This is a genomic window from Paenibacillus sp. NPDC057886 (genome assembly GCF_042796655.1).
Taxonomy (GTDB): Bacteria; Bacillota; Bacilli; order Paenibacillales; family Paenibacillaceae; genus Paenibacillus.
On record NZ_JBHVMZ010000007.1, the window covers coordinates 92945 to 208287 of the forward strand.

Below are 115343 nucleotides of genomic sequence, written 5' to 3' on the forward strand. Positions count from 1 at the left end.
GTTGATAAGAATGCTTACAATCAATGTATACCAGAAGGGATAGTAATATGTATGTTCCACTCGTTCCACCAAGGGAACATAAAATAATTGTAAACTATAGAAAATCCCTTCTGGAAAATAATAAACAAAAAAGCAGCCGAGAAACAGCTGCCTTGATCCAATGATTATTCTTTTTAATTCGTTTACTTCCCTGAAGCTTGTGCTTGTGAGGGAGTATCTGCATCTTCGGGAACGATTAGCCGTTTGCGCAAGGCCAGTGTCGTTACCCATGAGATAATGGCAATGACAAACATGATGACAAACAAGGAATGCAGACTTCCTTCTAAGACGTTACGCAAAAGCGCCCATTTGTCATCCGACAGAGCGGCTTCCGTATGCGGAGCAAGCAGTTGATTCAAGTCCCCATCCGAGATCCCCGCCTCTGCCAGATGCTGTTCGCTCGACAACGTTGATATCCGGTAATTCAACCATGTGCCGAAGGCTGCTGCACCAATGGTTTGTCCAAGCGTACGCATAAAGGTATGTAACGCCGTGGAAGATCCACGCTCTTTATACCCAACAGAAGACTGTGAAATGATCGTAAATATTGTAAAAGCAAATCCGAAGCCGAGTCCGTAAATAAAGGTCAAAATAAACAGTACGGCTTGGGGTGATGTTCCACCGACCAGAAAGAGTCCTCCCGAGCCAATGGCAATCCCGGTTAATCCAATCACCGCTGTTAAGCGTGATCCAATCTTCATTAACAGACGACCCGCAAGTACACTACCGATCAGCCAACCCACAGACATCGGTGCAAGCAATAACCCCGACTCAGTCGCATTACCGCCCCGAACTCCCTGCACCCATAGTGGCAAATAACTGGTTAGGCCAATCATCAAGGTACTGGTCAGTAATCCGGCGATATTCGCCACCCGGATGTCCCGAATACGGAATAGATGAAGAGGTACCATCGGGGCCTGGGCTCTTTTTTCCACCACAAAAAATAAAATCATAAACAAGATAGCTACGATACTCAGTCCCACAATAACAGGAGAACTCCAGGCATAATACTGTCCACCGGCGGACAATACAAAGAGCAATGCTGTGATACCGACGGTAAAGGTCAATGCACCCATATAGTCAATTTTCGCGGTACGCGGAGACATTTCTTCCTTCAAATAACGAAACACAAACCACATCGCCAGCAGTCCGAACGGCAAATTGAACCCAAAGATCCACTGCCATCCCAGATTGTCTACGAAATACCCGCCCAGCAGCGGTCCGGCCAGAGATGAAATGCCCCACACGGAGCTGATCCAGCCCTGTATTTTACCTCGTTCCTCAATGCGGTAGATGTCACCAATAATTGTAAACGTAACAGGCACAACCGCACCTGCGCCAATCCCTTGAATCGCACGAAAAATAATCAGTTGCTCCATGTTCTGCGAAAGACAGCATAGAAGCGAGCCTAATAAGAATAAGGCACAGCCAATCAGGAATACTGGCTTTCGTCCGTATAGATCACTGATTTTGCCGAAAATCGGCGTGCTCACAGCCATCGTTAACAGATAAGCAGTGAAAATCCAGCTCAACAGCTGTACACTTCCCAGCTCACTAACAATGGTTGGCCCTGCCGGACCAATGACCGTACCTTCAATTGCAGACAAAAAAGTCGCCAACAGCAATCCCGCCAGGATGAAACTGCGGTTCAAACCTCCGGTTGTATTCACACAAACCCTTCTCTCTTCAATTCTCTATATAATTGGAACAATGATTTACACAGCCCACTTCGGGCCAGAACAACCTTTCAATCGCTGTTATCCTCAGATTTTTTCATCTTTTATTTATCTCTCTTACGCAAAAACTCATCGTACAACAGGGAATACATCACCATATCCTTATATCCGGTAGACGTATGCTGCACCTGACGCAGCAGGCCTTCCCGCGTAAAACCGCAGTTCGTCAGAAACTCTCCCGAAGCGAGATTACGCGGATCAACCAGTGCTTCAATCCGATTGAGACCCATCGTCTCATACCCAAACGGCAGCATAACCGAAAATGCTTCCTTCATATAACCGTGACGCCAGTAGTCGCGCCCCAGTTCATAACCGATCTCCCCACGGAATGCGCCTTCAAGTTGCCAAGTGTTATATCCGCAACTTCCGATGAGCCGGCCCGTTTCCTTGAGTTCAATACCCCAGCGAATCGCCTCCTCTTCTCCTGCCATATGGTTCAGCAGCCCAATCATATCCGCGGCCTCACTTGTCCCGATCATGGGCGCCAGATTCATATAACGGGTCACCTCCCGGTCGGACCAGCAAGCAAACATCTGGGCCGCATCCCGGCAGCGCATCTTGCGCAGACGTAGCCGTCCTGTCTCTAGTTCGGGAATTCTCCCTTTACATTTATACATGAAAAGACACTCCGATCCGATCTATCCCACAGACCTCATATTCAATAGCCATCTAACCATAACCTGTACCGAATGGCAACTGTTCAGTCATCATTATCACGTCAAAAAACCGGGTCACTTCCGCTCCCGGTCTTGTTGTACGTATGGGTCAACTTAAGTTTGCATCCTATTTCGGGACATCTTATCCGAATTTAAGTTCAAGCTGTAGACGTCTTCTTGCCCGTCGCCAGCAATTCCTCACTAACCCGGCCGAACACGGCTATGATTTCCTTAAACTCCTCAATGCCAGTCCCGGTGAGGCTCCATTGATCTCCATGAGCGGTCAGGAAGTTCTCCTGTGTCAGATGCTCAAGCTCCTGCTTGATCTCCCGTTCTCCAACGCGATATCCCCGTTCTTCCAATAAAGGCAATGCGTCGCTAACGGTTAAATCCTGATTTTGGGCCAAATATAGAAGATGAATTCGTACAAAAAGATTCTGTACCTCTGCATGCATAAGCCAAGCTCCTTCCCGGGTTGTAGCCCGCCGTGGTTGCTAAGTAATTACCCCACGCAGGAAGCTGAGAAACAGGAGGAATATTCATGCATGACCTGCCCTTTCCGAAATCCTCCGCTTGACTAACCGCATGCTCTGCACTATCTTGAAAATAAGTACCATTTTTGCTCGGGAGGGTGATTCATCATGTTTCAAGCTGTTTCTTATGAAGGAACACGAAGCGAGCAGCAAACCGCCGTCCTGGGACAGTTAAGCGCTCTGATCCGCGATGAACCTAGCGCCATTGCCAATCTGGCAAACGCTGCGGCGCTGCTCAATGTATTTATGACCGATACCAATTGGGTCGGATTCTATCTGTACGATGGAAAAGAACTTGTACTCGGTCCATTCCAGGGACTGCCTGCTTGCATCCGTATTCCACTTGGACGCGGTGTATGCGGCACTTCTGCTGCGGAACGACGTACGATGGTCGTTGAAGATGTTCATGCCTTCCCAGGCCATATCGCCTGTGATGCCGCATCGAACAGTGAAATCGTTGTACCGATTATTAAAAACGGCGAATTGTACGGGGTGCTCGACATCGATAGCCCGCTCAAAAACCGTTTTGACGATGAAGACCGCGTCTTCCTGGAAAAGGCGGTAAGCCTGATTACAGAGCAGCTGGAATTATCCTAACTGCCTGAAGTACGATCATTAAGCCGATGGAGAGTTCATCGGCCTTACGATGATATGCAATAACAAAGAGCGCACTCCTCTTAGAGGATATCTGCGCTCTTTGTTATGATTATTTTTTCTTCACACCCATGTTCTGCTCGCCCAAGATACTTTATGCAGCTAGGATAAATCCTGTTCCGCCTTAATCGTCATCCCGTCTCGCAAGAACTCGGCCAATTTGGGGTGGTACCCATCATACATCTGGCGAAAATTTTTGTGCTCGACGTACAGATTGCCCAGATCGCGGTAAATCTCTGCTGTTGGTGTGTAATAATCCTTGATCCATTCGAGATGTCTGCCAATAATCTGCTGTACTTCCGAGCTGCCGGGTTCTAAGCCATCCTCAATAGCGCTCTGCAAGTCCAAGTGAATCCGGTCAATCTTCGCCTGTGAATCGAGAAAATCTCCCTTCGACTTCATCTCCTGGCCATCAGGCATTGTGGATTGCTCCGGAGAATTCGCGCTGTGTCTCTGACTGGCCACTGTCTGCATCCGTTCAGAATAATCATTCTTTGCCGCATGGTCAGAGGTCGTTTCATTCAAAAGCGGGTGACGCCCCTTATTGGAAAATCCAGCGTACAGTTCGTACTCATCCAGTTCCTGTTCGCCACGTAAGTAGGAGATGGTTTTGTCCAGCGTCCGAATCATTCCGTGCAAATGAAGTGCCTTCTCCAGCATCTCGATTCGATGCTGCTGCATAATACGGATCATGTCCCGGGGAGTATCCCTGAGCATCGGACCGATCTCTTCCTCCTCCATGCCTACTTCTTTACAGAACAGAATCTGCTGTAGTCTCAGCAACTCCAGCTTCTCATAGTAGATATCCTCATCTTGACCCACGAAGGCAGGATTCAGCAGACCTGTCTCTGCGTACTGTCCCAATTCACTTAGACTTACACCGGACATGCCGGATACATCAACCATGGAATATGCCATTCGAATACACCTCCTGTCTGGCCTGTAACGCCTAGGTTCAGGCTTGTTCATACTGCATTTTATTTAAATTCAAGTGAGATATTATAAGACTTCCAACAATTCTGTACCCCAGTAATCCGTTCATTTCTCTGGATGGATACACAACGCTTCGGTGATATGAACGGCATGTAATTGGTAGATTTGCGGTATGATAAGTATTTATACCCTTCTCATCAGATGTGAACCCGGGGTTAATAAAGAAAGGCTATGTATTTTTTTACGGTAAGGACTGAATGTAGAAAAGAGAAAAAACCTGCACCCGCTAACTTGGGCACAGGATCACCTTGTTCTATTTTATCTTGAAAATCCGTCGTCTTACGGATGGATCTTAATTCTTGTTAAACATGACAAACTTCAATTCCGTCATTTCCTCTACGGCATATTTGACACCTTCACGTCCCATCCCGCTCTGCTTCACACCGCCATAAGGCATATGATCCACACGAAATGTAGGAATATCGTTAATCATCACGCCACCTGCTTCGATGTGGTCCGCTGCATGCAATGCAGTATGAATATCATTGGTGAACACACCCGCCTGAAGCCCATAGATGGAATCATTCACATGCTCAATGCCTTCTTCAACCGAATCCACCGTATTAATGACAACGATTGGAGCAAAGACCTCCTGACAAGACACCTTGGCATCCCGCGGAACGTTAACAAGCACAGTTGGACGCAATACGCCTCCCTCAGCTTCGCCGCCTGCTGCCACCTCAGCGCCTGCCTGCTTCGCTTCATCGATCCAATCCAGCGTACGCTGTACATCTTTGGAAGTGATGAGCGCAGAGACAACGGTATCCGGATTCAACGGGTCTCCCACCACGACTTGTTTTGCTGCTTCAGCAAAACGACGAATGAACTCATCCGCGATCGCGCTGTGCACATAAATCCGCTGCAGCGAGATACATACCTGACCTTGGTAAGTAAAAGCTCCGGTCACACATCTCGGCACTACGTTGTCCAAATTGGCATCCGCGTCTATAATGACGGCTGCATTTGACCCCAGCTCCAATGTTACGCGTTTCAGTCCGGCTTTGCTGCGAATGCTGGTACCTACAGCGGGGCTGCCTGTAAACGTAATATGGGCCACGTCCGGATGCTCTACAAGCACATCACCAATCGTTTTGCCGTCACCGCTCACCACATTCAATACGCCATCCGGTAATCCGACTTCCTGAAGCAGATTGGCGATATAATACGACGACAGCGGCGTCTGCTCCGCAGGTTTCAACACAATCGTATTGCCTGCTGCCAGCGCTGGTCCTACTTTGTGAGCCACCAGGTTCATCGGGAAATTAAACGGCGTAATGGCTCCAATAACGCCCAAAGGCTGCCGCATCGTGTAGCCTATACGTCCTTCTCCGCCTTTGGCTGCGTCCATGGGAACTGTTTCTCCGGTGAGCCGCTTCGCTTCCTCTGCGGCGAAACGATACGTTTCCACCGTACGATCAACCTCGGCGAGTGCTGCGGTGATCGGCTTCGCTACCTCCAGCGCAATAATCCGTGCCGCTTCTTCCTTGCGCTCTTCCAGCAGGGCGGACAACTTGTAAAGGATGTCTGCACGCTGATGGGCAGGCATTCTGCGCATCTCTTTGCCTGCCTGAACTGCGGCGGCAATCGCTGCTTCGACTTCTTCAGCTGACGCTGAGGATACTTCTGCCAGTGTTTCTCCAGAGTATGGTGCCTGAAGTGTTATATAGTCTACTGATTCGGCGGGCTTGCCCCCGATGAACAGATGTTGTTTTTTCATTGTTGTATCCTCCATTCATGTTTAACGCAGCGTTATCCCATACCTATTTATACACCACTTTAGCATCATCAACACAAGAAAGTCAGACCTCTATTTGACTGTCATCACCGGACATCCTGCATGTTTCAAGACGCCGTGGCTAACACTACCCACCACGATTTCAGCGATCATGCTTTTCCCGGCCGTCCCCATTACAATGAGATCACAGTCTCTATCCTTCGCTACACGGCAGATCTCACTCACGGGATCACCAGCAATCAGCAAAGTTTCATAATGAACAGAACGAGCGGCTAACAATTCATTAACAGGTTGTATGATATGCTGTCCTTCTTCAGCGATCCGTGCTTCCAAATCCACACCTAGTGCAGGCTCATTCAGCGAGATCGAAGGATTAACATGTACGATCATCAAGGAAGCCTGTTGTTTCAAACTTTCTGCCAGAACAACAGCTTGCTCCAGAGCTTTGTGTGCATGATCCGACCCATCGACAGCAACCAATATTCGTTTCAGCATTTTATATTCCTCCTGTTCATTAATGATGCGTAATGGCAGCATCGATATCACGCAGATGTCTGCGGCGTACCAGAAGCACAACGACCCCGATCAGAACCATCAATGCGCCAAAATAAAACGGTGTCTCCGGCAGGAACCACTCGGACAATTTACCAGCAAGCCAAGGTGCCAGCGCACCTCCAAGGAACCGGACAAAGCTGTATGCAGCCGATGCCACAGAACGTTCCACTGGAGCAGCTTCCATAACTGCCGTCGTAATTAATGTGTTGTTGATCCCGAGGAAAATCCCGGCAACGATAACGGCCACAATAACCGTTGTGGATGATCCCATCACCGTCCCCACAGCCATCACCAGCAAATCAATGGCGAACAGAGTCAGCATAACGCTCATGGAAGGAACGGATCCGAATCGACGTTGCAATCTTGGTGCGACAAATACAGACGTAATTGCCAGCATCAAACCCCAACCGAAGAATACATAACCGAGTCCGTGCTCATCCAGATTCATGACATAAGGTGAATAAGCCATTAAGGTAAAGAAACCAAAGTTATACAGAAAGGCCGTAATTGCCAATGTTTTCAGTGAAGGGTAACCCAGAGCCTTAAACGGATCGGACAAGGAGCTGCGTGTTTTGGGTTTGGCCATCTTAGGCAGCATAAACGTAATACTGATAAAAGCAATCGCCATCAGAACAGCTACACCATAGAACGGGCCACGCCATGAGATGGAACCCAGTTCACCACCGAGCAATGGACCAACGGCAATCCCCAAACCAAGCGCTGCTTCGTACAAAATAATCGCTTTGGCTGTCCCCGAAGTGGACAGTCCTACAATAGCGGATAATGCAGTTGCAATGAACAGGGCATTCCCCAGTCCCCAACCACCACGGTAACCGACCAGTGCACCTACAGTGTCAGAGGTCCCGCCGAGGAAAGAGAAAACAATGATCAGCAAAATCCCGCTGAGCAGTGTCCACTTCACACCAATCCGGCTGGATACAACACCTGTAATTAGCATGGCTACCCCGGTAACCGCGTTATAACTTGTAAACAATAAAGATACCTGACTTTTGGAAGCATGCAGCTGATCTGCAATCGCAGGTAGAATCGGGTCAACCAATCCTAGTCCCATAAAGGAGATGATACAGGCGAAGGCTACTGCCCATACCGCTCTGGGCTGGGATAACAGACCTCCACGGGATGACGGCAATTCGTCAGGTAATGAGGGTTCTCTTTTCATACGTAATTCCTCCTGGTTCATGATTTATGTGTTGTGAAACAAATTGTGAAAAACAATGAAATTCTCATCTTTATTTTCAGAAATATAGGAAAGAAAACGGCACAAATGACACCGGATCGCCCGGTGCTTGTTGTGAATGCTTAATTATGTGTCGTTCTCGTGCCCTTCTAATCGTCGAATGCCGTTCTGAACTCGTTCACGCAATTCCTCAAGTTCCGCCTGAACGGCGTGAATGCTCTGAAGTTTCTGCTCGATCAGTTGCAGCTGGTCATCCAGCGTCGTTTCCATCTTGGTGAGCTTCTCGATCCGCTCTCTCACTTCAGTGGTCTGCTGGTAGTCAAAACGCTGTTCGTTCAGCGCATCCGCCGTTGCCACATAGGTATGTAGCTCCTGAAGCGAGAAACCAAGCACTTCCTTCGCCCGAACGACCTTTTTGAGATAATCGATATCTTCTCTGGTGTATAATCGTGTGCCACCGTCCGTCCGCTGAGGTGAAGGCATCACACCGATCTCTTCGTAATACCGAATGGTACGCTTGGTCAAACCACATTCCTTGGCTACGTCATCGATTTTATATAAACTCATTTCCTTCACCTCACTTTCATATGTCTATAATGTTATGTACATAATTATATATATTATTAACGTTAACGTCAACGTTAGATTTCGGACTTGAATATGTATTATGTCTCAAACATGGTCAGATTATCTCCGTGGTAATTTTTACAATTCGCTGTTAAAAGTCGTTTTCTGTTATCCTCCACCTCTATTAGATGCAAAAAAAGATCCGCTCTCGCGGACCTTCGTTCAGGTGAATTCACAGCGTACCTTTATGCACCTTGCTCCTTCTGTCCCTGTTGCTGAACACGCTGCATCTCCTTCAAGCGGCCTTCAACCTTGGTAAACAGTCGTACCGTATAGAACACAACAGCGAAGAGACTCAGAACCAATGCTTGTACATCGGTAAACCAGAAACCGAGAATGCCAAACACCGTAATAATCACACCAAACTGCATCATCAGATTGGCACTATATCGTTGTGCTTCTTCCCACAATTCCGGGTTACTCATCGCGCGCGGGGTGCGGTAACCATATATGCCATTAATTTTTTTCGGCGGTTTTTTGTAAACCATTAACCCCAATACGAAATAACATACACCGCATATCAAACCAACAATTGCTCCTGCCACAATGTTCTCCCCTAACTCCATTCAAAATACACCACAGTTACTAAAACAAAAAAACGGCTCTACGTATATACGAAGAGCCGCCCGGATCGTTTCGTAAAACTTAGATGTCCTTCACCCGCAGTACACGCATGGCGTTCAGGACAGCCAGCACGGTCACCCCTACATCAGAGAATACCGCTTCCCACATGGTTGCAATGCCGAACACACCCAGCAGCAGGAAGATCGCTTTGACACCCAATGCAAAACCGATATTTTGCCAGACAATGGTTCGTGTCCGTTTTGCAATACGGATGGCACTTGCCAGTCTGGATGGTTCATCCGTCATGATGACGACATCTGCCGCCTCAATTGCGGCATCCGAACCGAGTCCACCCATCGCTACACCTACATCGGCACGCGCCAGCACCGGTGTATCGTTAATGCCATCACCGACAAATACCATTTTTTCCTTCAGTGATTTAGCAGCTTCGAGGCGCTCCAGCTGTTCGACTTTATGCTGTGGCAACAGCTCAGCATATACTTCATCGACACCCAGCTCACGCCCTACAGCTTCACCAACGGCCTTGGCATCCCCGGTCAGCATCACTGTTTTGCGGATACCAAGCTTCTTGAGTGCCTGAATGGCTGCCGCTGCATCATCCTTCACCTCATCGGCAATGATCAGGTGACCGACATACGAACCCGATTCGGCAACATGCACCACCGTACCCACGGTTTGTGGAGTCGTGTAGGATATACCTGCCTGCTCCATTAATTTGGCGTTACCAGCAAGCACTTCACGTCCATCCACACTGACTTTGATGCCATGTCCGGCAACCTCATCGTAATCGCCCACACCCTGGGTCGGGATATCTTTTGCCCAAGCTGCGCGAATGGATTCAGCAATCGGATGATTGGAATGGGCTTCGGCAATGGCAGCAAGCTCCATCAATTCATCTTCCGTACGCCCTCCTTCAGGGCGAATAGCTGTTACTTTGAAAACACCTTTGGTTAGTGTACCCGTTTTATCAAAAACAACGACTTTGACATCGTTCAATGCTTCAAGATAGTTGCTTCCTTTGACGAGAATCCCGTTACGCGATGCAGCACCGATGCCGCCAAAGAAACCAAGCGGGATGGAAACGACCAGCGCACATGGACAAGAGATTACGAGGAAGACCAGTGCACGATAGATCCAATCGGCGAACGTTGCACCACTGAGCACCAACGGAGGAACGAGCGCAATCAATGCAGCCAGGATGACAACAACCGGCGTGTAATACCGGGCGAATTTGCTAATAAAGTGCTCCGTTTTGGCTTTACGGCTGCTTGCATTCTGCACCAGGTCCAGAATTTTGGATACCGTGGATTCACCAAAGGTCTTCGTTACTTCAACGGTTAACATCCCGTTTTTGTTCACGAATCCACTAAGCACATCACTGCCGGGTTCCAGTTCCCGCGGAACTGACTCACCTGTCAGAGCGGATGTATCCACCATGGAACGACCAGCCTTAACGATCCCGTCCAGGGGTACCCGCTCACCCGCTTTAACCATGATACGATCCCCAATACGCACTTCTTCCGGAGAAACCCGCTTGGTCTCTTCTCCCGTGCCAATCAACATATTGGCATAGTCCGGGCGAATATCCATAAGCGACTGGATGGACTTCCTTGACCGATTAACCGCCATCCCCTGAAACAGCTCACCGAGCTGATAGAAGAGCATGACCGCAACACCTTCGGGGTACTGACCAATGGCAAAAGCACCGATGGTAGCTACGGACATCAGGAAGTATTCATCGAATACCTGACCGCGAATCATATTTTTGAACGCCTGGAGAACGATATCTCCCCCTGCAATCAGATAAGCGACAACATAGAGTGCAAGCTGTGCCCATCCTTCCAGCGGAGACCAGATCGCGGCTGCCAGCAAAATAGAGCCTGCCGCCAGACGTGCCAGCAGCACCTTCGTCTGCCCAGCGCCATGTTCATGCGAGTGTCCGGCATGCGCGTCATGATCGTGCCCATCTGCATGACCGTGATCATGTCCAGCATGACTTCCATGATCATGCGTGTGGTCTTGGGCTCCGTGATGATGACCGTGGTCATGTGCATGATCATGGTCATGGGAGTGACCAGCATGATCGTGCCCACTCGGCGTATGCCCATGCGTGTGAGCCCCGCTACCTGTATGTGCGTGCACATTGCCGTTGGCGTGGTTTATTGAATCAGCAGCACCACGACTGCCTTGCGATGATTTACCTTTTTCCGAAATACGAATATGCGGCTCCAGCCGCAGCACTTTGCGCTTCGCTTCTTCCACGACCTGCTCATCCATATCGGATGTGGTGTGCATGGATAAGGTTTTGGTCACAAAATTAACTGAACAATCGGTAATACCTTTAATTTTTTTGACGCCATTCTCAATCTTCAATGCGCAGTTCGCGCAATCCAATCCATCCAGCAGCAGTTCCCTTTTCACCTGTTCCTGTCCGGTTCCCATGTGAACTCTCCCCTTTGCAGTACGTTAAACAAAATTATTATTCGTCATTTTGATGTTACAATCAATATATGAGCAATCATTCATATGTTTTGTTAACCCTATTATATGCACGCCTAAACACGAGTGTCAACAATTCCGGTTGATTTTTTATACAGAATATGCTAATAGTAATCATTTCGCTTTAGACGTTTTTTGGATATAATAGGCTTATCGAAGAACATTTGATCAAATCAAAGGTTGAGTTAATATAGGTGGTGATAGGAAATGGAACAACCGGTTAAAGCTCCAGCCGAATGCGACGCGGCCTGCTCTGGAACAGAGGCTGACGTGCAGACTATTCGTGCTTCTCTCATGGATCGCGAAACCTCTTCCGAGATGGCTGATTGGTTCAAGGCTTTCAGCGACCCGACACGGCTTCGTATTATTGATGCGCTGTTGCAGAAGGAATTATGTGTGCACGATCTGACGGTGCTGCTCGATATGGGACAGTCGGCCATTTCGCACCAGCTGCGGTCACTCCGCAACATGCGGATTGTCAAGCGGCGCAAAGAAGGCAAGACCGTGTATTATTCTCTGGATGATGCACACATTGAGCAGATCTTCCTGCAGACGCTCCAGCATATTAAACATAGCTAGGCATTAGCCTGCCTGTTCATACAACAGAACCCCCGCCTCTCGGTTATTAGCCGATGGACGGGGGTTCTGTTGAATAAGGGCACCGTTTTGCTGAAAAAGAGGTTTATCAGGGATCTAGCTACGGATATACCCGCTATAGTTACAGTAGATTGTTATTCTTCGGATCATACAGGCCGGATCTTTCCTTGAACCAGTTGAAGATATGCGACACACATACCTTCAGCACGGCGTATCCCGGAACGGCCAGCAGAATACCTACCACACCGAACAGATTACCTGAAGTCAGAATGACAAAGATAATCGTAATGGGGTGAATCTTGAGCGTTTTGCCCATAATCTGAGGTGAGATGAATTTACCCTCAATTAATTGCACAATCGTCCACACCGCTACCATCTTCAGCAGCATCACTGGAGAAGTCACCAGAGCCACGATCAACGCAGGCGTAATCGCGATTGCAGGTCCGAGGTACGGTACAACACTCGTGAACGATGCGATAATCGCAAGAATCAGCGCATAGTCCAGACCAATAATCATATAACCGATGTAGAGCAGAATACCGATGCAGAAGCTGACGATAATCTGTCCACGAATGAACGAACTGATCTGGTGATTGATATCCTCCAGCACATGCATTGCACCTGTACGGCTCTTGATTGGCAGGAAAGACAAAATTTTGGACGGAAGCTTCTTGCCGTCTTTCAGCAGATAGAACAGAATAAACGGAACCGTTACAATGGACAGCACCGTCTCGGTGAACGCTCCGAGGAATCCGCCCAATTTGGTCCAGGTCGAGTTCAGAATTTCAGTGGCTTTCTGGGAGATTGTACCCCACCAGTCCTGAGAATTCAGATTCACCGTTTCCTGGAACTGACTGAACAGCTGGCTGCCCGTAAGTTCCTCAAACTGATGCTTCACCGTCTCACTGTATGTTGGGAAATTTTCGATCAGCCCCATAATCTGGTTACGCACAACCGGAATGACCGCCAGCACGACAACTGTCAAAATACCTCCGATAGCGAGATATAAAATCAGAATGGACCAGCCACGCTTGATCTTCCACTTTTCCATGACATCCACAATCGGATTCAGCAAGTAATAGAGAATACCCGACAGAATAATCGGCAGCACAATCGTCTTGATCAGCACTGCGAGCGGGTGCAAAACAAAGGACACCTTGGTGAGAACCATTACGTTCAGTCCTACCAGGAGTAGAATTAACAGAAAAAGGACAAATTTGTTATTCAAAAAAAATCGCTTAAACCGATCCGGCCAGATGCGGGGTTGCTCGGGTTGCTCCATAGGCGTGTCTTCCTCTCTTATGTATCCTTGATCCAAGCATAAGCTGTAAACCTGTATGTTTCTTGACTGCGCATAAAGTTGCTTGTACAAGCCAACATATGTATAACACACTGAATTTATACGTATGGCGCTGTTTAACCGTTTCAAATTAGACCGGTAAGATTATTTTACCCTAAAAAGAACCTTCTGCCCCATACGATTCCTTTGAAAAAATTTCCCTACCAAAAAACGGCTCGCCTCCAAAGAGACAAACCGTTAATATGTCAGCGGCATCCGCATCTATGATTACGTCGAATGTTGCGCTTTAGCTTTTACTTATACTTACGTTTATGCTTTTCCCGCCAGTTGAGCGATCAGCTCATAGGAGTGCAGACGTGCCTGATGATCATAGATCATTGACGTAATAATGAGCTCATCCGCTTGGGTCTGAGCGATAAATGATTCCAGTTGACCACGTACAGTCTCCGGAGAACCATTCACAGCTGCTTTCAGTGTCTGTTCTACGCCGGCTTTCTCACGATCCGTCCATTTGCCTTCCATATCGGCTGGTGGCTGCACCAATCCGGTTGTACCGCGAATAATGTTCAGGAACTGCTGCTGCATTGTTGTACCAAGCCATGCGGCTTCTTCGTCGGTATCCGCAACGACTGCATTTACACCCACAATCACATGGGGCTCCTTCAAATGATCGGATGGCTGGAAACTGCTCCGATACGTTTCAAGTGCAATCCGGGTGTAATCCGGTGAGAAGTGGCTGGCAAAAGCAAACGGCAATCCCAGCTGTCCGGCGAGACGAGCACTGAAATCACTGGAGCCGAGCAGGTAAATCGGGATATTCAATCCTTCACCAGGAACTGCGCGAACGGGTGCATGATACGATGTAGCAGAAGCATCGAAGTATGCTCTAAGCTCAGCCAGCAATTCAGGGAAATCTTCACCGCTGTTGAGGTCTTTTCGCAAAGCAAGAGACGTACGTCGGTCACTTCCCGGTGCACGGCCAAGTCCCAGATCAATACGGCCTGGATACAGGGACTCCAACGTGCCAAACTGCTCGGCAATGACAAGCGGCGCATGGTTAGGCAGCATGATGCCACCTGATCCGAGACGAATGGTCTTCGTTCCACTTGCAAGGTAACCAATGACAACCGAGGTCGCGGAAGAAGCAATGCCCGGCATGTTGTGATGCTCCGCCACCCAATAACGGTGATATCCCCAACGCTCTGCGTGCTGAGCAAGATCCAGACTGTTGCGAAGCGCATCCGCAGGCGTGGCACCTACAACGACAGGAGCCAAATCCAGAATGGACAATTTAACGTCGTTAATATGTTTTTTATGGGATGAAGCTGTGTTTTCGGTAGACATAGTAGAAAGTTCTCCTCTGTGATTATATTTTTATTTTTGTATATCCAGATATATAGATGTAAAAGCACAAAAAAATGATATGGCAGAGCTGCTCCTCAAGCCGTTTACATCCGGACGGAATACCCGCCTGCACCTGCATTCTTGCTTCCGTCTCGGCGTCCGGCTTATAGCTCGTGCTGTACGTACTCGGCAAACTGACGAATGGTTTCTTCGTTGCGGCGATAATACGTCCACTGTCCCCTGCGCTCGGAGATCAGCAACCCGGCTTTGAGCATGGTCAACAGATAGCTGGATATGACAGATTGAGCCAGTCCGGCCTTTACCTGAATCGTTCCAACACATATGCCGTTCTTTCCCGCATCCGGATGCTGGGATAACTCCAGCGGTGGAAAGTGCTGCTCCGGGTTTTTGAGCCACAACAGAATCTGTCGACGTGTCTCGTTGGATAATGCTTTGAATATGAGTATAGGTTCCATGGGTAAGATTATACCGCCTTTCTTTCATTTTGCAAACCAAACAGACCGATTCGACGAACGAACCGGCCTGCCAATAAATACATGTGTATACGTTTAGAACTTGGTGCTGACCGTTTCTTTTACTTGTTCCAGCATGGACTGATAAGCCGTAGCTTCCAAATATCCGATACTGCCAAAGAGCAAGTGATCTACCGCTTCAATACCTACAAAATCGAAGATACCGATATCGGAAGTCATTTTTATGCTGGCAGTCATGCCGATTTGGTTGTAAATTTCACTTGGCGTGCCGTGTGTGTTAATGATCAGACCTTTTTTGCCTGTCAGCAATTTCTCGATGCCGGCTTCACCGGAAGCATAAGCGAAACCGTATGCGAATACACGATCGACATACCCTTTCATGATTGCAGGAAGACCTGTCCACCAGATTGGATAAATAAAGGTAATGGCCTCTGCGTCAGCAACAAATTGCTGCTCGGTTGCGATATCCTGCGGCGTCTGTCCTGCACGCATGGACGCTGTATCCGCCGCGCTCAGTACGGGCTGGAATCCAAGTGCGTACAGATCCCGTACAACAACTTCGTGTCCTTGAGCCTCAAGTGTTTCCACTGTTGTGTTCAAAATGGCATGGTTCAAGCTATCTGTGTACGGGTGTGCATATACGATTAGATGTTTCATAAGAAATAATCCCTCCAGGTTTATATTAAATTTTGGTGCCAAAATCGTGAATAATACCCCCGCATACATAGACATCTATATATATGGGCAAAAAAGGGAGTTGAAGCATTTTGCAATTTTGATCGTCCGATCGTCTCGGTTTGTTGATTTATGCAAAATGCTTATGGGTTTATGATTATAACTTGCGAACGATACCGGTTAACAAACTCTCCAGCTGATCCGCCTGATCGTCCATCAAATGATCATACACCAACCCATTAATCTGTTGTGATACCTGATGAAATACAGGTTCCAGCTGCCGCCCCTGCTCTGTCAAACGAATCATCGTTACTCGGCTGTCTTCGGCACTCTTACTGCGTTCTACATATCCCAACTTCTCCAGCTTGTTCACCAGTACTGTGACGGTTGGTTGGGTCCGATGGACTCGCTCCGCCAGCATCTTGATGGACAGTGCATTTTCACGGTAGAGGAACATCAGGATGTCACCGTGGGACGGGACGATTCCTGTAACATCATGCTTCTCCAGCTCCTGAACAATCTGTTTATTAATGTGATCTCTTATTCTTGCGATCAGTGCAATTGCGTTGTATTTTGGCATGAGTTCATTATACATAGACATCTATATATTTTCAAGCTTTTTTATAACACAAGCCCTGGACCTTCCAAAAAGGAAGAAACGGGGCTTGTGATATTGATATATAAACAGCAGATCACGTGAAGCTTTAATCAATCCACTGCGTGATTTTATCCAAAGGCTGACGGGATTTCTCGCGTGGGGGATCCTCCGACCGATAACCAAAGGCTGCCATGACGGAAACATCCCATAGTCCATCCTCCAGCAGGCCTTCCTCTTCCAGAATACGATGTACGTCTTCATAGCTAAACCCTTCAATCGGGCAGGAATCGATACCTATCAGCGCTGCAGCAGTCATCATATTGCCGAGAGCGATATAAGTCTGTTTGGATGCCCAGTCAAATAAACTACGCGGGTTCTCAAGCATTCGTTGGTTCTTTTGGAACTTGCCATAAGCTTCACGGGTCAACTCAAATACGTCATCCGGCATGCCCTTGATTTCTTTCAGCATATATTCCGCGTAAGGTGAGTTATAACTCGCATCAGACCGCGCCAGTATAACAATAAAATGGCTGGCCTTCGCCAATTGTTTCTGTGCCCCGGAAGAAACTTCGGACAGACGCTTTCGCAAGTCCGGGTTCTGCACAATCAGAAATTTCCATGGTTCCAAACCAATTGAGCTTGGCGACAATCGTCCCGTTTCCAGAATAAACTCAAAATCTTCTGCCGAAATGATACGTGAAGCATCAAACTGTTTGGTCGCATGCCGAAAATGGTAAGCGTTCAAGACGTTTTCTTTCGTAATGGCGTTTGCCGAGGATTCCATATGATCTGCACATCCTTTTCTTGTTTATGTTCATGGCTATGGTCTTAACCTGAATACCTAAGTATTATTTTAGAGTTTATAACCCAAATATAAAAGTACGCACAATAATGTTTCTTAGTTTATAAAAGTAACTATTGTTTTCTAACAAGGTTTTCAACGGTCAAGTGCATGCTCCAACAATTACAACTGTTCCATGAACTCATTTTCTGAGATAACCGTAAATCCCTTTTGCCGGAGCAAAGCAGAAGTAACCCCTTCGCCCACGACTTTGTGGTTGGCAAAGTTGCCATCATAGATCATCAGTGTACCGCAGGAAGAAGGACTGAATTCTTTGAGCACCACACAGGTGACATCCAGTTTTTGCGCCCATTCAAGTGTCTGATAGGCTCCTTTAATGTACATATCCGTGACGTCATTGCCACTCTTCTCAATTACCTTGGCTGTACCTGCCAGCACATCCTTACCCGTACCGCCGATAATTTCAGCTGGCTCCCGCGGGGTGAAAAATCCTCCAAGCAGCTCCGGGCAGACCATCTTCGCCTGCTCCTGCTCCACAAGCTCCTGAATCTTTGCATCCAGACTCGCTGTTCCGTTGTAACGGCAGGCTACGCCAGCAAGACATGAACTCACCAAATATTTCATCGTTATGCTCCTTATGCTCCATTCATCCATCTATTCAATTGATTGTACCATATGGGTCAGGCCTAGAGATGGGTCAGGCCTAGAGGTTGGCATCCCTTGTAATCATCGTAATACGAGCATCCTCATTATATCGAACCTGAAAAACATCCTTAGTCGATTCCAGTTCAAATGTAACGATTCCCGGGGCTTCGGTATTTCGATGAAGTTTATATGCTTGAAGATCAACTTTGAATATTTTTTTGATTAAAGGTTCTACCTTTGCCCTGAGGGTCGATTCTTTTACTTGAAGAAGCTTCTCATGATAAGCCTCCACTTCTTCCCAGGTAGTATAGTCTTGTTGATAAGAATTCGCATCTATAACGGCATAATTAAGACCCAAAGCACCTTCAGTCTTCTGAACAAAATAGTTATTTTCAAAGCTAAAAGTAATGATATCTCTACCATTCTCATCATCTTTTGTCCGGTGTATGCTAATCAGATCAAGATCAGCGTTGCCAGTAAACGCCTCAATGGAATCCTTTGCATTCGCCAAAGCAGTTTGAGAAACTTGTTCAGGATCGAGATCACCGGAAACAGAGATAGCTTCATCCTGCACCCAAATAATCTCTCCATAGCTTTTTTCATTCTCTAACATTAGAGTAGTATACGATTTTGGTTCCAATTCGCCCTGCTTCATTCCCACATATCGCTTGGCTGATACTGGTTTGAGCGCAGGGTCCCCACCAATATCTTGAAGCAGTGACGGAACTTGACGCAAATAACGATGCTCCAGCTCATTAGCTGCCATCTCCCGTCTCATTTCCATCTCTCGTAGATTGCCTGTTGCCGCATCAAGCCAGATCAACGCATATTCTGCATCGCCTTCTTTTCCAGCCTCGACAGACACTCTTCCAGAGACAGGCAGGTCCTGCACTTTGGTTATACGTAATTGTTTGCCAAGATAGTCTCGCATTGTGACGGCTACATTCTTTTTCATCTTGTCTGTGAGCAGGCTCATGCCGGCATCATCCGTAAATTGCAGCGCTGCTGTGGGATATACTTTTTCTATTACAGGCTCCACAATCTGTCCGTTCCAGAGAATGACCGCCGCTGCCACGGCTGCAATCGTCGCGCACGCCATAACGGCTTTACGGGAGCGAAAACGGCGTCTGTGTTGATTGGGCAGTTTTTTTTGCTCGGAGGACTTATCCCCAGCATCACTCATTTTCTGTGCAGATCCCGATTTGAGCGAGGCTACCTGGCGAAGTACGTTCTGCTTATGCTCCTCGGTAAAAGGAAACGCCGCAAACGGCTCCTCTCTGACTACTTTTTCCCATTCTTCATCCATATGTTTCATTCGCTTCGCTCCTCCCACTGTTTCCGTACTTTGGCCTTCGCCCTGGACAGTCGCGATTTGACCGTTCCCGCGCTGATGCCCAGCATTTCTGCAATTTCACCCGTCGTAAGCTCATACTTCAGATGCAGCAAAAGCAATTCCCGGAATTTGTCCGGCAGAGCCATGATGATGTCCCAGATTTCATGAACATGCTCCCTGCTAATCGCCTCGGCTTCGGCAGAGGGATGAACCAATTTTTCAAGCTTCATCTCACCCTGGCTCGTATTCACCTGTTCCGTGTGGATTGGCAGTGTCTCTCCCCATAAACTGCTGCGAAAAAATCTGGATTTCTGGTATGTAAATGTCGTGTTCCTAGTAATGGTCAGCAGCCATGTCTTCAATGAGCATTCTCCTCGAAAATGGGCAATCCCGGAATATGCCCGGATAAACACTTCCTGCGACAATTCATCCGCCTGCTCGGTACTTTTGGTCAGAAAGTACGCGTAGTTCCATACGTCGTTTCCGTAGTCATCCATCATGCTGCTAAGCGTGTAATTGTCGATCGTCTGAGCATGTGCCAGATATTGATAGTCCAACTGATGTTCACCTCACTTAATAAGACTGCATCCAATCGGTTTTGGTTCCCAAACGGTTTATTTCTTCCCCCTCTCCTGCAAAATAAAATAAACCAGCAAGGTCCACATGTGCTGAACGCGCTGGTCAATCTATGATAAAACCAATAAACTTCACTCCGATGCGGAAGCTGCTCAAGCCTTAACCGCAGCAATCATCAGAAACATCGGTCGGCGATTCTCGTCTCGCATACTGGGAACCTGCTCCATCATCTCAGGGGATGGCTTGGACTCGGCTACCTGTTGGATGACAAATCCGGCCTGAATCAATTCATTCAGATGAGTCGCCATTGTCCGATGGTATTTCACCACGTCCTGATTCAGAAAGTTCGCTACCCGCTGCCCTTCTTCATGGTAATGATCCACGGGCCAGTGCAGTATTTCACCCTGAGGTCCATAATGCCAGTCCTGCTCCGCCCGCGCCGTGAAGATGGGATGTTCCGCAGACAAGACAAACGTCCCTCCTTGGACAAGACATTTATTTATTTTGGCGTATACCTGATCTAGACGCTCAATATAATGCAAAGCCAGGGAGCTGATCACTACATCAAATTGTGCGGGTGCAAAATCAATGTCCTCCATCGCCATGCGCTGGTACTCGATCTGAGGATCATCCGTCATCTCGCGTGCACGTTGCAACATATTTTCAGACAAATCCACGCCAACCACAGAACTAGCCTGTTGCTCACGTGCATATCGACAGTGCCAACCAAAGCCGCAACCCAGATCCAGTATGTTCTTGCCCTTTAATTCAGGCAGCATCGTTTGCAGTTCATGCCACTCGCCAGCAGCCTCCAGCCCTTGGGTTGATCGAGCCATCTGACTGTAATTGCCGAAAAACTCGGCTTCATCGTATTTGTTTTGCTTCATAAAGAGATTCCCTCCCGTGTCATAAAAGACGATCCATTAACTCTACCATATAAACGGTCATCTTTTGGAAAAGTTGCCAACCAAATTCTCGGCATGTTATTATACAGAACGAACGTTCAGTATAATATAATATAGAACGAACATTCAGTATACTAACGGAGGTCAACATGAACACAAATTGGACGCATCCATTAGAAAGGCAATCTGTAGGTAAGGCATTTGTAAGCTACCTCGTGCCTTCCATATTAGGGATGCTAGTTATCGCTTTCAACTTTATTATCGACGGCATTATGGTTGGACACAAACTAGGTTCTACAGCGCTAGCCGGAATTGGGATTGCTTCTCCTGTCTATACGCTTTTTGTAGCTATGTCGCTATGGATTGGAATGGGCGGGGCAACCTTGTATTCCACCTATATGGGTAAGAAAGATCTCACGACAGCGAAGCAAATCTTCACCAAATCCATTACGATTATTTTGCTGATTACAATGGTTATCGGATATACGGCATATACTTTCAGAGATAAGCTTGTCTTGGCCCTTGGTGCCAATACCGAAACTTTCCCGTTTGCTGCGGACTATATGAATATTATGCTGTTGTTCGGTTTTGTCTTCACCATTGAGAATGCACTCACTATTTTTGTTCGTAACGACGGAAATCCCAATACATCCATGTATGCTCAGATTACATTTGCGGTAGCCAATATTGTGCTTAACTATATAACGTTATACGTACTGGAATGGGGCGTTCGTGGCGTCGCGATTGGTACAATTGTATCGGCATCTCTGGCGCTTCTTGTGTTGCTGACTCATTTTTTCAGGAAAAATAATAATCTCAAATTCACTCGTTTCAAATGGAATACCAAACTACTGGCTTCTATTGTACTCATTGGTTTTCCCAGCTTCCTGGCTGAATTAGGTATGTCTGTCTTCTCCATCTCTCACAACATCTCACTGGGCCGGATTGCGGGCACGGATGGCGTGGCATCTTTTACAGTCTTGAACTATATTCACGGCGTTGTACTGCTGGCATTTCTCGGTCTCGCCTCCGCTGCCCAACCTCTGGTCAGTTATTATCACGGAGCCAAACAGATGGAACGGGAAAAACAGACCATTCGCTTGGCTTCCAAAACAGCTCTGGCATGTGGGGTCCTGCTGTTACTCGTTGTACAACTGGGCGCACCTTATTTTGTGCAAATCTTTGGGAACTTCAGTGACAGTGTGACGGATAACGCCGTGTACGGTTTACGAATATTTACTTTTGCATACTTGTTCATGGGTATTAACTTTGTCATGAGCACGTACTTCCAATCTGTCGGAAATGCCAAAATGGCTATCTGGATTACAGCTGCACGCGAGATGATTATTATGGTTGCATTGATTGCTATCCTCCCTTCATTCTTTGGTGTCACTGGCGTATGGCTTGCCGTCCCGCTATCCGAAATGCTGGTTCTGGTGACTATCGGCATGTACTATAAAAAAAGATCCATCTCTGAACGGATAAACGGTTTAACGATTGAATAAAGCATGTGAACAACCAAAAGACCTGCTTGATCTATAGAGATCAGGCAGGTCTTTTTAGTTGAACTAATCAGCTATAACTTACCGATTAGCTTGTTCTTTTAATATGTTTTTATTAAGTTTTATATTACATCCTATACCCGAATATCAAATCGGCCATTGCTGTCCGTCGTTGCATTTGCAATTTCTTGATGGGAGGCTGCTTGCATGCCATTGGTTGGTGGTTTGGCTGGCGGTGCTTCTTTGGTTGCGGTTGTCCCGCTGCTCTGGGAACTTTGCTGCGAGATTTGAGCTTCGGTTTGCTTGATTTGCTGCTGCAGCTGCTTCGTTTTGGTCTCCTTGGTTTTCTCATCGTCCTTGCTGGATTGTACTTTCTCCAATTCGGCCTCAAGCTTCGTCTTTTGTTTTTCCAACTCACTTGTGCTGTTCGAACTGGATGAAGACGTCGATATGTAGGATGTGGTGGAACTTGCTGCTGAAGAAATATTCATCGTTGATCTCCTCATCTTTCTTGGTTCCACTATATCCCATCCAGACGGAAGGAACGTTAAATTCAACTGAAAGGTTGCTGAATGATTGGCTGCCCATTTCTAGTTTTTCAAACGAGGCTATCAAGTCCTTTCGCGAAAAATTCTCTCAAGAAATTTCGTAATTTCTGAACACTTTAAAATCCGCCCCAAACCTTTCTATATCAGCCTTTGTCAGGCGTTTTGAGAGAACTTCCGAAGCGTCAATAAAGGCAGCGCTTACAAACATCCAAAAAAAGGGTTGATAATTGAGAAACCATCCACTATGATAATCTCATCAGTCCGGATAATAAAGTTAAAGCACTTTAACTTTCGATTACATAACATCATATGAAACCTTTTTATTTTGGAGAAATTCAATTCCGAAAGTTAAAGCGTTATAACTTTATATCAAATAGAAAGGTTGGTGTTTATGTGACCCATCGCGAAAGCCGGCGGCAGACATTTTACATGTACCTCTTCATCTCTCCATGGCTTATCGGTTTCTTGGTGTTTGCCTTGTATCCGATTCTGTCATCCCTTTATTACAGCTTCACGGACTATGACATTATCCACCCGCCGAAATATGTCGGACTCGCGAATTACAAAGAAATGTTTCAAAATGACCTGTTCTGGAAATCTGTTGTCGTAACGGTGCGCTACACATTTATCAGTGTACCGATCCAGCTGCTGCTGGCACTTGGATTTGCTCTCCTGCTCAATGCGAAAATACCGTTTCGCGGGTTTTTTCGCACGGCCATGTATTTTCCGAGCATGGTATCCGGCGTCGCCATGTCCTTGCTGTGGTACTGGATTTTCAACCCATCGATCGGTCTGTTCAATTACGTGCTGTCCTGGTTCGGCATTAGCGGCCCAGCCTGGCTCATGAGCCCCGATTATGCGCTTTACGCTCTGATGATTATGTCCTTCTGGACGGTGGGCTCAGGCATGATTCTGTTCCTTGCGGGTCTTCAGGGCGTTCCTTCAAGTCTCGTGGAAGCCGCCAGGCTTGACGGCGCGGGACGCTTCCGAATTTTCCTGAATGTGACGCTGCCCATGATTTCACCGGTACTTTTGTTCCAGCTGATTATGGGCGTCATTGATTCCTTCCAGGTATTCACACAGGCATATGTAATGACCCAAGGGGGTCCAAACTACTCGACCTGGTTCTACGTTTACAACCTGTACACCAGCGCCTTCAAGGAATACAGAGCGGGCTACTCCTCGGCACTCGCGTGGGTGCTACTGATCGTCGTCATGGCGTTTACGGCGCTCATTATTAAACTCTCAAACCGTTATGTTCACTATGAAGGAGGCGGACGCAAATGAGTACGATTCCGACTGCCGGACCAGGGGCTTCACCTTCTGTGAATAAACGCCGGCGCAAAATCGATGCGGTTAGCATTGCCAGCTTCATTGCCCTGGTGGTCACCACCTTTCTCATGCTCCTCCCTTTGTTTTTCATGGTCTCGACCTCCCTGAAATCGAAGAAGGAACTGCTGACGTTTCCTCCGACCTTTCTGCCGGAGTCCTGGCAGTGGAGTAACTACAGAGAAATTTTCGACACGCTGAACTTCGGTCAAATGTATATGAACAGTCTCATAATCGGCATTTTGACCGTTGTTGGCACCCTGTTTTCGTCGGCGCTTGCAGGCTATGGCTTCGCCAGATATCGGGGCAAGGGCAGCAACCTGTGGTTCATGCTCATGCTCAGCACCATGATGCTTCCATATCCGGCAATTATGATCCCACAGTTCATTCTCTTTTCCAAGCTGAACTGGATCGATACCTTCCTGCCGCTGATTGTCCCTGCGTTTTTTGGTTCGGCATACAACATCTTTTTGCTGCGACAGTTCTTTTCCACGCTGCCGGATGAGCTGTTTGACGCCGGACGAATCGATGGCTGCAGCGAGTTCCGGATGTGGAGACAAATCGCTTTGCCGCTGTCCGGTCCGGCACTTGCAACCGTTGCGATCTTTGCCTTCATCTACAGCTGGAACGATCTTCTGACACCTGTGCTCTATTTAAGCTCATCGGATAAGTTTACGCTTCCGGTCGGTATGTCTTCCTTCACATCTTCGCGTTTCCGAATTCCGCCGTGGCATCTGCTCATGGTTGCCTCTGTGCTCGCCATGCTGCCGATCGTGACTCTGTTTGCGATAGCCCAGAAGCGGTTTGTGGAAGGAATTGTACTTACAGGCATCAAGTAAAAGCTCCGCCGCAGGGGCGGCAAAAAACTTGAATATATGGGGGACTGTAGTTCATGAAAACGATAAGGATCAAAAAGTCTTTTACACTTTTGCTTGCGACCAGCATGCTCGTCGTATTGGCATTGTCCGGCTGTAGCGGCGGCAAATCAGCGGGAGATGTTGTACCCGGTAACGATGGCGATAGCGCTAAATCCGGCTCCTCAGGGGGGCAAGTCACTATAACGCACTACACCATCGATTCCGAGGATCGCACCTTTATTGAAAAGCTGGTTCCGGATTTTGAAGCCCAACATCCGAATATTAAGGTGAAAATCGAGAAAGCTCCTTACGAGCAGTTCGACAGTAAACTCCAAACGCTGATTGCCGGAGGCAAATCTCCTGACGTCACAAGCCACTATGGCTACGGCGGTTTTGCGGAGTATTACAACAAAGACATGCTGCTCGACATGAACGACATGATAAAGGAAGACGGATTTAAAGCATCCGACTACAACATCCCGGATGATCTGATGAAAATCTACACCGTCAAAGACCATGTCTACGGTATCCCGGTCAACATGTACGTCTCTCTGATGCTCTACAACAAAGACATGTTCGACGCTGCCAACGTTCCTTATCCTCCAAGCGATTACGAGGACAAGAGCTGGACGTTTGACAAAATGGTCGAAGACGCGAAGAAAATGACGCATGTATCCAATGATATTGCCAAAACCCAATATGGCGTTGACTTCACATGGTCCGAGCGCGATATGCGCCCGCTCTATTTCGGAGCTGAACCCTACTCCCAGGATACCTGGACCAACGGCGGCGTACCATCCGAGACTCATTTCGATTCGCCCGAAGTCATCGCAGCCTATAACAAGCTGTTCAACTTGATCTTAAAAGATAAAGTGTCTCCGACAACGGAATGGAGCAAAAGCGTAGCAGGGCAAAATGGCGATGCATTCGTAACCGGCAAGGTGGGTATGACCGTCAGCGGCTCATGGAGCCTTGCGGGCTCCAATGACTTCCCTTTCAAGGTTGGCGTGGCTGCAGTGCCTGCCGGCGGCAATGACAAGGTCCGCAGTGTGCTGTTCGTCGATCCACTCTTGATTCTGAAGGGCTCCAAACATCCGAAGGAAGCTTTTGAATGGATTAAGTATCTCGTCAGCGACGAGATTCAGGAAAAATCCATCGACCTGAGCGGTGGCAATCCTCCTGTAAATACGAAAGCAGCCGAAACCTACTACAAACATTTTGATGGCATCGATGCGGCAGATGTGAAGAAGGTTTACGAAGGCGCTGTGGAATACGGATTTGAGTCCTATAACCACCTGATCACCCACTATTCTCAGATCAACGACATGTTCATCAACGAGATGCAGCCGATCGATACCGGACACAGTACCGTTGAAGAAGTAATGCCTACGATTCAGAAAAAAGTCATGGAAATTATCAACCGTTAACGCTAGACATTGTGCCGTCCCACAAGGGGCGGTGCATCTATTAAATTTGCTTCGCGGCTAAGCCTCCGTACATGTATACTAATGTTAAGTCAATATAAAGTACGGAAAATCTGCCGCAAGGAGAATAAACAAATGAAGGTTAGTATATTTGATGTTGCAAAGAAATCAGGGCTGTCCGTCGTAACGGTCTCTCGCGTCTTAAACGGTGCCGAATCCGTGCGAGAGAAAAATAGGCAAAAGGTTCTGGAGGCTATAAAGGAGCTCGACTACCACCCCAACGCTGCTGCGCGGAGTCTAGCCCGCGGTAAGACAGGAATCGTCGGTTTGATCATGACCACTCTTCAGGATTCCTTCTTCGACACCGTCGTTAAAGAGCTGAACGAAGTGCTTGCACTTCACGGCTATTTTCTTGCCGTTTCGGTCTCTACCGGCATTGGCTCCGATGAAACCCATTACCTGATCCAGGAGGACCGAGTGGACGGTCTTATTCTGCTCTCGCCGATGGAAGAAGATAACTACATTGTGGAACTGAAGCGGCGCAATATTCCTTATGTCCTCATCGACAATCAGAAGCCGGAGAATGATACCTTTTCGGTAACGATCGATAACTACAAAGGCGGCTATGCCGCTGCGAAGCATCTGCTTGATCTCGGTCATACCTCCATCGCGCACTTAAGCGGACAAAACATGTTCCGCAGTACGAGGGAACGCCGCAGCGGTTTTCTGCAGGCACTTAAGGAAAAAGATCTGGCTCCGTTTGACATGATCACGGGTGATTTCGAAATCGATTTTGGTTATGACATCTGCCGCAAATGGCTGCGTGAGGGACGCCTCCCTTCCGCGGTGTTCGCAGGCGATGACCATATCGCACTTGGGGTCGTGAACGCCCTCATGGAAGAAGGCATCAAGGTGCCTGAACAGGTAGCTATCGTTGGCTATGACGATCAGTATATTTCATCCAAACTGCATCCCCATCTGACAACGGTCCGTCAGCCTGCCGACCGCATTGGGATTGCTGCAGCGGATATGCTGCTGAAACGCATGGACGGTACGATGAAACGCGGGGCTAATGTAAGGATCGACCCTGAACTCATCGTGAGAGAATCTACTGGATCACCAAAAGAAGACACGACCGGATAAAAAATATAACCTTATATATAGGAGTGACGACCATTGAGTTACTACTTGGGAATCGATGGGGGAGGAACAAAAACATACGCCCTGCTGACCGATGACTGCGGCAATGTGCTTGGTAAAGGCGTAGGCGGCAACGGCAATCACCAGATTGACCGCGCCTTGGCCGCGCAAAGCATACGGGAAGCTGCAGAAGGAGCCCTAAACGAGGCAGGACTGCGGATTCATGAAATCTCGCACACCTACTTCGGGCTTGCAGGCGCAGATCGGGAGGCTGATTACCGAATTCTGCACCCTCTGGTTCAGGAAATCGGATTTACCCAGAATTACTCGATTAACTGTGACACCATGATCGGCCTGCGCGCAGGCACGAACCGGCCTTACGGTGTCGCGTTGATCTGCGGCACAGGCACCAACTCCGCAGGCCGTAATCCGGCAGGAGAACATATTCAGGTCGGCGGTTTTGATTATATGTACGGTGATTTCGGCGGTGGCGGTTCCCTCAATATTGAGGTGTTCCGCTCTGTCATCCGTTCTTGGGACGGCCGTGAGCAGACAACGCTCCTGACTCCCCTGCTTCTGAACTTCCTTGGGTATGACAGTGTCAGCGACATGTTCGATGACTTTCAAGATCACGGCAAGCATGTGCCTGTTCATGCAGCGAAGCTGCTGTTTGAAGCTGCCGCAGCGGACGATGCTGTTGCTCTGGAAATTCTGAACCGCCAGGGCGTCGAGCTTGGCAAATCAGCGGCTGCGGTTATCCACAAACTTGGAATGGAAAAGGACACCTTTGACGTGGTACTGGCAGGAAGTCTGCTAACAAGGGGAGATCGCGGCTGGATTCGCAGCAAGGTTGAACAGGCTGTCGCAACCATTGCCCCGAATGCGACCATCGTAACGTTGGCCACCGAGCCTGTTGTCGGTGCCTTATGGTCGGCTATGGATGCGGACAGACATGCGATAAGCCAGGATGTATATGACAAAATGCGGGCCTTCCGCGACTTCGAACATATTAAGCAAACCACAAGATAAACGTCTATAAACACTGTCATCATAAAAAATTCTTAAAAGACTGGAGTGTGCAAAAATGGCATATGAACAAGGACTGAAAATAGCGGTAATCGGCGGTGGATCTTCCTATACTCCGGAGCTCATTGAAGGGTTCATCCTTCACCATGCCGAGCTTCCGGTACGCGAGCTGTGGTTGGTCGATATTGAGCCGGGACAGCGCAAACTGAATATTGTCGGCAACCTGGCCAAACGCATGGTGGAGAAATCCGGTCTCCCCATTGAGGTACATTTGACGTTCGACCGCCGCGAAGCCATCAAGGGTGCGGACTTCGTCAGCACTCAAATGCGTGTCGGCATGCTTGACGCCCGTGGCCGCGATGAATCCATCCCCCTGAAATATGGCGTCATCGGTCAGGAAACCACCGGTCCGGGAGGCATGATGAAGGCGCTGCGGACAATTCCGGTCCTGCTTGATATCTGCCGTGATATCGAAGAACTCGCTCCTAATGCCTGGTTGCTGAACTTTACGAATCCGGCGGGTATGGTCACGGAAGCCATTCTGAAGTATTCCAACGTTAAAAGCATTGGTCTCTGTAATGCACCGATCGGCCTGATCAAGCAGACTTCGGCCAGGTACGGCGTAAAGGCGGACCGCATCTATGCCGAGTTTGTCGGCTTGAACCATCTCCACTGGATTACGCGTATTGATGTGAACGGAGAAGACAAACTGGATGACATGCTGGCCGATACGGCCGGTTACAGCGCGAAGAACGTGCCTGCACGGGAATGGAATCCGGAATTCTTGCAATCCCTGCATGCCCTGCCTTCTTACTATCTGAAATACTTTTATATGACCGATGCCATGCTCGAAGAGCAGCTGGAATCCTTACAAAAAGGCGGCAACCGTGCGGAAATGGTTAAACGCGTCGAAGAAGAACTGTTCGAGCTTTATAATGACCCGGACCTGAAAGATAAACCGAAACAGCTGGAACAGCGGGGCGGCGCCTTCTATTCCGAAGCAGCCGTGAACCTGATGCGCTCACTCTACAACGGAACGAATGATATTCAGACGTTAAATGTAGCCAATCAAGGCATTATTGATTTCCTGCCGGATGATGCCAGCATAGAAGTCAACTGCGTCGTCACCAAAACCGGCCCGCTGCCCCTGCCGCTAACCAAGGTTCCTCCTATGGCCGTCGGACTGATCCATGCGGTTAAAACCTATGAGCGCCTCGCCATCGATGCAGCCGTGACCGGCGATCGTGGATTGGCCATACAGGCATTGGCCCATCATCCTCTGATCCCTTCGGTCGAAGTGGCGATTCAGATGCTGGATGAAATGCTTGAAGCCAACAAGGAATATTTGCCGCAGTTTTTTACTGAAACTACAGCGAATGCATAATAATTCGGCTATGATCCAATCTTCCTGATGCCATAAGAAAAACGTCTATCGACGTATTTTTACAGAAGCAGACCGAATTAAAATATTGTTTTTCCTACAATGATAGAATGGTTCAGCATCGCTGATATTGATGGATTCTATAATCTTATACGAAACTGCCATGTCCCAGGATTTCCTGAGATATGGCGGTTTTTCGTTGTATAGGCAATACCCATCTTTATCGCTTTGCTCAAATCAATCATTAAATACATTCTCCTCACTCTCCTTCCATAAAAAAAGCAGGCAGGGAGCTAATCTCCCCGCCTGCTGGAAATTTGAGCAATCAATGGATCATAAGTCGTTTAGTATGTCCACCAGTTGCCCGACATCACGATCATGGAGAACAGCTTGATGCTGTCTTCATAGTAGCCTTCATTTGAGCTGCCGGCCGTTTTGGTCCAGACGGAATTCAGCCAGTTTTGGTTCGCGGACGAGGTCATAGCGCTGACACCAAACGGTGCATAGAACGCGCCGCTGCCGCCGGAACCTGTAACCGTGCCGTTGAGTTTATAACCATCTTTTACGTTGCTAGGGTTGCCGCTTACTTTGGTTGAGATCCAGCTATTCATTTGATTGAGCTGATTGAGCGCCCGGCTGTCACCAGTCATCAGATAATCCGTTGCGATCCGCCAAGGCGTACGGCATGAGTTGTAATCGTAGCTGCCGTCGTTCGCCCCTTCCAGAAAATTGGCTGAAGCTGGCTTGTACGTCGAGCCAGACAGAACGACGAAGTCTGGAAGCAATCCGGTTGATGAGCTGTACCCGTTGTATAAGGAATTGATAATGGTATAGGTTTTGTCGATCACGTTCGCCCATCTGGCATCACCCGTTGCTGCCTGGAACGCCTTCAAGTGATTCAGCATAAAGTCCGATGGACGAGTAGCATTTTTGAAGGTGTTGTCCGTTGCCCAGTCGCCAAGACGCAGCGTCCATTGGGACTGATTTACGTCACTTTGCATAATGGCATTGATGATGTCCTTGCCGGCCTGAAGGTAGTTGATACTGCCGCTGCTACCCCACTGCTTGTCCGCAAGCAGGAGCGAATAAGCAATGTCCATGTCTCCATCCGTGGCCGAGTCGGCGCCTTCAATGTTCTGGAAGCTGCTATTTTGTTTCCATGCCATCAGTTTCGAATTGTTGGTACTCGGATGAGCCTTATAATATTGATAAAGTCCGTCGAAATAGGTCTGCGCATTGCTGTCATAACCAGCCATTAGGACCGTTGCCAGCATTCCGTACCCATGTGCCTCAGATACGGTATCCCCGTTGGACTGATACTTCACATAATACTTGCCTGTGCCCGCCGTCTTCAGATAAGCTGATTTCCAGCTGTCCCATTTCGCTTTAACGGAGCTGTCCATCGCACTTTGCGTAACATGGTTAGGCTTGATCGAACCGCTGGCATATGTCGTGTGCTGCGGAAACGGCTTGTTTGGAGAGGCGAAAGCAAAGCCCGTCGGAATCAGAAGAAAAGCGAGGCAACACATCATAACAGCCTTGCTGCTAAACGAAAATCTCCTATTTTTCCTCATAAAATTACGCTCCTTTTTAGGTCCAAATGGGTCTTGATCCATGACATAACCTTTAAGCCGAAAATTCAGTGCAGCATCTTGATGGAGAAACAATGATTCGATACTCGCGAGACACAACCACCTCCACCTTAAAGTTAAAGCGCTTTAACTTTAAAAACGCTTACATTTATTTTAATTGTTCTTCTAATATTTGTAAATAGATATTTCAATCATAATGTTCAATGCTGTGAATAGAGGTAATGCCGGAACCATCAGACGCTACAGTGAGTTCATAGAGACCTGTTTTTGATTTGAGCAAAATGACATAATTATCCCCATTCAGCGTTGCATCCATTATTTTGCCATCGTATTGTTTCAATACATCTTGTTTAGCTGCTTCTAACGATAATAGGGGGTTTATTATTCACATGCGACAGCAGCACGAAGGCAAATATGCACAATACAAGCAGGGTTATACCGACCAAAATGCAACCCCTTCGCCTTTTTAAAATCCCCATAGTCTCACCTCGTTTCTCTTGCGAAAATTATATTCGGACTGCATTAGGAGTTCAAACTCGCTATTTCTTTCGTAACAGGAAATTCAATGGTGACCGTTGTGCCCACTCCCTCTTTACTAGTGAGAGCGATCTTAACGCCCATGGCCTCCGATATTTCCTTGGCCAATGAGAGACCTAGACCCGCCCCACCGACAGGCTCTTCCCCTCTGCTCCGCGCCTTATCAACACGATAGAATCGGTCAAACACGCAGTTTATCAGCATCAGTATATATCTGAATCGGTTCATACGAAGAGACTTCGATTTGAATTTCCCTGTTATAGGCTCGGTGAAATCCAGCTACAATTTGCTCCATCCAAGGACACAAGTCAATCTTGACCGGCGATATTTCCCAATGCCGATCGGGTTTTGCAAGAAGTAAAAGCTGTTCTGTCATCTCTTTCATTCTTACTGCTTCAGAGTGAATCGCATCAACCGCTTCCATGAATAACTCAGGAAACTTGGCCAAGGAGCATTTTCATCACATTATATATTCCCTTTAGTATCCCACTGACTAGCTCCAGCACCCGTGTGTTACCAGCTCTTAGGTAGCGTTTTTTGCTGCCTTAGAGCCGGTAGCATAAATGTGTACTGTACTTGTTTACAAATAAAGATTATTGGATATATTCACCATCATTATGCTTTGTCCTTATTCCCTGTTTTGACTTGGCAAGTATTTGTTTAGCTAAGATCGTTCCGGGCCTCTTTATTGTCGTTGTGTAGATCAATGCCTCGTTTCATATTCCTCTAATTTTTGCAGAAATGAGCTGATTCTCCGCTCACTATCAAGTGCCCACTTTAGCCGACTTTCTGTAAACGGAAATCTCTTGAAGGGGCAAAGCACTAAATACGTCGTAAACGGAAAGCGCAACCAGACACGAATAAGCTTATAATCCGTTTTTTTCAGGTTCGTTACCTCGCGGTAACCATCCAAAATTGCTTTTGCGATCGAAAAATCCCATCGGTAATCTTTGCAGGAATTATAAATAACCCGATATAAATCATAAGCGCGTAGATCGACATGTACAGTTTCGAAATCAATAAGGTACGTCCCCTTGTCATTCAGAATAAAATTACTCGGCCCCCCATCCCCATGACACAAGACACCGTTTTGTCGGGGACTTTGTCGGTAAGACTCATATTCACTGCTACGTAGCAATGCTTTAGCTTGGTTTGCATAACGCAGAATCTCTGGTCCATTCCGTTGGATAAATCGACTAATAGGCCGACTAAAGCTATTTGCTCTTGCTTTTGCAATCTTTTTTTGAATATATTGTTGCCGTGTATGCAGTGTGGAATACCATGTCCCAATCTGGCTGTGGAAAATCCCCCCCTTAAGCGCGGTTTTTCCTGCTTTATGAAACTTGGCTAAAGCAATACCACATGCCCGCATATCCGTTAGTGAAAGTGGAGAAGGTTCTCTCCCAGAAATCCAAGGCGTCAGTACGAAGATCTCTCCCTTTCGCGAAATTACATGAGGTTTTCGACCTTCCGGGGTTTGTGGATTGCGCCAAGCGAGGAGTGGACCATTGCGCTGGACGTGCATTAACATTCGATCAATCCAGCGTAACCGTGCAGTCTGTTTAGTCATGCGCTTCAAGCTGAATTTTCGCCCGTCTGGAGTTACAACTCGATATATTCCTCCACGAATACGATTTTGTGCACTTACTTTGATCCCGAACTGTTTCGCGATCTTTTTAACATGGGTAGAAGAGTATTCACTCATGCTATGGCCTCCCCTGCTTCAGGCCGGAAAATAATGAAAGGTATTTTCTGGCTATTCCAGGCCATTTGTACTGGACTGAAGTAGTACGGGCATTGATTGTTCGCTTTCTCGATTGTTCTGGGTTATTCCAAAATTCCTTGATGGCTCGGGCAATATGGATGCTATCAATGGAATGAATAATCTTGGCGTTTTGGGGGGTCACAAATTCCTTCATACCTCCAGATGTTGTCGAAATAAGCGGAACGCCGTTTGCCATAGCTTCCAGTGCTACCAAGCAGAATGATTCCTTTTTGCTAGGATTAATTACGGCTCCATAAGAACGGTACACCCGTTGAACTGACTTGTGTGAGGTTTTTTCGGCCCAACGAATTCGCTTCGTGACCCCAGCTTGTTTTGCCAAAGTGCGAAGTTTGTTCCTATAACTCGCTTTGCCGCTTCCGACAATAGTTAAATGCACTTTACTTTTCTCCTGAGCTAAAAGGCCAACAGCCTTAATTAAGGGTTCAACTCCTTTTGATGGAATCAATCTTCCAACATAAAGCAATTTGTGCGAAGCGCCTATTTTTGAACCCTTCAGGACTGGGGCAACGCCGTGAGGGATGATAGTCATTTTCTTTCCATCCATTCGAGGATAAAGCCCTTTTGTTACTTTGGCCTGCCATCGGCTCGGTACGATAATTCGATTTGCGATGTTTAACAGTGTGGTCTGTTGTTTACCATGAAGCGAAGAAATGCCTTGTGAAGCCAATGAATGACAGGTGTAGACGATAGGAAGATTTAAACGGTTACCTGCTACCTTGGCAGTATCCGCAAATTCCGTACTATGCACATGAATAATATCAGGCTTGACTCCCCCCTTAGCGGATGCGGTCTTTATGATGGCTTCCGCCTTGAATGATTGCTGGGCTCGATTAAAGTACTTCGAATTTTTTGGGAATCTGAGAATGCGCAAATTGCTATTCGTATTAGATATCGTTAATCGATCCGAATTCCCGGTGCACAGAACCGTTACTTTTGCGCCAAGTTTGCTCAACATTATCGTGAGCTGGGTTGCGACAATTCCGAGTCCTCCAACAATTCTAGGTTCAAACTCATTTGTCATGACCCATATGTTTAGTTTACTCTCGTCCCCCATTTTCCCCCTCCTTAGTGATGAGATCTAAATACATATTATGTTGGACCGATCATTTTGGTTAGTTAATAATGGTTGCAATGATCATTTTCATTATTTCAACTTGATTTATTATTCGCTTGCACAACCTTAAACACAAATTTAGGTTGTCTTATTAGGTTGAAGGACCATACTTCCTTATGGGCTCAATCAAAAAGTAGAATAGAACTATCGTTGGGAGTCCTGTCACTTAGTCCGGTGTTGTTACTGGCTATGTATTTGATGGGGGGCGTGAATGAGCTATAAAAATAGAAGTTTTTTCGGGAATTTTTTTTAAATAAACCGGTTAACGATTCATTGGAGATTGTTGTTGTAACCAACAAATGCTTTTCTACTCACGAGCAATACTTGAATGGGTTAAGCATACTTCTTTAAACCCAAGTGGTTTGCAACAGCTTTAGTTTCGCCCATTCAATATTGCTGAAATGTGAATAAAACGTGATTATTAAATTTGTATTTTTGTGATATCACAACTTTGTACTAATTCTTCAGCGTGTAGAATGATTATCAGTTGTAATTTGTTGCAGCTTTTTTTAATCAAGCGAATTTATCGATTTTTCCAGATCAATCTTCATCATGGTCATCTTCATCATGATGATCCTTATCATGGTTATCCTTATCATGATGATTTTCATGCTCATCATCATAATCGATGGAGAGTACTTTTCCATTAGTAGCTCCAATTTCCACTTCCGCAATGCCATCTTTTGTCTTCATGTTCACTTCATATTTTTTTACTCCGTCATCAAGATCTTTTTTGATGCGAATAACTTGACCATTTATAGCTTGTACAGCTAGCTTCGAGGCTTGTTCCTCATTAATGCTTGCTCTCTGCTTGGATACTGCTGAAGGATTAGAAGTTTTCGCAATGATTGTTCCAGATTTGGTGGTGTTATTTTTATTAATAACTTGATGCTCTGTTTCGTTATCATCTTCTTCAACCGTTATGATCTTGCCTGTCATCGCGTCAACTTTAACATCTACTTCTTTTTGGGAACTTGTTTTACGTATGTCTACCTCGTAATATGCCTTCCCATGCTCATTTTTAAGTTCAAGTTCAATTCCTTCCTTAACCCCTGAAACTTTTTGAAGCGCAATGACCTCTGCTTTTGATGTCCCAATATAGGCCTTACTTTGATTTGAAGCACCTGCTGCTACTGCTGCACTTGCACTGCCTAGCGTTGCAACAACAGTTAATGTCACGATCCAGCTTTTTTTGTTCATAATCGCTTTTCCTCCTAGTGTTCGATGTTTTCTTAGCTTGACAATATGTAATGTAGCTTTTTATTCTGAGAGCTGAATTACAGCAACATTAGAATTTGATGATAAAATCCTGAAGATTCACATCTTGCTAGCCTCGTGTGACTTCTCTTGTATGATATTTAGATTCAAATCCCCTGCAGTCAGCCACTCATCAGGATTAAGTTCTTGTGTTGACCTGCGGCTAAGTAGTGTGTCGTATAAATACGAAAAAGGGGCTGTTCGATCTTGAACGGCTTCGTTACATAATCATTGCTCCAAGATCAAAGCCCTACGCTGTAATGTTGTAATTCCTTAGTACCTTAGTACGGATGAACTGATATTGCCGCTTTATTATCCTTAAATAAAAAAAGCCACGATATTAGCGGCTTAAACATCCCTAGAAGCCTCAGTGTGGTAATGATCGATTCACCGATAGGCTTCATTGTTTCTTCTATTTATTCCATCATTCAAGATTTACATCAGACCAGCTTCCCTTATGAAGTGTTGTACAACTTGCATGTGATATTCAATCCTTGTATTCATTTTCAGGCTCCAGCTTGTTTCGACAGTTACCGCATTGGCGTGAATACGCTCGGCCGCTGCGGTACGGGAAGAGCCTTTAAGTTTGCGCAGCCGAATATGAAACCGATGTGAAGGGCGATTAACAATTTCATTCATTTGTTTGATAATCTTCCGGACTATGGGAACAGAAGCGTTTCCTGGGTTCGTGATTAACGTTTGACCGAGTACATATTTGCTTTTCGATGATAAACCGTTTGCTTCATGAAGATCCAGATACCAGGCTGGTTTATAGCTTTGCATGATACTAAACAAAGACCGGGACATCACCTGGGTAGCTTTTCGGCTCTGGCCGCGTGGAAATGTACGATTCAGATCCGGCTTGCCCCGGACTCTTTTCTTGAAGGCAGGTTGGTTTGCGACAGGAACTATAATCAAAGTCCCACGGTTGATTGTAAACTCCTGGTTTCTCAGCTGCGTAACCAATTGCTGAGCCGCACGAATACTACCCACTTCCTTTCCGTGGATGCCGGCCACGATCATAACTGTCGGACCGGGGAGTTCGCCATAGAACAAGTGAAGCCACGTTTCAAATGGTGTGCCTTTGGCGAGCTTTTGTCTTTCTGTCAGCATATGATTCACCCCCCCTATTGCAATATCTCAAGATTGACTGGAGAAGTACAGGCTTGAGCCGGTTACAGCAAATATATCGATCCTCGGTAAACTTCTCACCATCCTACTACGTATAAAGTTCCTAGTTATACCACAAAAACATGTCCTAAAAAAAGTTTGAAATTTCAAAGGTCATAATAGGATGCTCATTGGATTGGCAGCTTTTCAAAAGAGGTGTGAGGATAATAATTTGTCCAATGAACTTATTATGATTTTCATTAAAATAGTCCCCCCTAAACACGAATTTTTGGGGATATATGAATTAAGGACTATTTGAATTTTTAGCTTTAATCACAATTCTATGCTGAACATATTTCTGTAAAAGATTCTCCAGTGTACAAACCCTCCCCTAACTCTGATGCGGAGAATAAGAGAGAGCGTCCCTGCAAAAACAATAACACCTTCAACATCTCTTTCTGATCTGAGCTCTGCTTCTTGCAAATCTACGGATTTGAGCTATTGTCATTCTAATCACCTCCCTTAGGAAGGAAGTGATATTACTATATGTAAGTTCAGTTGCTTTGATTGTGCCTTTCACTAATTTCATAATGAATTGGGTAGTACTATCCCTATGCTCTAATGGGAGATATTCATTGGCTAAGCATAACTAGGTTTGTTACGAAAATCATATAGAAGGGTAGGTTTACGGAACGGAATCGTTTTTGGCCATTAGAATCTGATTGAACGAAGCGGTACTTCATCGAGGTCCCGCTTTTTTATTTAACTTGGATGATGTTTAATGAGGTTCGAATTTTCCCTCCGTAAAAAATCGTGATCTTCTAAATGGAAATTGCAATGACCACCCTGATTTATTACAGAACGCTCCCAGCTTAGGTTCTGATTGTGGACAGTTGTCCGAAGCCTTAATCACTCTAGAGACATATTCTATGAATAATTATAACTCAGGAAAAGGATAAGATTCGGTAGTTAGGGGGAGTGAAAATGAAAATTTTAATGTTGGTGTCGCGGCTGAATATTGGGGGAACAGAAAAACATATTCTTTCTTTATCCCGCTATTTAGTGACTCATGGGATTCGGGTTGCCGTTGCAGCTAAGGGAGGACCTCTAACTGAATCATTTAAAAAAGCTAGGGTTTCGCTTCATATACTGCCAACTGGGAAAAGTTCCAAACAGGTATCCTTGTTGTCTTCGATCATAGCTAATGGAAAATACAATCTAATTCACGCCCATGATTCCAAATCATTTGAACTGGCAGCGGCCTTATCCCAACAACACAACATTCCTTTGATCGTTACCGTACATGGCACTTATCATCGTGAGGATGCCTTACTAGCGGCGGCCAGAGTATCAAAACGTATAATTGCGGTATCACCCAAGCTCTCCAAATGGCTGGCGAGTCATAAAATCCCTATGAACAAGATCCGGCTGATCCCTAATGGGATTGATACAACAACATTTCGTCCTACGTTGAATAAAAATCACTGGAGAAAGGCCCTTCATTTGCCATCATCTGCTCAAATTCTTGTATACGCTGGAAGATTCTCATCTGATAAATATCCAATAGCTAGAAATGTGATCCAAGCAGCAGAACGTATCGCTAAAAATAATCATCAATTTATAGCTGTTCTAGTCGGTCCTGGCCGCCGTCGTACTAACTTGAATCAGCTTGCAGCTAAAGTCAATCATCGTCTTGGTCGAAAAGCTGTCATCATTTATCCCCCCATGACTAGAATCCAACACGCTTACTATGCCGCAGATGTCGTAATAGGAACGGGTCGTGTTGCACTAGAAGCTATGGCTTGTGCAACACCCGTTATTTCTGCAGGCGTTGCAGGATATTGTGGTATTGTACAGAAGAAAAATATAAATCAGTTGATTCAATATCACTTCGGCGATCATGGAGCAAATGCGCCTATCATAAACAAAAGGCTTTCATCCGATATAACCAGTCTGTTAAGTAATCCAGACAGAGCCAGGAAATTTGGGGAAGATGGAATGAGAACAGTTAAGCGGCAATTTTCCATTAATGACGTAGGTTCTCGGTTACTTCAACTATATAAGGAGGTTGACGGATGATAACATCTGGAGCTCCTTTTATCGGTTTGCCTTTACTCTTGCTTTGCAATGAAGTAACCGCCCCGCACCACCTTGGCGTTTTACTCGTTATTCCAGCGGCTGTACTGGAATGCCTTGGAAGGCTTTGGATTTGTCATTCTCTTGGTGCTACCTGACACAATTACAACAAACGTCAACGCTGTCAAGAGCCAGATCTTCATCCCACTGGATATTTTCCAGCACAGGATAGCGACATTTGTTATAACCAGATTTAATTACGGTCTTTCTTGATATGCTCTCCACAATGTAGGCACATTTGTGTCAAAATCCTAGAATGTGATCAATTTTGGTGTCATTGGACACCGTGGCTCGGGACATTACTGGCTAACCTCATAAATCATGACCACCCGTCCAATGAACTGCACCCCAATAGTTAGATGGTGTCTAATTATTGGGGTGCAGTCCATAGCGGGTGTTTTTTTTGTTTCGCTTGTTTCACGCACTCAACCGGCTAAAGCCTAAACAAAAAGGTCGAGATTTCTATCTCGACCTTTCTCGACGCGCGGTGCTTCCTCTTATTATATATAAGCAAAATAGATAGATAAATAAATCAATTATTATTTCACGATTATTTCCGCTCCAATTTGTACCCTTTACCCTCCAGCAGCTTCACAATCCCATGGTCGCCCAGGTAGTGCGCCGCGCCGACTACAATGAAATACTCCTCGCCTTTGCCGTTTTTCAGGTATCCGTCGATCTTGTCGGCCATGCCAATGTTACGATCGGTAAGCATTGCTTTGTTGTATTCCTCATCATCAGAGAAGCTGTTCGTCAGCTTCAGCAGTTGCTCGTCATTTCCTGTTTTCCACATTTCGGCCATTTGATTCACGCCATCATCCAGAACGTCAAAATTGTCCAATGTCGCTTTCAACGTTTTCTCTTGCAACTCTTTCGAGAAGTTATTGAACATTCCCAATTGGGATTCGTAGGATTCCAATTCGATCACCGGAAGTTTGCGCTCGATTGCTTTCTGGATAAAGTAAAGGTCAACCCCCGCAGATGCTTCATAACCGGCTTTCATGGATTTCAGGCTAGCCAACGTACTCTCCACTACCCAAGGCTTAAAGGTATCCAGTGCATTCGACTCCAATCCATTTTGTTTCAAAATGTCTCCCACCTGGGCATACGTCTCGTTGGAGATGTGATCTTTCAGTGTTGTGCCATCCTGATACGAGCCCAGATCCAGAACAATCTTCTGCTGCGCTTCGTCAGCCGCTTTGCTGATATCGATCTCTACGCCCAGATAATCAGCCTCGGCAAAAGCTTCTTCAAACTCCTTGCGCAATGGATAAAAGCTTTCATCCGCAATATGCATTGAGCCTACCAGATATACAGTGTTGCCGTTACTTTCGACTTCCCACATGAAGCCACGTCCACCGGTTTGAACAGTTTCTGTTTCGCCACCTTTGGAAACCAGCAGCACTGTGCGCGTAGCAGCATCCCAGTGAACTTCATAACCAGCGGCATCCCCGACAATACGGATCGGCGCGTACGTTACGCCATTAATGCGTGTAAGCTTGCTTTTCAAAGTAATCGTTTTGCCGTTAACTACGGCTGTAATCGTATCATCTGTTGCTGTCGTCAGCTTCACATCCATCGCATCCAGCGTGGAACGAAGCGGCACAAGTGTTGTTCCTTTATCGTTAATCGGTGCACCCGCCGTGTATTCAACCGTTTCGTCATTCACCTTTATCGATGTCTCTTGCGGAGCTGCCATCGCCGGTACTGCAGATGCGAGTAAACCGACCGAAATGGTTAGAGACAAGAGCATGCGTTTCCAGTTTTTCATATTATGTATTCTCCTTTAAAAATGAAATAATTAAAAAATATGTTCTCTAGTAAAGAAATTAGAGGTGGGTGCCACACCGACTTTCTTGAGTGCAGCACCTGCTCCCATTCAATTGTTGTACTGCTACATCACAAAACACTACACACTACTACCTGTGCGTTGTCATATTAAATGAGAAAAAATACATTACTCATTTTGTATCTTTATGCATGTTATTGTATGCTGTCTCGGGGATATCTTCATCTTAAATATAACACAGTAAAAAGGCTGTTATCTAATATTAGATAACAGCCTCAGTTAAGATCTAATATTATTAGATTGAATCACTATTCGCATTTCTATATTAGAGTCTACTACTCCAACAAAATACTTTACTCTTATGTGATAGATATTGGAACAACTCCAACAATACTTCTTTATAAGTAACTTTTTTCTAGCAATACCTGATATCAATTTTAAGGAGTTTAATATTTCAATTACGAAGTATTTCCTCTAACAATAAATTAATTCCATCTGAGTAGATCTGACAAACAAAGAAACATTAAATTACTGAGCATACCTGAAACTCGTAACTTATCTATAGGAGACGTTTACTTGCTTTTATTTTATGTTCAACTCAGGTCTTCGTCTTTATATTTTTTCCTGTTTTGATTGCATTTAGCTTATCCCCTTTTGTACATAAGCTATACGGTTTTATTCTCATTCTGTAAACGAAAAACGTCCCTTGTTGATTCTATGAAAGATAACATGATGGGTGAAAGCCACTTGTCTTTGTGCCACAACATCTGTGTATAAACCTGTAAGTCCGGAATTAGCCATGGAAGAACAACGAGTTCTCCGCGTTCAACTTCGGATTGTACAACAATTTCAGGAAGAAAACCGATACCGATTCCCGAGATCGCACATTGTTTAATGGCTTCAGCACTTTGAAACTCTAGATACGTGATGCTATCAATGCCCTCTTTCTCAAATGACCGATCAAACATCGTTCGATATGGACAACCCTTTTCATTGGTCAGGAACACTTCTTCATGAAAATCTTCCAACTGCAGCATATTTCGCTTAGCAAGTGGGTGATCTGGAGCTGCTAACAAACGGAAATTTTCTTCTGCAAGTGATTCCACGACAAGTCCGCTTGAGCGAATAGGTTCGTCTAGCATATAAACGATATCCGTGGTTCCCTCAAATAACGTTTGCTTGAGCACTTGATTAGGAACTGAGCGAAAGATTAGGCGAACTCCCGGATGTTGCGAACGAAACCGTTGGAAGACAGGAGGAAGCCGATAGGAGCAGATAACCTCATTCGCACTTATCGTTAGGGTACCACTTAGTTTTTCATTGTCATGGACAACACTACGAGCTTCGTCCAATTTTTCGAGTACGCCTTGGGCATGCGTTAAAAAGCGTTTGCCCGCAGTTGTAAGAGCGAGTTGCTTGCCCAACCGATCAAAGAGGCGAACACCCAACTCATCTTCCAATGCTTTAATTTGCATCGTGACGTTGGAAGGAACGTAGCTCAGCACTTCTGCTGCCCTCGTGAAATTTAATGTTGCTGCAACCGTGCAAAATGTATTCAGTTGGCGCAATTCCATCCGATGCTCTCCTTTAATCTTTCAATTTTATTGAATGCTATCTTGAATTATATTCACTTTTATTGAGAGTACCACGGCTTTATACTAAGCACAAGAGATCACACTGAACATGTGGTTTTTCATTTTGAAGGGAGCGACCATACGATGGATTATGAAATTTTTAAATTGGGTGATGTCATTTTACAATCAGGAGTGACGTTACCAAACGCTTTTATCGCTTATAAAACTTACGGAAAATTAAATGAACAGAAAGATAATGTTATTGTCTATCCTACGGCTTTTGGAGATCAGCATGTTCAAAATGAATGGTTAATTGGCGACGGGATGGCGCTGGACCCAGAGAAATACTTTATTATCGTTCCAAATTTGCTGGGCAATGGACTCTCTTCCTCTCCCAGTAACACGCCTCATCCATTCGATCGAGCTAACTTTCCACAGGTAACCATCTATGACAATGTTCAATTACAGCACCAACTGCTGACCGAGAAATTCGGTATCCAAAAGATTGCTCTCGTCGTAGGGTGGTCCATGGGCGGCATTCAAGCATTTCAATGGGGTGCAAGTTACCCAGAGATGGTCGAACGAATTGCACCTTTTGGAGGAATCGCCAAACCATGGCCTCACACCTATGTGGTGCTGGAAGGTGTAAAAGCTTCACTGCTATCTGCAGTCGGTTTCGACTCAAGTAAACTAAATCAATTAACTTCTGCAGATATGCGCGCCGTTGGCCGGGTCTATGCGGGATGGGGATTATCTCATGCGTTTTATAGAGAGGAACTTTATCATGAGATGGGTTTTGAATCATTGGAGGATTTTGTAGCTGGTGTCTGGGAAAATAGCTTTATGAATATGGATCCGCATAATGTTCTGTCCATGCTATGGACAGGCCAGCATGCAGATATTAGTGACAACCCCTCCTATAACAGAGATTTTGATAAAGCGCTTAAGAGCATAAAGGCTCTTGCCTGCATCATGCCAGGGAGCACGGACCTCTTCTGCACAGCGGAAGATAATGAATATGAAGCGGAGCGTATTCCTAATGCTACCTTTAACCCAATACAATCGCTCTGGGGTCATTTTGCCGGTCGTGGAATCAACAGTACCGATAATCAATTTATTGATGACAATCTAAAGAAGTTGTTGTCACTTAGCACAAAAAAATAGATCGTAACTTGCATTGGCTATCTATCAGGCATAGCAAGATTCCCTGTTCTTTAGCCCGGTTATTTCTCTCCTGAATTAACAACCTAATCGATCGTATTTGAGGTCACCAGAACTTACTGGTTCGACCTCTTTTTCTTTGGTCGTAATTGATTCAACGAATTCTGCGAACGCTGAAATTCTAGTTTTTATCCATATTAAATGATGCTAGGTTTAGTAAACAAAAGAAACTGTAGCATGTCTTAAATCTTGAAAATCATACTTTTTTTATCGTTCTCATACCTGTAGTATGTTCACGAAATTCAACTAACCTGCCCGTTAGCTTAAAAAAAAGACCAACTCTGGTATTATCCCCTTTAAGTAGACACTTAAAAAAACCTTCATGTTATCATGAGGGTTCAAGTGACACTTGGAGGGGATATTTTTATGACGAAAAAAGGACAAACATTTCAGACGTATACCGAAGAATTCAAATTGAATGCAGTTAGATCATATGTCGAAAGTTCCTCTAGTTACAAGGTGGTCGCTGAACGCGAAGGAATTCGAAACTGTTCACAACTGAAGGTCTGGGTGAAAAAGTGGAAAAACGGGGAAGCGTTCGATGAGCGAAAAAACAATGTCCCGAATCCACTGAAGAGGCATCCCCGTACTGCCTTTAGCAGTGTAGAAGAAGAACGAGACTATCTTCAAGCACAGGTAGATTATTTAAAAAAGCGGTATCCAAATCTAGTAAAGGAGAAGCACTGAGCCAACGGGAGAACTACGATATCATCGATGAATTGCGCTGCTCACATGGCATTACACGCCTATTAACAGTTGCAGGAATATCCCGATCCAGTTACTACAAATGGCGAGCAACCCAGCCGCAGCGAGGCGCAAGACAAGACCGTGATCGTGAGATCAAAGAACACATGATGGCTATTCATTTTGCAAACCGAGAGTTTGGTTATCCTCGCATGACCACGGCGTTGTGGGAGGCCGGTCTGAACGTCAATCACAAGAAAGTATGGCGAATCATGCGGGAACTATCGATCCAATCGGTGATTCGCAAGAAGCGAAAGAAGTCCAGCTATTCGCCATCTGTTATCTATCCGAATCGCCTGAAGCGCGAATTTCATGCCACAGCACCCCAGCAAAAAATGGTGACGGATATTACCTATATTTCGGATGGGAGCGCATTCGTTTACCTGTCTGTAATTCAAGACTTGTTCAACAACGAGATTGTAGCTTGGCAGTGCTCCATTCAATCAGGGCTTCCAGTACACGTCACAGGCGTACAACTCACGATTAGAAGCATTCGGCGTCAAAGGCAGCCACTCTCGCAAAGCAACCTGCCTGGATAACGCATGCATCGAATCTTTCTTTTCGCATCTCAAAACAGAGAAGCTGTACCTTAACCAGTGATGACCACACTCTCGGCTTTTCTAATAACAATAGGACTGCAGCAAGTTAGTGAATGGCTCTGTAAATCATCACCGCTGCTTCCGCCCGGGACGATGATGCTAAAGGTTTCAATTTTGTCCCATCTCCGGTAATAATATCATTAATAACCAGTGTGGCGATGCTTGTCTGTGCATATTCGGCTACGCTAGACCAGTCCAAGAAACGTTCCAACAGATTCTCGCTTCCCTTATCCATATCCTTCCCGACAAGCTTAAGTGCTCGCTCCATAAGCACCATCATATCTTGTCTGGATATTTCGGACTCGGGGCGGAAGTGATTATTATCCTGGCCTTTTGCTATTCCCATGCTCTTTGCAATGTGCAGTGCATCGGCATAGTAAGAACCGGAATCCACATCCGAGAAGCGGATACCGGTATCCGTAGCCCAACCGTTTCCTGACTCATTAAGGCCAAGTGCCCTGACCAACATCAGGATAAAATCCGCGCGAGTAACCGAAGCCGATGGGCTAAAGCGATTCTCCATTACACCAGTGATGACACCGCGCGCAGACAAAGTCTCTATAGCCTCCTGTGCCCAACCATAATTTTGGATGTCCACAAATGTTTGAGACCTCTTAATCATTTCTACGCCGTCAAAGGTCAGGTTTTCAATTTCCGCTTCCTTTTTTAACAAATATCTATCAAAAAACGCCTTTGTATAAGAGGAAATAATGGTGCGTTGTTCCATAGCGTCCCGGGTTCCTCTGGGAGCCTCTCCCCCAGTATACAAGGAATCGGAGAAGTCACTATGAACCACATTATCAATAATGGCAAAGTACGTATCCATGCTGTTCGATTCAAGAAGGAACGCATTCGTATTATAGGCAAGTACTGTACCTAGCTGCATGAACGGTTTCTTAAAATCGCTATCCAGCGCGCCTAACATATTGCCGTCAAGATTTACAGCTCCGACAAATCGGTCATCGTCACGGCTAACGAGTGCCGCTGTCGTTCCTCCGAAAGAATGCCCAAACACACCCATACCGTTTTCAAGCTGCAATCTACCTTTAAATATGGAATCAATGTCACCTGAGTTCATTTCGTATAAACGATCTGCGACATAGCTAATATCCTCGCTCTGTAAAACGGCATATTTCGCAAAATTGACGGCTTCAGGCGCGGAAGTCAACTGGCGAGAAACCTCGATTGCTTGTTCTTCCCCAAGCTTCTCTGTCAGTATCGATATTTGAGGCGTGATTAAGCCGGCAAATTCCATGGTATACTTTACGATGTCGTCCAAAAATTCATTTGTCATCCCCTTTGTTCGTCCATCCTTAAGTTTGGACACACCGCTCCCCGGATGCCCGATTGATACCACAATATAGCCGGCGCTTGCCAGATCTTGAGAGAACAAAGTGCCTTGCTGCGGGTAAGCACCTGCTCCATGAGAAAAGAATAAAACAGGATATTGTTTTTCCTTTTCAGACAAGGCGAGATCGTCGTAGGACCACGTTTTAAAATTAGGGGCAAAAAGTTGTTCTCCACCCGCTGTACCCCCTAGCCTAACCGCAAGCTCATCCCTTAGCGACTGAAACTCCGGAAATGCATATTCTGCCGTTGACTTGCCTTCACTGCTGTCGGACGGATAGAAAATAATTGCGGTCAGATCCCTTGTTGAATTGTCTGATGCTCTGTACGTAAAGTCCATTTGTGTCCGCCCGACCGTGTAATTTCCAACCGGTCTCGGAAAGCGATCATTTGCAGTAATGACGTTATTCCCCTGTTCCGAAAATTGCCCTTGTGCGGAAATGACGCTTTTGGGTCCGTGGGCTGGGAGCATGGTCAGTGTGAGAACAGTTGCCAAAATCGCTGTCAGTAGTTTCCTCATAATTATTCCTCCAATATAGGTTATGGAATAGTGTTAACACTCCTCTTTTATCCCTACTCTCATCATATATGGAGGAGAAAAATAAAAAATCGTACAAAAGGGCAAGCCCCAAAGGTACGATCGGGCAAATCTATAAAATGTTCGATCATAAGTGCAGGATTCCACGCACCGCCGCGACAGCGACTGCCTGCGGTCTCGAATCCACACCCAATTTATTGTAGATACTAGTTAAATGAGTCTTTACTGTCCGTTCGGCTATTCCCATATCGATGCCGATCTCTTTACTTCGAGATCCGCGCGCAATCGCTTGAAGCACGATCATCTCTTTGTCTGTAAGAGATGTCTTCGCCGAAGATGACTCTTTCGCCCTTCCTGACGTCTTGTTAGCGAATACTTTCTCGGTGATCTCCGGAAGTAGCAACGTTTCCCCCCTAAGCGCTGCATCAATCGAGCGAAATATCATCTCCCTTCCCGTATCCTTAAGCAAATACCCTTTGGCACCTAACGCCAGTCCGCGGATCATCATTTCATCCTCGTTATAGGTAGTCAAAATAATGACAGGAATATCGAGTCCTTTAGCTTTGAGTGCTATCATGGTGTCTAAGCCGCCCATTTCAGGCATGTTTAAATCCAATAGGATAATGTCTGGTTTGAAAGCGTCCACCTGTCGGACCGCTTCCATACCGTTGGATGCTTCTGCAATTACCGCGTACCTTTGATTAGTTTCCAGGATCAGCTTAAGCCCCTCACGAACGACTAGGTGGTCATCCACGATAAGAATTCTAACTGTCATAAATTAGTGTCCTCCAGTTGTAATGGAATGCGAACAGAAACTTTGGTTCCTTGCTTTCCGCTTTCAATTTCGATATCCCCGCCAATTATTCTAGCTCTTTCATATATGCCGATTAAACCATAACTGCCAGATTGTTTTTCGATCAGCTTGGTATCAAAGCCTATTCCATCATCCGTAATTCTTAACTCGATTACGTTTTCATTTGATGCAACCAAGACTTCTACATTTGTAGAATTAGCATGTTTAGCTGTATTTGCCAAGCATTCACGAATGATATGTAAGCTATGTTCTAAGACCAACTTAGGTACCATCGGATGGTGTATCGATAGACTTGTGGAAATTTGAATGCCTGTCATATGTGAAAAATGTTCAGCCTCATCCTGCACCGCTTTCGAGATATCTATAGTTTCTACCGAATACTGTCGCAAGTCGTCAATTGCACTTCTCGCCTCCGAAAGCGTGCGTTTTGCTTGGGCTTTCGACAGCTGAACAATCTCGTGGGCACGTTGGTTATTATCGTTCTCTAAATGGGCATCCACGGCGTCAAGCTGCATGATGAGACCTGCCAACCCTTGTGCCAAGGTATCATGTAAATCACGGGCCATCCTTTGTCGTTCGTTGGCGATTGTCAGATCCTCCACTTTTCTATGCGCTCGTTCCAATTCACGTAAAAATGACTGTGTCCGCAATTTAATATGAACTTGTTTATAGAACAAAGTAGCATAGCTGATTACGAAAAACATCATGAAGAAGAGGGATGTTAATGTTGATTGCAAATCCTCGGTTGTCTCCAACCAAACCAACGAAAAGACAAAAATAGCACTATAGAGCGTACAGACCCAGAGTACCTTGAGTCTCTGGGAATATACCCCAATGCTCTGCCCAATCACGACCGTCAATAAACTGACAAAGATGACAGAATAAACCTCAGGCATGAGTAATGCACAACCCCAAACAACAAGTCCTTGTACTATAAAATATATCCAGTGACTTCTATAAACGATAGATCCAGCATACCAATGCAGCAAGATGTGGATCAACATGAGAACTGTAAAAAAAATATAATCTAACAATCTAGGGATCACGGGGATCTGGGTGAACAATACAGTGAAATAAATAAAAATAACCCATATAAAAACGGGTAGACGAGATGCTCGCAGAACATTTCGGGTATCAGATCGGAGTCCTTGATACGGTTTGATTTTCGAATATTTAAAATCACTCATGCAAAAATTACCTCTTTCATCTACCCTACTTGTATTTTTACAATAAAGTCCACAGAAAGGGACACCATCCCAGCATCCTGCATGTAACCAAACATCCTCTAGATAAACAACATTTTCCGCATTCATCTCACTACAATCATAGACTCCACTGGTAGTTTACCATGAATTGTAACTATCCTGCCCGTTAGTTTAATGAATTAACGACAAAATAGTGATTAGATATACGCCTAATCGGTAATAGGAACATATTCTTGTCCATTTCGGTTATCGGACTATGTTCTTGTCCGTTCCGGCAATCGGTACAAGTTCTTGTCCTTTCCTCATTCATCATTCATTTCTTCTTTTCTTTTAATGAGTTAGGTCCATGTTCATGCAGGTTACGAATAACTGGCTACTATATACTCCTTCGGTAAATTGGCATATTAAACTTTATGTAAATTGGACCTATTGAATCATCCAATTTGATATATAATTCGTTGATGTAATTCTTTACCTAATTATTAGAGGAGTGTCTTGCAGCTTGCTGTTAGTGCAGCTGAAAACACCCCTGTAATGACAAGTATCAGTGCATTACGCACACTTGATGTACTTCATTTAGCGGAAGATGCCCAAAGAGCAGGAGCTAGTGCGGTACTACTTGCTCCTGTTTCTTATCAAACATTGACGGATGAAGAAGTTTACCTATTGTATGAACAATGTACAAAGTCGCTCTCTATTCCACTTTGTGTGTATGATAATCCTGGAACTACGAACTTTCATTTTACCGATGAACTGCATGGTCGAATTGCTTCCCTTCCCCATGTGCGTTCCATTAATATTCCTGGTGTGCCTTCTAACCTTGAAGCAGCCAACGTGAGGATTAACAATCTTCGTGAGCTAGTTCCCTCACATGTTACGATCGGGGTAAGCGGTGATCCATTTGCAGCTACTGGCCTGAATGCAGGATGTGAACTATGGTACTCCGTTCTGGGTGGCTTATTTCCAAAGCTGTGTTTAAGAATAACTCAGGTCTCTCTGAAAGGTTATAGTGCGGAAGCTGATCAAATCTCCACACAAATAGAACCGATTTGGTTGCTATTCCGCCAATACGGAAGTCTTCGTGTTATTGCTACAGCTGCAGAACGTAGCATAGCCTATCAGCTGATAAACTATCAAGTCCTTCGACAAATTCAAGGATCTGGAATATATTAGGGAATTATGATATAGAGATATTATAGATGAACTCTAACTTCCCTTCCTTTTATCAATGTTGGCCCCCTTACGTCTGTAAACTACGTTAACCATTTCAGAAGCTAACAACATGATGCTGAATAAGACAAGCAGAATAATTGGTACCATTAACATTCCAATTTGACCTGCAATCATTCCCATGACTAACGGGATCAACGCTGAACCTGTATACGCGCTCGCCATTTCAAGTCCAATTACACTTGGGGAAGCCTTTTCTCCAAAACGTTCCGGTGTTGCATGTACAATACTTGGATAGATTGGTGCTCCGCCCAATCCTACAAGAAATAGAGCCCCTGTCGCAATCCAATAAGGGACTGGCATTACAAGAATTACAAGTCCAAAACAGCCAACGATTGAACCATATCTTATTAAGTTTTTACTAGATACGTTGGAGGAAAGAAAACCTGATAAGATTCGCCCTATAATGATTCCAATAAAGAATAAAGAAGATAAAGCTGCTGCTGCGCCAGGAGAGACCCCCTTACTTCCTATAAAAAAAGATGCCATCCATAGACCGGCGGCTGTTTCGGAACCATTGTAACATAGCATGGTTAGCATGGACATTTTCACGCCTGGGATTCTTAAAGCCTCTCGATTGCTGATTAGTTTCTTATCGTCGCTTCCTCCTTCTACTCTCCCCTTCTCAAAGATCTTCCATAAAGACAATGATGCCAATAATATCGCCGCTATAGTAAGGAGAATTAACCCCACCATAACGTATCCAGCACGCCAGTTGTTGTTATGATTCAACCAAAATGACATAATGAGTGGACCTGTCACTGCTCCAATCCCCCAGAAACAATGCAACCAACTCATATGCCTTGCTTTGAAATGCAGAGCAACATAGTTACTTAATGCTGCATCCACTGAACCTGCACCTAAGCCTAAAGGGATAGCAAGAATTAGTAAGAATATAAAATCTTCTGATATGGAGATTCCAAGTAAAGCAATCGTGGTAGACAGTATGCTGAATAATGTTACTTTCCCCGTCCCATATTTATGCAACAACCTACTCGCCAATAAACTAGACATTACCGTAAAGAATGAGATGATTAATGATATGTAACCTGCCATTTCTGTTGTGGCACCCATATCGATTTTCATAATAGGCCAAGCGCTGCCAAGTAAAGCGTCTGGTAAGCCAAGCGCTATAAAAGCGAGATAAATAATCATTAGTAAAAATGTAACCATTTTGAGTTTCTCCTTAATTTCGTGTTTTTTCCTATCTATTTGAATATATTTCTCCTTTTCATTGTGTTATTTACCTCGCTTCACAATTTTTTATCTAAATCTTACTTGGTGTGTAATCACAAATATAATAATATTGATATTAATTTATGGGATCTTCCTATATATTGATTGGAAATATCACAATTATGATATTCATGAAGAAATTTTCGTTTGGATTTGATTATTTAGAGCACTCTTCTTCATTTATTTATCCAAATTTACCCCTACTCTATAACTCAAATAAAACACATTTTCTAATAATTTCTTTACAGGAGAGGGCACACTGATTTCCCTACTTCTCTTCCCCTTTTTAAGCTGCTGCAATAATCTGATCGATCGGAACGATTCTGATGTTCATTTAAATACCTCTGATCATTTTATGGAAATCAGCGAATGTATGCGCTTTCATATTGTCTTAGTTTTTTGATGTCTACCAGTTCCATCCTTCGTATTTAAAACAAAATATCGTACCAATATAAGCTTTTCCTTAGGAGTGAGTCTGTGCAACTTCTCTTTTCTTAGCTTCATTGATAACAGAAATTGAGCCTGAGACTAAGAATACTCCCCCGATCCAAGATCTGTATTCTTCAATTATTGAAGTTAACTGAACTGAATTTGTAATCTCTTTCGGCAAAAACAAGGCTAAGCCTGTAATCAAGAATATCGTTAACAGATGTTTAGTTCCTAACTTTAAGAAGTCAACCACCTTTGTAAAGAAAGCCTCCAGATAAATCGCCCCTTTTAAGCTTTTAGGATATTTATAACCAAAATATTTAAACAATCAATCTACACTTTTGTATTGAGCTGATTCCCGTGTTTGGGTGACCATCATATGTATGAGTACACTCACTCAGTGCCATTTCCCTACTCTTTGAAGGTTCATCCCTGCAAACGGACGTTCCCGTTGGAACGCGATTAAATTGGCTTACATTTGGTCATTTGAGGGCAATCCCCAACCCGCTCTATTCAAGTGCCGAAAGCGGGCATAGAATGACCATTACCAAGTTCCGGTTGCTGACTGTCATACTTGAGGACCCGCTATTTAATAGTTTGATTCCATTTGTAAGACGTCAAGCGAACACGTTCAGAACACATAGTTTGCTAAAGAAACTGTTTTTCCCTTAAATAATTTTGGATACATGCCGCGCCTTTGCATCGAGCAAATTAGCTGATTCAGCCATATTTGTAAATTCCCCCAACATAACTTCGATGCGCTCTTGGCTTTTTTCAATGTATTCCTCAGCCTGCCGTGTCCCGCTAGTGATATTGCTGATCTCTTTAGCAATACCGTGAACGCTATCCCTAATTTCATTGATTGAATTTTCTACCATCGTCGATAGCTTTTTCACTTCTTGTGCAACGACATCGAAGCCTCTTCCATATTCAACAGCATGAGCAGCCTCAATTGCAGCATTCAACGCCAAAAGTTGGGTTTGTGATGCAATCTCACGGATTGTTTGGACTATTCCCTGAACGGCTCCTGCCTGCTGTTGCAGATCGACAAGTATAGAGCGATTATTTAAGGATACCTCGGATATTAATGAAATGCTGGAAAGTATCTCTCCACTTCGGCTCTTTCCTTTCTCGGCTTGTTTGTTTAAATTCTCGGACATCGTTTTTAAATCCTCGACAACAGTAGAGATATTGTTCTGTCGCTGAGTAATGTCTGTAGCAATTTTGGCTACACCTAGGATATGCTCGTTGCTTTCATCAAACACAGGTAAATATGTCGCTTCCAGCCAAACGGAATTCCCTTGGTTATCAATGGGGATTAAACCCTGTTCAATACAGGAATCATCTTTTGTCCGCTTCTTAAATGACCATTGCCACTCTTTTTTTAAGTGTCCTTGACATGGGGTCCAGATTAGAAGTTGCCTAACCTTTTTTTTAATGTCCTTTACAGAGGGTACATTTTATATTACTGGCTAACCGGATAATACGGAAAGCATATGTGCGATTATCAATTACCAATTGTTCTCCCAGCAATATTTAAAATTAATTTCGCTTCTTCTTCCGGTGACTTCAAGCAATCTGAGAGAATCCATTCTTTAAGAAGTCTTACTGTTCCATACTGAACATACGAAGCAATCGCCTTCTTTTCCTCCAATTCCAGGTTTTCTGATAAATGTTTAATGACCATATGATCAAACTGCGGTAGAGAGATTGTGATGTGGGAGATTAGGTCATAATTATCTAGATCTAATACAAGTTTTGCAAATTCAACATTGTCTTTTATATATTGTAGGATCCGAGTCAGACATTCATCGATATTTTTGCCTGCTGCAAGATCATTAATAATGGTAAATGAAGTGCTTTGTATATACGTCTCAGCAATTTCATTTAGTACGTCATATTGACTTCCATAGTGATTATAGAATGTAGTACGATTAATTCCTGCAATTTGGCATAATTCCCGTATGGATATTTTATTAATATTACGTGTCTTTAACATTTTCAATAAAGCCTCACAAATCAAGCGTTTTGTTAACATTACCCTCTGGTTGACATTATTTTTTTCTGACATAGAGCCTCCAATGTATTCGACATTTCCAACGAATCTGTCGGTTGTAAAGTAGACAGATGTTGATATTATTGTAAAGTACAAATGAACTAAGTCAATGAAACGGAGATGTGAAAATGAAAAAAAACAAAAAAAAAATATTTACAGTAATCATTGTGTGCATTAGTCTCGTGATCATACTTATTGCTGGTTATGAAATCAAAGAAAATGTCCGAATTGGTAAAATTGTGGAATCACACAAAACGGAGCAAAACGCAAAACAAAACGATGTTGTAAGAAGCAATGATGAGAATGGTTCTAAACATATTTCGACAGCAGTCCAACAGATTATGATAGGAACAATGAGTAATAATTATGATAATGCTTTACAGACATTACTTAATATCAAAAACGCAGGTTATGACTCTATCGAATTAAATGATTTTATGATTCACAAGTCTTCTATGCTTGTAAAACTAATGACAAAGTTCTCAGGAATGTCTATTGGCAATGGTGGCAAGCTTGATTGGCCGAAGCTCATTGAAGAAAGTGGACTCAACGTCATAAGCATACACAGTAATCTGGGAAGCATTGAGAACGATGCGAAAGCGATTGCCGATGAAGCGAAAAAATTTGGGACAGATACTATAGTTATTACTGGTATGTACAAATTTGATTATAGCAGTTTAGATAACGTGGAAGAACTTGCGAAACGTCTGAATCAGGCTGGAAAAGCTCTTTCGGAAGAAGGAATACGTCTTTTGTATCATAATCATAATGTTGAACTGCAAAAGGTAACCTCTGAAAAAACAGCATACGACATTATAATTGAACAAACAGATCCTGCATATGTCAATTTTGAGTTTGATAGTTACTGGATGGCCGATGGTGGTGCTAATGTTCCGGCTTTGATGGAGAAATTGGGGAATCGAATGAAATTATGGCATATCAATGACCGCGGTTATACCAAATCAGGTCCATATATGACACCAATACTGAAAGAAAATGCGACTGAATTAGGATCTGGAAATATGGATCTGGATACACTCTCAGCAATTGCTATAAAAAACGGAGTAGAAGGTGTTATATTAGAAACTCATAAAAATTGGGTTAATAACGATCCAATAAAAAGTCTCCAGGTTAGTTCAGAATACATGCAGGATAGTTTTGGTGATAAAGACAATTAAAAGAATATGAAACAGTAAGATAATAATACCGAACCATTTTCAGAAAATGATGATAAAATTGAACGAGTTCACATATCGTCTATGTGAACTCGTTTTATGTTTTCAACCTCCAATTTTTATTACCTCTTATTTCACTGTCTACCATGAGGGAATAATACTGGCCTCTAGTAAGTACTTTATGTTTTCATTCTATCCTAAAGGATATAAAATCGAACGAACCGTTGCCTTCATAACGAAAATACAGTGCATGTTCCCCAGGTAGAATGTGCAGCGGTGCCGAATACTCTCTCCAATTTTCAGTGGGGTGAATTTTAATATGTGCCACCTGCTCTCCTCCAAACATCGTAGATACTTTAAAAATCCCACTTGCTGTTCCACGTACCCGCACCGAAATTGCTTTTTCACTTTGGAATACAAAATATTTGTATCCTGCCCATGCACCATCTCGTATGTTGGCAATATACTGATCGCCCTCCTCTTCTCTATCCGTTCCTCTTTGGGTAAAGTAAGGATGGTTGCCAGTAGTGTCTTTTTCTTTACCGTATTCATAGGTTCCTTCAGGTCCAGAAAGATTGCAGGCTATCCGCGCCTCATATTCTCCTACCCCAGTCAACGGCCCTCCATTAAGACCGCAACTAGTCATTTCCACCTGTGCTATGCTACCGTCCGTCATGATCTCTATCCTTTCGGCACAACCCTGACGTGAAAAATGATGTCCATTCGTTTGTCGATGATAAAATACGTACCATTCTCCATTGATTTGCACAATACCACCATGTGTATTACCGGTGTAGTTTAACGCTTCCCCCGCTGAGTGTGTACCCACATCGCCATTGCTCACAATGGTACCTCCGAATACATATCCGCTATCTGGCCTGTCGCTGACGGCATAACACAGCTCATGACTTTTTTCAGAGGAATATATTAGATAATATATGTTTCCTATTTTACGCGGGCTACTGGCTTCGTAAAATGCGTGCTCTTCAAAACTGGTCGCTTTGGCCGTGCATGCACCAGGAGCGGACACGATGGGTGAACTTTTTAGCGTGAGCATGTCCGGTCCCAGTTCTACACAATAAGCTCCATCGATCATAAGCCCACTCTGTTCCAACATGTCTCTCAGGTATCCAGGTTTTGGAGAGAACCCTGTATAAAGATAGACCCTTCCGTCATCGTCCACCAACACACCAGGATCAAAATTAAAAACGTCACCGGACTTTTGTCCAAAAACAGTGCCATCAGAGTAGCGAACATGTCCATAAAATTCGTATTGCCCTGCTGGCGTATCACAAACAGCCACCGATATGATTGGAGATCGGTTCAAAGCGTAGTATAGATAATATCTTCCATCATTACCTTGTTGCAAATCAGGGGCAAATCCTTGTTGTGTGCCATCTGTATTCAAAGGATCTTGGGTCGGCTTGTAAATCGTGCCTTCGCAATCCCAATTTCCAAGATCATCCAAGGGAGCCGACCAGCATACATAATCGTTCAAGCAGTAACTCTCCCCATTAAATCGGTCATGGCTACCATAAATATAGATTCGGTCTCCAAATACATATGGCTCTGCATCCGGAATATACTCGTAACTTGGCAAATAAGGGTTGAAAGCCTGTGTTTTCATAAGCTGATACCTCCTATTGTCCTTCTTTGAACCAAAAATGGTTTTAAACTCATTGGATTCTAAGTACCGAATTCATACGAGTGGATAATAGATTCATTATCTTTTGGACTGACCTTTTTATATTGAGGGTTAAAAAAAGGCAAAATCAAAACAAAAATATTAATACTTTCACTTCTATTGTGGTTTTGCCTGTATTACCCGTAACAAGGCACGAGACTATTCATAAGAGGATAAGCTACTGTCTGATTCTTCTAAAAATAATATGCCCTTCTGGACAAAATGGTTTCGTTATAGCAAGGGTTAGCTGTATTGTTGTCTGCGTTCTGCGAGTTCTTTCGTAATTTGCTTCTGTTTCTCTTCTGAAATATCAAACCATATAATAGACGCGGTAAATAAAAGAGCAAATGCTGGCAGAACTCCCATAAGCAATTTCAATCCAAAAATGGTCTCACTGCTTTGTTCAACTCCGGGTACATATCCCACAACATGTAATGCCCAAGCGGCAATAGATCCTGCCAAGGCCATAGCCAACGTTTGCACAAAACCTTGGATGGAACCCATCAAACCATTTACATTTTTTCCAGTCTTCCATTCCGTATAATCCATGGCAGCAGGCATCATTGAACCTTGTGCCGGGGTCGACGCGCCCAGGAAAAAGGCCGTTATTGCATTCAAGGCCATAAAGATGATGATCCCTGTATTGTTATCAGGAATGACCATCACAGCCAGCATACAAATCACGTTTACGACGGAAGCGGTAAGCACATTGATTTTAATTCCAAATCGTCTTGTAATAGGGCCACTAACCATGACACCGAGAAAAGTTGGCAGTATGCTTACCGCACCGTATATAACCAAAAGCCCTTCGTTATTAAAGAAATATTTGAAGTAATGAATCATGATAGCCGTTCGGATCCCGTTGGACAAATTTAAAGCCAGCACATAGATGTATAGAACAACAGCCGACTTGTTGGTAAACACAGCTGACATCATTTCTTTCAGTGATGTCTTTTGGCTATTATTTGGGTTGATGTATCTTTCTTTCAATGACACAACTTGGAAAATGGATACCAATATGCCCACGATCCCAACCAAGCCCATGATCATAGAGAAGCCCAAGGCATCATTACCGTTTCCCAATGCTTTATAAAGTGGTTGGAAGGCCAGAGATGCGAACAATGCACCAAGCATAATGGCGATATAACCGATCTGTCCCATAGAGATCCTGTCATCGATTCTTTTGGTAATCGCAGGACCTACGGCGTTGCTGGGCGCATACTTTATCGAGATCAAAATGCTGTATACCAGATAAGTTGCCGTTACGTAGATGACGTTTCCGTTTGCCCCCAACCCAAAGTTAGTAAAGGTCAGCCATCCAAAAATGGCGATCGGTACTCCCAAAATCGCGAAATATGGTACGTATTTCCCCCATGGTGTACTCACTTTATCAACAAACACACCAAACACGGGAACCAAAATGGCGTCAATAATCCTGGCGACCAGAAATAAACCTGCCACGTATGCGGGACTTATTTCGAGAATGTCTGTATAAAAGAAAAGCAAAAATGTAGCGATGATTTGATTATGCATGGTTCCCGTCATATTGCCGAGCGTGGCGGCCACTTTTTCCCGGAATGTAAGTTTACGATCTGCTTCCGGAATGTTTGTGACTGGCTGATTCTGAGTGACGTTGACTACCCCCATAATAATGCCCCCTTGATTGTATGCGCTTACTGAATTCTCAATGAACCAAGAAACGATAGACTTTCTTTCGGATATCTGATTTGAGAGGACCGATCCACAGCGATCAATCCAAAGGTTTGCGTATAGCCGAGTTGCCACTCAAAATTGTCCAGCAAGGACCAGTACATGTATCCGATTACATCAATACCATCTTCGATACACTTCTGTATGCCGGCTGTGGCTTGTTGGATGAACTCCATGCGCTCTTCGTCTTGATCCGTAGATAGGCCATTCTCTGTTATCATGATCGGTCCATCCCAATGTTTGGCGACAAATTGCACTACGTTACCCAATGCTGCCGGATAGTTTTCATATCCCATCTTAGTTAACTTCACGACTTCTGGCGGCTTTACTACCCCATTAGGCCCATGAATCTTTCTGGAGTAATTTTGAACACCGATGAAATCATCGCCTTGTAAGTACGGCAAGTAGTTTAAAAAGTCTTCATGCTGTTCTTGTTTTGCTAGATGTTCCCCACCAGGTAACGCCTGATGATCGTACAGGGATAGCGTTATGCCAACCTTGATCGACGGATTCAACTCCTTGATTATATTTCTAGCTGCCTGATGACATCTCATGATGATCTGTTCGCCTTGTTCTGTTCGGGGGGAGAGAAAAGGTTGGACTTTTCTTGGATCAATGCCAAACACCTGACCCAAACCGGCAAAGTATTTCTCCATGTTGCTTTGAATATCGACATTTAAACCAACTTGCACATCTGCGGAATCAGTTGTTGCAGATTGAGATGTTGCTTCGGCTGACATACGTTTCATGATTTTGGTGATCTGTTTCCCCATATTCGCTTCATTAATGGTGCAGATGTAAGGGATCAGATGTCTCAGTTCTGAAACGACATGAAGGCAATAGTTCTCGAAGTGTCCAATCGTTGTTTCACTCTCCCATCCCCCTTCGGTAATCAGCCATTTGGGAGACGAAAAATGATGTAACGTTACGACAGGATTGACCTTGTTTTGATGGCAGTATTCAAGAACTTTCCTGTAATGTTCAATCTCATCTGCATCAAACTGTCCTTTAACCGGTTCAATTCTTGCCCATTCAATGGAAAAGCGGTACGTATTCAACCCCGCATCCACCAACAGTTGAATGTCTTCTTGGTAACGATGATAGTGGTCTACCGCCTGCAAAGAAGGTTCCTTGTACAATGAATGCGGCATATGCTCCATCGCCCAGAAGTCACTATAGATATTGTTTCCTTCCACCTGATGCGCGGCTGTAGCCGCACCCAACATAAAATCGCTCCTAAATAGTCTTGTCATCGTTCTCTACCTCTCCATATCGAATTAGCCATCCAAGGAAGCGTTTCCAAATACCTGACTTAACGCTATGACCATAGTAGCATTCACCTTAGATTTGATATGGTGATTTCGTATGTTTTTTAGTATTATTGTCCTGAATAGAGCGCGAAATCTTCAGCAGGGAGTTGATCCTGAATGACTACTACATACAATACCATTGAGGCAATGTGCAATCTCGTTTCTAATACCTTTGAATTGCCTGTTTTCTTTATTAGTCCGAAAGGGAAAGTCATCTATGACAACTTGGGCGATCGACCGATTAATCCTTTGATAGAACACCGCACGGGAAGTTATTTGAATCCGTTGTATTTCAACCCCAGCCGAACATACCGATATCCTGTTATTACGAAATCGGTCTTCTCCGAAAAATTCATATTAATCAGCTATTTTATTGGGGATCTATTTGAAGGCACGCTGATTACCGGCCCCACTCTTTCCCACCCTATTCCTAAGGAAGTGTTGAGTGGAATTATCAACGACAGGGATGCCTTTTTTTATCGTGATCAAGTGGCCAATTATTATGAATGCTTGCCGATTTTGAGCAATGAGAAGCTCAATCATATCAGCGTTTTTATTTATCATTTGTTCAACCAGGTGCTACTTTCTCCCCAATCCGTCTTATACGAAGACTTTCAGTTCGATGATTATGAGAAGGCAAAGGGATTAGTGAATCTAGAGTTTACCCAGTATTTGCAATCCTCGGACCACAATCAAGCTCGATTGTTCGAAAAGAAACTTTTGTTCATGATCAAAGAAGGCAGGGTCGAGGATATCGATGAACTTTCGTTTATTAAGGAAGAAGAATCCGCATCCGTCTTGTCCAAATCCAGCTATCTTCGATCGAACAAAAACCATCTGATCACGCTGATTGCTTTGGTAACGAGGGCTTCAATGGACGGGGGGGTGAACGAGGTTACCGCCTTCGCATTACACGATAGGTTTATACAACGGCTTGAGGAATTAGATCGACTGGATGAAATCAGAAGTTTGACACGCGAGGTCCTTCATACATTCGCTGAGAAGGTGAAACAAGCCAGACATGATAAGTACTCAAAAAAAATTATGAGCTGTAAAGAGTACATTAATAAACATATCTATGAAGAAATACATCACAACGACATAGCTATGGAAATTGGAATTAGCCCTAAATATTTGTCGGCTCTATTCAAAAAAGAGGTTGGCATTTCCGTAAGCGAATATATTCAACAGACTAAGATCGAAGAAATCAAACGTTTATTGGCATACAGCACCATCTCGATATCCGAATTAGGTTCGCTATTTCATTTTAATGATCAGAGCTACCTAACCAAGGTATTTAAAAAGATCGTGGGGGCTACCCCTAAGCAATATCGTGATAAATATCATTTGATCGAAAAAAAGTGATCAAATGCAAAACGAGCCCTGTCGATTGGGCTCGTTTTGACCTTAAAGGTTCATATCGCGATCGTATATTCTCCGCTACCTGCAGTAAATATGATATGCCCGTCTTCATAGCGGACATCAGGAAATTCATTAGACAAGCTCGTAATATTCATTGGCTTGCCTGGAAGTATAACGGTTGCCTTAGAATTCGCAGGAATTCCGAAATCGTAGGTTACACCACCTTCCGACTTCAGCCATCCGGATTTGATCATTCCATAAGGAGATTCAAACGTTGCCGATGCATGCGTTAGCGTTCCCCCAACCATTGGTTTGATCAATACATGTTTGAACCCTGGGGTTTCCCACAGTGGACGAATACCTGCAATGCTAGAAAATAAGAAGTCACATACCGCGCCATAAGAATAATGATTCAATGAACCCGTAAGCTCGCCATCCGGCTTGATTCCTCTCCAGCTTTCCCATATCGTTGTTGCACCATGGCTTACGGCATATAACCAAGATGGATCGGAGGTTTGCTCCAACAACCGGAAGGCGATTTCGGAATATCCATGATCCGCAAGAACATGAAGGATAAACGGTGTAGATAAAAATCCGGTGTTCAAATGATAGTTCTGCTCGACGACCATCTCGGCAAGGCGATCCGCAACCGCTTGTTCTTTCTGTGTTTCTGCCAGCCCAAACGCCAGAGTCCGGACATTGGGAGCTTGTCGATTCTCCAAAATGGTCCCGTTATCTTTAATAAAGTATGTGTTGTAGACCTTTCTAATCTTTTCATATCGAAGGTTGTATTCCTGTGCTAGCTCCGCCTTTCCAAGTACAGAAGCCATTTCTGCCAAGAGGCGTGTGGAATAGGCTAAATAAGCTGTCGCAACATCCGGATGGCAGCCTTGGGATTTGCTCATCGCCGCTACCAGATCATTGAAATCGGAATCGGTCTCAAGCCACTCACCCCAGTGGAATGCAGTATCCCAAATATAATCCGCATCCAGCTCACCATCGGTAACATTCCGGTAGGAGGGAGAATCTTGAAACCGTTCATTGGCTTTCTTGGCGCTGATGGCCATGTAATCTACCCACGCTTTAGCCGAATCAAACTGCCTCTCCAGATTGGTTTTATCTCCGTAACACAAATACAACGTCCACGGAATAATAACCGCTGCATCTCCCCAACCGGAAGAACCGTCGAGCATGCTTGGCGTTCCCGGCTCTGGTCTGCGTATGGCCATCATGGAATCTTTATTCTGGTTGGAGAACCTTTCCCACTCCTCTTTGTTGTGGTAACCAATCACCGTAGGAACCGTACTCCCCACAGATCCGTTCGAGAATTGTTCTGCCGCAAGGTCAGCCATCCATTTTTCATAAAACGAGTTTACGTTCATGAAATTCGTTGCCGTTTTGCAAAATACCTGCGCATCTCCCGTCCATCCTGCTCTCTCCCGAGTCGGGCAATCCGTCGGCACCTCCATGAAATTGCTCTTTTGGCTCCAGCGTGAGTTTGATACCAGTTGGTTGATCAAGGGATTGGAACACGTGAAATCCCCTGTTTCCTCCATGTCCGAATAGATGGCAACTGCTGTAAAATCTTCTGCTTTTACCTCACCTGGATGCTTTTTGACTAGTACGTAACGGAAACCGAAAATTGAGAACCATGGCCGGTAATGTTCACGACCCTCTCCCTTCAAAATGTATCGGACTTCCTGGAAATCCTCCAATGGCCCGTGATGGGCCAGGTTCTGTAACGTGAAATTCCCCTCTTTATCCAGCGTTTCTCCATGAATAAGTACAACTTCGGTACCAGCCTCACCTTGAACGCTCATGTTCACCCAACCTGCAATGTTTTGCCCAAAGTCGAGTACGATCTCTCCATTCGGCGTGTGTAATACCGTTGGAGGAAAAGTTTCCTTTTGCCTTACTGGTACGCTTCGGGTCGCAATCAAGCCAGAGAGTCTATTATGGACGGCCTGTACTTGCTCCCAGGCAGAATCATCATATCCGGGTTGGTTCCAGCCTTCAATGTCTATTCTGGCATCATAGAGATCCCCAGCCTTCATGTCGGATTTCAGCAATGGTCCGTATGATGTCTTGAATGAGCCGTCACTGCAAACCCACTCCATGGTTCCGTCCTCATATTGCAGCATCAATTGCCCCAAAAAGGCCAGCTTATATCCGAAATTGTTTTTCAGATTTGCACCGCCAGTAGACCCTCTCCACCAGCCGTCACCGAGAACAATGCCAAGCGCATTGGATCCTTCTTGTAAAAAATGAGTCACGTCATAGACTTGATATTGTAAACGGTCATGATATGACGTAAATCCAGGAGTAAATAGATGGTCCGTTCCTTCCATTCCGTTCAAATAAAAGTGATATATTCCTTTGGCCGTAAAACAAGCTCTGGCCTGGACAAGACCCTTTCTTACAGTGAATTCTTTACGAACATAGGGGGAAGGTTTATATACATCGATGTGCACTTCCTTTTCCGGTTCTATCCAGAAGGCATGCCAATCACTGGTATGCAGTAGCCCCATTTCGAAGAAAACGCATTCACTAAATAACGACACTTCATCGTAATTGTCCCAAACCTTAACTCTCCAATAAACGCGTTGTAGCGTTTTCAACGGCGGACCCGCATACAAGATAGCTTGGGACTGGTCCGACTCTACCTTGCCTGTATCCCAAAGCAAATCATTAAAGTCTTTCGTTCCGGATGCCTGTATATGGTATGCCGTTTGCATAACGTTCGTCCTGGAACTGTACAGCTTCCAACCTAATCGTGGCAGGGTAGCATCCAGACCCATAGGATTCTCCAAATATTCCGTTCTTAGTGATCTGACCTCAAGCACGTATAATCCCCCCTCAAGTTCACCCCGCTGTATGCTTCTACTAATTGAGAAGGATCGTGGTGACTCTCTTAGGATAATAAAAACAATGCAATTTTTATGGTACATTGGGACGTATTTTTGTAATCAGGTATCGGATCGCCAAATAACCAAATTCAAATACCAAATAGCCCTTCAAAATGAAGGGCCCTGACGCAAAAAAAATGAAATTTGTGATGATCCAACTTCCGGGAATAACCATTAACTTGCTTGACTTCAGTATTGGTAAAACTGCACTCCAAGCCATTTGATTTCTCCAACTCGTGTAGATTGCCAATGGTAAAAATCCCCTTTAAGTGCTATGTGTTCTTTACAACATAGTCACTTTAAGGGGGAACGATTAATTGGTTTTAGTGGTTATAGAAAAATAAGTACCAATACCGATCAATCAATTATTCATGAAAATACTTTGCTCCATTATTAGCGATAATCTCTTTGTACCAATGAAAACTTTTCTTTTTGATTCTCCGAAGCGTGCCAGATCCATCATTGTTTTTGTCTACATAAATGAACCCATACCGTTTTTTCATCTCTCCGGTACCATTACTCACAAGATCGATTGGCCCCCAACTTGTATATCCGATAATATCAACCCCATCTTTTATTGCTTCAGCAATCTCTGCAAAGTGAAGATCTAAATACTCAATACGGTAATCATCTTCAACGATATCGTTATCCAAAAGAGTGTCTTGAGCACCAAGTCCGTTCTCTACGATAAATAATGGTTTATTGTATCTTTCATGCAACTGGTTACAAGTAATCCGCATGCCTTTTGGATCAATTGTCCAGCCCCACTCCGAGGTTTCCAAAAAAGGATTGATTACAGAACCAAATACATTCCCATCCGTGAAATTCTTTAATATTTCGGGATCAGCACTGGTACAACGACTCGAGTAATAGCTAAAACCAATGTAGTCCACTGTATATTTCTTTAAAATCTCCAAGTCTTCAGGTTCAAATTGCAGATGAATTCCATTCTCGATGAAATAGCGTTTTGCATATCCGGGATATTCCCCTTTGGATTGCACATCAATCAAGAGGTAGGACTCTCGTTCAATTTCCATTACTTCCCAGTAATCTTCAGGATTACTGCTGTATGGATACACATTTCCAGCTGCCAACATACATCCGATCATGGCGTTAGGAATGATTTCATGACAAGCCTTAACCGCCAGAGCACTTGCAACGAGTTCATGATGCGATGCCTGATACAGAACCTGTTGTTTTTTCTCACCATCTTCAAAAATAATGCCCGCACCTGTATAAGGAAGATGAAATAACATATTAATCTCGTTAAATGTCATCCAATATTTCACTTTTGTTTTATAGTGTTCAAACAGTGTTTTGGAGTATTTTACAAATAGCTCAATCATGATTCGGTTTTTCCAACCGTCATACGTTTTTGCCAAGTTCACGGGTAAATCAAAATGACAAATCGTAACGACAGGCTCAATATTATACTTCAGAAGTTCATCAAATACGTCATCATAGAATTGCAGTCCAGCTTCATTCGGACTTACATCGTCACCATTAGGAAAGATGCGGGCCCATGAAATCGACATCCGAAATGATTTGAAGCCCATTTCAGCAAAAAGAGCGATGTCCTCTTTATAACGATGATAAAAATCGATAGCTTCGTGTGAAGGATAAATTTCGCCTTCCTCGGGTAAAAATGAATTTAAATTACCCATCGAAACCTCATTACGCTTAGGCCCTTTCGGCATCAGATCAATGGTCGTTAGTCCCTTACCATCAGCTAGGTATACCCCCTCAATTTGATTGGCAGCAGTAGCACCACCCCACAGAAAACCATCCGGAAAATGAGTGATTTTATTAAACATATCCAATTACCTCCCTATTTTTGCGCGTATACTTTGAGTAACGGTTCTTTTTCATTTACCCTGTCATTTTCAATTCCTACAATGTCGTAATACATGGACGTATTAGTAATAACAATGGGGGTTACCGTTTCATAACCGGCATCCTGGATCGCCTGCAAATCAAACACTACAATGACATCTCCGACCTGAACCCGATCCCCATCCGTCACGAATGCATTGAAATACTGGCCTTTTAACTGAACGGTATCTTGTCCAATATGAATGAGTAATTCTACTCCGTCATCACTGATAATACCAATGGCATGTTTCGTACGGTAAATCGTTTGTACAATACCGTTTACTGGAGATACAACACGTCCAGTTGTAGGGTGGATGGCTATCCCTTTGCCCATATACTCTCCTGCGAAAGTTTCGTCCTTATTTCTTGGAGTCTAACTACAGCACCGGTCATCGGACTAACGATTTCAAAAGGTTGGTCATTTAATTGACTTGTATTGGGAACGACTTCTTGTTTTTCAGCAATATTGGTTGATATCGTTTCTGTTGGATCTTTAAAACCAATGAAGTAGGTCAACACAAACCCAAAAATAAAGGCGACGGCAGTTGCAATGAGTGACATATAAAAACTGAAATCAATACCGGCTACCTCATTTACAAAGTTGGGATAGCCGAACACGCCGAGGCCTCCAAGAATGTAAAATTTTGATCCTACATATCCCAAAAGACCTCCACCGATCCCTCCGGCAATACAACTCATAATGAATGGTCTTTTTAAAGGCAAGGTCAGACCATATATTGTAGGCTCTGTGACACCAAAAATCCCAGAAATGAACGCTGGTACACTCAATGCTTTTGTTTTTCGATTTTTTGTTTTGATCAGAACCGCTAGAACCGCACCGATTTGTGCAAATGAAGCTCCAAAAGAAAGCGCCATAATTGGATCTGATCCTAGTGTTCCAATATTCAGCAGCGCAATGGGAATGATTCCCCAATGAAGTCCAAAAAGAACCAAAACCTGCCACATGGAGCCTATAATTATACCTGTTAAAATAGGGCTAAATCCGTAAATTTCAGTAGCGCCTGCGCTAATCAAATTTCCTGCCCATGTAGAGATTGGCCCTATTACCAAAAAAGTAGCAGGGACGATTATAAGCATCGTAAAAAAGGGAACCAAGAACGTTCGTACCACTTGTGGTATAACTCTTTTTAGACCCTTTTCTAATTTTGAAGCAGAAAATGAAGCCAAAATGATGGGTATGACCGAGGAAGAATACGTCATTAAAATTACAGGAAGACCCAGAAACGTGATATGAATTGGAGATTCAAAAATAGTTCCCCCAAACAAAACGCATTGAGGATCTCCTTCACTTAAACTAGACAACGTTGGGTAAACGAGAGAGGCTCCAATAGTCATTCCTATAAAGGGTGACCCACCGAATTTTTTCATTGCAGTGTATCCTAAAAATATAGGGAAGAAGTAAAACAGACAATCTCCAGTTGCTTTTAGTAATTGATACGTCCCAGATGTTTCTGTAATCCACCCGAAAGACAAAAACAATTCGTTGAATCCTTTAATCATACCTGTCGCAGCCAACAAACCAAGTAATGGCTGAAAAACACCTGATATCATATCAATAAAACGGTTGAAGATATTTTCTTTGGTTGTTTTTTTGTCATTGGAACTTAATGTCTCTTCATCATCTGCAGACCAATTTCCAATTTTTGCAATTTCCTTATATACATCCGGAACCTCGTTTCCAATCACAACTTGGTATTGACCCCCACTTTGCATAACCGTAATGACCCCAGACAGTTTTTTTAATTCCTCTGTTTGGGCCAATCTTTCGTCCCTTAATTGGAAGCGCAATCTTGTTATACAATGAACAACGCTGTTAACGTTTTCAACACCGCCAATTCGTGACAAAATCTCCTTGGCCAACTGGTCATAATTCATGATGAGTGCTCTTCCTCTCTGGCTGTGACTTTGCATCAAAAAAACTGAATAGCTGCCTAGTGAATAGACTCTAGACATCATTTCCATGCTGACATTCAGCGTTCTGGGGTTTTGCATAACGACGCTCAATTCTGCAAAGCTATTTTAGTAATTTTCAATTTGTCAACAGGCTTCGAATTTTATGAAAAGTTAGCGGAAAGTACGTTTTTATCTGGCCAGAAATGGTATTGCCTGATTGAACAGTCACAACCCAGTTGATGTACACGCTCTCTTTGCGGACAATTAGTGCTGGCCGCAGTCACGAGGATGAAAACGAGTTAGAAGAATATCGTTAAACAAGAGTGAGTGGGTATCCAGGTCAACGGTGGCTAGATTAGAAATCTTGATAAAACCTTTTGGTTACTTTTATGCTATAATATGGACAAAAAATCTAAAGGAGTTGTATTGTATCTCTAAGCGGATAATTATTCTTGTTTTGTTAACTTCACTATTGTTTTTGTATGGTTGCACGAACAAATCCATAAATGAAAAGCGTTTAGTTGCAAAGTCGGATAATTGGGTAGTTACCATTGATCTTGTTTTAACAGAAGATAAGTACGAAGAAATCCCTTCCATACAATATATTGGTGAAGGCACTGTTGATGAAGGGGTTGAAGTGAAAATTATACATCCAAACAACAGTGGAACTAAAAACACAGTTGATACATCAATTTCACCTAATGAAGTCATTGGGCTACCTACAAGGAGCACTGTGGATGATTGGAAAGATATAAAAAGTGTAAAGGTAATATGGGGAGAAAATGTTGAGGACATTCCAGTAACCGAATGAACACTGAATAAGGCCCTTTGCTCCATTAAAGCAAAGGGCCTTTTTTTTGTTTTTATTTAGTGAATATATCCATTAGTAGTTTTTGTGTACCCAATCCCAACGAGTACCAACTTCATCGGACGGATCGTAGTTTGATGAAGGAGATATCGAAATTGTAGGGACTCCCGAGAAACCAAGCTCACCATTTGCAGCAAAAGTTTTGTGGTAATATTTACCTACAGCAGAGCTTCGAGCAGGGCCGTTGTTATTGTTATGTGCCTTACCAGCTTTTACTTGTCCGGAACCTTTATGTCCGTTAACCGTGTAATAGCCGCAGTCTTGGGTCCACCAGCTACCAATTAGGTTAATAGCCCAACCAATCCCAGCTCCAGGATTGTATGTGCTGTATCCCGACCAAACAGTACCGCCGTTAGTTCTTGTAGCTGGGCAACCTGGGTATGCAGTTGGTCGGTCTTGTTTTCCTCTTGCCTGATAAGAATACTTTGCTGTAGAAGGATCTGGGTGGAAACCATCGGTCCAAGCAATCCCGAATTTTTCTTCAGATGTGAAAACGGGGTCGTAACTCCAATCCCAGTTATATGAAAAGATGAAATCAACATATCCTGTTTTAGCTTTGACTTGACTTACTACCAAGCTATGGTTCCAGTTAGGTAATGCCATAAGTCTAAAATCCTCGGAAATCCCTTCTTGAGTCTCAGTTAGTTGACCAAGAGCATTTTTGTGAGCTGTAAAGGTTGCTTCTTCTTCATAAAGATAATTCTTTTGATACAGTTCCAGTGTATCGATTACTTCTTGTGTGTATCCTGCGTTTTTCAAATAGGTATTGATCTCTTGCTCGTTTGCTCCTTTCAGTTCAATAACTTGATCCTCTGCGGCTGCAGATCCAGCTAAAACACTTGCAAATAAGCTCAAAATTACTAGTACGGTTGTAAACCTTTTTTTCTTTACCATTTTAACTTTACATCCCTTCTCTGTGATAATATAGTATAAAACAGGTTTATAATACTATTTAATTCCATTTATGTATATGGGTACAAGGTCGTAGGAGAATGGTGTATTTCTTTATTTACATAAATCTGAGCCGCTGCGTATTCCAATAGTTTTCCCAGGTATAGCTGAGGCTGATTTGAAAGCAGCCTGGTTACTCGGAGTCGAACGTGCCGGCGAAATTATTCCTGCAGGTATGGTGAAGTTTGGACTCACTCCGGATCTGCGCAAGAAGGTGTATCCTGTACTGAAAAGTAATATCACTACACAATCTGACCAGTTCTCGTATGTGAAGCCTTTGTGTGTATGTCGATGTACGTTTTTGGGAACGGACTGCTGCAGGTAAAAAGAGACTGCCGGTGGTCCTAACTCGGTTGTAAAACAATCAGAGACATTATCAGTAACCCCTTTATATGATAACGGGCACGAACTGTTTCAGAAGGCTAAAGAACTCGGTCTTGAGGGTTTGTGTCAGTATAATGGGGATGCTCCAATGATTTTAGATGGGCGTTCAGAACGTCACGTCGTTAAGGCAAAAGCGTATCAATACATTACCTGCCAGATAGAATCTATGCGGATCAAGGGGAGCTTTGGGTGGGGTCTATCAGTAAACGGTAAGTATGTTGGTATGCTGGAATTTCCGCCTAGCCTTGAAGAAATACGCGCGTTTAATCATATATCGAAGCAGCTCATTTGTGGCGAAAGTAAAGGTTGTCTGGTTGGCCTTGTTTATCATTTTCGACGTGATCGAACTCCAATGAGTGTATGGTACTAAATCCATTGAATATTGGATCACTTGCACTATCTTAATCAGCCTATATTACTTAAAAATTCCAATATATAATTCATTTGATACAACCTTCTAATCCCTTATCTAATATATCTATAGTAACTCCTCGTTTCTATAAAACTATATTTACCAAAGAAAACCCAATATACATGTATCTTAGTTACATTCACTTTTATTTATTTTTTTTGGTAAAATAGGGACTACTAAAAGCAGTCCCATCATTTATCATTAAATCCCTATTATTAATATTATTATTCCAATTATAAGAATACCACCTACTACAGACACTCGAAGCAATTTAAAAATTTTAAATTGCATTATATTGAATAAATATACATTTATCACTAATTATGAAAAAGTTTTCTCATAAATTATGAAAATATTATCACTAATTATGACAACGCACACCCGTTTCCGTAAACTTGGATCAGATTTTATACGCCTTCATCGCTTTGAACAATTCCTTGAACGTTGGGCGTTTACCATACATCAGCACACCTGTACGGTAGATTTTCGCAGCGAGCCAGCCGAAGATCATAATCGATACCACAAGAATGGCCAGAGACGTCCAGATCTGCCAGGTTGGCGCAACGCCTGCACCAATCCGTACCAGAATTGCCGTTGGCGATGTGAACGGAATGAAGCTTGCTACTTTCAACAACAGGATGTTCGGTGTAGCAATACTGAAGATCGCGATATAGAAGGAAACCAGGGACAACATCGTAATCGGCAATACGGCCTGACCCAGTTCTTCTGTCCGACTCACCATCGAACCAATGGCCGCGAACATCACCGCATACAGGAAGTAACCCAGAATGTAGAAGATGAGCCCATATACAATGACTGCGACGTTCACATCACTCAGATTCATATTGAAATCGCTCAATACATCACGGTTATGTGGTAACAGCATATTGCCGGCAACTACCGCACCGAAAATACCGATTTGCAGCAACCCTACCATGAAAATACCAATGATTTTACCAAACATCTGACTGAGCGGAGATACACTCGTAATCAAAATCTCCATAATACGCGAGCTCTTCTCGGCTGTAATCTCGGAAGCAATCATATTACCTGTCATCATCGTTGATGTGAACAACAGGATAATCAGCAGGTATACAACAATGTAGTTGATGCCACTCATGGTACCTTCCGACTCCGCAGCAGCTCCACTTTGGTCAGAATCAAGGTTTTGCTCTGTCAGTTTTACCGGCGTACTGATGAGCTGTTTTTGTTCCGCCGTTAGTGTGTCCTTCACCACCACATCCAGCTTCACAATTTGCAGGGCAGCTTCAATGGGTGCTATAACCTGCGGGGAAATATCTTCGCTTGAGTACAAGACCGGCTGTGGGAAATCTTGCCCAGCAACAGGTTCAAACTTCAGGTACCCATCCAGAAGCTCCGACTCCACATCGGCTTTGAGTGCCGCTTCATCTTTACTCGCGTCGTTAACAAAACGATACGTCTGGTTGCCTTGTGCGGAGGAGTATGTCTCCAGCTTCTCGGCTACCTCCGTTTGTCCCGTGCTCAGCAGACCGATATTCACCGGATTCGTGCTTGAGCCTCCACCGATGGGACCACCATTAAATAAAGTAATGAAATATGGAATATTGAGTCCAATCGTAATTAAAAGTGCAAGTACAATAGTCGTCACCATGAAAGACTTTGTTTTCACTTTATTTTTGAACGTAAATCCGATAATCGTCCCCATTTTATTCATTCGACTCACCTACCTCACGAATAAAGATTTGGTTAAGCGTTGGTTCCTTGATTTCAAAATGTTCAACGGTCGTCTGAGCCATGGCTGCTCTCAGAATTTCCTGAGCTGCTTCCATCTGACCAATATGGATCAGGTATCCACGCTCATTTTGCTCTACCTTTTTCACACCCGGTAACTGTTCCAGCCCGTTGACATTTCCCGTTGTGCTCAGGAATACCTGCTCACGTGGATAACGACTCTTGATCTCCTTGATCTCTCCCTGCACAACAGTGTTGGAGCGATGCAGAATTGTGATCTGACGACATAATTCTTCAACGTGCTCCATACGGTGTGTCGAGAACAGAATGGCTGTGCCTTCGTCACGCAACTCCTTCACCGTGGATTTCAGCAATTCCACGTTCACTGGATCGAGTCCGCTAAAGGCTTCATCCAGAATGAGAATTTGCGGTCTGTGAACCACTGCGGCAATAAAGCCCATCTTTTGCTGATTCCCTTTGGATAGTTCCTCAATCTTTTTGTCGTAATACTCCGGCACTTCGAATCGGTCCAACCAATACTTCAGGCTCTGATCCGCATCCTTTCCATTCATGCCGCGCAGACGGGCCAGATAGTTGATCTGTTCACTGACCTTTACCTTTGGATACAAACCGCGCTCTTCCGGAAGATATCCCATAATCTGCTGCAATTCTGTGCTATAGGGTTTGCCGTTGTACTGGATATTTCCGCCGTCCGGGTGGATCAGCCCAAGCACCATACGCATCGTTGTTGTTTTACCAGCACCGTTGGCTCCGAGCAGACCGTAAATCTCCCCTTCTTTTACATTAAGCGTCACACCATTAACTGCCGTTTTGTCTGCGTATTGCTTGACTACCTGCTTCAATTCCAATCGGTTCATCATTTATCGTCTCCCTTCGGTTATTTCCACTGTACGGGTGCATACCCGGCAATCCAGAAAGCCAAGACTTCATCCAGTTCCAAGTTACGGATTTTCAATACCCGGTTATTTGCCAGCTCCAGCCTTTCCTGCGCTTCACTTACACGGGTTGTAATGATGCGAACCAGCCCTCTCTCTTCAGAAGAAGATTCCACAACACCAGGGATACTCTCTGGTCGCAAGTCTCCTTCATACCAGACTTCTTTCCACTGATCGAGCACCATATCTTTCTCGGCCATCCCCAGGGACTGACCACGGTGCATCAATACGATGTAATCTGCAAGCCTTTTAACTTCATCTGCAATATGTGTGGCAATCAGAATCGTGGTGTCTCCCTCAGCCATGAAGGTACGGAACTGCTCGACCATCACTTTCCAGGCAAAGGGGTCCAGACCTGATGAAGGCTCATCCAAAAGCAATAATCTTGGGCGAGCTGCGATTGCAGCAGCGATCTCGAATTTCCGCCGTTCTCCCTTGGACATCTTGTTCAGCTTCACATCAACAGGTACTTCCATATCGTGAACCAGTTGGTTGAACAACTTCATATCCCAACGCGGGTACCAATAGGCCCGAAAATCAGCTGCTTCCTGTGCAGTAATCCGGTTCTCTTCGAGTCCAGCGTTGTCAGCCACAAAACCGATCTGTTGTCTCAGTTCAATGGGAAGAGGCCCCTCATGTTCCTTCCCAAACCATATAATCTGTCCGGCATCTGGCAGTACCACTTGTTGTAGCATGTTAAGAAGTGTGCTTTTGCCTGAACCGTTATGACCGAGAATAGCAACTACATACCCTTCCGGGATGGTCAGATCGATCGGGCCAATAACTCTGCGTTTTCGCATTTTGGATACGCCGTTCAACTGAACTGCTATGGGTTCCATGTATGAATCACTCCCTCACTTCGAGTAAACAGCCTTCAGGACTTCCCGGAAAAGAGTCTCCAGTTCTTCTTCCGTACATCCTACCGATTTTCCGGACTGTACCGCTGCCTGCATCGCTTCCTGCGCGGCCTTCAATCTATAATTTTCTCTGTCGCCGGCTTCTACTTGGGCCACAAATGTACCTGTCCCCTGCTTCGTACGAAGCAGGCCTTCATTCTCCAGATCCTGATAGACCCGTCTAACCGTTATAACACTGCAATTCAGCGCTCCGGCGAATTCGCGAATGGACGGCAAATGTGTTCCCTCCCCCAACTGACCTGTAACAATTAACGATCTTAACTGATTTTCAATTTGGTGATATAAAGGTTCAGCGCTATTTTCATTAATTTGAATGGGTATTTTCACATCTTGCACCTCGCCCTCCGGTACACTCCAGTCTGTTACCTGTCCGTGCCGGTTTCATCCTGTATTCATTCTTGCGTTCATCCCTCATACCGTTAACTCAAATCCCGAGTGGAAAGTTTCTTCAGCGTCAATCGACTGAAAAGCCATAATCCCGCTATGCCAGCCACCAAAGCAACCCACATAATCGGGGAAAGCAGCCCCCATGATTTACTCATATCAATTACAATCGAAAATCCGTAACTGCCCGACATTCGGATCAGCAAGGATATGATGATCGTAAGCGGCAAGAACAGCGCACTGATTAGCAAATATTTTTTACCACTGTGCAGCAACTCTCCGTAAATATATAAGCCTGTCATGAGAAGTCCGTATCCCGTACAAGTTATACCAAAGGCCAGGTACTGATCCCACCGGAACCCTTCCTCGTGCAACCCGACCACATACAGTGATCCATAGAAAAAGATTCCATTGTACGCAAACGCCATCAGAGACTGCTGAAGTCTCGACCACATCACTGTCTCGTTTGGTATGGGAAGTCTGCGATAGTAGGCCAACATCTGTGTATAGGAATCCTCCTGTATGTAACGGAAAGATCGTCTGCCGAACACGAATCCCTGAAATGGCACCATGATTAAAAAGAAAGTATCTACAACAGGATTAATGAAATTTGTCTTCTGTTGTCCTAATAACATCACACCACTCATGCCGCCAGTGTATATCATAAAAATTGCAGTCCACAGCCATTGGAGCTTATCCTTGTTCATCTCACTACGGGTCAACCACCACGCCTGCTTCCATGCGCTCATATCATTGCCTGCCTTTCCATCTGTCATTGGAACACCTTACTCACTGTGTCTACTGTATATATCAATATGCACAGTATATAGACCGCTCCTATTCCCGTCAACCCCTTATTTTCCTGAATCAGGAAGAATGAATGGGATTAGAATCAGAGTTACGATAAAATAAAACTTGATTCTGAGTGCTTCATTGTAAAATCATTCGTTCAGCTTTTATAGATACATAGAAAGGATTGATTCTTTTATGGATTGGCTGGTTGAAATCGGGTTTGTGTTCCTTTTTCTAATTGTGGTCATCTGGCTCATTGTTCGCGACGAACCCAAACGGCATTCTGCCAAAAAAGGCAGGCATCGTGTAAATCGTAATAACGGCTACACCGACTCATCTACGGCGTACCCGGTCATTACCACCAATGATGACTCCTATACTCATCATTCCAAACACACTCACGATCACAAGCATCATGATAGTGATTCTTTTTCAGGATCTAATCACCATCACAGCAGCGATAGCGGAAGCAGCAACGACAGTGGTGGAGATAGCGGTGGTGGTGGAGATTAAGATAACTCCTAAAACCAAAAAAAGAGCTGTATCCGATATTGTGCGAACACAATTCGGAACAGCTCTTTCCTGTTTCCCGGCACCTGAATACAGAAGAGGTCTAATCCTTAAACGAGGTCGTAGCCACTCGGCAGAGCCCGATTACTGCGAATCGCGCGAATCTCAGGAAATCAGGGATTCTACATCATTGCCACGAATCAGATCATCCAAATCTCTCAAATTGGTGTTCCCACGATAGACGCGGAATCCGCCATGAAAGTTAGGTCTCGTAAACACAACCAACGTTGCATTCGAACTTGTCGAGAAGAAACGCAGGCACTCTACCCCACCCAGGATGTTATCAAGATTACGGAGACCTGTGTTACCACGGTATACCCTGCTTTCTCCACGATAATCCTCTTCTGAATACACCGTGAGACGTGGATACGTTTGACTTACATGGACTGTTTTTTTCATTTGTTTCCCCCTCTCGATCTCATTCTATGGAATGAATGCGAGAGGAAGCTTGGACCAATCAACAGATGGATTCATCCGTTTTCATATTTTCAAAGAATTCAATTCATCACATTAAACACCCAGAATGACTTCCCATACCGGGCGTGTGTGCCCACCAGGATAAAGCAGGTACAACAGGACGTATACAATAACGCCTGTGATAGCACTGCTAAACCAGATCATGGATGTGAATCTCCCCCAGCGGCGATGCGTCTTGAATTTCTTTTTGAACCCAAGCACCAAAGTGGAAATGCCAAAGACCGCTGCCACCGTGGCGAGGACAATATGAAAGATCAGAAATATTCGATAGAAGATCTCCATCTCCGGGTCCCCACCCCAAGCCGTATTCCCGACAAAGATGGTACGAGACATATAAATGACAAAGAACAGAAGGGCAGCAATGGCCCCTGCAATCATCGCGGTTTGGTGCGCCTCCCGTTTGCCACGGATAATTAGCACCCAGCCAATTCCTACCAGCACCGCGCTAATCACAATGAAAGAAGTACTGATCGTGGGTAGCAGAAAATACATATCCATCGTGTGTTTCCCCCTCTTGTCCAAACAAGACTTGTGTTATTTCGCTGCAGGATTAAGCGGTCCTCCCGAATTCTCTACAGGGTACGGATCATCATCATCTTCCTGTTTTTCCTTGCGGTACCATTGGAAAAAGACATACGCCAGCATGGAGACGAAGATGCCTTCCTGTATGAATTTCATCAAAATACCGCCCACCTGCTGATCCTCCTTGGCAGAGGACAGGAAGTTGAAGAACGCCGGTCCACCGAATGATCGCAGTAATGCCGTGGAATCGCCAGATACACAATACCGCATTGCCTCAGCCCATACGGCAGGATTGCTGTAGGTCGCATACAACGGTTCGGAAGCAAAAATAATCAGTCCACAAGCTGGTGTCAGAAGCACCATGTTCAGAAAAATAAATCCAATCTTGGACAGCCCCGACGCTTGTCTCCCTTCCGGCAACGGATTGAGCAGCGTCCACCACATCAGCATGGAAGTAATGAAAAGTACAATGTAATACAAACGGTGAACCGTAAAATTTAACATCACGTAATCATGTACCACGGGTAGATGATATAACGAGAACAATCCGTTGAACAGCACAGCCGCTACGATCGGATGGGCCAAAAAAGATAACTGCCGTGTTGGCAGCCACCGGATGACTCCGCGCCATACCCAAAGGGGCAATCCCTTCATCAGTAGCGGTGGCGCTACCAGATAGGACAGAGCCATACTCACCATATGGAAGCTGAACATCACATGACCCAGCAGATTGAATGGCCCCGCTTGTGCAAGATATAGCACAGTAAGCCCAGTAATAAACATAATTTTCTGCGCAACCGTGGCCTGATCTGCCCCCTTGATCCGCTCACTGAACGGACCAACGAGCACTAGATAAGCTGCGGCAATGAGCAGAAATAATGCCAGAATAAGTGGACTCCATAAATCGTTGAAACTAAAATATTGCAACCCGAGCATACGGGAAACCTCCCCGTGACCTGATTTGGTTGTTGCCTGAATCCAATACGGGATTGATTCGCCTAAAAGGGGAAAAGACGGCGACACTGCGCCGCCGCCATCTCTTTTACCACCAAACCCAATAGAGTGCCATAATGATGCACGTAAAAGCTACGAAAAATCCGAAGCACATGAACAGGATCGGCATCAAATGCCCTTTATCCTTCAAGTGCATCCAGTAACCGAGCTGTACAAACACCTGAAGGATCGCCATAACCACCAATATAATAATGGTAAAGGTCGTATTAACTCCTCCCGCGGCAGCAGCCGCGAACGCAATTAGCGTCAGGACAATCGAGAAGATAAAAACAACGACGTGTTTCTGTGGCCCTTCCGCCCGGTGACGATGCTTCACAGGCTGCTGATCACTCTTATCCTGTACCGACATGTGTTACCCCACCTTTCCGAGCAGGTACACGACCGTAAAGATAAACACCCAGACCACGTCAATAAAGTGCCAGTACATTGCGGAGACGTATACTTTAGGTGCAGTTACGACCGTTAATCCTTTTCTGAACAGTTGACCGATAATGAGCCCGATCCACATAATACCGAATGCAACGTGAGCTCCGTGGAACCCAACCAGCGTATAGAACGCTGAACTGAATGCACTTGTCGTCATGCCGAACTCTTTATGTTTCACATATTCATAGAACTCGTAAATTTCCAGACCGAGGAATCCGAGACCCAGTACAACGGTAATGCCAAGCCAGAGAGCAAGAGCATTGCGCTTTCCCTTGTGCATAGCCTGGATGGCAAATACACTTGTCAAACTGCTGACTAGGAGAATAAAGGTTGCGGCAGCCACGAGTGGCAGATGAAACAATTCATTCGCCGTCGGTCCGTCATTCGTTTGGCCACGGAGGGCCAAAAAGGTTGCGAAGAGGGTTCCGAACAACACCGTCTCGCCGCCAAGGAACAACCAGAAGCCAACAAGCTTGTTGCGTCCTTCGAGCGTTGCTTTCTCTGGCTCATGCGGCAACTCGCCGTTTACCGGTTCGGCATGTGAAGTTGTCATGTTCTAACCCCCTTCTCATCCTGATCCTCCGGTTCAATATGCCAGCCATGATCATCGTAGAGTGAACGCAGCGCCATCGCACCAAATGTAATCAGAAGGCCAATAATGACCACAATATAATTGTTGAACAATCCGTTCATAAACGCATTGCCAAAATCATCCTTGCTGAACATGAGACCAAGTCCGGCAATGAATATACCGACGGACATAACAAACGGCAGTGGAGTCGCTGACGGCATATGAATTGAACCTACAGGCTCAGCCGGTGTCATCTCCGTATGTCCTGCCATCTTTTCCTTCCAATACGCATCAATTCCGCGTACCAGAGGAGTCTGCTTAAAGTTGTATTCCGGCGGTGGAGATGGAATCGACCATTCCAACGTACGGCCATCTTCCCACGGATCATTCGGTGCATCTGCTGGTTTTCTCGTTGTAATTACGATGTTCACGAGGAACATGATAACCCCAACACCCATCAGGAATGCACCAACGGAACTCACCAGGTTAAGCAGATCAAAATCCTGATTCGGCAAGTATGTAACGATCCGACGCTGCATCCCCATCAGACCAAGGAAATGCTGTACAAAGAACGTTAGTTGGAAACCGATCATGAACGTCCAGAACGTCCATTTCCCGAGCGTTTCGCTCAGGACACGACCGAACATCTTCGGCCACCAGTAATGTAGTCCCGAGAACAAACCTAGCACCAATCCACCTACGATAACGTAATGGAAGTGAGCCACAACAAAGTACGTATCATGGAACTGGAAATCCGCAGGCGCAGAGGCCAGCATGACACCAGTAACCCCGCCCATAACGAAGGTTGGAACGAACCCAACAGCAAACAGGTTTGCTGCCGTAAAACGAATCTGTCCGCCCCACATCGTAAAGAGCCAGTTAAATATTTTGATCCCTGTTGGTACAGCAATCAGCATGGTTGAGATCGAGAACAATGCATTGGCGACTGTTCCTAAACCTGTCGTAAACATGTGATGCGCCCATACCATGAATCCTAAGAAGGCAATCAGGATGGTTGCAAACACCATGGAGCTGTAACCGAACAATCTTTTACGTGCAAAGGTTGGAATAACCTCAGAGATAATACCAAACGCTGGCAATATGAGAATGTATACTTCCGGGTGCCCGAAGATCCAGAAGATATGCTGCCAGAGTACCGGGTTACCGCCACCTGCAACATCGAAGAAATTGGCCCCCAGTATACGGTCAAACGTTAACAATACAAGTCCTACCGTAATGGCAGGGAATGCAAAAAGGATGATGGCTGATGTAATAAATGTGGTCCAGGTAAACATCGGCATCCGCATATAGGACATTCCCGGCGCACGCATCGTAATGATGGTGGCGAGAAAGTTAATGCCCCCGATGAGTGTCCCTAGACCAGCGATCTGGAGACCTATCGTGTAGAAATCCACACCGTGCGTCCCACTGTACTCGCTGCCAGAGAGTGGCGTATACGAAGTCCAGCCGGCATCCGGTGCCCCTCCCATCAACCAGCTCAGGTTCAAGAGCAGTCCGCCAAACAGGAACGTCCAGAAACCCAGCGCGTTAACAAAAGGGAAAGCAACGTCCCGCGCCCCAATCTGCAAAGGCACAACGGCATTCATAACGGCAAAAATAATAGGCATGACACCAAGGAAAATCATCGTTGTTCCGTGCATCGTAATCAATTCGTTGAAGACCTGCGCCGACACAAAATCATTCATCGGTTTCATGAGCTGAATCCGAATCAAAATGGCTTCAATGCCGCCGATTCCAAAGAAAAATCCACCCGCAATTAAGTAGAGCACGGCGATTTTTTTGTGATCGACGGTGGTAATCCAATCCATCAAGCCCCTATACCGCTTGACGCTATGAGCATGAGCCAAGGTTGTGTACCCCCTTCTTCGTCCTTGCTGTTCTATTCATAGTCCAATTTGTAGTTGGCCAGATATTCGGCAATTCCGTCGATTTCTTCATCTGTGAGTCCAAGGTCTTTCGGATTAGGCATCGTATTGCCCGGCTTCACGGATTGTGGATCATGGAGCCATTCTTTCATGTTGTCCAGCACCGGATTACCGTCTTCCTGGCCTTCGCCCTGATTCAGCAGAATACCTGCCACGGATTGTTTGCCGCCGATACCTGTAAGGTTAGGCGCAACTGGCCCGCCCTGATCCCCAACTGCATGGCAAGAAAGGCAGTTCGTTTTGAACTTCTCAGCCAATTGGGTATCTTCCGGAAGTACCGCCGGAGCTTTCATTTCATTGACCCATTTGTCAAAGGATTCCTGGCTGACCGCTTTTACCTTAAATTCCATGAAGGCATGCGATCTGCCGCATAATTCAGCACATTTACCTCGGTAAACGCCTTCATTTGGCGCCGAGAAGCTGAACTTGTTAAGCGTTCCATCCGGGTTTGTGTCCATTTTACCCGCAAGTGACGGCACCCAGAAGGAATGAAGCACGTCAGCGGTTTTCAATTCGAATGCGATTTTCTTTCCGGTCGGGATGATGAGGTCTTGAGCGGTGGTTACGTCATATTGAGGATAAGTGAATTCCCACCAGTACTGATGCGAGGTGACTTTGACCTGAATTGCATTTTTGTCGTTGGACAGATCTTCGCCTTGGGCAAAAATCGTTTGTACCGTCGGTACTGCCAGAACGATAACGAGCAACAACGGAATGGCTGTCCATATTACTTCCAGCTTAAAATTGCCTTCAACCTGTTCGGGCATTTCATTCTGCCCGGCTCGTCTGCGAAACCGGATCAACACATACGCAGCAATAGCAAATACAATGATGAGCACCACGATCATAATCGTAATGGACAGCTTCATCAGATCATATTGGCCTTGCGCCACAGGACCCTGAGGTTTCATTACCGACAAGTCTTCCCGCCCGCATGCGGATAGCAGCAAAGAGAACACCGCCAGCAAGGGGAGAATTCGCTTTGCAACCTGCCACTGTTTCATCATTGATCTACCCCACTTTTTTTAACATTTTCGTAGATTGCCGTTGTCGCCCGAAATAAACCCAATTCAATCCATTTCAGCACGATACACGTAATCCTGTCCGACATACAGAATGCTTACAAAAATAACGCTTCCACCACTCCCGTCATTTCCTGCTAAGGGCATGTCTGCGCATTCTTCCAATTCATTCTATATGGTTCAATCACTTATTAAATATAAGTTGAGGGTATGATTTTGTCAATCTTTGGACACATGTTCACAAATTGTTCACTATATGTAAAAAACCGCACCACAACTTGATTTGTAACCGATTTCAGTTAAAAATATTACTATCTACTTTTGAAAATTTTTGCCAAATTTCGGTGATGAAATTGATTTTTTTGCCGATATTTCTCACATTGAAAACATGCAGTATTATGCAAAAAAGAAAAGCATGCATCAGGTTGCCTCTCTTACAACTACTGGAAGCAGCAGTAAAGCTCCATACCGCTCCCTTTTAGAACTAAACGGCATGGAGCCTGAACCTATTGTAGATCCCGGACACCATTATGCAGCACCCTTACCAGCTTGCCATAAATAAGCGTTTAAGTCCCATCAGTTAGTATAAGAGGACCGTCACTTGTAATGGCTACCGTATGCTCATACTGGACGCCCCAGCTTCCATCCACTGTTCTCACCGTCCAGCCATCCTCATCCCATACAACTGCTCCAGAGCTGCCTCTTGTAAATATGGGCTCAATCGTAATGACCATGCCCTCTGTCAGCATCATGCCCGTCCTGCGTTTTCCATAAGGGAGGACGTTGGGGGGTTCATGAATATATTGACCGATTCCATGACCAATAAGAGGCTTCACAATCCCGTAACGATACAGCCTTGCTGTCCGTTCAATCGCGTTACCGATATCCCCCAGCGTATTACCTGGGACTGCCTGTGCTATCGCCTTGTGAAGCGCCCTTTCTGTTCGATTCATTAGTTTGCGTATGGACCTGCGTTGTTCACCGATCCCATACGTCCATGCAGAATCGGCAAGCCAGCCGTCTTTGTTCACCACCATATCAATAGTCACCACATCCTCTTCGGCCAGTTTCCGGTCATTAGGGAAGCCATGGCAAACCACTTCATTAACTGAAGCGCATGTAGCGTAAGGATAACCTTTGTACCCCTTTTGCTCAGGTGTAGCTCCTCTTCCAGCCAGAAAAGCCTCCACCCGTTCGTCAATATCTCCTGTCGTTACACCGGGGGCGAGCCACTTTTCAATATGCTCGTGACAGCTTCGCAGGATTCGTCCCGCTTCCCGCATGTAGCCAATCTCTTCTTTGGTTTTCAAAATAGGGTCCACATGCATTCATCCTTCCTGCCATATGTGTACTTCCATGTATATGCAGCAGGAACAGAACAAAACCCCAAAAAGTGGAGTAAAGCTCTACAGCTTATTCTGTTTACTTTTGGTGAGCTGGGTACACATTGGAAATATATACATATCATTCTCCACACAAAAAAAACCGTCTGCCGGAGCTTAACGCCCGGGAGACGGTTCTATTCATATCGGAACAGTATTATCAGAGTTGTGTGTGTTTCAGGACACGGAAGAATCCATCTTGACAAGCTCATGCTCAACCACAGAAGTCAATTCTTCCTCGTATCCACCCGTAATCCGGTATTTTCTCACGTACTCCTTCACGAATTTTTTTGGATCTTTAGGACGGAAAATCCGAGTCATTTCCCTCAAACTTTCTTTGACCTCATTGTGACCTTTCGTTGCCATTGTAATTCCCTCCCAAAACGTTGAAAGTGAATGCTCCGTTTAGAGAATGCCGAATAAGTCTTAAATGCCATTCATGAAGTTGTGTGCGCGGCTCAAAGCAAGCTTTAGGTCGGGAACCCTTGCTTAAGCAAGTACCTGACACTATAAATACCCGATATGATTCAGTTTGAATCATAATCTTATTGTAGCATATTCGGAAGTATCTTACGACTTGACGATTTTACCTAATATTTATAACGGTTTTTATGCCCAAAAAGTTTAATTCCGAATCATATGTTATAAATACGTTGCTTCTATACGGAATTAATATATCCAGCATAATACTGAACTATTCGGGGGATATTATCACGGACAACCCATACAGTTAAAATACTGGGATCTAAGGAGGCGTTGTTTTATGGATCAGAAAGATAAAGAAATGCTGCCCCTTTCGCATGAAAAGGTGGAAGTAGACGGAATATACACCAACGAAGCTGGACAAGAAGAACATCTGCATCGCGGACAACACTTCCCGGCCGATCCCGTTCTCGGCAAGACGGAATGGGAACTGACGGAATTTGCTTTTGACAACCATCACGATGGTCGTACTGACGAGCGTTTGGTTCCTAAAGAGAATGACACCGATAAGATTGGCAAGACCACACATCCACGCAAACATTTTCAGCGGGGTGACCGTTAGGGTATAAACGCAATAAATCACTTTAAAACAAGGGCGCATCATACCAATCATTGGATGGTGCTGCCCTGTTTTCTATACTATATGCAATTGAGAATACAAAGGGTTAGCTTGCATCCCTTAGATCGTTAAGAAGAATTTTCTGGGAACGCTGTTCCAGCTGTCGAAACTCCTCATTAATTCTTCGCTCCTTAGCAGTATCCGGTCGATACGCAGGAATCATCGCCCAATGCTCCCGTATCAATTCGATGCGATTCTTCATTGGAGGATGGTAGCTACGGCTTTGAATATCATTCATTTCCTGTATCCGCTGAATACGAAGAATTTCCTGAGTTGGAACGGTAGAAATCCGTTTTCTAAACTCCTCATACAGCTCTTTGTTATATTGATATTCCGCAACCTGTTTAGCTGTTTGTGCAAAAAGACCTTCCATCTCTGACTTCAATAATAGAGATAACACTGCCTCACTGCCAGCTGTCTCCGATGCTTCATTATCTGCGATGTAGAATACTCGCTGCATCTCATTCCGCATGCTTTTGATTAACAATACATAGATACCGCCTATAACAGCAAATAACGATAAGCGTAGTATTATAAGTGGAAACACCACCCAATATAACAGGCCGCTATCTTGTGGATCAACTGTGACCATAATCAACCTGTTTAATGTAACGCTATTACGTGATTTAGGGATGAAATTAAAGCATTGTTGTGCGTACAAACAAATAACGAAATCTCATACAGGTATTACATGAGTTATATGTGTTATTGGTTGATTGATAGGTTCATTCGGCACTGGGTATGCATTTCAGACTACTATAGAACTATATCTTGGAAGCCTACCTCAACTATTTCTTCATGCTCAATTTCCACAGCAAGCCCATGTTCTATTTTCCAAGTACAATTAAAAAGCAAACCAATTCTTCTAACTTCATTTCTCCTTACTCTTCTGATAATCAATTGAGTTGGTTCAACTAAGTGACCTAACTCTTCTTTATTTTCAATGATTGGTGCAAACTTGTCAGATTCATGCTCTCCCACAATTTCACTATAATCCATGTAAACTTCTTGATAATAGTCAAAGATAGCCTCTTCTACTTTAGTTATACCATCGTCCATATTTTCAACAAGATTGGTATATGCTTCTTTTTGAACATCGTGAAATTCGCCTTCTTCATTTCCATCAATACTTAAAATTATGACTTTCTCTTTTCCAAATATTTTATTTTCTGTTGTCCGCTCCAATATAAATCGTAAGAAATTCCACCGAATAATTCATGGTTAAGGTTAGCCATGCCATCACTCTCCTAATAGCTTCTCTTTGATTTTATGTTCTCCAACTCCACCTAAATGATTATATCTCCTGAAAAATATAAGGAAATCGTAGTAAAGTAATTATCTTATTTGATAGATACTTTTTCTGGTATTGATCTAGCTTGGTATTTATGATTACAGTAGTATTCTCTTTTCTGAATATTTGATCTGTACCATTTTCCACAAACACCATGTCAGGATTGAAAGACATTAAAATATTACCGAAAATTTTAAACAACACTTCTAATCCTTCTTCAAATAATTTCCCAAATAATTGAATTCCAATTTCCACATTAATTCCCATCGCATATTCTTCTCTTAAAAAATCAATACTAATAATATCTTCAATATCAAGTGTGAAGTATTTACAACTAAGACGAGAAAAATCTTCGTAGTTAGTTACTTTATCTTCAACTGTATCGCATACTATGTCATAAATTGTTCTTTTAAGTGCTTCCTCATCCAAATTTGAGACTAAGAATAACGTACAGTCCATCTCACTTCTAACCTCCAAATACTCTTGTAATCTTTCCATCCTTCACTAGAATTAATTCTTCTAGTCTTTTTAAATCTCCATTCGGATTTGCTTTTCTTAAAATTGTTTCGATAATTTCAATAACTTTTTCATTTGGAAAGTTGTCTAAGTTCAAAACAATTCTTTCAGACTGTTTCTTCGTCTTTCCTGCTACTTCTTTAATTATACTTTGTACTTTTCCATCTGGTTTTGGTGCATAACAATCAAATACATTTCCTTCGATTAGAAAATCTGGATTCGAACCTTCTGCAATTCCATGACCATTTCCACCATCAATTTCATCTAACATCTTAATATCATAGCCATTATCAGCCAATACATCGGCTGTTTCATTTTATTTCTTTATTCCATGAGAATCTCCTTCTCCGTAATTCCCTTTAGGTTTGCTATCCTTTGGTAAAGAAGGTTCGGTAAGTTTAATCTTTGGAATTTCACCCGTCCCCTCAGTTTTCCCATCCCTGGCCTTAGTTCCATCTTTCGATGATGGAGCCTCTTTAGGTATTGATGCATCCTTCGGCTTAACCGGCGTAACGCTTGAAGAATTAGACGATTCTTTAGAAATGGTTCCTTTCGATGGCGCACTACTTCCTCTCGAATCCACATGAGATGTGCTCGGCGATCCCTTCGAACTTCCAGAATCACTGCCTTTCCCACGATTTCCACCTGCATCCGAGAACATATGACTGTCATTCTTCACAATCACAGGCACGGTCTGGCCGTTGCTCAGCCTCATGCGCTGAACTCGCCATGGAACACTGGCTGCTGCGCCTGCGGTCATTTTAACCATAGCCTGGTTGATTCGTTCTCCCAGCTCGGCAAGAGATGAAGGCATTAATGCCGCATTGGTCTTAAGCTTGCCATCCTTCATGGCACCGCCTGAGGTTCCATCTGGCCCGTCTCCATCTCCATGACCTGACTTCTTGCCACTACCATTGAACATTTTGACGCTATTTTTAACTAATGATGCTCCGCAGCTACAGCGGTCACCGTATCGATGATCCGCATCGTAGCACCAACGTCATTTAACCCAGCGTCGTAGCTCTCCTGTTTCGTCAGGTTAGCATGGTGCGATTGTCTTCGCCTTTCAGGTCCACGAACGGTTTGGCATACGCTTCTCCCGCACTGGTTACATTCTGCCAGATCTCTTCTCCTGATTTCTGACCCGTGACCAGGTCTTCCGTATAATCAATGACGTTATTTACGCCCGTAATCGTTCCTTGTACCGTGGCATTCCGCTCCGTTAATGACCCAACTTGTTCTCCCTTCACCCAGCTGTATAATCCCTGGGCATTGTCACCCCCGACAATCCCTGTAAATGCGAGGTCAGCCACATCGCCTACCATACTGAGCAGGCCTTTGCCCTCTTCGATTACTCCATCTCGTTTTCCCTTTTCACGTGCATCCCAGTTTCGCTTCAGCCGCGCTTCCTTCAGCGCGCTCTCCCCCATACTGGCCAGACTCTGGTCGAACGCTGACTGAATCATGTCAAAGGAACGATGGATCTCAGCTTCCAGTACTACATTCTCACTCTTTCCATTGACCTCTTCCACGAGTTCCACATGATCTGTCATCGTCTGAATATACAGACCTTCTGTACCCTCAAGACTGACGCTAGCTCCGCTGATGTTCAAGTCACCCATGCATTGGATCTGCACGTGGGTTGTGCTATTCAAGGTAACCCCGTTAGCTGCAGCCATCGAGATATACAAGGCGCCCTCTTGGGCGTTCATGACAAGTTCGCTGTCGCCAAGGGTGAACGATTTCCCCTGCGGGTTACCGAAGGACTTTACACCGGGATCTTGCATCACTTTGCCGCTCTTCTCCACATGTCCCGCTTCCGTTGGTTCCTGACGAACCGACTGCATCACCATGGCTTCGTCTTCTTCCGCACTTGGGAAATACAGTTTCACTTTCGCTCCGGGTTCGGGCAAAACAAAAAAACAGGTCAATCATGGTGGTATCTGACCATAATCAACCTGTTTGATGTATCGGAATAGCACTATTTAAGTTATAAAAAGCATTTGATGTGCGTACAACCCAAATCGAGAAACCTTTAGACGGGTATTACATGGGTTAAACGTGTTATTAGTTCAATATTGAGTTCGTTCGGCACTGGGTATTATCCGATGTGGATCATCGTTCAATACAGTTTTTGAATTTGATACATCGGTTTTGATAATTGGAAATTCGCTCTGACAAAACTTAATTCTCGTTCAAATTGAGAATTATCAAACTATCCATCTTTAAAATTGATCTCGGATAGTAGGCATGCCTCCTCAGCCTGGTTATTAACTGTTACTCTTCCATTTTTTCTTGCTAATAAAACGCTTTTTCTTTGCTCCCAATACCCTTGTATCATCATTAATTGATAGTCGCCAGTAAATTTAATTGTGAATTGCTCAAAGAAACACAATAACCTCTTCAATCTTGAAGTATCATTAGGGCCAAAAATTTGATTACAGATTAAATTTATTGCTGTTCCAACATTACTAATATGAAGCTGTAAATCCCCCCAGTTGATAGTAAATTCTGAAGAGTAGTCGGGGTCTTCCACCACTTTAACCTTATATTGATTCTCATGGTCCTCAACTATTTTCACGCCTTCAAGTTTGATTTCGTTTGTAGTAAAGTTACCTTCAATCCGTAGACAAATTTTTTTGTATGTCCCCTGAATGTAAGGAAGATTTAATGCTTCATAATCAGCATTAAAAAAGTGACTATCTACGAGTATATTGTTTTTTCTTCTCTCTAATATTTTATATTCAGAATCTTTTAAAAGTAACGCCCCTCCGTCATTGCTTTTTAGTAGATTACCTAAAAACTCAATGAATTTCCTATTACCATTTTCGTATATATTAAACTCCAATCCATAATTCACATTGACATCATAGTCCCTGGATATATTCTTTACATCGAATAATGTAGTGGTGAAGCTGAAAAAATCGCATTTAACATATAATGTATCTCCTTCACCTTCCTCACTTTCTTCTTGTTTTGCAAACCTAAGAGCACTTTTATTTCCAATAAGATTTTCTACATGATGCAGAAGAAAATCTTCAACCTCTTCACTTCCATGAAAGTTATTGAAGAAATAATATGTCATTTCCATGCTAATCACCTTTCCAAAACCATCTAGTGATTTTACCGTCTTTTACAACAAGCAACTCTTGTAAGTATTTCAAATCACCATTAGGGTTAGCCTTTCTCAATATCTCTTGTTTTAAAATATCTAAGTCACTAGGATTAAAGTCATCAAGGTTCAAAATAATTCTTGTTGCTTGTTTTTTCGTTTTACCTTGTATTTCTTTAATCTTATTTTTTTGAAAACTCCCCTTGAGGAGCATAACAGTCAAATACTTTACCTTGTATCATAAAAGATCTGTCATCGTTTACAACAAAAAACAGATCAATTACGGTGGTATCTTACCATAATCAACCTGTTTGATGTATCGGAATAGCGATATTTAGGTTTTAAAATTAAAGTATTTGATGTGCGTACAACCGAAATGGAGAGATCTCTATAGGCCCACCATTCTCACTATTTCAAAAGATGCTCATAGTTTTGCATCATTTACAGTGGATGAAAAATCACCTTACTCGCTATGTTCCTCTTTAATTTGCTCGAACCATTCCTTCGCAATGTCGTCTGCGGTTTTTACAGGGTCATTTGAATAAACCAACTCATATTTATATTCTGCTTTAAGGCTATTTTTTGTAACATCATATACCAATTTTATTTCGGTTGGCATTTCTCTTTTGTGTTCGTCGCATAATCTATATATCTTTTCAATATCATCGTTAATAATATTCAGAGCGCCTTTTTGTCTTTCGACTGATATGTCATATAGAAGACCATAACTATCATCTAATGCATCGTTAAGTTTGTGTTTCTTTACAAGCCTACCATTAATAAAATAGAAAAAATCACTAGAAATAACTCTTTCTTCAAATGAACAATAAATATATATTTTTTCGGCTCTTTTGTGAACATACTCTAAACAAATGGAGACCATGTCAGCTTGAAGTTCACTAAAAATATCTTCAAATACTTTGCTCATAGTAACCTGCCTTTCTTAATTTAATATACTCTTTGAGAAAGCTTCTCCATCAATTTCATACTGTACATTAAATTTAGATGGGCGTATACTGTCTCCGTCATATTTCACTTCAACATTTACTTTTACTTTTTTCCCTTCTTTAATCGCATTAGCCCATTGATTCTCAATTTTCTTATATTGGCTTAAATTCACATTGCTTAGTTGTGAAACAAGGTTGTCAATTTCTGGTGAACCACCAAATCTATCCCCTGCCAAATGCCCTGCATGGTCGCCCGGCTCTTTGCCTGGAGTATCTGGATCATGAGGTAATCTGCTATCCCTCTCAGTTAATTTTAAATCGTCAGCAGTAAATTTTTCAAGCCTTCCCTTACTATCAGTTTTGTAGATATATTCATATTCACCTGTTTTATATGTTACATTTGGCTTTAGCTCCCCATCTACTATATGGCTTCCATCTCGTAAAATATCATCAGCCTGGCTACCAACCTCACCAATTTTCCCCGTCCCCTCAGTATCCCCATCTCTAACCTTAGTTCCATCTTTCGATGATGGGGCTTCTTTAGGTTTAGATGCATCCTTCGGCTTAACCGGCGTAACGTTTGAAGACGTCTTAGACGATTCTTTAGAAACGGTTCCTTTCGATGGCATACTACTCTCTCTCGAATCCATATGAGAAGTGTTCGGGGATCCCTTCGAACTTCCAGAATCGCTGCCTTTCCCACGATTCCCAGCTGCATCCGAGAAACATGTGATTTTCCTTCTTCACAATCACAGGCACGGTCTGGCCATTGCTCAGCCTCACTCGCTGAACTCGCCATGGAACACTGGCTGCTGCGCCTGCGGTCATTTTACCCATAGCCTGGTTGATTCGTTCTCCCAGCTCTGCAAGAGATGAAGGCATTAATGCTGCATTGGTCTTGAGCTTGCCATCCTTCATGGCACCGCCTGAGGTTCCATCTGGTCCATCTCAAAAAAATCCACAACACGGGCGGCTAGCTCGCATTGTGGTGTTGTTGGTTGTATCGTACGCTCTCTTGTCAGACCCGGAGTGCTATAAAGCAAGTATTTTAGTTGAACGCAATCGACGCTATTTAACGAGTTGAAAAGTTCAATCATTCGACACTGGGTATGCATTTCAGACTATTATAGAACCATATCTTGGAAGCCTACCTCAACTATTTCTTCATCCTCAATTTTCACAGCAAGCCCATTTTCTATTTCCCAAGTACAATTAAAAAGAAAACCAATTCTTCTAACTCCATTTTTCCGTACCCTTCTGATAATCAATTGAGTTGGTTCAACTAAGTGACCTAACTCTTCTTTATTTTCAATGATTGGTGCAATCTTGTCAGATTCATCCTCTCCCACCATTTCTCTATAATCCATGTAAACTTCTCGATAATAGTCAAAGATAGCCTCTTCTACTTCAGTTATAATATCGTCCATATTTTCAACAAGATTGGTATATGCTTCTTTTTGAACATCGTGAAATTCGCCTTCTTCATTTCCATCAATACTTAAAATTATGAACTTCTCTTTTCCAAATATTTTTATTTTCTGTTGTCCGCTCCAATATAAATCGTAAGAAATTTCACCGAATAGTTCATGGTTGAGGTTAGCCATGCCATCACTCTCCTAACTTCTCTTTAATTTTATGTTCTCCAACTCCACCTAAATGATTATATGTAGCATTAATTTGCATACTCTCAAGGTCGTTTAGTTCATGCCAAGTATAATTATTGTCCTCTCGCCAATCTGCAATATCGCCCTCAGTCCACTTTTTCTCAGGAGTCGACCATTCCTTAGCTAGTATTTCATCAGCCATTGCATTCTTATATTCTACTCCATCAACGCCGGCTTCATCTAGATATTCAGCCTGTTTGATGTATCGGAATGGCACTATTTAAGTTATAAATCTCAATCAGTTATGTGTACAAACAAAACGGCAGAATTTTTATGGGTTAAGTCTACTTGAAATCAGCCGCCCGACTCATCCGGTACTGGGTGGGAGTAGACAAAGACAAAAGAGACCACAATACGGACGGCTATCTCGCATTGTGGCGTTGTTGGTTGTATTGTACGCTCTTCTTATCAGACCCGAGTGCTATAATGCAAGTATTTTAGTTGAATGCAATCGACGCTATTTAACGAGTTGAAAACTTCAACCGATAATTTTTAGAGCCTTATTTATTATTAACTTCCTCCAATACCTTATCTATTCGTCTTAACAACTCCCGCTCTTCTTCCTCGGTTAATTCATACTGGGAATTATCAAAATATCTATCTTCAAGTTCATTAATAATGTATGGTGGTATTGTTTCATCAAGTCGTATTAAGTTTTCTGCAATTGTGGTGTACACAATCTTCTTTGCACACACTCTGTACCTAAATTCCCTTTCGAATCTTTTTAAAATGTTGTCAATTGTATTATTATCATTTTCTTTCTCCGAATAGTAACGATCGACTATATCTACGATCTCATCGTAAAACCATCTTGCTTTTGGACAAAGATCTACTGGCATTTTTTCGAGTTCTTGCAATACTCTGTTTCTCCTCAAATAAAGTTCTTCATACTCTTTTTCATTTAATTGACCTTTTTGAATAAATTCCTTTAGTTCGTGAAAATCTATTAGTCCAAGGTCTCTAATGTAATTTTCTTTTGTATTCTTATATATCCGTGGCTGTTTCACTTTTAATTCCGCAGAAATAACCCTCAAAATAGCCTTCTCCATATCATCTGAATTTTTCTCACTGTAGTGCTCGTCAAAAGCTCGAGCTACCGCTTCATTTGGACTCTGATACTCTAACTTGTACTCTTCATACTCTTCAACAAAGGACTCTATTAATTCATTATAATTCCAAGGCATATTTTTTCTCCCTTATTATGATTTTTTAGGTATCTTAACATCGTTATTATGAATTACTTCTACTTTTATTCCAGGATAATCTTTTGTGAAATTATATATAATATCATTGCAACTCATACAAGTATCGTTTTCGGTAAACAGTTTTATTCTTCCCTTTATATCCGCATTAGGTGGACCAAGCTTATTAGCTAAGTCATTAATCATTTTATATTCCGTATCTCCCTCCCTTGGAATCATATCACCTTGTTTATTTGGAGCATCTTTTGCAGGATACCTTATTGTTTCCGGTTTGAATGAAAAACCATCATAATTCATATTGGGTTGATGAGCCGGCGGTGGACCATTCACTTGACTATGTGCATAAAATTCAGTTTTTATATTTGGAATATCAACTTCCATATATCCAAAATTTGCCCCGCCTTTATTTAATGCTCCATTTGAAAGTCTTTGTTTTAAATCGGCAACCCTATCAATAATATATCCCTCAGTATCCATGTCTATGGATCTGGTAGGGAATTTTTTGTTAACATCTAATGTATCTTTACCCGTCCCCTCAGTATTCCCATCACTAACCTTAGTTCCATCTTTTGATGATGGAACTTCTTTAGGGTTAGGGGCATCCTTCGGCTTCGCTGGAGTAACGTTTGAAGACGTCGCAGACGACTCTTTAGATACGATTCCTTTCGGCACACTACTTTCTCTCGAATCCACATGAGAAGTGTTCGGCGATCCCTTCGAACTTCCAGAATCATTGCCTTTCCCACGATTCCCACCTGTATCCGAGAACATATGATGGTCATTCTTCACAATCACTGGCACGGTCTGGCCGTTACTAAGCCTCACTCGCTGAACTCGCCATGGAACGCTGGCTGCTGCGCCTGCGGTCATGTTGCCCAAGGCCTGGCTGATTCGTTCTCCCAGCTCTGCGAGAGAGGAAGGCATTAATGCGGCATTGGTCTTGAGCTTGCCATCCTTCATGGCACCACCTGAGGTTCCATCTGGCCCATCTCCATGACCATGCGGAACACCGCCCTTGGCTCCATCTCCATCTGCATGGCCAGACTTCTTGCCACCGCCCTTGAGCACCTTGACCCCATTTTTGACCAGTGATGCTCCACCAGCTACAGCCGTTACCGTATCAACAACCCTTACCGCAGCGTTGACATCGTTCCGACCAGCGTCGTGGCTCTCCTGTTCCGTCAGGGTCAGCATGGTTCGGTAATCTTCGCCTTTCAGGTCCATGAACGGTTTGGTATACGCCTTTCCCGCACTGGATACATCCTGCCAGATCTCTTTCCCTGATTTCTGACCCGTGACCATGTCTCCCGTATACTCGATGACGTTATTCACGCCCGTGATCGTTCCTTGCACCGTAGCATTCCGCTCCGTTAACGATCCGACCTGTTCTCCCTTCACCCAGCTGTACAATCCTTGGGCATTGTCACCCCCGACAATGCCTGTAAATGCGAGGTCAGCCACATCGCCTACCATACTGAGCAGGCCTTTGCCCTCTTCGATTACTCCATCTCGTTTTCCCTTTTCACGTGCATCCCAGTTTCGTTTCAGCCGCGCTTCCTTCAGCGCGCTCTCTCCCATACTGGCCAGACTCTGGTCGAACGCAGACTGAATCATGTCAAAGGAACGATGGATCTCGGCTTCCAGTACTACATTCTCACTCTTTCCATTAACCTCTTCTACAAGTTCCACATGATCTGTCATCGTCTGAATATACAGACCTTCTGTACCCTCAAGACTGATGCTAGCTCCGCTAATGTTCAGGTCACCCATGCATTGGATCTGCACGTGGGTTGTGCTATTCAAGGTAACCCCGTTAGCTGCAGCCATCGAGATATACAAGGCGCCCTCTTGGGCGTTCATGACAAGTTCGCTGTCGCCAAGGGTGAACGATTTCCCCTGCGGGTTACCGAAGGACTTTACACCGGGATCTTGCATCACTTGGCCGCTCTTCTCCACATGTCCGGCTTCCGTTGGTTCCTGCCGAACCGACTGCATCACCATGGCTTCGTCTTCTTCTGCACTTGGGAAATACAGTTTCACCTTCGCGCCGGGTTCGGGCATCATGTACCATACTTGACTGCCTTCCGCGGCATACGGGAACCAGCGTGCCTCTCCGGCCTGCTGACCCTCATCCATATCCAGATGAACCTTCACCTGGTTACGTTTCACATCAATGATTTTCCCTTCGATAGCAGCACCCGTGATCATCGTTTGAAGCTGTCTGGGCAGTGGATGCGATGCTGGCAATGCACATGTATATTTCCACTGTAGCAAGCCCCGTTCCAGCATCGCCTGGCGAGAGGTTATGTTGTAGGTATGGCCATCAGAGGATACTTCATCCCCCAATTGAAGCTCCTGCCCCAGATGGAAGGTATACGTTGTATACTCCTCCTCGGTTACCGCATGTTTTCCCTGGGCTTCGGTATGTAAAAAACGCTCAATATTACGACTCTTCTCAAAAGGGATGACTTTCAGCTCAAATGCCCCTCTGCCCTCAGGATATCCAATCCAGAACCTGGGCTTGTGTGCAGTCACATCCGGCACCAGGTCTGCTCCCAGATGAGAAGCGAGCCGTTTCAGAAAGCTCCAGTCGGTCTCCTGATACTGCATAATAAAAGCGCCCGTCTTTGTCTCATCAAAGGCAAAATCAATATAGTCTCCTTCAGGATAACCCTTCATAACACGATTAACAATGTCCAAATAACGCAGCTTATCATTCTGATAGGATTTCGTTCTCTGTAAGGCATCCAGTTCATAGGTATGTGAGATGACTACAGCCATCACATATACGATCCCTCTAGTGGCTTCGACTTTGATCTCATGGAGCTGTCCCTTGAACAGGGGCAACTCCCTTCCGAATTCATCCATCTGGATGAATCCGACTCGATCGTGACTTCCAGCTTTCTGGATAATGGTCTCTTCCCATTCTTCATCGACCCATCCACTGAAGGATAACCGGGCATGTGCCCCTGCTTGCTGGATCAATTCCACCTTATCCAGGCGTATCTTGCCATACGGCCAATGGACATGGATATCCCCATAAGTTAGAGTTGATTTTTCCAATGTCTGCACAGTGTTCCCCCTTTCTTATCCGTCTGCATCTTACAACTGACCATCGACCTCAATCTTGATAATCCCGCCTTTTCGGCATATCAGTTCAGATCGACTAAGCAGAGCAGCCTCACCTTCCACCAGCACGTCCTCCTTGCCCTGACTCCATTTATTGAAGAACGTATCTGGTTCGCAGAGGGCGCCATCCATTTTGCAAAACCCGCATCGTCCAACGTTAGCCAGTGGAATCACGTCAGCAACGTTTAATACAGGCTGTTCCTTGATATAGATGCCGTGGGAAAGAGGCAGGTTCAGTACACCCGGATCTGACCCCTGACTACAGGAAATCTCGGCACCTCTGACCACATAGGTGAATTCACCACCGAAACCTCCTGACATCAAAGCTTTGAACAGCATGGGTAGCAGCATTCTAATCCCCTCCTATGTTAATAAATCGATTGGTTCATTTCCGTTTCCACTCATCTGGGAGCATGTGAATATCGCCCTTGTTAGAAGTCGCCATAGATGAAGCCGCTCAACCGGAAAACGAACATTTCCTGTGACCGCTCTTCCTTTTACCGATGTAACGAACACAATGTCGTACGCCATTCCCAAGGTTGAGGGTTGAATGGATTCTCCATAGAAGACAATTAGGCTATCTCCTTGTACCGTCTCCTCATGTAACCATTGCGTATCCTTTTTGAGCATTCGTATCTGATCTGTGATGACACTGCCCATTCTCTCAATCTGGCTCACGTGCAATGGATGAGAAGATCTAGATAGCCCTAAGCTGATACCCTTTTGCTCATCGATCCACATGGCCTCATCTCGTTCATGGCTGTTTCTGCCCTCCTTTAGTTTGCCTCGGGGAACCTGGACCAGATCATCCGGTAGAGGAATGATCAATTCACCCTCCCAGATCCGGTGGTTGTTCAACGTGATGCTTTCTTCTTCCATCTCGATCAGACCCTGGCGTACTCCGTATGTAACCTCTTCCTGCGTCATCAGATCTCCACTTGATGCCTCAGCTTCCTGAATGCGCTTCGCCAAACGGAAATCCCGATCCATTTTCAGCAGCATCTCATCACCATATCGGTTCATTCCAGATCCACCTTTCGCAAAACAAAGCCGCTCAAACCTCTGCGAAGCATACTTTCCGCTACATCAAGACGAACGATTACACCACTCCCTCTTACACCCTCCAATGTAAATATGCGTTGATCTCTTACTCTCTCGCTCTGTAATAACAGTTGCTGTATTGAACCATTTGGATATAACAGACTATTATCAGACAAAGCCAACACAGCAGGGATATGACACGCCCAGTAGCTCAGCTGTTCCCCGCTACCTTGATCGATGAAGGTGACCGATTTGAATAAAAGTGCTTCATCGACCATCTCCATCAGCCGCTTCATGCGATCACTGACAAAATATGAAGGCCTACTTATCCAATCGGTCGGCTCTTCATTCGGTTTGCGTTCAATCATCATGACGGATGAAATGGGCAACTCATCAAAACTGGTTTGTAGTGCAGGGGGCCTAAACGGATTCAATATCCGATGCTCCTCGGTCAGTTCATAAAATCGTGGGATCATAACTCCTCCTCTTTCTCATGGGAGACAACCCAGCGTATTGATTCAATCTGCTCTTCACTCAAAACATGCGTATACTGTTCACGGTCATGAAGCCATATCTGTGCCTGACTCAGCTTAGCCCCCTGGAAATCAGCATGGAATAATTGCGCTCCCTTAAGATTGGCGCCTTCCAGATTGGCTCCTGCAAAACAGATTCCCTGAAGACCAAGAGCACCTTCATGGAATTCCATACTCGCTCCGTCACTGACATCACACAGGTCAGCTCCACTCAGACTGCATTCCCGGAACACAGCATCCATGAGTAGCGCCCCTCTGAGGTCAGCTCCACTCAGGTCACTTTGTACCCATCTTGTTCCAATCATTACAGCACCTCTTAAGTCACTCTTGCTCAGATCAGCAAGACTGAAATCAGAATACCTGATATCAACGTGATCAAATAGTCCCTCTGTCAAGGATAGTGACGTATAGTCTGCATAGGCACATTCCAGCCCTTCTGCTAACGTCAATTTCTTGCGAATGTTCTGAATATCCCTATACCGATAGTCCCTGACATACACAGGCTCACTCCAGTCCTTGTATTCACCTACCCTGATCTGAAACTGATCCCCACGGTGGAGGCGTTCCATCTCTTTCAAGTTCAACATATGAGGAACAGCCAAACGTGCAATCGCAGTGACATAGGCATTGAAACGACCCGCAGACTGCAACATCATCCGTTCCGCGTCAGAAGCATTAAGTACACCTCCATAACGTCTCATTTCGATATGAAGAAGCTCTTCTAACGAAGACAACGACTGGAATGCCCACGTCGCATCATATGTATGCAAACACTCTACCTCATCCCAATACCATTGATCGGAGTACGCTTCCAATAAGCAGGTGTAACTCCCTTCCAATATTGATGTTCTCAACATGGAACAATGAAGAATTGAGATTGGTTCTTTCCCGAGTTCCTGTTGTGCCAACTCTGCTTTTAAACAGAGTTGCCGCATAGACTCTACGAATGATTGGATTAACGAGTTTTGATGTTCCATAATGTACACCCGGAGGCTTGAGAGATGATCCTGAAGTACGGGTTCCAATATTTCCTGCTGCAAATGTGCGATCGCTTCCGCTTTGTTCATATCTCTTCCTTTCCCCCCCCCCTGCTAATTCATCTTGATCTCTGCTCCGTGCATCTTCAGCTCTTCTTCCAAAGTGATGGTATTGCCCTTTCCGGTTAACTCAACCTTCTCGCCTGCGATCCGAATGGTTTGTCCGGACATGACGACATCCTGACCCGCAGTAATGCTGACATTCTGATCGCTTACAATCTCGATGCCATTCTCGTCACTGACGGTGATATACATTCCACCTGCCGAGATCACGATTTTGTCTGGAGCCAGCATGATCTCTTTCCCATACTTGGTTCGGAATGTCTTGATGTCCGGATTGCCCATTCGATCTTCGGGCACCGGGGGTGGGGCTACTCTGCTGGCCGCACTTGATGTTCCTCCGCCTGCACTTGCGCCTGAACTATTACGATTGCTCCCACTTGGACTCCCACCAGACTGTCCCGAAGCGCTACCCTTTCCAGCTGCTGGTGATGCGGTCGAAACCTGCTTCGGTACAGCCGGCACGTTCTCAGGATCTTGCCTTTTTACAGAGCTTATGGCAATGCCGTCTTCCTCTTTTTTGCTTGGAAAATAAATACGGATGCTATCATTCACTTCAGGCATGCAATACCAGCCCGTATTGTTCTCGGAAGCATAAATCGTTGAATAGGGGAAGAAATAGGCCGTGCTCTCATCCTGCTGCTCATCCATATCCAGCTTGGCACGAACTTTGTCCCCCTTGACTTGAAGAACCGAGGCTTGTATGGAAGCGCCAATAATGGAAGTATTGTAGCTCTTCTTATAACGAAGCCCCTCCACTGGAAATAAGGAATATGAATGATTTAGCAAACTATCGATGAATCGGGTCTTCGCCTCACCTACAATCCACTTTTTGGATTTAAACTCTACTTCATTCCCCACTTCGAACCATTGCCTGCTGTCCGCTTCGTATACGATATAATCCGGATCTTTGGCACCCGGTACTTTATTTTCCTTGGCAGATCGATAGTCGGCAATTCGTTTGGTTGCTGTGTAATGGGATGCTTGCAATTCACCCTTATACTGGCCTTCGGGTAAGCCAAAATAAAACTTGGGTTTGCCTGACGCTGTATCCGGTACAACTCCAGTGTAGAAATGGGAAGCCATCCTTTTGATAAATTGCCAATCTGTTTCCTCATACTGCATCACAAAATCTCCGATCTTACGGCCGTCTGTAGCAAAGTCAATGACATCTGAACCTTCATAGGGAGAAATAATCTTGCGCACCAAATTCTTGTAGGACAGATTGGGGTTTTGGAAGGAACGCTTGTGCAGTTTTACATCCAGCAAGTAGGTATGGGATACAGCGTCAACCATAAGTGTATGTACATCGTTAATGACGTTCACTTTCACATGTAGTACCACGCCGGAGAAAAACACCTTCTCATGTCCATCGTCATCGGTAATTTTCACTTTAATATCGGTTTGGGATGTTGTTGCCTGGACATAGCTGTCTTTTCGGGCTTCCGGTATCACTGCCGTCATTCTCATTCGCGCATGGCCGTTCATCGTTTTATTCACTTCAAGAGTCTGAAGGCGAACGATTTCGTAAGGTGTTACCCGAACCTGACCGTATGTTGTTGCGGATATATTCATGAATAGGCCTCCTTGCATCTCAAATTAATTAATGGTTTACCCTTTATAATTGTATTTATATAATTCGGAATTTTATGGAATATTTTGAATATGTAGAAAGTCTCAAATTGGATGTGTATATACGCACTTCAATTTTCAAATGAATCCTTAGTCTCACGTTTTGTTTACCTATTGGAGTGCCACCTCTTTTGTCCATCTGGAACATTCCTTGGTCAAACCGGTTCAGATCTGTCCACCTCCCTCATACCTTATATAAAAAGGACAAAGGAGGCTGGACCGGATGTCCCCCATGAAATCATCGAGCGGTCTGGATGAAAATATTGCCGGCATGCTTTGTTATCTGTTCACTTTTATAGGCGGGATCGTCTTTCTGGCTGTAGAGAAACGAAGCCGATTCGTTCTGTTTCATGCACTTCAATCCGTCACGGTATTTGGCCTCATTATGGTCGGTCATGTGTTGTGTGCATTCCTCCCACTGTTTGGGCCGCTGCTGGCATCGCTGTTGTCCCTGCTTGGCGTAGTGGTCTGGCTTCTCATGGTGGTCACCAGTCTGCAAGGCAAATGGCTGAAGCTGCCATGGGTCGGAGATTTTGCAGAGAAACAGATGCGGCATCTGTAATATGTAACGACGTGTCTATCGGCTTCATCCCAAAGTAATTCATCCCTTGAGTCTACATAATAATCCATCTTGTGATCGGTTCAAAAAAGAAAAAACACCGGATCTCCTGCTCTCTAACGAGCAAGGTCTCCGGTGTTTCGTTTGTTATGCCTTCATTAACGATTCACAGGATAGATGATTCATCCCCTGAATAGTTCAAGCCGTTTAACTTTAATATTCACTGCATTTATTATTCATTCCATGAGGAATTTATAGTTAACATAATATCCATGTTGAAGGCGTTTCGTTGGGGCAAGGACAATGACCATTTCATCTCTTTACTTTTTACGCCGACTTGCCGTTATCTCCGAGGATTACATCCGCTTGACGTTCAGCCATTTTGGCAGCTGTTGCTTGAGTACCCAGTCCATTAAAGAGCAAATTCATGAAAATGGCCGTAAAGCTACCGGCAATGATTCCGTTACCAAGCATAATCTGTGCCCAGTCCGGTGCACCTGCGAACAATTGAGGCACAACCGTTACACCCAGCCCCATGCCTACAGAGCAGGCGATGATGAACAGGTTCTCATGACGGTTCAGATCGACCTGGCTGCCCAGAATACGAATACCAGACGATACTACCATACCGAACAATGCGACCATGGCCCCGCCAAGAACAGAACCTGGAACAAGCTGTGCCAACGCAGCAATCTTCGGCACAAAGCCGATGACCACAAGCAGCCCACCTGCTACAACGATAACATCGCGCGTTTTGACACGAGTCATCTGCACAAGCCCTACGTTTTGTGAATAGGTCGTGTAAGGGAATGAATTAAAAATACCGCCTAGCACAATCGCCAAACCTTCTGCACGATAGCCACGGGCCAGATCTTTGGAGGACAGGTCCTTATCCAAAATTTTGCCGAGAGCCATAAATACACCCGTGGATTCAGCCACGCTGACAATCGCCACCAGAATCATGGTCAGAATCGGTACCACCTCAAACGTCGGCGTACCAAAGTAGAACGGCTGCACGACGTGGAACCAGCTCGCTTCACGAATTGGCGCAAAGTTAACTTCACCCATAAGCCCTGCAGCCATTGTACCCACGAGAAGGCCGATCAGCACTGAGATGGAACGAATGAAACCTGTAGTAAACCTTGTCATCAGAATGATAAACAACAATACGCCGAAGCCAAGCAGAAGATGAACACCACTGCCAAAATCCTCTGCGCCCTGACCGCCGCCGAGATCGTTAAACGCAACCGGAATCAGAGTCAGACCAATTATCGTCACGACCGATCCAGTCACGACTGGCGGAAAGAGCCGAATCAACTTACCGAAGATGCCCGAAAACAGCACAACGAATATCCCAGACGCAATGATCGCACCATAAATGGCAGACACACCGCTCTTCATCCCGATTAAAATCATCGGTGATACGGCCTGGAATGCACAGCCAAGCATGACGGGCAGCCCAACTCCGAAGAAACGATTGCCCCATACCTGAAGCAGAGTTGCCACACCACAGGCGAGCAGGTCAATCGCAATCAGATAGGTTAACTGCTCTGTTGTAAAACCAAGGGCCTTGCTGACAATAATCGGTACAACGACAGCTCCTGCATACATCGCCAGCACATGCTGGAGACCCAATGAGAACGTTTTGATCGGATGCCGATGCCGCTGAAAAATACGTTCGCGTGCCATATTAGATCGTGACCTCCTCGTCCGCAAACGTAACTTGTCCGTCTGACAACGCCCCGATGCGAACCAGCGATTCCACACGGTATCCTGCTTCTTTCAGCAAGCGGCCTCCCGGTTGGAACGCCTTTTCAATAACGATGCCAATCCCAACTACTTCAGCGCCTACTTGCTCTACAATGCGGGCCAGACCAAATGCTGCCTCGCCATTCGCCAGAAAGTCATCAATGATCAGTACACGGTCTCCTGGCTGCATGAACTTCTTCGCAACTGTAATTTCATTCGTCTCCTGCTTGGTAAAGGAGTACACCTTCTCCACCAGAATGTCTTCGGTGAGCGTAAGTGACTTCTGCTTCCGTGCAAAAATAAGCGGCACGTTGAGTTCCAGCGCAGTCATGATACCTGGTGCGATCCCTGATGATTCAATGGTCAGTACACGTGTAATGTTCTCCCCTTCAAAACGGCGGATGAACTCCTTTCCCACTTCCTTCATCAGAACCGGGTCCATCTGGTGGTTCAGGAATGAATCCACTTTGAGTACCTGCTCGGACAGAACAATGCCTTCCTGTATTACCTTGTCTTTTAACAATTGCATCGTAATTCTTCCCCCTGTGCGCCCTCTAATACAGAAACCTGCATGACCACCGATCCGCTCTGTAAAAAAAACAAAAAGCCCGCCTTTTTACACGCTGCGGAAGAACCGGAGACGGGAAAAGACGGACTTGTACGTATGTGGACAAGCCGCATGGATACTGCGAGTGTAATGGAATGGAAAAGCATGATAACAGGATGACTCAGAGCAAACCTCTCTCAAAACTCCCTATCGAAATAGGAATATGAAGCTGCCTGAACATTCTTTTTCAGACACACTGCCCAAGAATCCTTTCTCCACATACCTTACAAACGTTGCAGATCTTTCCCGTAGTCCGATCATTCCGGTGATCGGGTAGAAACATGCAGGCCTATTCCTGCACATATACGAGTCGGCATATTTAATTTTTTAGCTCCATGATTCGTTACAATGTATGATCGCGAACCTGAATGTAAAAGTGTGAACGGAACTGATAATGTTAGAAGTATACCGAATCGGCGGCGTGAAATAAAGAAGTATTTTCATGGAAGTTGCGGAAACTTGTCTTAATTTGCATTAAAGGGATGCTTGCTGCGGCGTTTTTATGTACAATATGAGAACGGAAGCGCGTGTCCGAACGGAGAATCGATGGAAACGCCGCCTGTATTATGAATTTATTTGGTAAAGGAGATTTGCAGACATGAAAGGCGTACTGAAGGAATTTAAAGAATTTGCTGTACGTGGCAACGTCATCGATCTGGCGGTCGGTGTCATTATCGGGGCTGCTTTTGGTAAAATTGTCACGTCCCTCGTGAATGACATTATCATGCCACCGGTAGGTAAACTGCTTGGAGGCATTGATTTCAGTCAGAAAATCATTAATCTGGATCAGGATATGAAAACAGCCAGTGGACAGGAAATCACAACTCTTGCTCAAGCCAATGAGGCTGGCGCTACGGTGATTGCCTATGGGCAGTTCATCAACGTGATGATTGATTTTCTCATCGTCGCTTTCTGTATTTTCATGCTGGTGAAGGGTATCAATTACCTCAAAAGCAAAGAACACAAAAAGCCCGAGCCGCAAAAAACGACCAAGGCTTGCAAATACTGTCTGTCCGAAATTCCGGCAGCGGCTACTCGCTGTTCGCACTGCACTTCAGAGCTGGAAGCAGAAGGAAACGGTGCAACAGCTTAATCGTTTCCATGCTTGGAGTGCATCCGAATTCAAATTCTGACCTAAACTCTATATAGAGGACAATTCTAAATATAATAAGGTTTATGTAAAAAAATTCCTGCTTGATCTGTCCGTCATTCTTCTTCATCCGTATTGTTGCAAACCCGCACAGGGCGGGTGGAATCAAATCGGCTCCCACATGAAAGGTCTCACCGTAAAGGTGGGGCCTTTCTTTATCTCACAAGCAGGGTCCTACAAACTAGAATCGACGCGGCAACAAGTGTTCCAAAATCGACTTCAAATCCCGATCTTCCTTATAAACCTCTTTCCCGGTATCGAGCTCTGTTACCCGGATATAATCAAAATTCATCGACGCATCCACAGGTTTAAACAACAATTGGCTCTCGTCTTCCAAACGTACGTTGAATCCCATATCCTTAAACATCGTTGTTAACTGATTGTTTGCCGGTTCCTGACCCTGTCCAACAAATATTAGACCTCTCAGACTTTTACGTTCCTGAGGTTGCGGATAAATGACCTGAAAGTGTACAATGCATTCCATAAGATGGTTCCCCTTTCGTTTAAAACATACTTTGTGAAATTTTGAACTTTAAAACTTGCTATATAAGGAGATACGTATCATGACCCCAGAACGTTTCGATATTTACGACGATCAGCAAAATTGGATAGGTACAGAGCTGCGCAGCGTGGTCCATGCCAAAGGATTCTGGCACTGTTCATTCCACTGCTGGATCGTGCGGGATGAAGGCTCACAGCGGTTGGTTCTATTTCAGCGAAGACGGGATATCAAGGATACCTTCCCCGGATGTTACGACATTACAGCAGCAGGGCATCTCACTGCCGGCGAACAGCTGCATGAAGCCAGTCGTGAGCTTGAGGAAGAACTGGGCGTGCAAGCGCCTTTTGAAACGCTGACCTATCTATTGACTGCAAGACAGCAACTTGAAGGGCAGGTACGTGGTGTACCTTTCATCGATCGGGAATTCAGCTCCGTCTATGGACTGTGCTTGAACCAGCCTCTCGAAGCCTTTACCTTGCAGGCAAGCGAAGTCGACAGCCTGTACGAAGTGCCTTTGAATGACCTGATTGCCTTGTTCCGTGGTGAAACCCATGTGATTCAAGCCGCAGGAGTGCAAGCCGTGCAGTCAGCGTCCGATCAGGTGAATCAGGCAAATCGTAACTCTGTTCCTCTTCCTTTTCAAGCACGTCACAAGCGCGAAATTAGAGCAGCCGAGTTCGTGCCACACGGTACGGAATATTATATCGATGTACTTGAAGCGTTATATCACGTGCCCAAAAACTAACCAATTTTGCCTATGATGAAGTTACGTTCATAGCTTCATTTTCTCAAAAATAGCATGAATTCATACCCTACTACATTAGCTCAACAGGGAACATTTGCTGTGATGAACATCACTGCTTCTGTTAACTAGCATGAAGAGGCGTCTGCCTTATGGCAACGCCTGCTTCCTTTAAGCATGTATTTTGGAGTTCATAGGATGTCTGCTCTATTCACATTGAAGCCGTACTTGCGGGACCTTCAGGCCTTCAATCAGGCTTAATGCCCTCTGAAGGTACGGACCAATAACGTGCTGAGAGGTTTTGATATCGATGCCCGTAACGAGACTCCAGTTCCTCCCCCATATCCTGCTCCAGCTCATACAACACCAATTCCTGAGCAAAATGATTCAGCAGCAGTCCGGTCATGACCGGATGTTCTGTCACCATCGCCTGAGTGGCACCAGATTCTCCGCGCATCCCTAACATGCACCAACGACGATCTACCACTAATGAGAACTTTCGGCCATTACCTGCTCCGTATGAAGGCAAACCAGGCCACGGAGCTGGATGATCCATAATTCCCTCTCCACCATCACATGACCATAACAGGCGCACGCCGCGGTCTTCGGCACGCTGCAAGTCGGCACGCAACAACTCCGCTTCCTCACGCCACACGTCCACCACAATCTCATGTTTGGCCTCAGCCAGTTCACGGCTTAGATTTTCAAATACATTTTTGTCGCCTTCAATGTTGTAAAAGACAGGCTTCTCCGGCTCATGCTGCGGCATACTGCTCTGCACATATTCAAGAGATGCACGCATCTGACCAGAGATCATGCTTGTCATCTCCTCAGGCTTCAACACACTGTATTTCGCAGGTTCGCCTGCGCTGCAGCGCAGGAATCCTCTCTGTTCCAGCCGTTGCAAGGTGGCATATACATTGGAACGGGACACACCCAGCCTTTTTGCAACCTCATATCCCGAGGCCGAACCTTGGCGGGCGAGTTCCACCATAATTTTAGATTCCATCTCGGTAAACCCCAGATGTCGCAAATGATGCAGCAGTTGGTCCATATTCCCGTCCCCCCATGCTGTAAGCAACCAGCGCAGCCACACATTGATTCGGCAGCGCTTCTACTGCATCAGATCTGTTCTGCTCCGCAGCGTGGGCACCATTTGGAACCTTTGGGCAGCTCTGCTGCGCAAATCTGACAATTCACCATTTCGCGTGGCACTTCGGTCTGTACGTCCACCGTGTTCACGATCGGATTATTTTCTTTCCAGTACCGAATGCGCTCATCCAGCTCCTGCTGGCGCTCACGCTCCCGTTGCATTTCTTCATCCCGACGGCGTTCCCACTCGGCATCGAATGCTTCCTTTTCCTCTTGAGTAAACTCCGTACTGTTATACTCGGATTCGGTCTCCAGGTCCGCAATGGACGGAATTACCGTGTGATACGGTTCAGCTTCCTCCAGTTCCTCTTCAACTGGTGCATCATAGATTGGTCGCTCCGGGCTTTGGGCCACGGCTGCTTCCTGTCTCGCAGGGTTTGTCGCCCCTACAGATGCTGCTGCGGGTTTGAATTCACCCAGCTTACGTCCGCATTTCGGACAGAAGTTGGCATCCAGTGAAGCGACGTGTCCACACTCGCATAAGCGCTCATTTTTGAGTTGTGCAATCTTGTTGCGCAGTCCATCGATCTCGTCCTGCAATTCATCGCACAGCCCGGATAAATCCACCATCTCTTTTTCGGCACGCGTCATGTCCTGTGCGCGATAACCTTCATAAAAGATACGACCCATATCTGTAAAATGGACTTCCTGTTCCTGTTGCAAGCCCACAATCTGATTATTTATTTTTCCGATTTCAACGGCGTGCTGGGCACGCTCTGTTGCTTTGTTTGCTCCGTTCTTAATCCGTTGAAGCAGTTTCATGACTTCTCCTCCTCTGTCCCGTCAGAAGTTGAACCTATTGATTCAACACCCATTTGTTCCAAAACTCATTTTCATTTGATTTTTTTATAGTATATAACTTATACGATATCATGCCAAAAAGTTGCGAAATCGCGCGTGAATGCCCGTTTTCTGCCGATGCTGGATGAATTCGGGGGCTTTCGTCAGGACCATACGTTCGGGTATAATGAAGCTTTGGCCCTGCTGATCCGCCTAATTGGGCGGTTATCCCTATCATACCAATTTACAATGCGATTGTGAAAAGGGCAAATGAATTACTTTTAAGCCGGGATAGTCCTATCCCTGAATGCATATAGAGGTGGATGAATGATGTTAAGTCCGAACTCAACGTTTTACCCCCGTCCGCTCGGGGTTACCCCGGCGGCATCCTTGCCCCAGTCCCCTTCAGCGCCACTGGAGACCAGCAGGCAGCTCGTTGCCAGCGATGAACGGGATGCACCTTATTTCCGCTCTCTGGAAGAGGTAGGCATCCGTCTGAACGGACCCCAGATCTCAGCGGTTCGCCACGGTAAAGGGCCCCTGCTGACTCTCGCAGGAGCTGGCTGCGGCAAAACAACCGTACTGGCTGCACGAGCCGGCTACCTGATGGAGGTTAGTGGTGCTCACGCGGGAAGCATCCTGCTGGTGACGTTCACGAACAAAGCTGCCACTGAGATGAAAGACCGCATCGCATCGCTGCCTGGCATTCGCCCCGCGGCCGCACGAGCGGTGCAGGCCCGTACATTCCACTCCTTCGCGCTGACGCTGCTGCGTCATTACGGCGTGCAGGAGGAGATTTTTGGCGAGTCTCGTGCGCAGCATACCGTGCTCAAGATGCTTCTGCGTCAGAATGGCATGAGTGAGGCTTTTCAGCCTGAGAGTCTGCTGGCTATGCTGTCCGCTTGGAAAATGCAAGGCTCAGAGACGAGCGACCTTCCCGAGAAATCACAGGAGGAACGGGATGCCAAACGTGTTCTCCTGGGTTATGAAGCCTGGAAACGGGATCGCAACAAAATGGATTTTGATGATATTTTGCTGCGAGCTGCCGCTCTGCTTCGTGATCCTGCTGTACTGGGACCGCTTCAGCAGCGTTTTCAGTACATCATGGTCGATGAGTTCCAGGATACCAACAGTCTGCAATATGAAATTGTACAAAAGCTGGCTGCCGCCCACCGCAATCTGATGGTTGTGGGAGACGATGATCAGACGATTTATACGTTTAATGGGGCACGGCAGGAATCCATTTTGGAATTCGATAAAGTTTACCCCGGTGCACGCATCGTGACGCTGGATATCAACTACCGCAGCGATGCGCGTATCCTGGGACTGGGCAGTGAATTGGTCGCCCGGAACAAACGAAGACGTGACAAACGGCTGCGCGCAGCCGGACATCGTGGAGATGCGCCCCGGTTCGCAACCCCCTCCAATACCGAGGAGGAAGCAGCTTGGGTTGTTAATCAGTTGTGTCAGCAAGTCGAGGAAGGTCTGCATACGTATCGGGATATCGCGATACTGCACCGGACAGCCAGCAGCAGTCGGGCTATATTCGAGCAGCTTGTGTTGAAAGATGTGCCGTTTGTACAACACGGCGCTTCTCCGGTCTTCTATGACCAGTCACTGATTCGACCGCTGATGGATCATATGCGCTTGTCCTTGAATCCACGTGCTGTAGATGCTCTGCCGAGTGCGCTTGGGCCTCTCTATGTATCCCGCGATGCCGGACTGGAGTGGATTCAGCGCAGTGAAGAGCAGCAAGCGAAGAAATATCCGCTCATCCATCTTGCCAAATGGGACAAGCTGAAGCCTTTTCAGCAGGAACAGGTCAAGGAACGTATCAAGCTGATCAAATCACTGACGAAGCTAAAACCGGTGATCGCGATCCAGGAGATGCGCCGCCAGTTTTACGACAAGTATATGGAAAGCGGTGATCCCAGTATCTTTACCCATTACAAGGAAACGATGCTGGAGACACTGGACGAATTCGAAGCTGCGGCCAAAAAATTCGAAACCGTTGAGGAGTTCATCCAATTCGCCGATGAACTCTCCCGCAGACACCGCGAGATGGAATCACTGCGTCGTGCACAGGACAGCGATGCAGTCCAGCTGATGACGATTCACCGGGCCAAGGGGCTTGAATTCCCATGTGTGTACTGGATCGGGGCCAGCGAAGGAATCGTGCCTCACAGCACGGCACTACGGCAGGATATCCCCGAAGACCAGAAGGCTGCCCTTACGGTGCAGCAGACTGATGCCGAACTGGACATGGCTCTGGAAGAGGAGCGACGGCTTGCCTATGTGGCAATCACACGGGCCAAACAGTACTTATACGTCACTTCTCCCGCCAGTCATCACGGAAAACCGGCGGACGTTTCTCGCTTTCTGCTGGAAGCCTTCGGCATGGAGGTACCGGACAAACGCAAGAACCGCGAGGAAGGCCGGACTGGCAATCACGCGTCATATAGCAAAGGTAATGGCAACGGTCAGAGCTCCCGCTCTGGTGCCCGTTCTGAAAGTAGGGACGTGATGCACAGACGGACAATCAGCAACAGTGACCGTGATTTCGATGTTCACAACGAACGTGACGATGATCGGCTCAGTGAACGGCGTGGCAGCGGAGAAATCCGCAATCACAAGGCGTTCAGCACCGCGGGTGTAAATCAGACAGCTCCGTCCTCCAACAGTTCGGGTTCCCATTCTTCAGGTGCGGAACGCACAGAGACCGTAGCGATCTGGAAGTGCAGTTCCTCCACCTGCAAAGCATGGCTGCGCCAGAAACCGGATGGTCCTTCAGCCAAGGCATCCAAAAAGGCAGCGTCTGGTCCTCCGGCTTGTCCGCTATGTTCAGGCACAATGGAGGCCAGTACCCGTAAGGTTCCCGTAAACGGGCGGTTCGGAAGGTAAAACTGGATACTCTAATGAATAAATAAGGTGAACGATCGCCATTCGTTTCAGGACGCTTCCTGCTGTTTATTAACAGTAGAAGCGTCTTTTTTCCATTTTAGAATGGAGGTTGGATTATGCAGGACGGCAAGAAGCATTACTATGTATCAGTAACCCATAATCTCATTGAACAGACTAAGAACGAATCAACACCGTTTGAAGTCATGGTGGACGATGAACAGTTAAATCGGCTGAAAGACCTGATGAAAGTGCTGGAGGATGAAGATGCCTATACATTGCAACGAGCTCCGGTACCCTACAAATCGGCTGATCATGACGAGGCCACGGAACAATTTTCGGACGGCATGACGTTACTGTACACGTTTCTCTACGACCATGGCACCTCGGATACCCGGCAGGCGATTGAGAGCATGAACGTACTTTCACGGCTGCAAGATACGGATTATGATGATCCGGGGTATGAGAACTCACCGCTAAATAAATGAACTCTTATCACAAAGACTTCCTCTCCGATGAATTCAGACCAATGGTCTGTTTCAGGAGTAACGGAGTCTTTATTTTTTTACAATCCAGCCCCATTAGTATCATTATTGATACTATAAACCAAAAATGATACTACTGTTTATTTTTGATATTATACTATATATTTTATATATAAACTTATTTCTACGAGGAGGATAACTATAGCAATGGGAAATCCAATCATGATGAAAGCGTTCGGATATTACGAGCCTGGGCTAGAGACCGACATACCACCATTTCAGGAGGTAGAAGTTGAGAAACCAAAACCTACAGGAAAGGATTTACTCGTTGAGGTGAAGGCGGTGTCTGTCAATCCGACGGATTGGAGATCGCATCTTTCCAAACATCCGGACGATTTATCCCTGACCGTGCCTGGTCGTGATGTAGCGGGCGTAGTAGTGGGCATCGGCTCCGATTGCAATTTGTTCGACGTTGGTGACGAAGTGTATTATGCGGGGAGCAATATGCGCCCAGGCGGACACAGTGAGTTTCATTTAGTAGATGAACGAATTGTCGGCAGAAAGCCGAAAAATCTGGATTTCGCCCAGGCGGCAGCTTTACCTCTGACAAGCCTTACGGCAGGAGAAGCTTTTTTTGAGCGCTTGGGCATTTCCAGGAATGCATCGGATAACGAAGGCAACAGTATGCTTATTATCGGGGCAGCGGGAGGCGTCGGGTCGATCGCTACTCAATTAGCCAAGTTGGCTGGACTTAAAGTTATAGCAACTGCCTCTCGTCCCGAATCTGTCTCTTGGGTAAAATCAAACGGAGCAGACCATGTGATCAACCATCGTCAACCATTTGGACCACAACTTAAAGATCTCGGACTCGCTGGTGTACAATATATTTTCGTGCTAAATCATATAGATGAGCATATGGATGAGATGGCAGAAGTTATTTTGCCGCAAGGAAAAATTTGTTCCATTCTGCCATTTGAAAAACCAGCCGAACTTCAAAAGTTATTCTCAAAAAGTGTAACGCTCGTTTGGGAAATGATGTTCACCCGTCCGATGTTCCAGACAGATGATATGATTGAACAACATCTTCTACTTAATGAAATCGCAGATCTAGTGGATGCTGGCAAGATTCATACAACGATGGCAGAGCGGATTAAACCGATTAATGCAGCTAACCTGCTGGAAGCCTACCAAAAGAGCAAATCGGGCACTGCAATTGGCAAAATCGTGTTAGAAGGGTTTGAAAAGTAACGTATATCCGTTTTGTCTGATCACGATCAATGAATCAACCAAAGGGTGTTGTCTCTCCAATGATAAGATGGAGAAACAACACCCTTAAATACCTCGTTAGATTCAATCTCTATATCAGTCCAGACGAATCTCTTGACCTTTTTCGGCTGACTCGTAAATTCCGCACAGCATCCTTGTCGAAGCCACACCATCCGCAATTGGACTGATTGGCTCGGTACCATTCAGACAACAATCCACAAAGTGATCAATCTGATTCTGGAAGGCACCGTGAATATCGAGACCTTTATAGTCCGTCTGGGGTTCAATGTTCAGGATGGTATTGTGTTTCTCGGTAACGATTAGCGTCTCTGGCTCCAGCTCAAACCCACCACGCTCGCCGTACAATCTGACTGAAGATTCTTCCCCACGTGCATGCAGGGTAAAGCTCACATCTACCGCCAAAGAAGCCCCGTTCTCGAAGCGAATCAGCGCATTCGCCATATCCTCCACATTGTTGACAGCAGAACTGTAATCTGCGGCTTTGTAAAAAGAAAGATGCTCGATATGGGCACGATTGCCCAGTTTTCGATACGTATTGCCACTCACCGAAACAGGTTTCGGTCTACCCATCAGATACCAGCATTGGTCGATAATATGTACGCCAAGATCAATGAGCGGGCCACCGCCGGAACGGTTTTTGTCGGCAAACCAGCCTCCGGGATTTCCCAAGCGACGCAGGATAGAAGCTTTGGCATAATACAATTCACCAAACTCACCCGCATCGATGAAACTGCGCATCATCTGCATATTGTTGTCATATCGACGTACAAATCCCACGACAAAGGTACATCCACTTTTCTTCACAGCCTCTTCGATCCGCAGTGCATCCTCCACATTGGTTGCTACCGGTTTTTCCAGCAGCACGTGCTTGCCTGCTTCCAGGGCAGCGATGGCAAATTCGGCATGCGTATTATTCCACGTACAGATACTAACGGCATCCACATGCGGGTCCTTCAGCATCTCACGATAATCGGTGTACACTGATTGTGCATCATACTTCTCTGCTGCCGCTGCTGCACGCTGTTCGTTCAGGTCACAGATGGCGTAAATGACGGCATTCTCATTCTTGGCATAACATCTCATATGAAGATCCGAGATGGAGCCTGTACCGATCATGCCGATATGCAGCATTTTGCTTGTGCTCATCTTCTTCCTCCCTTCCTTTTCCAGAACATGAATATCGTCTAGTCTGCCCGGAGCATGCCTTTGTAAATCCCAGGTGTTGAATTTTCGATCTTCACGGCCCCCAGGGTCTGAGCATAGAAATCCACAGGTCCCGCCGATCCAATAATCGCGTAAGCGTAACCATCTGCTTTCATGGCGTGCATACAAGCCAACAACAGCGCTGTACCGACACCTTTGCCCCGTGCCTCCTGACCAACACCTGTTGGACCAAAGAAATTACGACACGTTGCTTCATAACAAGCGAAACCGATCATTTTCCCATGCTCAAGCGCAATATAACAAGTTACGGGTTGACGTGCAAAAGCTACATCACATTCATCCACCCAGGGCTGGCTAAAATGGGATCTCACCCAATTCAGCACAAGCTGCTTCTCTGGTGCAATGGCTCTTCGGATAACAATGGAGGACTCCTCCAACTTTTTCAGTCCACTCTCTTGCTCAGGCAAATGGTAGAGCGCCACCAACATATCACTCATATGATTGTTTCCCCTCCTCATATTTGGATGCTCCCAAACCCCATGTAATCCAAGATTAATTCAAAGTCTGAATCACACGTTTTCCACTCATTGATCCTTAACCGCATCCTGCTTCTTATAACCGGGAATATGGCCTGTTTTTCAAATAATAGACTAACATGCTGCTCACATTAATTACATCAAAGTGCAACACTGGACGAAGTTGTCCCGTCTACAAGGATGGAACGTGGCCTTAATAGGAGTTTACCGCGTCATAACCAAGATGAGAAGGGATGAAATCAACGATGAACAACAACATGAAAAAAGTTAGCGCCCTGATGGTCCTGTCCTTGGCCCTGGGCGGGGGAGCCGTATACGCAGCAAACCTGGACAGCATTCAGCCCGTCAATTCAACTTCCGTATCAGCCGATAGCAAAGGAACTGAAGCCGTAAAAGTATCTGTGAACGGTGCACCGATGACTGACGGTTATTGGAACAAGGATGGTCAAGAACCTATGATCGCGCTGCGTGATCTCACCGAAGCACTTGGCATTGATCTGAAATGGAACAAGGAAAACAAATCTGCTGAGCTGACAAAAGGTACCCTCTGGACACTTGTTACCACAGGCAAAGACCAGTATTCAGTCAATAAAATGCTGCTTAAGCTGGGAACAGCGCCTGAAATC

General features: G+C 44.9%; 111 protein-coding genes, 2 pseudogenes and 1 riboswitch (1 of these 114 cut by a window edge). Of the genes and pseudogenes, 27 read left to right on the top strand and 86 right to left on the bottom strand.

All coding sequences use genetic code 11. The annotated features are described in order from the left end of the window. Window positions 1-182 precede the first annotated feature (182 nt). The 3 genes from ACFVQB_RS23390 to ACFVQB_RS23400 all read right to left on the bottom strand — a co-directional run bounded on the left by ACFVQB_RS23390 (window position 183) and on the right by ACFVQB_RS23400 (window position 2886). Window positions 183-1691: an MDR family MFS transporter gene (locus ACFVQB_RS23390; RefSeq protein WP_379445483.1), complete on the bottom strand. Its 1509-nt coding sequence runs from the start codon at window positions 1689-1691 to the stop codon at window positions 183-185. A 128-nt stretch (window positions 1692-1819) separates the two neighbouring features. Continuing rightward, window positions 1820-2392 (bottom strand): GNAT family N-acetyltransferase, encoded by a 573-nt coding sequence (locus ACFVQB_RS23395; RefSeq protein WP_379444746.1) that lies wholly within the window; start codon window positions 2390-2392, stop codon window positions 1820-1822. Between the two features lie 197 nt (window positions 2393-2589). Next, window positions 2590-2886: a hypothetical protein gene (locus ACFVQB_RS23400; protein ID WP_379444748.1), complete on the bottom strand. Its 297-nt coding sequence runs from the start codon at window positions 2884-2886 to the stop codon at window positions 2590-2592. Window positions 2887-3072: 186 nt separating this feature from the next. Between ACFVQB_RS23400 and ACFVQB_RS23405 the strand changes: the two genes are divergently transcribed. Further along, on the top strand, window positions 3073-3561 hold the full coding sequence (locus ACFVQB_RS23405) for a GAF domain-containing protein (RefSeq protein ID WP_064642430.1): 489 nt from the start codon (window positions 3073-3075) through the stop codon (window positions 3559-3561). 159 nt (window positions 3562-3720) lie between these two features. Here the strand turns inward: ACFVQB_RS23405 and ACFVQB_RS23410 are convergent, their stop codons facing one another. The 7 genes from ACFVQB_RS23410 to ACFVQB_RS23440 form a co-directional block, all read right to left on the bottom strand. After that, window positions 3721-4536: a MerR family transcriptional regulator gene (locus tag ACFVQB_RS23410; RefSeq protein WP_379444751.1), complete on the bottom strand. Its 816-nt coding sequence runs from the start codon at window positions 4534-4536 to the stop codon at window positions 3721-3723. Between the two features lie 367 nt (window positions 4537-4903). After that, window positions 4904-6328, bottom strand: a complete 1425-nt coding sequence (locus ACFVQB_RS23415; protein WP_379444753.1) for an aldehyde dehydrogenase family protein — start codon at window positions 6326-6328, stop codon at window positions 4904-4906. Between the two features lie 90 nt (window positions 6329-6418). After that, window positions 6419-6841 carry a universal stress protein gene (locus tag ACFVQB_RS23420; RefSeq protein ID WP_379444755.1) on the bottom strand — a complete coding sequence of 141 codons (423 nt, stop codon included), beginning with the start codon at window positions 6839-6841 and terminating at the stop codon, window positions 6419-6421. Window positions 6842-6860: 19 nt separating this feature from the next. Next, window positions 6861-8081 carry an MFS transporter gene (locus ACFVQB_RS23425; protein ID WP_301247467.1) on the bottom strand — a complete coding sequence of 407 codons (1221 nt, stop codon included), beginning with the start codon at window positions 8079-8081 and terminating at the stop codon, window positions 6861-6863. Between the two features lie 144 nt (window positions 8082-8225). After that, window positions 8226-8666 carry a helix-turn-helix domain-containing protein gene (locus tag ACFVQB_RS23430; RefSeq protein WP_247900623.1) on the bottom strand — a complete coding sequence of 147 codons (441 nt, stop codon included), beginning with the start codon at window positions 8664-8666 and terminating at the stop codon, window positions 8226-8228. A 245-nt stretch (window positions 8667-8911) separates the two neighbouring features. Next, on the bottom strand, window positions 8912-9271 hold the full coding sequence (locus tag ACFVQB_RS23435) for an SdpI family protein (RefSeq protein WP_379444758.1): 360 nt from the start codon (window positions 9269-9271) through the stop codon (window positions 8912-8914). Window positions 9272-9371: 100 nt separating this feature from the next. After that, a complete protein-coding gene (locus tag ACFVQB_RS23440; protein WP_379444760.1) occupies window positions 9372-11753 on the bottom strand; it encodes a heavy metal translocating P-type ATPase in 2382 nt (793 codons plus the stop codon). A 351-nt stretch (window positions 11754-12104) separates the two neighbouring features. Between ACFVQB_RS23440 and ACFVQB_RS23445 the strand changes: the two genes are divergently transcribed. Then, window positions 12105-12389 carry an ArsR/SmtB family transcription factor gene (locus ACFVQB_RS23445; protein WP_375165352.1) on the top strand — a complete coding sequence of 95 codons (285 nt, stop codon included), beginning with the start codon at window positions 12105-12107 and terminating at the stop codon, window positions 12387-12389. Window positions 12390-12528: 139 nt separating this feature from the next. Here ACFVQB_RS23445 and ACFVQB_RS23450 read toward each other — a convergent pair whose 3' ends face one another. The 10 genes from ACFVQB_RS23450 to ACFVQB_RS23495 all read right to left on the bottom strand — a co-directional run bounded on the left by ACFVQB_RS23450 (window position 12529) and on the right by ACFVQB_RS23495 (window position 21061). Next, complete coding sequence (locus tag ACFVQB_RS23450; protein WP_379444762.1) at window positions 12529-13689, bottom strand: AI-2E family transporter; 1161 nt, start codon at window positions 13687-13689, stop codon at window positions 12529-12531. 327 nt (window positions 13690-14016) lie between these two features. Then, on the bottom strand, window positions 14017-15051 hold the full coding sequence (locus ACFVQB_RS23455; protein WP_379444764.1) for an LLM class flavin-dependent oxidoreductase: 1035 nt from the start codon (window positions 15049-15051) through the stop codon (window positions 14017-14019). Between the two features lie 164 nt (window positions 15052-15215). Beyond that, window positions 15216-15527, bottom strand: coding sequence for an ArsR/SmtB family transcription factor (locus tag ACFVQB_RS23460; RefSeq protein WP_053779673.1), 312 nt, complete (start codon window positions 15525-15527; stop codon window positions 15216-15218). Window positions 15528-15620: 93 nt separating this feature from the next. Further along, entirely contained in the window at window positions 15621-16202 is a 582-nt protein-coding gene (locus ACFVQB_RS23465; RefSeq protein ID WP_379444767.1) for an NAD(P)H-dependent oxidoreductase, read from the bottom strand. Window positions 16203-16377: 175 nt separating this feature from the next. Beyond that, a complete protein-coding gene (locus ACFVQB_RS23470) occupies window positions 16378-16821 on the bottom strand; it encodes a MarR family winged helix-turn-helix transcriptional regulator (RefSeq protein ID WP_379444769.1) in 444 nt (147 codons plus the stop codon). Between the two features lie 103 nt (window positions 16822-16924). Beyond that, window positions 16925-17602: an NAD(P)H-dependent oxidoreductase gene (locus ACFVQB_RS23475; RefSeq protein WP_379444771.1), complete on the bottom strand. Its 678-nt coding sequence runs from the start codon at window positions 17600-17602 to the stop codon at window positions 16925-16927. A gap of 180 nt (window positions 17603-17782) precedes the next feature. After that, the gene (locus tag ACFVQB_RS23480) at window positions 17783-18244 is read right to left on the bottom strand and encodes a 2-thiouracil desulfurase family protein (RefSeq protein ID WP_379444773.1); all 462 of its coding nucleotides are present in this window, start codon (window positions 18242-18244) and stop codon (window positions 17783-17785) included. Window positions 18245-18323: 79 nt separating this feature from the next. Continuing rightward, window positions 18324-19580 carry a hypothetical protein gene (locus ACFVQB_RS23485; RefSeq protein WP_379444777.1) on the bottom strand — a complete coding sequence of 419 codons (1257 nt, stop codon included), beginning with the start codon at window positions 19578-19580 and terminating at the stop codon, window positions 18324-18326. Then, window positions 19577-20155 carry an RNA polymerase sigma factor gene (locus tag ACFVQB_RS23490; protein ID WP_379444781.1) on the bottom strand — a complete coding sequence of 193 codons (579 nt, stop codon included), beginning with the start codon at window positions 20153-20155 and terminating at the stop codon, window positions 19577-19579. Before ACFVQB_RS23490 ends, ACFVQB_RS23485 begins: the two co-directional genes overlap by 4 nt. 171 nt (window positions 20156-20326) lie before the next feature. Next, window positions 20327-21061: a class I SAM-dependent methyltransferase gene (locus tag ACFVQB_RS23495; RefSeq protein ID WP_379444785.1), complete on the bottom strand. Its 735-nt coding sequence runs from the start codon at window positions 21059-21061 to the stop codon at window positions 20327-20329. Window positions 21062-21228: 167 nt separating this feature from the next. On the opposite strand from ACFVQB_RS23495, the gene ACFVQB_RS23500 reads away from it, so the two are divergent. Next, complete coding sequence (locus ACFVQB_RS23500; RefSeq protein ID WP_379444788.1) at window positions 21229-22584, top strand: MATE family efflux transporter; 1356 nt, start codon at window positions 21229-21231, stop codon at window positions 22582-22584. A 131-nt stretch (window positions 22585-22715) separates the two neighbouring features. On the opposite strand, the gene ACFVQB_RS23505 is transcribed toward ACFVQB_RS23500, so the two are convergent. After that, the gene (locus ACFVQB_RS23505) at window positions 22716-23072 is read right to left on the bottom strand and encodes a FlxA-like family protein (RefSeq protein WP_379444792.1); all 357 of its coding nucleotides are present in this window, start codon (window positions 23070-23072) and stop codon (window positions 22716-22718) included. 486 nt (window positions 23073-23558) lie between these two features. Between ACFVQB_RS23505 and ACFVQB_RS23510 the strand changes: the two genes are divergently transcribed. From ACFVQB_RS23510 to ACFVQB_RS23535, 6 genes are all read left to right on the top strand, one after another. Continuing rightward, a complete protein-coding gene (locus tag ACFVQB_RS23510; protein ID WP_379445487.1) occupies window positions 23559-24416 on the top strand; it encodes a carbohydrate ABC transporter permease in 858 nt (285 codons plus the stop codon). Further along, the gene (locus ACFVQB_RS23515; protein ID WP_053779694.1) at window positions 24413-25297 is read left to right on the top strand and encodes a carbohydrate ABC transporter permease; all 885 of its coding nucleotides are present in this window, start codon (window positions 24413-24415) and stop codon (window positions 25295-25297) included. The genes ACFVQB_RS23510 and ACFVQB_RS23515 overlap by 4 nt, the downstream gene beginning before the upstream one ends. Before the next feature lie 53 nt (window positions 25298-25350). Continuing rightward, window positions 25351-26742 carry an ABC transporter substrate-binding protein gene (locus ACFVQB_RS23520; RefSeq protein ID WP_379444809.1) on the top strand — a complete coding sequence of 464 codons (1392 nt, stop codon included), beginning with the start codon at window positions 25351-25353 and terminating at the stop codon, window positions 26740-26742. 132 nt (window positions 26743-26874) lie between these two features. Beyond that, entirely contained in the window at window positions 26875-27882 is a 1008-nt protein-coding gene (locus ACFVQB_RS23525) for a LacI family DNA-binding transcriptional regulator (RefSeq protein WP_379444811.1), read from the top strand. Between the two features lie 33 nt (window positions 27883-27915). Beyond that, window positions 27916-28908, top strand: coding sequence for an N-acetylglucosamine kinase (locus ACFVQB_RS23530; protein ID WP_379444814.1), 993 nt, complete (start codon window positions 27916-27918; stop codon window positions 28906-28908). 55 nt (window positions 28909-28963) lie between these two features. Then, on the top strand, window positions 28964-30289 hold the full coding sequence (locus ACFVQB_RS23535) for a 6-phospho-beta-glucosidase (protein ID WP_379444816.1): 1326 nt from the start codon (window positions 28964-28966) through the stop codon (window positions 30287-30289). 341 nt (window positions 30290-30630) lie between these two features. Here ACFVQB_RS23535 and ACFVQB_RS23540 read toward each other — a convergent pair whose 3' ends face one another. The 8 genes from ACFVQB_RS23540 to ACFVQB_RS23575 form a co-directional block, all read right to left on the bottom strand. Then, window positions 30631-31860, bottom strand: a complete 1230-nt coding sequence (locus tag ACFVQB_RS23540; RefSeq protein WP_379444818.1) for a family 8 glycosyl hydrolase — start codon at window positions 31858-31860, stop codon at window positions 30631-30633. A 205-nt stretch (window positions 31861-32065) separates the two neighbouring features. Continuing rightward, complete coding sequence (locus ACFVQB_RS23545; RefSeq protein WP_379444820.1) at window positions 32066-32194, bottom strand: hypothetical protein; 129 nt, start codon at window positions 32192-32194, stop codon at window positions 32066-32068. A 206-nt stretch (window positions 32195-32400) separates the two neighbouring features. Further along, the gene (locus ACFVQB_RS23550) at window positions 32401-32643 is read right to left on the bottom strand and encodes an ATP-binding protein (RefSeq protein ID WP_379444822.1); all 243 of its coding nucleotides are present in this window, start codon (window positions 32641-32643) and stop codon (window positions 32401-32403) included. After that, window positions 32597-32839, bottom strand: a complete 243-nt coding sequence (locus tag ACFVQB_RS23555) for an ATP-binding protein (RefSeq protein WP_379445525.1) — start codon at window positions 32837-32839, stop codon at window positions 32597-32599. Before ACFVQB_RS23555 ends, ACFVQB_RS23550 begins: the two co-directional genes overlap by 47 nt. A 279-nt stretch (window positions 32840-33118) precedes the next feature. Beyond that, window positions 33119-34120, bottom strand: a complete 1002-nt coding sequence (locus ACFVQB_RS23560; protein WP_379444826.1) for a phosphotransferase — start codon at window positions 34118-34120, stop codon at window positions 33119-33121. A 1-nt stretch (window position 34121) separates the two neighbouring features. Continuing rightward, the gene (locus ACFVQB_RS23565) at window positions 34122-35255 is read right to left on the bottom strand and encodes a glycosyltransferase family 4 protein (RefSeq protein ID WP_379444830.1); all 1134 of its coding nucleotides are present in this window, start codon (window positions 35253-35255) and stop codon (window positions 34122-34124) included. Window positions 35256-35855: 600 nt separating this feature from the next. After that, entirely contained in the window at window positions 35856-36515 is a 660-nt protein-coding gene (locus ACFVQB_RS23570; RefSeq protein WP_379444834.1) for a PepSY domain-containing protein, read from the bottom strand. Window positions 36516-37007: 492 nt separating this feature from the next. Then, entirely contained in the window at window positions 37008-37685 is a 678-nt protein-coding gene (locus tag ACFVQB_RS23575) for a M14 family metallopeptidase (RefSeq protein ID WP_379444839.1), read from the bottom strand. Between the two features lie 981 nt (window positions 37686-38666). On the opposite strand from ACFVQB_RS23575, the gene ACFVQB_RS23580 reads away from it, so the two are divergent. Both ACFVQB_RS23580 and ACFVQB_RS23585 read left to right on the top strand, forming a co-directional pair. Continuing rightward, window positions 38667-39761, top strand: a complete 1095-nt coding sequence (locus ACFVQB_RS23580; protein ID WP_379444841.1) for a glycosyltransferase — start codon at window positions 38667-38669, stop codon at window positions 39759-39761. Then, window positions 39758-39916, top strand: a complete 159-nt coding sequence (locus tag ACFVQB_RS23585; protein ID WP_379444844.1) for a hypothetical protein — start codon at window positions 39758-39760, stop codon at window positions 39914-39916. Before ACFVQB_RS23580 ends, ACFVQB_RS23585 begins: the two co-directional genes overlap by 4 nt. A gap of 452 nt (window positions 39917-40368) precedes the next feature. Here ACFVQB_RS23585 and ACFVQB_RS23590 read toward each other — a convergent pair whose 3' ends face one another. Continuing rightward, a complete protein-coding gene (locus ACFVQB_RS23590; protein ID WP_379444848.1) occupies window positions 40369-41589 on the bottom strand; it encodes a TraB/GumN family protein in 1221 nt (406 codons plus the stop codon). 683 nt (window positions 41590-42272) lie between these two features. Further along, entirely contained in the window at window positions 42273-43181 is a 909-nt protein-coding gene (locus tag ACFVQB_RS23595) for a LysR family transcriptional regulator (RefSeq protein ID WP_379444852.1), read from the bottom strand. Between the two features lie 144 nt (window positions 43182-43325). On the opposite strand from ACFVQB_RS23595, the gene ACFVQB_RS23600 reads away from it, so the two are divergent. From ACFVQB_RS23600 to ACFVQB_RS23610, 3 genes are all read left to right on the top strand, one after another. Continuing rightward, entirely contained in the window at window positions 43326-44345 is a 1020-nt protein-coding gene (locus tag ACFVQB_RS23600; RefSeq protein WP_379444856.1) for an alpha/beta fold hydrolase, read from the top strand. A gap of 423 nt (window positions 44346-44768) precedes the next feature. Further along, a complete protein-coding gene (locus tag ACFVQB_RS23605) occupies window positions 44769-45089 on the top strand; it encodes a transposase (protein WP_379444860.1) in 321 nt (106 codons plus the stop codon). Continuing rightward, window positions 45086-45685 (top strand): IS3 family transposase, encoded by a 600-nt coding sequence (locus ACFVQB_RS23610; protein ID WP_379445489.1) that lies wholly within the window; start codon window positions 45086-45088, stop codon window positions 45683-45685. The genes ACFVQB_RS23605 and ACFVQB_RS23610 overlap by 4 nt, the downstream gene beginning before the upstream one ends. 106 nt (window positions 45686-45791) lie before the next feature. On the opposite strand, the gene ACFVQB_RS23615 is transcribed toward ACFVQB_RS23610, so the two are convergent. The 3 genes from ACFVQB_RS23615 to ACFVQB_RS23625 form a co-directional block, all read right to left on the bottom strand. Beyond that, complete coding sequence (locus ACFVQB_RS23615; RefSeq protein WP_379444864.1) at window positions 45792-47612, bottom strand: S-layer homology domain-containing protein; 1821 nt, start codon at window positions 47610-47612, stop codon at window positions 45792-45794. A 145-nt stretch (window positions 47613-47757) separates the two neighbouring features. Beyond that, on the bottom strand, window positions 47758-48405 hold the full coding sequence (locus ACFVQB_RS23620; RefSeq protein WP_379444868.1) for a response regulator: 648 nt from the start codon (window positions 48403-48405) through the stop codon (window positions 47758-47760). Further along, window positions 48402-49631, bottom strand: coding sequence for a sensor histidine kinase (locus ACFVQB_RS23625; protein WP_379444872.1), 1230 nt, complete (start codon window positions 49629-49631; stop codon window positions 48402-48404). Before ACFVQB_RS23625 ends, ACFVQB_RS23620 begins: the two co-directional genes overlap by 4 nt. 510 nt (window positions 49632-50141) lie before the next feature. On the opposite strand from ACFVQB_RS23625, the pseudogene ACFVQB_RS23630 reads away from it, so the two are divergent. Further along, a pseudogene (locus ACFVQB_RS23630) lies at window positions 50142-50759 on the top strand (dihydrodipicolinate synthase family protein); the annotation flags it as partial. A 96-nt stretch (window positions 50760-50855) separates the two neighbouring features. Here the strand turns inward: ACFVQB_RS23630 and ACFVQB_RS23635 are convergent. The 4 genes from ACFVQB_RS23635 to ACFVQB_RS23650 all read right to left on the bottom strand — a co-directional run bounded on the left by ACFVQB_RS23635 (window position 50856) and on the right by ACFVQB_RS23650 (window position 54615). Next, complete coding sequence (locus ACFVQB_RS23635; protein ID WP_379444876.1) at window positions 50856-52052, bottom strand: MFS transporter; 1197 nt, start codon at window positions 52050-52052, stop codon at window positions 50856-50858. A gap of 526 nt (window positions 52053-52578) precedes the next feature. Next, on the bottom strand, window positions 52579-52872 hold the full coding sequence (locus tag ACFVQB_RS23640; protein ID WP_379444880.1) for a super-infection exclusion protein B: 294 nt from the start codon (window positions 52870-52872) through the stop codon (window positions 52579-52581). Between the two features lie 340 nt (window positions 52873-53212). Further along, on the bottom strand, window positions 53213-53809 hold the full coding sequence (locus ACFVQB_RS23645; RefSeq protein ID WP_379444884.1) for a methyl-accepting chemotaxis protein: 597 nt from the start codon (window positions 53807-53809) through the stop codon (window positions 53213-53215). A 242-nt stretch (window positions 53810-54051) separates the two neighbouring features. Next, window positions 54052-54615 carry a TetR/AcrR family transcriptional regulator gene (locus ACFVQB_RS23650; protein ID WP_379444888.1) on the bottom strand — a complete coding sequence of 188 codons (564 nt, stop codon included), beginning with the start codon at window positions 54613-54615 and terminating at the stop codon, window positions 54052-54054. 113 nt (window positions 54616-54728) lie between these two features. On the opposite strand from ACFVQB_RS23650, the gene ACFVQB_RS23655 reads away from it, so the two are divergent. Continuing rightward, a complete protein-coding gene (locus tag ACFVQB_RS23655) occupies window positions 54729-55778 on the top strand; it encodes a sugar phosphate isomerase/epimerase family protein (protein ID WP_379444891.1) in 1050 nt (349 codons plus the stop codon). Window positions 55779-55962: 184 nt separating this feature from the next. Here the strand turns inward: ACFVQB_RS23655 and ACFVQB_RS23660 are convergent, their stop codons facing one another. From ACFVQB_RS23660 to ACFVQB_RS23670, 3 genes are all read right to left on the bottom strand, one after another. Next, complete coding sequence (locus tag ACFVQB_RS23660) at window positions 55963-57402, bottom strand: family 43 glycosylhydrolase (RefSeq protein WP_379444895.1); 1440 nt, start codon at window positions 57400-57402, stop codon at window positions 55963-55965. 300 nt (window positions 57403-57702) lie between these two features. Continuing rightward, complete coding sequence (locus ACFVQB_RS23665) at window positions 57703-59106, bottom strand: MFS transporter (protein ID WP_379444899.1); 1404 nt, start codon at window positions 59104-59106, stop codon at window positions 57703-57705. A 26-nt stretch (window positions 59107-59132) separates the two neighbouring features. Next, window positions 59133-60422 (bottom strand): glycoside hydrolase family 1 protein, encoded by a 1290-nt coding sequence (locus tag ACFVQB_RS23670; RefSeq protein ID WP_379444903.1) that lies wholly within the window; start codon window positions 60420-60422, stop codon window positions 59133-59135. A gap of 174 nt (window positions 60423-60596) precedes the next feature. Here ACFVQB_RS23670 and ACFVQB_RS23675 point away from each other — a divergent pair, with 174 nt between their 5' ends. Continuing rightward, the gene (locus tag ACFVQB_RS23675; protein WP_379444907.1) at window positions 60597-61844 is read left to right on the top strand and encodes an AraC family transcriptional regulator; all 1248 of its coding nucleotides are present in this window, start codon (window positions 60597-60599) and stop codon (window positions 61842-61844) included. 50 nt (window positions 61845-61894) lie between these two features. Here ACFVQB_RS23675 and ACFVQB_RS23680 read toward each other — a convergent pair whose 3' ends face one another. The 3 genes and pseudogenes from ACFVQB_RS23680 to ACFVQB_RS23690 form a co-directional block, all read right to left on the bottom strand. Further along, complete coding sequence (locus ACFVQB_RS23680) at window positions 61895-64684, bottom strand: family 78 glycoside hydrolase catalytic domain (RefSeq protein WP_379444911.1); 2790 nt, start codon at window positions 64682-64684, stop codon at window positions 61895-61897. 428 nt (window positions 64685-65112) lie between these two features. After that, window positions 65113-66561 (bottom strand): 6-phospho-beta-glucosidase, encoded by a 1449-nt coding sequence (locus tag ACFVQB_RS23685; protein ID WP_379444915.1) that lies wholly within the window; start codon window positions 66559-66561, stop codon window positions 65113-65115. Window positions 66562-66575: 14 nt separating this feature from the next. Then, window positions 66576-68515 (bottom strand): annotated as a pseudogene (locus tag ACFVQB_RS23690) (beta-glucoside-specific PTS transporter subunit IIABC). 364 nt (window positions 68516-68879) lie between these two features. On the opposite strand from ACFVQB_RS23690, the gene ACFVQB_RS23695 reads away from it, so the two are divergent. Beyond that, complete coding sequence (locus tag ACFVQB_RS23695; protein ID WP_379444919.1) at window positions 68880-69344, top strand: hypothetical protein; 465 nt, start codon at window positions 68880-68882, stop codon at window positions 69342-69344. Between the two features lie 72 nt (window positions 69345-69416). On the opposite strand, the gene ACFVQB_RS23700 is transcribed toward ACFVQB_RS23695, so the two are convergent. The 6 genes from ACFVQB_RS23700 to ACFVQB_RS23725 all read right to left on the bottom strand — a co-directional run bounded on the left by ACFVQB_RS23700 (window position 69417) and on the right by ACFVQB_RS23725 (window position 75867). Further along, complete coding sequence (locus ACFVQB_RS23700; protein ID WP_379444923.1) at window positions 69417-70295, bottom strand: hypothetical protein; 879 nt, start codon at window positions 70293-70295, stop codon at window positions 69417-69419. Window positions 70296-71548: 1253 nt separating this feature from the next. Further along, the gene (locus tag ACFVQB_RS23705; protein WP_379444926.1) at window positions 71549-72844 is read right to left on the bottom strand and encodes an ABC transporter permease; all 1296 of its coding nucleotides are present in this window, start codon (window positions 72842-72844) and stop codon (window positions 71549-71551) included. Continuing rightward, the gene (locus tag ACFVQB_RS23710) at window positions 72837-73739 is read right to left on the bottom strand and encodes an ABC transporter ATP-binding protein (protein WP_379445492.1); all 903 of its coding nucleotides are present in this window, start codon (window positions 73737-73739) and stop codon (window positions 72837-72839) included. The genes ACFVQB_RS23705 and ACFVQB_RS23710 overlap by 8 nt, the downstream gene beginning before the upstream one ends. Window positions 73740-73759: 20 nt before the next feature. Next, window positions 73760-74656, bottom strand: a complete 897-nt coding sequence (locus ACFVQB_RS23715; protein WP_379444930.1) for an ATP-binding cassette domain-containing protein — start codon at window positions 74654-74656, stop codon at window positions 73760-73762. Between the two features lie 15 nt (window positions 74657-74671). Continuing rightward, window positions 74672-75061, bottom strand: coding sequence for a GntR family transcriptional regulator (locus tag ACFVQB_RS23720; protein ID WP_379444934.1), 390 nt, complete (start codon window positions 75059-75061; stop codon window positions 74672-74674). A gap of 92 nt (window positions 75062-75153) precedes the next feature. Further along, on the bottom strand, window positions 75154-75867 hold the full coding sequence (locus tag ACFVQB_RS23725) for a hypothetical protein (RefSeq protein ID WP_379444937.1): 714 nt from the start codon (window positions 75865-75867) through the stop codon (window positions 75154-75156). A 238-nt stretch (window positions 75868-76105) separates the two neighbouring features. Here ACFVQB_RS23725 and ACFVQB_RS23730 point away from each other — a divergent pair, with 238 nt between their 5' ends. Then, window positions 76106-76423 carry a hypothetical protein gene (locus tag ACFVQB_RS23730; RefSeq protein WP_379444941.1) on the top strand — a complete coding sequence of 106 codons (318 nt, stop codon included), beginning with the start codon at window positions 76106-76108 and terminating at the stop codon, window positions 76421-76423. A 162-nt stretch (window positions 76424-76585) separates the two neighbouring features. Here ACFVQB_RS23730 and ACFVQB_RS23735 read toward each other — a convergent pair whose 3' ends face one another. From ACFVQB_RS23735 to ACFVQB_RS23775, 9 genes are all read right to left on the bottom strand, one after another. Next, entirely contained in the window at window positions 76586-76879 is a 294-nt protein-coding gene (locus ACFVQB_RS23735) for a hypothetical protein (protein WP_379444944.1), read from the bottom strand. A gap of 111 nt (window positions 76880-76990) precedes the next feature. Next, window positions 76991-77455 carry a DUF420 domain-containing protein gene (locus ACFVQB_RS23740; protein ID WP_109999160.1) on the bottom strand — a complete coding sequence of 155 codons (465 nt, stop codon included), beginning with the start codon at window positions 77453-77455 and terminating at the stop codon, window positions 76991-76993. Between the two features lie 36 nt (window positions 77456-77491). Continuing rightward, a complete protein-coding gene (ctaG, locus tag ACFVQB_RS23745) occupies window positions 77492-78415 on the bottom strand; it encodes a cytochrome c oxidase assembly factor CtaG (RefSeq protein WP_379444949.1) in 924 nt (307 codons plus the stop codon). 106 nt (window positions 78416-78521) lie between these two features. Beyond that, window positions 78522-78842 carry a cytochrome C oxidase subunit IV family protein gene (locus ACFVQB_RS23750; RefSeq protein ID WP_076290536.1) on the bottom strand — a complete coding sequence of 107 codons (321 nt, stop codon included), beginning with the start codon at window positions 78840-78842 and terminating at the stop codon, window positions 78522-78524. Window positions 78843-78845: 3 nt separating this feature from the next. Beyond that, entirely contained in the window at window positions 78846-79472 is a 627-nt protein-coding gene (locus ACFVQB_RS23755; RefSeq protein ID WP_379444955.1) for a cytochrome (ubi)quinol oxidase subunit III, read from the bottom strand. Then, entirely contained in the window at window positions 79469-81319 is a 1851-nt protein-coding gene (gene ctaD, locus ACFVQB_RS23760) for a cytochrome c oxidase subunit I (RefSeq protein WP_373561767.1), read from the bottom strand. The genes ACFVQB_RS23755 and ctaD overlap by 4 nt, the downstream gene beginning before the upstream one ends. A gap of 71 nt (window positions 81320-81390) precedes the next feature. Beyond that, complete coding sequence (coxB, locus tag ACFVQB_RS23765; protein WP_379444956.1) at window positions 81391-82443, bottom strand: cytochrome c oxidase subunit II; 1053 nt, start codon at window positions 82441-82443, stop codon at window positions 81391-81393. Window positions 82444-83024: 581 nt separating this feature from the next. Continuing rightward, window positions 83025-83786, bottom strand: a complete 762-nt coding sequence (map, locus tag ACFVQB_RS23770) for a type I methionyl aminopeptidase (protein ID WP_379444958.1) — start codon at window positions 83784-83786, stop codon at window positions 83025-83027. A 231-nt stretch (window positions 83787-84017) separates the two neighbouring features. Continuing rightward, window positions 84018-84206 carry a hypothetical protein gene (locus tag ACFVQB_RS23775; protein WP_017690840.1) on the bottom strand — a complete coding sequence of 63 codons (189 nt, stop codon included), beginning with the start codon at window positions 84204-84206 and terminating at the stop codon, window positions 84018-84020. 397 nt (window positions 84207-84603) lie between these two features. Here ACFVQB_RS23775 and ACFVQB_RS23780 point away from each other — a divergent pair, with 397 nt between their 5' ends. Continuing rightward, complete coding sequence (locus tag ACFVQB_RS23780; RefSeq protein ID WP_379444962.1) at window positions 84604-84885, top strand: transposase; 282 nt, start codon at window positions 84604-84606, stop codon at window positions 84883-84885. Window positions 84886-84988: 103 nt separating this feature from the next. On the opposite strand, the gene ACFVQB_RS23785 is transcribed toward ACFVQB_RS23780, so the two are convergent. From ACFVQB_RS23785 to ACFVQB_RS23880, 20 genes are all read right to left on the bottom strand, one after another. Further along, the gene (locus tag ACFVQB_RS23785; RefSeq protein ID WP_379444965.1) at window positions 84989-85429 is read right to left on the bottom strand and encodes a hypothetical protein; all 441 of its coding nucleotides are present in this window, start codon (window positions 85427-85429) and stop codon (window positions 84989-84991) included. A 269-nt stretch (window positions 85430-85698) separates the two neighbouring features. Continuing rightward, window positions 85699-86127 carry a DUF6985 domain-containing protein gene (locus tag ACFVQB_RS23790; RefSeq protein WP_379444968.1) on the bottom strand — a complete coding sequence of 143 codons (429 nt, stop codon included), beginning with the start codon at window positions 86125-86127 and terminating at the stop codon, window positions 85699-85701. A gap of 109 nt (window positions 86128-86236) precedes the next feature. Continuing rightward, window positions 86237-86692 (bottom strand): hypothetical protein, encoded by a 456-nt coding sequence (locus tag ACFVQB_RS23795; RefSeq protein WP_379444971.1) that lies wholly within the window; start codon window positions 86690-86692, stop codon window positions 86237-86239. Between the two features lie 7 nt (window positions 86693-86699). After that, the gene (locus ACFVQB_RS23800) at window positions 86700-87047 is read right to left on the bottom strand and encodes a CdiA C-terminal domain-containing protein (RefSeq protein ID WP_379444974.1); all 348 of its coding nucleotides are present in this window, start codon (window positions 87045-87047) and stop codon (window positions 86700-86702) included. Window positions 87048-87065: 18 nt separating this feature from the next. After that, a complete protein-coding gene (locus tag ACFVQB_RS23805) occupies window positions 87066-87671 on the bottom strand; it encodes a hypothetical protein (protein ID WP_379444977.1) in 606 nt (201 codons plus the stop codon). A 112-nt stretch (window positions 87672-87783) separates the two neighbouring features. Beyond that, a complete protein-coding gene (locus ACFVQB_RS23810; protein WP_379444979.1) occupies window positions 87784-88641 on the bottom strand; it encodes a hypothetical protein in 858 nt (285 codons plus the stop codon). 323 nt (window positions 88642-88964) lie between these two features. Then, window positions 88965-89840: a hypothetical protein gene (locus ACFVQB_RS23815; RefSeq protein ID WP_379444983.1), complete on the bottom strand. Its 876-nt coding sequence runs from the start codon at window positions 89838-89840 to the stop codon at window positions 88965-88967. 1 nt (window position 89841) lies between these two features. Then, on the bottom strand, window positions 89842-90075 hold the full coding sequence (locus tag ACFVQB_RS23820; protein WP_379445495.1) for a CdiA C-terminal domain-containing protein: 234 nt from the start codon (window positions 90073-90075) through the stop codon (window positions 89842-89844). Window positions 90076-90324: 249 nt separating this feature from the next. After that, the gene (locus ACFVQB_RS23825; RefSeq protein ID WP_247900587.1) at window positions 90325-90789 is read right to left on the bottom strand and encodes a DUF600 domain-containing protein; all 465 of its coding nucleotides are present in this window, start codon (window positions 90787-90789) and stop codon (window positions 90325-90327) included. Between the two features lie 15 nt (window positions 90790-90804). Continuing rightward, window positions 90805-91437, bottom strand: coding sequence for a DNA/RNA non-specific endonuclease (locus ACFVQB_RS23830; RefSeq protein WP_379444987.1), 633 nt, complete (start codon window positions 91435-91437; stop codon window positions 90805-90807). 1 nt (window position 91438) lies between these two features. After that, window positions 91439-91726 carry a hypothetical protein gene (locus ACFVQB_RS23835; protein ID WP_379444991.1) on the bottom strand — a complete coding sequence of 96 codons (288 nt, stop codon included), beginning with the start codon at window positions 91724-91726 and terminating at the stop codon, window positions 91439-91441. Between the two features lie 206 nt (window positions 91727-91932). Next, window positions 91933-92412 carry a DUF6985 domain-containing protein gene (locus ACFVQB_RS23840; RefSeq protein ID WP_379444995.1) on the bottom strand — a complete coding sequence of 160 codons (480 nt, stop codon included), beginning with the start codon at window positions 92410-92412 and terminating at the stop codon, window positions 91933-91935. Between the two features lie 4 nt (window positions 92413-92416). Further along, the gene (locus tag ACFVQB_RS23845; protein ID WP_379444999.1) at window positions 92417-92614 is read right to left on the bottom strand and encodes an HNH endonuclease family protein; all 198 of its coding nucleotides are present in this window, start codon (window positions 92612-92614) and stop codon (window positions 92417-92419) included. Between the two features lie 358 nt (window positions 92615-92972). Beyond that, a complete protein-coding gene (locus ACFVQB_RS23850; protein ID WP_379445003.1) occupies window positions 92973-93656 on the bottom strand; it encodes an Imm3 family immunity protein in 684 nt (227 codons plus the stop codon). Window positions 93657-93671: 15 nt separating this feature from the next. After that, window positions 93672-96746, bottom strand: coding sequence for a deaminase domain-containing protein (locus ACFVQB_RS23855; protein ID WP_379445007.1), 3075 nt, complete (start codon window positions 96744-96746; stop codon window positions 93672-93674). A gap of 30 nt (window positions 96747-96776) precedes the next feature. Then, window positions 96777-97154, bottom strand: a complete 378-nt coding sequence (locus ACFVQB_RS23860; RefSeq protein WP_090904232.1) for a DUF4280 domain-containing protein — start codon at window positions 97152-97154, stop codon at window positions 96777-96779. Window positions 97155-97166: 12 nt separating this feature from the next. Further along, window positions 97167-97826: a hypothetical protein gene (locus ACFVQB_RS23865; RefSeq protein ID WP_379445012.1), complete on the bottom strand. Its 660-nt coding sequence runs from the start codon at window positions 97824-97826 to the stop codon at window positions 97167-97169. Then, window positions 97823-98320: an imm11 family protein gene (locus ACFVQB_RS23870; RefSeq protein ID WP_379445016.1), complete on the bottom strand. Its 498-nt coding sequence runs from the start codon at window positions 98318-98320 to the stop codon at window positions 97823-97825. Before ACFVQB_RS23870 ends, ACFVQB_RS23865 begins: the two co-directional genes overlap by 4 nt. Then, window positions 98317-99444, bottom strand: a complete 1128-nt coding sequence (locus ACFVQB_RS23875; protein WP_379445019.1) for a pentapeptide repeat-containing protein — start codon at window positions 99442-99444, stop codon at window positions 98317-98319. Before ACFVQB_RS23875 ends, ACFVQB_RS23870 begins: the two co-directional genes overlap by 4 nt. 24 nt (window positions 99445-99468) lie before the next feature. Beyond that, on the bottom strand, window positions 99469-101049 hold the full coding sequence (locus ACFVQB_RS23880) for a hypothetical protein (protein ID WP_379445023.1): 1581 nt from the start codon (window positions 101047-101049) through the stop codon (window positions 99469-99471). A 280-nt stretch (window positions 101050-101329) separates the two neighbouring features. Between ACFVQB_RS23880 and ACFVQB_RS23885 the strand changes: the two genes are divergently transcribed. Continuing rightward, the gene (locus ACFVQB_RS23885) at window positions 101330-101668 is read left to right on the top strand and encodes a DUF4870 domain-containing protein (protein ID WP_109999166.1); all 339 of its coding nucleotides are present in this window, start codon (window positions 101330-101332) and stop codon (window positions 101666-101668) included. A gap of 324 nt (window positions 101669-101992) precedes the next feature. Here ACFVQB_RS23885 and ACFVQB_RS23890 read toward each other — a convergent pair whose 3' ends face one another. Together ACFVQB_RS23890 and ACFVQB_RS23895 are read right to left on the bottom strand one after the other, a co-directional pair. After that, complete coding sequence (locus ACFVQB_RS23890) at window positions 101993-103354, bottom strand: nucleobase:cation symporter-2 family protein (RefSeq protein WP_379445029.1); 1362 nt, start codon at window positions 103352-103354, stop codon at window positions 101993-101995. 1 nt (window position 103355) lies between these two features. Further along, window positions 103356-103943: a xanthine phosphoribosyltransferase gene (locus ACFVQB_RS23895; protein WP_024632141.1), complete on the bottom strand. Its 588-nt coding sequence runs from the start codon at window positions 103941-103943 to the stop codon at window positions 103356-103358. 307 nt (window positions 103944-104250) lie between these two features. Beyond that, window positions 104251-104350: riboswitch (purine riboswitch) on the bottom strand. A gap of 269 nt (window positions 104351-104619) precedes the next feature. On the opposite strand from ACFVQB_RS23895, the gene mscL reads away from it, so the two are divergent. Continuing rightward, window positions 104620-105114, top strand: a complete 495-nt coding sequence (gene mscL / locus ACFVQB_RS23900; protein ID WP_379445035.1) for a large conductance mechanosensitive channel protein MscL — start codon at window positions 104620-104622, stop codon at window positions 105112-105114. Between the two features lie 238 nt (window positions 105115-105352). Here the strand turns inward: mscL and ACFVQB_RS23905 are convergent, their stop codons facing one another. Beyond that, window positions 105353-105655: a hypothetical protein gene (locus tag ACFVQB_RS23905; protein ID WP_379445038.1), complete on the bottom strand. Its 303-nt coding sequence runs from the start codon at window positions 105653-105655 to the stop codon at window positions 105353-105355. A 79-nt stretch (window positions 105656-105734) separates the two neighbouring features. Here ACFVQB_RS23905 and ACFVQB_RS23910 point away from each other — a divergent pair, with 79 nt between their 5' ends. Further along, the gene (locus tag ACFVQB_RS23910; RefSeq protein ID WP_379445042.1) at window positions 105735-106418 is read left to right on the top strand and encodes an NUDIX hydrolase; all 684 of its coding nucleotides are present in this window, start codon (window positions 105735-105737) and stop codon (window positions 106416-106418) included. A gap of 244 nt (window positions 106419-106662) precedes the next feature. Here the strand turns inward: ACFVQB_RS23910 and ACFVQB_RS23915 are convergent, their stop codons facing one another. Continuing rightward, window positions 106663-107469 carry a TrmB family transcriptional regulator gene (locus ACFVQB_RS23915; RefSeq protein WP_379445047.1) on the bottom strand — a complete coding sequence of 269 codons (807 nt, stop codon included), beginning with the start codon at window positions 107467-107469 and terminating at the stop codon, window positions 106663-106665. Window positions 107470-107537: 68 nt separating this feature from the next. Next, window positions 107538-108329 carry a zinc ribbon domain-containing protein gene (locus ACFVQB_RS23920; RefSeq protein WP_076290558.1) on the bottom strand — a complete coding sequence of 264 codons (792 nt, stop codon included), beginning with the start codon at window positions 108327-108329 and terminating at the stop codon, window positions 107538-107540. A gap of 348 nt (window positions 108330-108677) precedes the next feature. Here ACFVQB_RS23920 and ACFVQB_RS23925 point away from each other — a divergent pair, with 348 nt between their 5' ends. The 3 genes from ACFVQB_RS23925 (at window position 108678) to ACFVQB_RS23935 (ending at window position 112978) form a co-directional block, all read left to right on the top strand. Beyond that, a complete protein-coding gene (locus tag ACFVQB_RS23925) occupies window positions 108678-111248 on the top strand; it encodes a UvrD-helicase domain-containing protein (protein ID WP_379445497.1) in 2571 nt (856 codons plus the stop codon). 116 nt (window positions 111249-111364) lie between these two features. Next, the gene (locus ACFVQB_RS23930) at window positions 111365-111733 is read left to right on the top strand and encodes a hypothetical protein (protein WP_053779723.1); all 369 of its coding nucleotides are present in this window, start codon (window positions 111365-111367) and stop codon (window positions 111731-111733) included. Between the two features lie 204 nt (window positions 111734-111937). Further along, window positions 111938-112978 (top strand): zinc-binding alcohol dehydrogenase family protein, encoded by a 1041-nt coding sequence (locus ACFVQB_RS23935; protein ID WP_379445052.1) that lies wholly within the window; start codon window positions 111938-111940, stop codon window positions 112976-112978. A gap of 114 nt (window positions 112979-113092) precedes the next feature. Here the strand turns inward: ACFVQB_RS23935 and ACFVQB_RS23940 are convergent, their stop codons facing one another. Then, the gene (locus ACFVQB_RS23940) at window positions 113093-114163 is read right to left on the bottom strand and encodes a Gfo/Idh/MocA family protein (protein ID WP_379445054.1); all 1071 of its coding nucleotides are present in this window, start codon (window positions 114161-114163) and stop codon (window positions 113093-113095) included. Between the two features lie 38 nt (window positions 114164-114201). Beyond that, window positions 114202-114678 (bottom strand): GNAT family N-acetyltransferase, encoded by a 477-nt coding sequence (locus tag ACFVQB_RS23945; RefSeq protein ID WP_379445056.1) that lies wholly within the window; start codon window positions 114676-114678, stop codon window positions 114202-114204. A gap of 284 nt (window positions 114679-114962) precedes the next feature. Here ACFVQB_RS23945 and ACFVQB_RS23950 point away from each other — a divergent pair, with 284 nt between their 5' ends. Beyond that, window positions 114963-115343, top strand: the start of a protein-coding gene (locus tag ACFVQB_RS23950; protein ID WP_379445058.1) for a copper amine oxidase N-terminal domain-containing protein. It continues 693 nt past the right edge of the window; 381 of the gene's 1074 nt are visible here — the first part of the coding sequence; its start codon is at window positions 114963-114965; its stop codon lies off the right edge, out of view.

Excerpts from the sequence above, each read along its gene's own strand:
- ACFVQB_RS23395 (WP_379444746.1), bottom strand. The coding sequence starts at position 2,392 with ATGTATAAATGTAAAGGGAGAATTCCCGAACTAGAGACAGGACGGCTA.
- ACFVQB_RS23400 (WP_379444748.1), bottom strand. The coding sequence starts at position 2,886 with ATGCATGCAGAGGTACAGAATCTTTTTGTACGAATTCATCTTCTATAT.
- ACFVQB_RS23405 (WP_064642430.1), top strand. The coding sequence starts at position 3,073 with ATGTTTCAAGCTGTTTCTTATGAAGGAACACGAAGCGAGCAGCAAACC.
- ACFVQB_RS23410 (WP_379444751.1), bottom strand. The coding sequence starts at position 4,536 with ATGGCATATTCCATGGTTGATGTATCCGGCATGTCCGGTGTAAGTCTA.
- ACFVQB_RS23415 (WP_379444753.1), bottom strand. The coding sequence starts at position 6,328 with ATGAAAAAACAACATCTGTTCATCGGGGGCAAGCCCGCCGAATCAGTA.
- ACFVQB_RS23420 (WP_379444755.1), bottom strand. The coding sequence starts at position 6,841 with ATGCTGAAACGAATATTGGTTGCTGTCGATGGGTCGGATCATGCACAC.
- ACFVQB_RS23425 (WP_301247467.1), bottom strand. The coding sequence starts at position 8,081 with ATGAAAAGAGAACCCTCATTACCTGACGAATTGCCGTCATCCCGTGGA.
- ACFVQB_RS23430 (WP_247900623.1), bottom strand. The coding sequence starts at position 8,666 with ATGAGTTTATATAAAATCGATGACGTAGCCAAGGAATGTGGTTTGACC.
- ACFVQB_RS23440 (WP_379444760.1), bottom strand. The coding sequence starts at position 11,753 with ATGGGAACCGGACAGGAACAGGTGAAAAGGGAACTGCTGCTGGATGGA.
- ACFVQB_RS23445 (WP_375165352.1), top strand. The coding sequence starts at position 12,105 with ATGGATCGCGAAACCTCTTCCGAGATGGCTGATTGGTTCAAGGCTTTC.
- ACFVQB_RS23450 (WP_379444762.1), bottom strand. The coding sequence starts at position 13,689 with ATGGAGCAACCCGAGCAACCCCGCATCTGGCCGGATCGGTTTAAGCGA.
- ACFVQB_RS23455 (WP_379444764.1), bottom strand. The coding sequence starts at position 15,051 with ATGTCTACCGAAAACACAGCTTCATCCCATAAAAAACATATTAACGAC.
- ACFVQB_RS23460 (WP_053779673.1), bottom strand. The coding sequence starts at position 15,527 with ATGGAACCTATACTCATATTCAAAGCATTATCCAACGAGACACGTCGA.
- ACFVQB_RS23465 (WP_379444767.1), bottom strand. The coding sequence starts at position 16,202 with ATGAAACATCTAATCGTATATGCACACCCGTACACAGATAGCTTGAAC.
- ACFVQB_RS23470 (WP_379444769.1), bottom strand. The coding sequence starts at position 16,821 with ATGTCTATGTATAATGAACTCATGCCAAAATACAACGCAATTGCACTG.
- ACFVQB_RS23475 (WP_379444771.1), bottom strand. The coding sequence starts at position 17,602 with ATGGAATCCTCGGCAAACGCCATTACGAAAGAAAACGTCTTGAACGCT.
- ACFVQB_RS23480 (WP_379444773.1), bottom strand. The coding sequence starts at position 18,244 with ATGAAATATTTGGTGAGTTCATGTCTTGCTGGCGTAGCCTGCCGTTAC.
- ACFVQB_RS23485 (WP_379444777.1), bottom strand. The coding sequence starts at position 19,580 with ATGAAACATATGGATGAAGAATGGGAAAAAGTAGTCAGAGAGGAGCCG.
- ACFVQB_RS23495 (WP_379444785.1), bottom strand. The coding sequence starts at position 21,061 with ATGAAGCAAAACAAATACGATGAAGCCGAGTTTTTCGGCAATTACAGT.
- ACFVQB_RS23500 (WP_379444788.1), top strand. The coding sequence starts at position 21,229 with ATGAACACAAATTGGACGCATCCATTAGAAAGGCAATCTGTAGGTAAG.
- ACFVQB_RS23505 (WP_379444792.1), bottom strand. The coding sequence starts at position 23,072 with ATGAATATTTCTTCAGCAGCAAGTTCCACCACATCCTACATATCGACG.
- ACFVQB_RS23510 (WP_379445487.1), top strand. The coding sequence starts at position 23,559 with ATGTACCTCTTCATCTCTCCATGGCTTATCGGTTTCTTGGTGTTTGCC.
- ACFVQB_RS23515 (WP_053779694.1), top strand. The coding sequence starts at position 24,413 with ATGAGTACGATTCCGACTGCCGGACCAGGGGCTTCACCTTCTGTGAAT.
- ACFVQB_RS23520 (WP_379444809.1), top strand. The coding sequence starts at position 25,351 with ATGAAAACGATAAGGATCAAAAAGTCTTTTACACTTTTGCTTGCGACC.
- ACFVQB_RS23525 (WP_379444811.1), top strand. The coding sequence starts at position 26,875 with ATGAAGGTTAGTATATTTGATGTTGCAAAGAAATCAGGGCTGTCCGTC.
- ACFVQB_RS23535 (WP_379444816.1), top strand. The coding sequence starts at position 28,964 with ATGGCATATGAACAAGGACTGAAAATAGCGGTAATCGGCGGTGGATCT.
- ACFVQB_RS23540 (WP_379444818.1), bottom strand. The coding sequence starts at position 31,860 with ATGAGGAAAAATAGGAGATTTTCGTTTAGCAGCAAGGCTGTTATGATG.
- ACFVQB_RS23545 (WP_379444820.1), bottom strand. The coding sequence starts at position 32,194 with ATGGATGCAACGCTGAATGGGGATAATTATGTCATTTTGCTCAAATCA.
- ACFVQB_RS23550 (WP_379444822.1), bottom strand. The coding sequence starts at position 32,643 with ATGAACCGATTCAGATATATACTGATGCTGATAAACTGCGTGTTTGAC.
- ACFVQB_RS23555 (WP_379445525.1), bottom strand. The coding sequence starts at position 32,839 with ATGGAAGCGGTTGATGCGATTCACTCTGAAGCAGTAAGAATGAAAGAG.
- ACFVQB_RS23560 (WP_379444826.1), bottom strand. The coding sequence starts at position 34,120 with ATGAGTGAATACTCTTCTACCCATGTTAAAAAGATCGCGAAACAGTTC.
- ACFVQB_RS23565 (WP_379444830.1), bottom strand. The coding sequence starts at position 35,255 with ATGGGGGACGAGAGTAAACTAAACATATGGGTCATGACAAATGAGTTT.
- ACFVQB_RS23570 (WP_379444834.1), bottom strand. The coding sequence starts at position 36,515 with ATGAACAAAAAAAGCTGGATCGTGACATTAACTGTTGTTGCAACGCTA.
- ACFVQB_RS23575 (WP_379444839.1), bottom strand. The coding sequence starts at position 37,685 with ATGCTGACAGAAAGACAAAAGCTCGCCAAAGGCACACCATTTGAAACG.
- ACFVQB_RS23580 (WP_379444841.1), top strand. The coding sequence starts at position 38,667 with ATGAAAATTTTAATGTTGGTGTCGCGGCTGAATATTGGGGGAACAGAA.
- ACFVQB_RS23585 (WP_379444844.1), top strand. The coding sequence starts at position 39,758 with ATGATAACATCTGGAGCTCCTTTTATCGGTTTGCCTTTACTCTTGCTT.
- ACFVQB_RS23590 (WP_379444848.1), bottom strand. The coding sequence starts at position 41,589 with ATGAAAAACTGGAAACGCATGCTCTTGTCTCTAACCATTTCGGTCGGT.
- ACFVQB_RS23595 (WP_379444852.1), bottom strand. The coding sequence starts at position 43,181 with ATGGAATTGCGCCAACTGAATACATTTTGCACGGTTGCAGCAACATTA.
- ACFVQB_RS23600 (WP_379444856.1), top strand. The coding sequence starts at position 43,326 with ATGGATTATGAAATTTTTAAATTGGGTGATGTCATTTTACAATCAGGA.
- ACFVQB_RS23605 (WP_379444860.1), top strand. The coding sequence starts at position 44,769 with ATGACGAAAAAAGGACAAACATTTCAGACGTATACCGAAGAATTCAAA.
- ACFVQB_RS23615 (WP_379444864.1), bottom strand. The coding sequence starts at position 47,612 with ATGAGGAAACTACTGACAGCGATTTTGGCAACTGTTCTCACACTGACC.
- ACFVQB_RS23620 (WP_379444868.1), bottom strand. The coding sequence starts at position 48,405 with ATGACAGTTAGAATTCTTATCGTGGATGACCACCTAGTCGTTCGTGAG.
- ACFVQB_RS23625 (WP_379444872.1), bottom strand. The coding sequence starts at position 49,631 with ATGAGTGATTTTAAATATTCGAAAATCAAACCGTATCAAGGACTCCGA.
- ACFVQB_RS23635 (WP_379444876.1), bottom strand. The coding sequence starts at position 52,052 with ATGGTTACATTTTTACTAATGATTATTTATCTCGCTTTTATAGCGCTT.
- ACFVQB_RS23650 (WP_379444888.1), bottom strand. The coding sequence starts at position 54,615 with ATGTCAGAAAAAAATAATGTCAACCAGAGGGTAATGTTAACAAAACGC.
- ACFVQB_RS23655 (WP_379444891.1), top strand. The coding sequence starts at position 54,729 with ATGAAAAAAAACAAAAAAAAAATATTTACAGTAATCATTGTGTGCATT.
- ACFVQB_RS23660 (WP_379444895.1), bottom strand. The coding sequence starts at position 57,402 with ATGAAAACACAGGCTTTCAACCCTTATTTGCCAAGTTACGAGTATATT.
- ACFVQB_RS23665 (WP_379444899.1), bottom strand. The coding sequence starts at position 59,106 with ATGGGGGTAGTCAACGTCACTCAGAATCAGCCAGTCACAAACATTCCG.
- ACFVQB_RS23670 (WP_379444903.1), bottom strand. The coding sequence starts at position 60,422 with ATGACAAGACTATTTAGGAGCGATTTTATGTTGGGTGCGGCTACAGCC.
- ACFVQB_RS23675 (WP_379444907.1), top strand. The coding sequence starts at position 60,597 with ATGACTACTACATACAATACCATTGAGGCAATGTGCAATCTCGTTTCT.
- ACFVQB_RS23685 (WP_379444915.1), bottom strand. The coding sequence starts at position 66,561 with ATGTTTAATAAAATCACTCATTTTCCGGATGGTTTTCTGTGGGGTGGT.
- ACFVQB_RS23700 (WP_379444923.1), bottom strand. The coding sequence starts at position 70,295 with ATGGTAAAGAAAAAAAGGTTTACAACCGTACTAGTAATTTTGAGCTTA.
- ACFVQB_RS23705 (WP_379444926.1), bottom strand. The coding sequence starts at position 72,844 with ATGAATAAAATGGGGACGATTATCGGATTTACGTTCAAAAATAAAGTG.
- ACFVQB_RS23710 (WP_379445492.1), bottom strand. The coding sequence starts at position 73,739 with ATGAACCGATTGGAATTGAAGCAGGTAGTCAAGCAATACGCAGACAAA.
- ACFVQB_RS23715 (WP_379444930.1), bottom strand. The coding sequence starts at position 74,656 with ATGGAACCCATAGCAGTTCAGTTGAACGGCGTATCCAAAATGCGAAAA.
- ACFVQB_RS23725 (WP_379444937.1), bottom strand. The coding sequence starts at position 75,867 with ATGAGCGCATGGAAGCAGGCGTGGTGGTTGACCCGTAGTGAGATGAAC.
- ACFVQB_RS23730 (WP_379444941.1), top strand. The coding sequence starts at position 76,106 with ATGGATTGGCTGGTTGAAATCGGGTTTGTGTTCCTTTTTCTAATTGTG.
- ACFVQB_RS23735 (WP_379444944.1), bottom strand. The coding sequence starts at position 76,879 with ATGAAAAAAACAGTCCATGTAAGTCAAACGTATCCACGTCTCACGGTG.
- ACFVQB_RS23740 (WP_109999160.1), bottom strand. The coding sequence starts at position 77,455 with ATGGATATGTATTTTCTGCTACCCACGATCAGTACTTCTTTCATTGTG.
- ctaG (WP_379444949.1), bottom strand. The coding sequence starts at position 78,415 with ATGCTCGGGTTGCAATATTTTAGTTTCAACGATTTATGGAGTCCACTT.
- ACFVQB_RS23750 (WP_076290536.1), bottom strand. The coding sequence starts at position 78,842 with ATGTCGGTACAGGATAAGAGTGATCAGCAGCCTGTGAAGCATCGTCAC.
- ACFVQB_RS23755 (WP_379444955.1), bottom strand. The coding sequence starts at position 79,472 with ATGACAACTTCACATGCCGAACCGGTAAACGGCGAGTTGCCGCATGAG.
- ctaD (WP_373561767.1), bottom strand. The coding sequence starts at position 81,319 with ATGGATTGGATTACCACCGTCGATCACAAAAAAATCGCCGTGCTCTAC.
- coxB (WP_379444956.1), bottom strand. The coding sequence starts at position 82,443 with ATGATGAAACAGTGGCAGGTTGCAAAGCGAATTCTCCCCTTGCTGGCG.
- map (WP_379444958.1), bottom strand. The coding sequence starts at position 83,786 with ATGCATGTGGACCCTATTTTGAAAACCAAAGAAGAGATTGGCTACATG.
- ACFVQB_RS23775 (WP_017690840.1), bottom strand. The coding sequence starts at position 84,206 with ATGGCAACGAAAGGTCACAATGAGGTCAAAGAAAGTTTGAGGGAAATG.
- ACFVQB_RS23780 (WP_379444962.1), top strand. The coding sequence starts at position 84,604 with ATGGATCAGAAAGATAAAGAAATGCTGCCCCTTTCGCATGAAAAGGTG.
- ACFVQB_RS23795 (WP_379444971.1), bottom strand. The coding sequence starts at position 86,692 with ATGGACTGTACGTTATTCTTAGTCTCAAATTTGGATGAGGAAGCACTT.
- ACFVQB_RS23805 (WP_379444977.1), bottom strand. The coding sequence starts at position 87,671 with ATGTTCAATGGTAGTGGCAAGAAGTCAGGTCATGGAGATGGAGACGGG.
- ACFVQB_RS23815 (WP_379444983.1), bottom strand. The coding sequence starts at position 89,840 with ATGGAAATGACATATTATTTCTTCAATAACTTTCATGGAAGTGAAGAG.
- ACFVQB_RS23820 (WP_379445495.1), bottom strand. The coding sequence starts at position 90,075 with ATGCTCCTCAAGGGGAGTTTTCAAAAAAATAAGATTAAAGAAATACAA.
- ACFVQB_RS23825 (WP_247900587.1), bottom strand. The coding sequence starts at position 90,789 with ATGAGCAAAGTATTTGAAGATATTTTTAGTGAACTTCAAGCTGACATG.
- ACFVQB_RS23830 (WP_379444987.1), bottom strand. The coding sequence starts at position 91,437 with ATGCCATCGAAAGGAACCGTTTCTAAAGAATCGTCTAAGACGTCTTCA.
- ACFVQB_RS23835 (WP_379444991.1), bottom strand. The coding sequence starts at position 91,726 with ATGAAGGATGGCAAGCTCAAGACCAATGCAGCATTAATGCCTTCATCT.
- ACFVQB_RS23840 (WP_379444995.1), bottom strand. The coding sequence starts at position 92,412 with ATGGCTAACCTCAACCATGAACTATTCGGTGAAATTTCTTACGATTTA.
- ACFVQB_RS23845 (WP_379444999.1), bottom strand. The coding sequence starts at position 92,614 with ATGGCTGATGAAATACTAGCTAAGGAATGGTCGACTCCTGAGAAAAAG.
- ACFVQB_RS23850 (WP_379445003.1), bottom strand. The coding sequence starts at position 93,656 with ATGCCTTGGAATTATAATGAATTAATAGAGTCCTTTGTTGAAGAGTAT.
- ACFVQB_RS23860 (WP_090904232.1), bottom strand. The coding sequence starts at position 97,154 with ATGCTGCTACCCATGCTGTTCAAAGCTTTGATGTCAGGAGGTTTCGGT.
- ACFVQB_RS23865 (WP_379445012.1), bottom strand. The coding sequence starts at position 97,826 with ATGAACCGATATGGTGATGAGATGCTGCTGAAAATGGATCGGGATTTC.
- ACFVQB_RS23870 (WP_379445016.1), bottom strand. The coding sequence starts at position 98,320 with ATGATCCCACGATTTTATGAACTGACCGAGGAGCATCGGATATTGAAT.
- ACFVQB_RS23875 (WP_379445019.1), bottom strand. The coding sequence starts at position 99,444 with ATGAACAAAGCGGAAGCGATCGCACATTTGCAGCAGGAAATATTGGAA.
- ACFVQB_RS23880 (WP_379445023.1), bottom strand. The coding sequence starts at position 101,049 with ATGAATATATCCGCAACAACATACGGTCAGGTTCGGGTAACACCTTAC.
- ACFVQB_RS23885 (WP_109999166.1), top strand. The coding sequence starts at position 101,330 with ATGTCCCCCATGAAATCATCGAGCGGTCTGGATGAAAATATTGCCGGC.
- ACFVQB_RS23890 (WP_379445029.1), bottom strand. The coding sequence starts at position 103,354 with ATGGCACGCGAACGTATTTTTCAGCGGCATCGGCATCCGATCAAAACG.
- ACFVQB_RS23895 (WP_024632141.1), bottom strand. The coding sequence starts at position 103,943 with ATGCAATTGTTAAAAGACAAGGTAATACAGGAAGGCATTGTTCTGTCC.
- mscL (WP_379445035.1), top strand. The coding sequence starts at position 104,620 with ATGAAAGGCGTACTGAAGGAATTTAAAGAATTTGCTGTACGTGGCAAC.
- ACFVQB_RS23905 (WP_379445038.1), bottom strand. The coding sequence starts at position 105,655 with ATGGAATGCATTGTACACTTTCAGGTCATTTATCCGCAACCTCAGGAA.
- ACFVQB_RS23910 (WP_379445042.1), top strand. The coding sequence starts at position 105,735 with ATGACCCCAGAACGTTTCGATATTTACGACGATCAGCAAAATTGGATA.
- ACFVQB_RS23915 (WP_379445047.1), bottom strand. The coding sequence starts at position 107,469 with ATGGACCAACTGCTGCATCATTTGCGACATCTGGGGTTTACCGAGATG.
- ACFVQB_RS23920 (WP_076290558.1), bottom strand. The coding sequence starts at position 108,329 with ATGAAACTGCTTCAACGGATTAAGAACGGAGCAAACAAAGCAACAGAG.
- ACFVQB_RS23925 (WP_379445497.1), top strand. The coding sequence starts at position 108,678 with ATGTTAAGTCCGAACTCAACGTTTTACCCCCGTCCGCTCGGGGTTACC.
- ACFVQB_RS23930 (WP_053779723.1), top strand. The coding sequence starts at position 111,365 with ATGCAGGACGGCAAGAAGCATTACTATGTATCAGTAACCCATAATCTC.
- ACFVQB_RS23935 (WP_379445052.1), top strand. The coding sequence starts at position 111,938 with ATGGGAAATCCAATCATGATGAAAGCGTTCGGATATTACGAGCCTGGG.
- ACFVQB_RS23940 (WP_379445054.1), bottom strand. The coding sequence starts at position 114,163 with ATGAGCACAAGCAAAATGCTGCATATCGGCATGATCGGTACAGGCTCC.
- ACFVQB_RS23945 (WP_379445056.1), bottom strand. The coding sequence starts at position 114,678 with ATGAGTGATATGTTGGTGGCGCTCTACCATTTGCCTGAGCAAGAGAGT.